This window comes from Stutzerimonas stutzeri SDM-LAC, assembly GCF_000235745.1.
GTDB classification, from domain to species: domain Bacteria; phylum Pseudomonadota; class Gammaproteobacteria; order Pseudomonadales; family Pseudomonadaceae; genus Stutzerimonas; species Stutzerimonas stutzeri_H.
Map to the genome: position 1 here is coordinate 1 of NZ_AGSX01000141.1, position 83369 is coordinate 83369.

An 83369-nucleotide genomic window follows, 5' to 3' on the forward strand; every position below is an offset into this window, starting at 1 on the left:
AGGGCATGGTTCGTTGCGTCCGATCTTTTGCTCGGTACGCGCGGGTGCCGTAGCTGTCGCTACATCGCCCTCGGCTTGCGAGTCCTCCTGGTCGGCTTCCAGCGCCGAAACCTCGGCGTGCTGAAACTGCATACGCTGCGCCAGCTCCTCGGCCTCGCGGCGCAAACGCTGCTCCTCCTCGGCCGGGTCTTCGCGACGCACCTGGACATGGGACAGAACCCGGATGCTGTCGCGCTTGATGGACTCGAGCAGTTCCTGGAACAGCGTGAAGGACTCGCGCTTGTATTCCTGCTTCGGGTTCTTCTGAGCGTAACCGCGCAGGTGGATCCCGTGACGCAGATGATCCATTGTCGACAGGTGGTCTTTCCACAGGTCGTCCAGCACGCGCAGGACGATCTGCTTCTCGAACGTGCGCAGCGCCTCGGCGCCCGCCAATTCTTCCTTTTCGTTGTAAGCCGCAACCAACGCTTCGAGGATGCGTTCGCGCAGTGTCTCCTCGTACAGCTTCTCGTCTTCGTCAAGCCACTGCTGGACCGGCAGCCGCACTCCGAAGTCGCTGTAGAGCACCGCTTCGAGTCCGCTGATATCCCACTGTTCGGGCAACGACTGCGGCGGGATATGCTGGTTGATGGCGTAATCGAGCGCTTCGCGGCGGAACTCGGCAATCGTCTCACCAATTTCCTCAGCGGCCAGCAAACTGTTGCGCATGTGATAAATCACCTTGCGCTGCTCGTTGGCGACATCGTCATATTCGAGCAACTGCTTACGCATATCGAAGTTACGACCTTCAACCTTACGCTGGGCCTTCTCGATAGCGTTGGTCACCATGCGATGTTCGATCGCCTCACCGGACTCCATGCCCAGCGCCTTCATGAAATTCTTCACCCGGTCAGAGGCGAAGATGCGCATCAGGCTGTCTTCCAGCGACAGGTAGAAACGACTCGAACCGGCATCCCCCTGACGGCCTGCACGCCCGCGCAGCTGGTTGTCGATCCGGCGTGACTCGTGACGCTCAGACGCAATCACATGCAGGCCGCCCGCTTCCAGCACCGCCTGGTGGCGTTTCTGCCAATCGGCCTTGATCTGCGCGACCTGCTCGTCGGATGGATTTTCAAGCGCCGCGACTTCAACTTCCCAGTTGCCACCGAGCAGGATGTCCGTGCCTCGGCCGGCCATGTTGGTAGCGATAGTCACCGCGCCCGGGCGTCCGGCCTGGGCGATGATCTCGGCTTCCTTGTCGTGGTGCTTGGCGTTGAGCACCTTGTGCTCGATGCCTTCGCTGACCAGCAGGCGCGAGACATATTCCGAAGTTTCGATGGTCGCAGTGCCCACCAGCACAGGACGACCATTGTTCTGGCAATCCTTGATGTCCGCGATGATGGCCGTGAACTTCTCTTCCTGCGTCAGGTAGACCAGGTCGTTGTAATCCTTACGTGCCAGCGGTTTGTTGGTCGGGATGACCATTACCGGCAGGTTGTAGATCTGCATGAATTCGAACGCTTCGGTGTCAGCAGTACCGGTCATGCCCGATAGTTTTTTGTACAGACGGAAGTAGTTCTGGAAGGTGGTCGAGGCAAGGGTCTGGCTTTCCGGCTGGATCGGTAGCGCTTCCTTGGCTTCGATGGCCTGATGCAGGCCCTCGGAAAGACGGCGGCCTGGCATGGTCCGACCGGTGTGCTCATCGATCAGCAGAACCTGGTTGTTCTGCACGATGTATTCGACGTTGCGATGGAACAGCTTGTGCGCGCGCAGGCTGGAATAGACGTGGGTCAGCAAACCGAGGTTATGAGCCGAATACAGGCTTTCGCCTTCTGCTAGCAGCCCCGCCTTAGTCAGCATCTCCTCAACGAATTGATGACCCGATTCGTTCAGTTCGACCTGACGGGTCTTCTCATCGATCGAGAAGTGACCTTCCTGAGTAACGACGCCCTCTTCCTCTTCAATGTGCTGCGTGAGGAGCGGGATCAGCTGGTTGATCTGTTGATACAACTTGGAACTGTCTTCGGCCTGGCCAGAGATAATCAATGGCGTGCGGGCTTCGTCGATGAGGATCGAGTCGACCTCGTCGATGACTGCGAAATTGAGTTCACGCTGATTCTTTTCTTCGAGACTGAACGCCATGTTGTCGCGCAGGTAGTCGAAGCCGAACTCGTTGTTCGTGCCGTAAGTGATGTCGGCCGCGTACGCCGCACGCTTCTCTTCCGGCGGCTGAAACGGCGTGACGATACCAACCGTCAAGCCGAGGAATTCATACAGCGGGCGCATCCAGTTGGCATCGCGGCGCGCCAGGTAATCGTTCACCGTGACGACATGAACGCCTTTACCCGCCAATGCATTGAGGTACACGGCCAAGGTCGCTACCAGCGTCTTACCCTCGCCAGTACGCATCTCGGCAATTTTGCCTTCGTGGAGGGTCATGCCGCCGATCAACTGCACGTCGAAGTGGCGCATACCCATGACGCGCTTACCAGCTTCGCGGCAGACGGCAAAAGCTTCGGGAAGAATTTGGTCGAGGGTCTCGCCTTGGCCGAGGCGGGCCTTAAACTCTTCGGTCTTGCTCCGCAACTGCTCATCGGAGAGAGACAGCATCTGCTCTTCGAGCGCATTGACGGATTGAACCGCCTTGAGCATGCGCTTGACCTCACGCTCATTCTTGCTACCAAAGAGCTTCTTCATTAAAGGCGCAAACATATCGACAAAGTCTTCCATGCTGGGGATGGAGGCACGACCGCAGGGCCACCACGGCTTCGTGCAAAGGGGGCATTCTACTCGGAAACGTCCGAGAGGAAAGGTGCCTACTGCGCAGCTGAGCCAGCCAATGACGCCAGTAACCAGACGATCCAGCGCAGGTTCAACCGGGATGGCGCCACAAAAGGCTATTGCCGGCTTCTGCTAATATGCCGGCTCTTTACTGACGAGCGTCCGCCATGTCGTTTCGCCCTTTGCCGGCCCGAGCATCTGCGTCGCTGCTGCGCGAGGCCAAACCGCTAAAAGCGCTGTTCGGCGAGGCGAGACGACTGGATCGCCTGCAGCAACTGGTCGACAGCCAACTGCAACCCGCAGCCCGCGAGTTCTGTCGCGTGGCCTCGTGGCGCGAAGGCACGCTACTGCTGATCGTCACCGACGGCCACTGGGCAACGCGTTTGCGCTATCAGCAACGACGTTTACAACGTCAGCTGCAGTGCATGGATGAATTCAATGGCCTGACTCGTATTCAGTTCAAGGTGCAGCCTCCAGATGCCCCACGATACAAGCCCGGACCTGCACCAGAACTGTCGGCACGCTCAGCAGACAACATTCAGGAGACCGCCCGTGGCATTACGGACCCCAAGCTCAGAGCGGCGCTCGAGCGACTTGCCAGCAACGCCCGCCCGGATAGCGATACCTGACCAGCCTCCGCTGGCACAACCATTTTGCGCGGCAGTTGAAAATCGTACCCGGCGCAGGCCAGCATTAGGACGCCTGCGGAATCACGGTAAAGAGGTTTCAATGGTTAACCATTCACGCGCTCGCTCATCATGCTGATCGGCGCGCTTCTAGTCGTCGCCTGGCTCATCTTGCTGATTCGGTATCCCCTTCGGGCGGTGCCGATTTCGCTGGGAGCGCTACTCGGCCTTGGTGTCGTTGCCGCTTGGGTCATCTGGCAAGAGCAACGTGAAGAGCACCTGCTTGGTCAGCTAGAGCTACGGATGTCGTATGCACCAACTGACTGCCCGGCCGGACAGCCGTTGCGCATCATTCTGGATAACCATAGTCCGAAGCCGATGCGCAGCTTGAGCTGGGAAGTGGCGGCCTATTCCCCCGGTTCCAGCCTCAACCTGGTGACCTCGAACTTCGATGCACCGCAGTACCGTGGCCCAGGCGACCTGCAAGCCGGACAACGCTGGACCTCCTGCGCGCCATTACCACCATTACGCTCTGGTTACCGCAGCAACAATGTTGATTTTCGCGCCGAGCGGCTTCGAGGCCACTTCAGCAATTGAGCTGAACGTTGATACGCAGAGCTTTTCAATCACCAGCATGCAGCTTATGCTGTATGGATAAACAGTATTAATTCATTTAGCCGAGGTGGCAGATGGCCGTCGAAGTTGTGTACCGCAGCAGTCGGGACCTGGAGCGCTTATTCATGGATAAAGCCGAAGCCGATCGTCACGACAAAATGCTCGAGCTTGCCGAAGCCTTGGCTGCAGCCCTGCAGAAAGCTACGCCGTCACTGAGCGAACAGCAGGCTGAAGACATCGGCATCTTCATGGCGCGACACCGTGACCTCTTTGCCAAAGCCTTCAAAAACAATCCCGAGGCTCTGGAGGAACTGCCGGCTTCGGCCGACCCATCCTGACTCCATTGCGTCATGCCCCAGATCTGGCAGCGCTTCGTTTTGCCGCAGGCAACCCGCTCAGCGGGCGAAACTAGTTAATCTGTGCCAGGTCCATTGGGGGCAGTCATCCAATCAGGTACCGGCATGGAAAGTCCTTTCAAGAAAATCAGCGATGTGTTTCAACCAGACTACACCGTCAATTTCAGTATCCAGAAACCCGACGGAAGTATTTTGCTGACCTTGACCGACACTATGGGCGTGGCGGTAAAGCGCTTCATCAGCTCCAGCCAATGGCGGGACCAACAGCAGCTTGAACGCTTGATCACCAGCCTGCAGTTCAGCCTCGCTATTGAAAGAGGCGAGCAGGCCAGTTCTTATCGCCTAACCAAGCATTCGCACTCAGCATCGCATTAACGGTCAACCTTAGCCGGTAGGCTTTGCGCCCCGATCGTCCTCTTCCAACAAAAACAAGAAAATTGCCAGTTTCGCTCCGCCGGTGCAGCACAGGCTGCGCTTCTCGTAGCGCTGGGCAAGTATCTGGCCCCGCCTCCATCACTTCACAGCCAGGCCAAAGCCTTAGCTCGCGCCACCGCCTGCGTACGTCTAGCCACTCCGAGCTTGGTATTGATTCGCCGCGCATGAGTCTTGACCGTGTGCAGCGAGATGAACAGCTGCTCGGCGATCTCTTGATTCGAACACCCCTGGGCGATGAGGCGCAGAACCGTAAGCTCGCGGTTGCTCAGGATGACCTCATCGCCTGAGACAGCACTGTCTTCAGGCTCTCGCTCAAACTGCAGCAACCGATCACGCAGACTTTCCCCCTTCCCTGCTGGTAACACCCGCGCAAGCCATTGCGGCTGGCGATGCTGCAATTCGTACAACGGCTTGACCAGATGCTGCCTTGCTGCCTCACAGAGCGCCTTGCGCAGCTCCAGTTCCGCATCGTCATGCAGGCCTTCCATGTGAAGCGCTTCGGCAAGCGTGAACCGACACTCGCAAGCCAGGCCTAGCCGCTGCGAACGGAGGTTCTGCTCGATCAATTCGCGCAGCGTTTCGATGGCCAGCGAACAACGTCCGGACAGTAGGTCTACTACCGCAAGATAGCGCTGAGCCCGCGGCAACGGCTCGTAAAACCCGGAAGGCGCGATAAACGTGTGCCCTTCATACTGTTCCACCACCTGTATGAAGATCGCTCTAGCCTTCTTTAGCTGGCCTTGGTGTAGCCAGGTTACTCCCGTTATCAGCGGCAGAATGCCGCGAAAGCGCGCCTCCGGAACATGTCGCCATTGGGCCAACCGCTCGGCTTCACGCAGCCAATGATATGCCGCAGGGAACTCCTGGCTGCGCGCCGCCAGCTCAGCCATCCCGGCATAGCCAAAGAATACGTATGAATCACCACAGGTTTCGGTCTCGACTCGACCCTGCTGATACGCCTCACGGGCCAGCTCGTCGAGCCCTTGATTGGCCAGCAAATGGCCGCGTAGCAGTTTCAGCCGACCTATAATCGGGCTGTGGCCGACACCGTCGCGTAACACCATCAGAGACTCTTCGAGAACCCCAACGGCTCGCTCGAACTCGCCGGTAATTTCCAGCAGTTGGATTCGATCAACGCTCAACATCGCTTCATACAGCACGCTACCCTTGAGCCGAGCAAGCTTCATGCCTTCGCTGTTGTAGTGCTGAGCCAACTCGAGCTGGCTTTCGGCTATCGCCTGCTGGGATAACGCCTGATAACAAAGCACCCGTTGAGCCCAAGCATGATCAGAAAGGACTTCCAGAGCCTGGAGACAATAGTCCCTGGCTTCAGGTTCGCCGCGTAACCGCGCTAGAAAACCTCGCAACGCTTGCCACTGGGCAAGTAGCTGCGCCTGACGCCGAGCATCGGGTTGAGGAAAGAATTTCGCCAGATCGGCGAGGCAATCATCCACCTCGTCTAACCGAGCCGAGATAATCAAAGCCCAGCCATGCAGGACGATCAGCCGAGTGGTGCTGTTGAACAAATCCTGCGGGAGCTCACTGCGCCACTTCATAAAATGCGAAACGTTATCGCCGATAAGCAACTGCTCCTGCCCATAGCGCTGAAGAAAGTTGGCTGCGACTTCTGGCTGCCCCGCCCACAGCGCATGCTCTACCGCCTCACGCATTTCACCGCGATTAGCAAACCACTGGCAGGCACGCAGGTGCGTCTGAGTGGGCGATGCTGTACCTGGCATGCGCCGCAACATCAACGCGAGCGGCCGCCACAGGCGATACCATTCACCACAGCTGTCAGTCTGGCGGATGAACAGCTGAGAGGTCTTGAGCACATCGAGAAGGTCGTTTCCTATGCCGTCGAGAACATGCTCACACAGATGCGATGAGAAGCGTGGCATGCGCGCCAACGCGAACAGCGCGCGGCAAACGTCCTCGCTTTGCCCTTCAAGCACTTCGCGCTGCACGTAATCCCGCAGCAATGACGTACCGGCTATCAAACGCTCACGAACCGCCTGCTCATCAGCATTCAATAACAGCAAGCTGACACCCGCCAACCATCCCTCGCTGCCCGTCAACAACTGCTTGAAGGTGTCATCTGCGATCTCCAGGCGGTGAGCTTTGAGCAGCAGCCGTAGCTCACCAGGCGTTAGCGCCAGCGTCTCGGCTTCAAGCTCGAACAAATCACCTTGCAGTAATAACCTGGGCAGCTTCCAAGCGGGTTGTCGACGACTGCTGACCCACCAACTGACGGATTCGGGGCCTCTCTCGATAAGCAAGTCGAGACAGGCATCGAAAGGCGCGGTGGCCCCTCGGGGATAATCGTCCAACATGATCCAAAGCGGTCGCGGAAAGTCATTTAGCAGGTTGATAAGATCTTGCTGAACATCGCCGCTCTCCAACGTAGTGCCGCTCAATACCCGGCGCAGCTGGGAATACAGCGCTTCAGCAGAGAAGGCCCTGCCGCCAAGATCAAGCCAGACGAGGTGCGTATCGGCCGGTACCAGCCGCGCGCACTCGTTCATCAGCACGCTCTTGCCAAAACCGGCTGGTGCGCAAATCAAACGCAGTCGACAACGGGCCTCGAGCAGAGCATCGACGAGTCGAGGCCTTGAGATATGCAGCGGAGGAAGACGTGGAATAGTCGCAACTTGAACCTGCGCGGCGGCTTCTGTGCTGAGGGCACCCGGGTTGAAGCGTACGGACATAGCGAGGTTTCTCTTATTCGTATCAGTCCATTGAGGAACGCATTGAGCGCTGCCGTCAGGACCCACTCCAGGGCCAGTCGACATGATCGTATCGATGCGCTTGCGCGGTAATAACCTGCACGATTGTGACCCCTTTGTCGACTCACCTTGCAAGCAAAACCGACCGCACTGGCTGGATACCGATCTCTAATGGCTGAAAAAATATCACTCCTGCTGTGCCGAAAATAAAAAAGGCGGCCAACTGGCCGCCTTATTCACCGTACAGATGCGACGCGATCAACGCACCCCGGCATTACGCAGTGCAGCAGGCGTAAAGTCGCGAGCCGACGCTTTGTAGCCGAACTCGTGCGCGGGTTCTTCGTTACTCAAACCGATAGCGATATAACGCCCTGAGATAATGTCGTACAGCGCTTCGAAGGCATAGGCCGGCACCTTGTGCTGATAGTACTGCAACATGTGGGCCTCACCGACACGCCACAATTGGCCGCGGCCGTCGTATAGCTCCGATTGCACGATGGTCCAGGTGTCTTCATCAACGAAGAAACGGCGCTTGGCGTAGATGTTCCGCTCACCCTCCTTGAGGTTGGCTTCGATCTCCCAGACACGATGCAATTCATAGCGCGCCAGATCCTGATTGACGTGACCGGCTTTCAGGATGTCGCTGTACTTCACGTCGCTGGAATTGATCTCGTAGCTGTTGTACGGAATGTAGATCTCTTTCTTACCAACCAGCTTCCAGTCGTAGCGATCAGGGGCACCGCTAAACATATCGAAGTTGTCCGTAGTCCGCATGCCATCTGCGGCGGTACCTGGCCCGTCATAGGCAACCTGCGGGGCACGACGTACACGACGCTGGCCGGCGTTATAAATCCAGGCCTGCCGCGGCTCTTTCACCTGATCCAGCGAATCGTGCACAAGCAGAACGTTACCAGCAAGACGCGACGGCGCCGTTACCCGCTGCTTAAAGAAAAGCAATGCGTTCTTAGCGCGATCTGCATCCAGGTCCGTCATGTCGCTTGGGAATGCCACTTCATCCTCGAAGTGCACCAGCGTGTAACTGCCGTTTGTTTGAGGCGTGGCTTGCACGATATTGCGTCGCACGTTACCGCCGCGATAACGCGTGATGTGGTTCCACACGACTTCCAGGCCGTTCTTTGGAATAGGGAACGCGTAGTAGCGGCTATCAGAGAAATTGGCGATACCGTTGCCGCCATCAACCAACTCGGTATTTAAAGCACTTTTTTTGGCTGCTTCGTAGATGCGGTCTGGAACTGCTGCAGTGCGGTGGGTTGGAAAGACCCGCATCTTGTACGTTTCCGGATAACGCTTGAACATCGCCAGCTGGCCCGCTGTCAGCTTGTCCTTATATTCATCGGCATTCTGCGCGGTGATAACGAACTCAGGCTGCTCGCTTTTGAAGGGGTTGGTCAGATGCCCGTCATCCAGCGGTGCGGCATCGGTCGGCAAACCGCCGGTCCAGGCGGGAATAGTTCCTTCGGCATTGCCCGCCTTCTCGGCACCGAGTGGCGTCAATGTGTTGCCGAGCTTTGCGGCTTCTTCTGGAGAGACTGCAGCCATCACACTGCTTGCCAGCAGCGAGAAGGCCAAGACACTGAATAATTTTTTTGTTGTTTTCATACGCTTCCAGTTCCTCTTGATCTTGTTTTGGCCGGAGGCCTTGTATATCGACTGGCGCGTAGCGGAGCTCTCAACGGAGCTCCGTACGGCGATACTGAAATAGCCTCCTTAGAAGTTCACGCCCATGCTGAGCGCAAGAAAGTCGCGATCGACCAGCGTGTTGTAGTCGCCACCGAAGAAGTCGGTGTAGGACAGGCTAGCCGTATAGCGGTTCTGATAGACAGCGTCGACGCCAACGCTTACAGCCTTGGAGCCTTCGTTGAACAAACCGTTTGGTCCGTAACCGTCCACGTCGTGAGAGAAGGACACGTTTGGCGTGAGGTTTACGCCCGCGAATACGTTGCTGTAATCAGCCAAAGCGCGCAGACGGTAGCCCCAGGAGTTGGCGGTGACGAAGCCATCCCAGCCGTAACGGGCCGCAGATTCAATATTGTTAGGTTCAACACCCACAGGCGTGCCATAGATAGCGTCTCGCCCATAACGAATATCCCGCTTGCTTTCCAATCCGCCGACGTGGGCATAGCCAATCTCACCCACAACCGTTACACGCCCGGCACCCAATACCTGGTCGAAGAAATGGGTGAAGGTCGTCTGGATCTGGGTAATTTCCTTGCGGTTGTAGCCACGATTATCCAACCCGGCCTGAGCCAGCGCTCCGGGAATATCGCCAAGCTGAACTGAGCCACCAATGCCCGAAGCCAGTGTGAAGGTCGTATCCGTGGTATTGATCTGCAAAGGCGCATTCGGGCGGTAGCTGATTTCACCAGACCAGGCGGTGCCAGTAGGCAGCGTAGTAGAGAAGCTCAGGCCATAGAGTCGGATATCTTCAGGATATTCGAGATAGTACTGACCACGACCAAGCAATGTGCCAAGCAATGCAGCGCGAGCTTGCGCAGGACCCAACGCACCAGCAGCGCCAGCAGCAGCCAGCGCATCCATAATGCCGGCCTGATTCGTATTCTGCATGCTCAGGTTCGGGGTTCGGCTGTGGTAGTTCATGAAGTACGCACCGTACTCGGCGGAATCACTAAGCCAACGCAGCGCAATACCGAACTGTCCCGAATCACGCGCGTCACGGTCCCCTCCACGAGGTACCATCAGGCCCTCACCGGAGGTCGTTACACCGTAGGCCCCCAGGAGCGCCCGATCCATCGCGGTGAGCCCATCCAGGATGGAGTAATTGTTATCGCACCCATCTGCAGCCACATCGTTACTGGCAAAGAAAGTACCGCAGTTATCAGCGATAGTCTGATCCCACTCCAACTGATAAAACGCCTCCATGCTCAGGCGATCGCTGAGACTCTGCGAGACATAGAGCATATTGACCGGAATCAAACCTTCCTTGATTTCCGCACCAGGACGGCGGAAAGCAGCAGCATCGAGAGGGTTGATGGAGTTGATCGAGTTACCGATAAAGGTGCTTTCGCCCCAGCTCACCACTTGGCGCCCAACACGCACAGTGCCCGGAAGATCACCCAGGTAATAGTTGTGGTATAGGAAGGCATCGAGGATTTCCGCACCGGACGACTGTGCAGCCTCCTTGCGGTTGCTGTCGCTGATGTCCTTGAACAGGCGGCTCTCGTCCTTCAGCTCGAAGTCGTACCAGTACTTGCCGCGAACGAAGGCACCACTGTCGCGATAGCGCAGCTCGAGGTCATGCACGCCTTTGAAAATCTTGGAGAAGGTCTCACCCTTCTTGAAGTTCAAACGACCATCGTCACCAGTCTGGGTATAGCCAGTACCACCATTGGATTTACCCACCAGATCCATATTCGCGCTATCCATGGCCCAACTGGCCCCGACAGACATGGCCGAGTCGAACTGTCCTTCAATTTCCCCAATATTAAAACTCACTGCATAAGCCGGCGATGCAATGCCCAACGCGACCGCGAGGGCCAGGGCTTTGGGCTGGAAGATTCCTTGCCTTGTTGTTTTTGTCATGAGGCGCTCCTGGTTGGTTCGAAGTACGTTCACCCTACCCACACGAAGGTAGAGGGTTAAGCGCACTAAGGTTTGATTTGCTTTGTAATTCTTAAGTATGAATATCCGTCCCAGCACTGGTCTGCAGCCGCATACCGGCCTGTTCGCAGGATAGGCGTTCATGAGGCTATCCGAGAGATTAGCCGTCAGCAATAGAGACGCAACCCTCTAAATAGAGCAGTTGCGACGCCTTTCGCGAGAAATTCGACGAAGCTGTGCGCAGCTAGCCGTTATCTGCTCGGATAGCCGAGCCTCGGCTAGACGTCAGCGTGATCAGTCTCAGGCAACAGACAGGCTGGAATGCACCGGAGCGTTACCAAAGCGCAACGCGTGAGGCGAAACGAAACAGATGGTGGCGTGAGAGGGACCTCAGGCGTTTGGCGGTCGCAAACGCCTGAGTCTCAAGCGCATGGGGGCTGCCACCCCGCCCCGAGCGATCACCGCCGTTCGTTACATGCCTTTAACAGCGTAGATACCAGGCGCGTTACGCCAGTAACCCTTGTAATCCATACCGTAACCAAACACGTAGCGATCAACGCAGCTGAGCCCGACGTAATCTGCCTTCAGGTCTGGACGAGCCTTGCGCTGATGATCCTTATCGACCAGCACGGCGGTATGCACGGCTGCGGCACCGGCATGCCTGCAGAAATCAATAATTGCGCCGAGCGTATGTCCCTCGTCGAGGATGTCGTCGATGATCAGTACATCGCGATCCATGAACGAGATTTCTGGCTTGGCCTTCCAGAACAGCTCTCCGCCACTCGTTTCGTTGCGGTAACGTGTCGCATGGAGATAGGAAAGTTCGAGCGGGAAATTCAGCTTCGTTACCAGCTTGCCGGAGAAGATCAACCCTCCGTTCATCACGCAAAACACCACAGGGTTTCGGTCGGCCAGCTCAGCGTTGATTTTCGCGGCCACCGTATCGATTGCCGCTTCAACCTCAGCGTCGGGGTACAGGCAGTCGGCTTCAGCCATGATCTGGCGAATGTGTGCGAGATCGACGGACATGGCGATGCTCCAGGTCAGTTAGAAAATGAAGCAGCCCAGGCCGCCCCTAAATTAAGGGGCGCGACGATACCGATGAGGCCGGGCACAGGGCAAGCCCTCCCCTGACACATCAATAGCCGGTAACACGTCGATGCTTTAATCTACGCCGGTTTATTCGATCGCCGGAGCCAGCCATGACCACTCGAGAAATTCGCCACCCGCTTATTCGCCACAAACTTGGGCTGATGCGCCGCGCCGATATCAGTACCAAGAATTTTCGCGAACTGGCGCAGGAAGTGGGCTCGATTCTGACGTACGAAGCGACCCGGGATTTGCCTCTGGAAAACTACAGCATCGATGGTTGGTGCGGTCCAGTACAGGTAGAAAAAATTTCCGGCAAGAAAATCACCGTTGTACCGATTCTTCGGGCGGGTATCGGCATGCTAGACGGTGTACTCAGCTTGATACCAGGCGCCAAGGTCAGCGCGGTCGGCATTGCTCGCAATGAGGAAACCTTGCAGGCGCATACCTACCTGGAGCGACTGGTCGATGACCTGGATCAGCGCCTGGCGATGATCATCGATCCGATGCTGGCCACCGGCGGATCCATGGTTGCAGCCATCGACATGCTGAAAAAAGCCGGCTGCAAGGAGATCCGTGCGCTGGTCCTGGTCGCCGCGCCGGAGGGCATAGCGGCTGTCGAAAAGGCACATCCGGACGTCACCATCTATACCGCCTCCATTGATGACCGCCTGGACGAGAACGGCTACATCATGCCCGGCCTGGGCGATGCTGGAGATAAGATCTTCGGCACCAAGCAGAAGGACATCTAAGATGTCGCAACCCATGGAAGAACCGCTCGGGCGCCAAGTATTGGCCGGCGCACAAATGCTGTTCGTAGCCTTTGGCGCCCTGGTGCTGATGCCCCTGATCACCGGCATGGATCCGAACGTCGCGTTGTTCACCGCCGGTATCGGCACCCTGCTATTCCAGTTGGTCACCAAGCGCCAGGTCCCGGTATTCCTGGCCTCGAGCTTCGCCTTCATCGCACCGATCATCGCCGCCAAAGGTGACTTCGGCCTACCTGCTGTACTCGGCGGCGTGGTTGCAGCAGGCATCGTCTACATGTTTCTCGGCTTTGCGGTTCGCCTGAAAGGCCCTGGGTTCATCGACCGGCTACTGCCACCGGTAGTGATCGCACCGGTGATCATTTCCATTGGCCTGGCTCTGTCACCCGTCGCCGTCAATATGGCGATGGGCAAGGCCGGTGACGGCAGCGCTCAACTGGTCCCCTATGCGACGGCCATGATGATCTCGATGCCCGCATTGCTGACGACCCTATTGGTGGCGGTGCTGGGCAAAGGCTTGTTCCGACTGGTGCCAATCCTCGCCGGCGTCGCGGTGGGCTATGGCCTGTCGTTCATATTTGGTGTCGTGGATACAGCCGGGATCGTAGCGGCACCCTGGCTGGCCGTTCCGAACTTCGTCACGCCGGAATTTCACTGGGGTGCCATTCTGTTCATGGTCCCGGTCGCATTGGCGCCCGCTATCGAACACATTGGCGGCGTTGTAGCCATCGGCGGCGTGACGGGCAACAATTTCATCAAGAAGCCGGGCCTGCACCGCACACTGCTCGGCGACGGTCTGGCGACTTCCGCCGCAGGACTGTTCGGCGGCCCACCTAACACCACGTATGCGGAAGTGACCGGCGCGGTGATGCTGACCAAGAACTACAATCCGAAAATCATGACCTGGGCGGCAGTCTTCGCCATTGTGCTGGCATTTATCGGCAAGTTCGGGGCTGGCCTGCTTAGCATCCCAGTTCCGGTCATGGGCGGCATTCTTTGCCTGCTGTTCGGCTCGATTGCCGTGGTTGGCTTGAGCACCCTGATTCGCCATCAGGTGGATCTGGCGGAAGCACGCAATCTCATCATCGTTTCCGTCACGCTGGTGTTCGGTATTGGCGGTATGGCGTTCGGTTACGGAGAGTTCAGCCTGTCTGGTATCTCGCTGTGCGCCATCATCGCGCTGCTGCTCAATCTGATGCTACCCGGCGGCGAAGGCTGGAAAAACAAGCAGATCGACGAAAACAGCTAGTCCGCTGGGCCAGTACGTCCGTGCTGGCTTTTACCCGTTCGCGGCTTTCCTGGCTTGCAGCTATCCCGACGCAAGACGAGTAGACTGCCGCGATGACTCGATCTGCCATCCCCCACCGCCAATTGGCTGACGACACAGTCAGCTGCAGCAGCTGCGCCGCGTGCTGCTGCCGCCTTGAAGTCATGCTGCTGACCGACACCGGCGTCCCGGAACGCTTCATCGATGAAGACGATTGGGGCGGCCAAGTCATGCGCCGCCTGGACGACGGTTGGTGCGTGGCGCTGGACCGGGACAGCATGCGCTGCACCATTTACAGTCGGCGCCCGCTTATCTGTCGAGAGTTCGAACTGGGCTCGGACGACTGTCTGGAAGAGCGCAAGGGCTCAGCAAGCGCCTATCTGGACGACTGACGGCTACACCGTCAGTCCGCAGTGTCGGGCGTTCAGAACGAGGCTCGATAGTGCAATGCGTAGCTCTCGATACCGTCGTTGGGATTCTTGATACCAGCGTTGGAATAGTGGATGGCACGCACCCCGATCTCCTGCCCGCCAGCGAAACGCAAGCCCGCACCGAATCGGTCCTCGAACTGAAAGGAGGACCCAAGATCATTGTTTTCTATTTCGGTGTTTTCAAAAGCCGCGATGCCGATGCCTGCTTCCAGGTAAGGTTTTACCGATCCAGTACTGAACTCGTACACGAACACAGGGGCAAGTGAGATGCTGTGATTGCTCGAGGTTTCGTCACCTTCCCAGTAGGTGTAGCCCGCATCCCAATACCCGGTCAGCCGCCCCACACCCGTTTCGAACCAGCTACGATTGAAATCCATCTGCGCTCCCAGCCGATAAGTCATCGTCGACTCGCCGGTACGCCCAACCGCAGCTGTCAGGTCAAGAGCATGGGCGGCAGCTACCTGGCCCAGCGAAATTGCCGCAACCGCAGCGAAGGAGATCAATTTGTTCATGCGAAATTTCCTTATCGAAAGTGGCTGAGCTTTTCGTTTTTCAATATTGCTTAAGTACAGAGGGCTAGCGCAGCGGGGAGTTCCTAAGCAGAACAGTAGGAAACTGTACCGTTTTCACCCCAAAGTACCGGAAGAACGTCAGCCAATCGCAGAGGATCGCCGCTGCTCCAGAAGTGCACCACCACCGCCTCACCTTCGCTTTGCTGTCCGTTGGCTGCCAGCAGGGTTTCGAGATGCCGCGCGACAGCAGCCCCGGTATCGACCAGAGCGACCGTTGCGGGAAGAATCTCGCGCAATAGAGGCTTCACAAACGGATAGTGGGTGCAGCCGAGAATAAGCGTATCGCACCCTTGCTCGATCAGAGGCTGAACCAGGCTCTCCAACAGCATGCGGGTGCCTGGCGTAGCGAGTTCGCCTGCCTCGATGCGTTCGACAAGACCTGGACATGGCTGCGTAATCACGCGCACGTCACCGGCGAAGCGATCGAGCAACGCTGCAAATTTAGCGCTCTTCAGCGTGCCAGTCGTCGCCAGCACCCCAACCACGCCACTGCGGGTGGCCCGAGCGGCAGGTTTGACCGCAGGCTCCATTCCAACCACGGGAAGCTGTGGATACTGCTCTCGCAAGTCAGCCACCCCGGCCGCCGTCGCGGTGTTGCAGGCCAGCACCAGCGCTTTGGCGCCTTGCTCAAGCAAAAACGCAGCGATGGCCCGGCAGCGCTCACGGATGAATTCCGGGCTTTTCTCGCCATAGGGAACATGACCGCTGTCCGCCACATACAACAACGACTCATGGGGCAGGCGCGCACGGATCTCCCGGAGCACCGACAGCCCACCCACACCGGAATCGAAAACCCCTATCGGCCGGTTGTCAGTCACGGCTGTGGCCACAGACGGTGCAAGCCGGGTCGCGCTTGACCTTGAGCTCGCGGAAACGACTGCAAAGCGCATCTACCAGCAGCAATCGGCCGATCAAGGGTTCACCAAAGCCGACCAGCAACTTAATCGCTTCGAGCGCCTGCAAACTGCCGATCATCCCAACGACAGGGCCAAGAACACCGGCTTCGCTGCAGGTCAACTCGGCCTCGGAGCCATGACCATAAAGGCAGTGATAGCAGGGGCTGGTCTCGACTCGAGGGTCGAACACTGACAGCTGGCCCTCGAGTCGGATGGCGGCTCCGCTCACCAGCGGCTTTTTCGCGGCGACGCAGGCCGCGTTCACCGCTTCTCGAACCGCAAAATTATCCGTGCAGTCGAGCACCAGATCGACGTCTGAGACAGCAGCCTCTAGCGTGTCGACATTCATCGCGGCACGGTGCGGCACGAGCTCAACCAGCGGATTAAGCGCAGATAGCCGGACCATGGCCGAATCCACCTTGTGCAACCCCACCGACGAGGTGTCGTGAGCGATCTGTCGCTGCAGGTTGGTCAGATCGAGCTGATCGAAGTCCGCCAGATGCAGTTCACCGACCCCGGCCGCGGCAAGATACAACGCGACCGGCGAGCCAAGCCCGCCAAGCCCGACAATCAGTACACGGCTCTGCTTGAGCTTAAGCTGCCCCTCTATATCAACCTGTCTCAGCAGTATCTGCCGGCTGTAACGCAGCAGTTCGTCATCGCTCAGCATGCAAGGCTCCTCACTTGATTCATGGCAGCCGTCCAAGGCTGACACGTTCGTGGCCACCAAAATCTCTGCAGCTGGCGACATCGACGAACCCGCCGACGGTCAACAAATTCCGCACCGCCGGCGCCTGATCGTAACCGTGCTCAAGTACCAGCCAGCCGGATGGAAGCAGGTGATCGGGCGCCTGCGCAACGATCAGGCGAATGTCATCCAGGCCATCAGCACCCGACACCAGCGCACTGCTCGGTTCGAAGCGCACGTCACCCTGCAGTAGATGCGGATCACTAGCCGGAATGTAGGGCGGGTTGGAGACGATCAACTCATAGCGCTGGCCCGCGAGTGATGCAAACCAATGACTTTCGAGAAACCTCGTATTGCCGAGCCCGAGCCGCTGAGCATTCCGTGTCGCCAGCGTAACGGCTTCGGTGACGCGGTCCACACCGATGATCCGCCAGGCCGGGCGCTCGCTGGCAAGCGCCAGGGCAATCGCACCGGTCCCCGTACCCAGATCAAGCACACTCACCGGGCTGGCAGGAAGCAATTTCATTGCTGTCTCGACCAACAGCTCGGTGTCCGGTCGCGGAATCAAGGTATGCGGGGCGACTTCGAGCTCGAGGCTCCAGAACCCCTGGCGACCCAGGATGTAGGCCACCGGTTCGCCCTGGCGACGGCGTTCCATATGCGCGGCAAAAACGGCCTCGACCTCGGGAAGCACCTCGCGATCAGGCCAGGTGCGCAGGTAGCTCGGCGCCTTACCCAGCGCAGCGGCAAGCAGCCACTCGGCATCGAGCTTGGCGCTTGGCGAGTCCGGTAGCTGGGCGGCACGCAGCAGGATGTCGATCGTCGCCATGCTTGAGGGTTCCAGAACTCAGTTTTTACTGCAGTCGGCGAACCGAGCCGGTGCGCTAATGAAAAGAGCGATCAGTCACCCAGCGCGGCGAGCTGATCGGCTTGATATTCCTGCAACAGCGGCTCGATCACCTGCTCTACGGCGCCACCGACCACTTCATTAAGGGAGTACAACGTCAAGTTGATACGGTGATCCGTAACGCGCCCCTGCGGGAAGTTGTAGGTCCGGATACGTTCGGAACGATCACCCGAGCCCACCAGCAGTTTGCGCGTATCGGAAATTTCCTTGTGCGCCGCGCTGTCCTGCACGTCTTGCAGCTTGGCTGCCAGCCAGGACATGGCCCGCGCACGGTTCTTATGCTGCGAGCGCTCCTCCTGGCATTCAACGACGATACCGCTGGGCATGTGGGTGATGCGCACCGCCGAGTCAGTCTTGTTGATGTGCTGACCGCCGGCACCGGAAGCGCGATAGGTGTCGACACGCAGATCGGCCGGGTTGATTTCAATGGCGATCTGCTCGTCAGGCTCTGGCAGTACCGCAACGGTACAGGCCGACGTATGGATACGTCCCTGAGACTCGGTTTCCGGCACGCGCTGGACCCGGTGCGCGCCCGACTCGAACTTGAGTTTGGCGAAGACGTTATCGCCCTCGACCCGCGAGATCACTTCTTTATAGCCGCCATGCTCGCCCGGGCTTTCAGACAGAATCTCGATGCGCCAGCCTTGCCGTTCGGCATAGCGGGAATACATTCGAAACAGATCACCGGAGAAGATCGCCGCCTCATCGCCGCCGGTGCCCGCCCGAATTTCGAGGAACACGTTACGCCCATCCTTGGGATCCTTCGGCAGGAGCATGCGCTGCAGCCGAGCCTCAATCGCTTCGAGCTTACCGCGCGCCTCGGCAACCTCCTCTTCGGCCATCTCACGCACGTCCGGATCGTTGTCCTTGAGCAGTGCCTGAGCGCCTTCAAGATCGGACTGCATCTTGATGAAGTCGCGGTAGGCGGCAATGACCGGCTCGACCTCGGCGTACTCGCGTGAATAGGCGCGAAAGCGGGTCTGATCGCTGATCACCTCGGCGTCACCGAGTAACGCTGTCAGCTCTTCGAAGCGGTCCTGCAGGGTGTCGAGTTTGTTGAGCAGCGACGCTTTCATGATTTATCCGTACTGTCTTGCAGAGCGAAAAGATCCTGGACGATGCTCAGGGCCTCCACACGCCCTTCGGCAGAAAGTTTTTTCAACTGAACGCTGGGGGCGTGCAGCAACTTGTTGGTCAGTCCCCGCGCCAGCTGCGCAAGCGCATCCTCGGGGGTGCCGCCATTGGCCAGCAAACGCTGTGCACGCAGCAACTCCTCGTCACGAAGGCGTTCGGCGTGCTGCCGATAGGCCTTGAGCACATCCACGGCAGCCAGCTCACGCAGCCGCGCCATGAAATCGTCAGTCCCGACCGCAACCAGCTCTTCGGCGGCCTGGGCAGCGCCCTGGCGACTCTTGAGATTCTCGGCCACAACCTCATGGAGATCATCGACGGTGTATAGGTACACGTCATCCAGATCGGCGACCTGCGCTTCTATATCGCGCGGCACCGCAATGTCCACCATGAACATCGGTTTGTGCTTGCGCTTCTTCAGCGCCTGCTCGACCGCCCCCTTGCCGAGAATCGGCAGCTGGCTAGCGGTCGAGCTGATAACGATGTCGCTGTTGTAGAGCTCTTGCGGGATGTCGGCAAGCAAGATGGCATGGGCACCGAACTGCTCGGCCAGCGCGCTTGCGCGTTCGAGGGTCCGGTTGGCCACCACGATCCGCTTGACGCCCTGCTCGTGCAGGTGACGAGCGACCAGTGTGATGGTTTCGCCAGCGCCGATCAGCAATGCCTGGCTGCGATCGAGGTTGGCGAAGATCTGCTTGGCCAGGCTGACGGCTGCGAAGGCGACCGACACCGGGTTTTCACCAATGGCGGTGTCAGTACGTACAGTCTTGGCGGTACTGAAGGTCGCCTGGAACAGACGCCCCAGCAGCGGGCCGACGCTGCCGGCCTCGCGCGCCACGGCATAGGCGGACTTCATCTGTCCGAGAATCTGCGGCTCACCAAGCACCATCGAATCCAGACCGGAGGCCACACGCATCATGTGCCGCACAGCCTGGTCGTCGGTATGCACATAGGCACACGCCTTAAGGTCATCGAGACTCAAGCGATGGTAATTGGCCAGCCAGGCCAACACCGTCTCGGCCTCGAGCTGCTCCTGCTCCAGATAAAGCTCGCTGCGATTGCAGGTCGACAGAATCGCTGCTTCGCGCGTAGGCGTGACACGACACAGCTGCTGCAGCGCCTCAACCATCTGTTCGGGCGTGAACGCCACACGCTCGCGCACGTCCACCGATGCGGTCTTGTGATTAATGCCAAGCGCGATGAAAGCCATGCAGGATCGCTGATTCGAAAACGGAGCGCGCGATTCTCCTACTTCGCCTGCCTCAGAACAACCATTGCCAGACATTGTCTGTAACGAACCAAGCCACGAAATGTCGGGCCAAAGCCGAGTCGTGTGCTTGCCTGGCGGCTTGTGTCATCATGCCGCGACCGCAGACCAGCCTAATGTCCCTTATGAAAAAACTCCTCGCCCTCAGCGCCGTTCTATTTCTCGGTGGCTGCCAAAGCTTCATGCAGAGCACCCCGGAAAGCGGCCCGCCAATCGATGAGGTCACCGCAGAGGCTGCGCAAAAAAGTCCAAGTGAGTTTGGCTCGTTCAGCGGCGACACCCTCTATGCACTGCTGGTGGCGGAGCTGGCTGGCCAGCGTAATCGCTTCGATATCGCTTTGGGCAGCTATGTCCAACAGGCCAACGCAACCCAGGATGCCGGCGTCGCGGAGCGCGGATTCCGTATCGCCGAGTACCTAGGCGCCGACCAGGCAGCGCTGGATACGGCCCTCATCTGGGCGAACAACGCACCTGACAATCTTGACGCCCAGCGAGCCGCAGCCATTCAGTTGGCGCGTGCAGGGCGCTATGAAGAGTCGCTGGCGTTCATGGAAAAGGTGTTGCGGGGTCAGGGCGACACGCATTTCGACTTCCTCGCGCTCTCCGCTGCTGAAACTGATCCCGACACGCGCAGTGGCCTGCTCAAGAGCTTCGACCAGTTGTTGGCCAAGCATCCCGACAATCCCCAATTGAAATTCGGCAAGGCCGTACTGCTACAGCAGGACGCGCGCCCCGAAGAAGCACTCGCACTGCTTGAGGAGCAACCGGCCAGCGAGCAGGAAATCCCATCGATCTTGCTCCAGGCACGCCTGTTACAGATCCTGGATCGTGGCAAGGAGGCCATGCCGTTGCTGGAAAACAGCCTCCGCCAGCATCCCGACGATAAGCGTTTGCGCTTGACCTATGCGCGCCTCCTGGTGGAACAGGATCGGTTCGAGGACGCCATGGGCGAATTCGCCACGCTGGTTCAGCAGCACCCCAGCGACGATGACTTGCGTTTCTCACTGGCGCTGGTATGCCTCGAAGCGCAGGCCTGGCGTGAGGCGATTGTCTATCTGGAAGACCTGATCGAACGCGGCAGCCATCTCGACGCCTCATACTTTAATCTGGGCCGCGCCTACCGCGAGCTGGGCAAGAATGAGCAGGCGCTGGCAGCGCTTGCCAAGATCGGGCCTGGCAATGAGTATTTGCCGGCGAAACTCATGCAGGCGGAGCTGCTGTTCGCCCTTGAGCGCAACCAGGAAGCCTCGAAACTGCTGGCAAACGCTCGTGACGAGCAGCCTGACTACGCTATTCAGCTCTACCTCATTGAGCTGGAGGCGCTCTCCGGGCAGCAGCAAATAGAGGCAGCATGGACGCTGGCAGAACAGGCGCTGAATGAATTTCCCGACGACCTGAACCTCCTCTACACCCGGGCCATGATCGCGGAGAAGCGTGGCGACCTGGCTCAGCTGGAGCGAGACCTTCGCTACGTCATCGAACGCGAGCCAGACAATGCAATGGCGATCAATGCGCTGGGCTATACGCTGGCTGACCGGACCGATCGCTATCAGGAAGCCCTGGAACTCATCGAGCAGGCCTACCAGCTCAACCCCGACGATGCCGCCATCCTCGACAGTCTCGGCTGGGTCAATTACCGGCTGGGCAATCTTGCGGAGGCCGAAACCCAATTGCGCAAAGCCTACGAGCGCTTCGCCGACCATGAAGTCGCCGCCCACCTCGGTGAAGTGCTCTGGGCTTCGGGTCACCAGCGAGAGGCACGGGCCATCTGGACGAAAGCTTTGAAGCAACAACCGGACAGCGAAGTGCTGCGCGAGACCATCAAACGTCTGACAGGCTCGGAGAAACCCTGACCCATGAAGTTGATGCGTAACCTGCTGGTTCCCGCCCTTGCCCTGCTCCTGACCGGCTGCGCCGGTCTCGGCCCGCAGGAATCGGTGGAAGGCCCCGGCAATGCCGAAGACTGGAAAACCCATAAAGCCCACGTCAATGAGATCGATGGCTGGCAGATCAGCGGCAAGATTGGTATTCAGGCGCCCCGGGATTCTGGCAGCGGCACTTTGTTCTGGCTGCAGCGCCAGGACTACTTCGATATTCGTCTCTCTGGACCGCTGGGACGCGGCGCGACGCGCCTGACCGGTCGCCCCGATGCAGTAGCGCTGGAAGTCGCCGGCCAGGGTCGCTTCGAGGCCGATTCACCGGAAGCATTGGTTGAAAGCCAACTGGGTTGGCAGCTACCCGTCTCCAACCTGCTCTGGTGGGTGCGCGGCCTGCCGGCTCCTGACAGCCGCAGTCGCATCGCTGTCGATGCCAACGGACGGCTCGCCAGCTTGGAGCAGGATGGCTGGAACGTTCAGTATCTGGGTTACATCGAGGAAGACGGCTACTCGCTGCCAAGCCGCATCAAGCTGGCAGGGCGGGACCTGAAAATCACCCTGGTCGTCAAGGACTGGCAGCCACGCCAGCTCGGCCATTGATGCTCAGGCTGACCCTTCCCGCGCCGGCCAAGCTCAATCTCATGCTGCATATCCTCGGTCGACGCGCCGATGGTTACCATGAACTGCAGACGCTGTTTCAGTTCCTCGATCATGGTGACGAGCTGACCTTTGCAGCGCGGACCGACGGACAGATCCGCCTGCACACCGACCTTGCCGGCGTCGACCATGACAGCAACCTGATCGTGCGCGCTGCGCGCCTGCTACAGATGCACAGCGGCTGCGCGCTGGGCGCCGACATAGAGCTAATCAAGCGCTTGCCCATGGGCGGCGGCATTGGCGGCGGAAGCTCGGACGCGGCCACCACTCTGCTCGGCCTCGACTACCTCTGGCAGACCCACCTGGGCGAAGATCGACTGGCGAATCTCGGTCTGACCCTTGGTGCCGACGTTCCGGTGTTCGTCAGAGGCCGCGCGGCCTTTGCCGAAGGGGTCGGTGAGCGTCTGCAACCAGTCGAATTGAGCGAACCCTGGTACCTCGTAATCGCTCCGCAAGTCTCTGTTAGTACAGCGGAAATATTTTCCGACCCGGAGTTGACACGCAATACCCCGGCCATTACAGTTCGCAGCCTTCTTGCAGGGGGCGGTCATAATGACTGTCAGCCGGTGGTCGAGAAGCGTTATCCAGAAGTTCGTAACGCTTTGAGCTTGTTGAACAAATTTGTTCAAGCAAGGATGACCGGCACTGGAGCTTGTGTGTTTGGGAGCTTCCCAAACAAAGGTGAGGCTGATAGAGTTTGCCGCCAACTTCCAGCCGATTTGCCAGCATTCGTCGCTCAAGGTCGCAATATTTCGATGTTGCACCGAAAGCTCGCGCAGCTGGCACAGGAAGTAAGTGGTTAGAGGTTGTACGTTACAGGGGCGTCGCCAAGCGGTAAGGCACCAGGTTTTGATCCTGGCATGCGTTGGTTCGAATCCAGCCGCCCCTGCCATAACCTTTCGGGGTTGGTACAACTGCACAAACACTTTCAGGGTTACATCTACAGGGGCGTCGCCAAGCGGTAAGGCACCAGGTTTTGATCCTGGCATGCGTTGGTTCGAATCCAGCCGCCCCTGCCAAATATCACGAGAGCTGTTCAAGACGCCTGGCCTTTTGAACAGCTTTTTGTTTCATCGGATCCACCCTCAGGCAGGTACTGCGCGTGTCCAAGATGATGGTCTTCACGGGGAATGCCAACCCCGACCTGGCCCGGCGTGTTGTACGTCAGCTGCATATCCCTCTCGGTGACGCCTACGTCGGTAAATTTTCCGACGGCGAAATCAGTGTCGAGATCAACGAGAACGTTCGCGGTAAGGACGTCTTTCTGATTCAGCCGACCTGCGCCCCCACCAACGACAATCTGATGGAACTGGTTGTGATGGCAGACGCCTTCCGCCGGTCCTCCGCCACCCGTATCACAGCCGTCATCCCCTACTTTGGCTACGCCCGTCAGGATCGCCGTCCGCGCTCCGCACGTGTGCCGATCAGCGCCAAGGTCGTGGCAGACATGCTCGATGTGGTAGGCGTCAACCGCGTCCTTACCGTTGACCTGCACGCCGATCAGATCCAGGGCTTCTTCGACATGCCCGTGGACAACATCTACGGCTCGCCGGTCCTGGTCGATGATATCCAGGCTCAGCGCTTCGAGAACCTGATGATCGTCTCCCCCGACATTGGTGGTGTGGTGCGTGCTCGCGCCGTCGCCAAGTCGCTGGGTGTGGATCTGGCAATCATCGACAAGCGTCGTCCGAAAGCCAATCAGTCCGAAGTGATGCACATCATCGGTGATATCGAAGGCCGCACCTGCATCCTCGTCGATGACATGGTCGATACCGCCGGCACGCTGTGCCACGCCGCAACTGCTCTGAAAGACCATGGTGCATCCAAGGTCTTCGCGTATTGCACTCACCCGATTCTGTCCGGTCGCGCCATCGAGAACATCGAAGGTTCGGTGCTCGACGAACTGGTTGTGACCAATACCATCCCGCTGTCCGCAGCGGCGCAAGCCTGTACCCGTATTCGCCAATTGGACATCGCGCCAATGGTGGCTGAAGCGGTTCGCCGCATCAGCAATGCTGAATCGATCAGCGCGATGTTCCGCTAAGCCAAACGCTTAGCCCTTCGCGCAGAACGAAAATGTGCCCCGCCTCGTGCGGGGTTTTTTGCCCAACCGCCCGGTAGCGCTGGTCGCGAGCGTTTCGGGTGCGTTGTTATCCTGGAGAAACACAATGACTGATTTCACTCTGAATGCCCAAGTGCGTTCCGACCTGGGGAAAGGTGCGAGCCGCCGCCTGCGTCGTAACGCCAGTCTCGTCCCAGCCGTGATTTACGGCGGTGACAAGGCGCCGCAATCCATCAGCCTGCTGGCCAAAGACCTGGCCAAGATGCTGGAAAACGAAGCCTCGTTCAGCCACGTGCTGACTCTGGACGTCGATGGCCAGAACGAATCCGTTCTGATCAAGGCGTTGCAGCGTCATCCGGCCAAGGGCTTCGTTCTGCACGCTGACTTCGTCCGCGTCGTAGCCGGCCACAAGCTGACCGCCATCGTTCCGCTGCACTTCATCAACCAGGAAACCTCGGTTGGCGTGAAGCAGCAAGGCGGCGAAGTTCTGCACAACATCAACGAAGTGGAAGTGTCCTGCATGCCGCAGGATCTGCCGGAGTTCATCGAGGTCGACATGGCCAAGGTTGAGGTCGGTCAGGTGCTGCACATGACCGACCTCAAGCTGCCGAAGGGCGTTGAGCTGGTCTCCCTGGCACACGGCAGCGACCTGCCGGTTGCCAACGTTCACGCGCCGCGCGTGAGCAAGGAAGACACTCCGAAAGAAGAAGACGCTGCCGAGTAATCCACTCGCTAGCATCTGAGGAAGGGCCTCTGTCGTGACTGCCGTTAAACTGATCGTCGGCCTGGGTAATCCAGGCCCTGAATACGACCAGACCCGGCATAACGCAGGGGCCCTTTTCGTTGGGCGTCTGGCTGCCTACAAGGGCGTCAATCTCAGCGTAGACCGCAAGTATTTCGGCCTGGTCGGCAAGTTCCGCCACCAGGACGAAGATGTCCGCCTGCTGATCCCTACCACCTTCATGAACCGCAGCGGTCAGGCGGTGGCAGCGTTGGCCGGATTTTTCCGAATTCCTCCCGAGTCCATCCTGGTTGCCCACGATGAACTCGACATGCCCCCCGGCATCGCCAAGCTCAAACAGGGCGGCGGCCATGGCGGGCATAACGGGCTGCGCGACATCATCGCCAGGCTCGGCAATCAGAACAATTTCTACCGCCTGCGTCTGGGCATCGGTCATCCAGGCCACAGCAGCCTGGTAACCGGTTATGTATTGGGCCGGGCGCCCCAGGCCGAGCGCGAAAAGCTGGACGCGAGCATCGATTTCACCTTCGACGTGCTGCCCGAAATTCTCGCCGGTGACTGGACGCGCGCGATGCAGCGTCTGCACAGCCAGAAGGCCTGATCGAACTCGACGCGGGACCGCAAGACAAGGCAACGGCGGCGCGGAAAGCTTGCACTGCAGCACATCACGAAGCCGTTTAACGCAGTTTGGCAACGCCGGTAGCGCATCCGCTGCCAGCCAGTACCGAGGCAAACACACCATGGGATTCAATTGCGGCATCGTCGGCCTGCCCAACGTCGGCAAGTCCACCCTGTTCAACGCGCTGACCAAGTCAGGTATCGCTGCGGAAAACTTCCCCTTCTGCACCATCGAGCCGAACAGCGGTATCGTACCGATGCCCGATCCGCGTCTGCAGGCCCTGGCCGACATCGTCAAGCCAGAGCGAATCCTGCCGACGACCATGGAATTCGTTGATATTGCCGGCCTGGTAGAAGGCGCTTCCAAAGGCGAAGGTCTGGGCAACAAGTTCCTGGCCAACATCCGCGAAACCGATGCTATTGCCCACGTGGTGCGTTGCTTCGAAGACGAGAACGTCATTCACGTCTCCAACTCGGTCGACCCCAAGCGCGACATCGAGATCATCGAACTGGAACTGATCTTTGCTGACCTCGACAGCTGCGAAAAGCAACTGCAGCGCGTCACACGCAACGCCAAGGGCGGCGACAAGGAAGCCGTGGCGCAGAAAGCGCTGCTGGAAAAACTGATCCCACACTTCACCGAAGGCAAACCGGCCCGCACACTGCTGAAGAAGCTGGGTGAGGACGAGATGCAACTGGCCAAGGGCTTCCACCTGCTGACCAGCAAGCCGGTGATGTACATCGCCAACGTCGCCGAGGACGGCTTCGAGAACAACCCGCACCTAGATGTGGTTAATGCCATCGCCGCTGAAGAAGGCGCTGTCGTAGTACCGGTGTGCAACAAGATCGAAGCAGAGATCGCCGAGCTGGATGATGGCGAGGAGAAGGACATGTTCCTCGAATCCCTCGGCCTCGAGGAACCCGGCTTGAACCGGGTGATTCGCGCGGGTTACGAATTGCTCAACCTGCAGACCTACTTCACAGCTGGCGTGAAGGAAGTCCGGGCCTGGACCGTAAAAGTCGGCGCAACCGCCCCTCAGGGCGCGGGCGTCATCCACACCGATTTCGAGAAGGGCTTCATCCGCGCCGAAGTGGTCGCCTATAACGACTTCATTCAGTACAAGGGCGAAGCCGGTGCGAAGGAAGCTGGGAAATGGCGTCTTGAAGGCAAGGAATACGTCATCAAGGATGGCGACGTGATGCACTTCCGCTTCAACGTCTGAACAGAAACTTAGATCCTCTCGGATCTTAATGGACACTAAACCCCTTGAGGAATGCCGCCTCAAGGGGTTTTTCTTTTCCACCAACATCCATCAGGACGCTATACGATCCGGCAAAGAACCGGGTACGCTACCGGGTACAGCGAAAACGAGCCCGCCTCTAAAACCGGGTATAGCCAAACAGGAGCAGCCATGCCGCTTACCGACACTGCGTGCCGCACCGCAAAGCCCAAGGAAAAGCCCTACAAACTGACGGACGGAAACGGCCTCTACCTGGAGGTGAAGCCCAACGGGGTCAAGGCATGGCGCTATCGGTTCGAGCTAAGCGACGGCCGTACCAAGAAGGAAAGCGTGTTCGCTATCGGGGATTACGTGATTGCACCAAAGGGAGAAACGCCCGAGCAGGCCAAGGAACGTCGCAAAGGACGTCGATTCACTCTGTCGGAAGCCCGAGAAGAGCGCATCAAAGCGCGCTCTCTGGTTGTACAAGGCATCAATCCAGCCCACCACCGCCAGCAAGAGCGAGTTAAACGCGACTACGAAAAGGCCATCACCTTTGAAGCGGTCGCTAAAGAGTGGCTGGCCTTAAAGGACTGGGAGGAGATCACCAAATCCAAACGGCTCAACATGCTGGAGAGAGTTGTCTTTCCAAAAATCGGTGATCTGCCGATCAAGGCCATCAATCCCGTCCATATTCTTGAAGTGCTCAAAGGTGCAGTTGAGAACAATGGCCCGTCCGTTGCTGCTGAGGCAAAGCGGAGCATGTCTGGGGTTTTCGAACTGGCAATCTCAACTCTCCGCGCCACAAGCGACCCCGTACACCCAGTTCGTAAAGCGCTACCAGCCAACAAGACGCAGCACAAGCGCCCACTTTCCACAGAAGAAATTGGAAAGCTGCTGCGAGATGTCGAATCCCACGGCGGGCGCCATGAAACGCTCTGCGCTTTTCGCCTTATGTGGATGACGCTGTGCCGCCCTAGCGAAGCCGTAGAAGCTCAATGGTCCGAGTTCGACTTGGACAAGGCGCTGTGGAAGATCCCAGCCGTGCGCATGAAAAAACGCAAGGATCATACAAATCCGCTACCCCAGCAGGCAGTAGAAATGCTGCGCGGCCTACACGCCATTACCGGCAAGTACACGCATGTATTCCCGCACCGAGACGTACGTACTCGACCAATGGTTTCTGCATCGTTCCGCCAGATGCTCAACGTCCTCGGCTGGGCCGGGAAATACAGCCCGCACGCCACACGCACGACAGGCAGCACTCGCCTGAATGAAATGGGTTTTTCTGCTGACTGGATCGAAAGACAGCTCGCACATACCGAGCAGAATGCAGTGAGACGCACTTACAACCATGCTGAGTACTTGAACGATCGAGCCATCATGATGCAGCGGTGGGCAGACATGCTAGACAGCTGGAAAAAGGAAAGCGCTTAGGCTGATTTGAACGATACGTCCTTGATCACCTCAACGCCGTTAGGCGTTCTAACTCTTTCTGAATCGTTAACGTCGAGCCCCTCATTGCCTAGGGTATAGCTGACGCACCAGGCAAAATCCCCGAATGACGAGTCCACCGTGAAGGTCACCGAGCAATCTTCACTTTCTCCATGTAGGCCGTCGGCCTCCTTTTTAGGCCCACCCTGGGACAGTTGGCTGGCTGCAATATGATGCTCATGGCCGTCCTTCTCGAAAACAAGCTCACCTACTGGCTTAACGCGCATAGCACCACCTCGATAAAGGGAGAGACTATAAACGAGCGCCAGCTTTCACACACGCAAGGGTCAATACCTACCACAGCCCTCAGGCGACGTCATGTTCTGATGGCAGACTGAGCAGAGTTTTTGCATAAACCTGCAAGGTGGGTGTTCGCATCGAGCGGGCCACATCGGACACAGACGCCCGATGATGGCTTGGTGGAGCGAGTACATTCAGCAAGCAGCTACAGGGAACTTATCAGTCGCTGCTCTAGCTGAAAGCCGAGCCCAGAGGGTTGTACCTCTTCGCTAAAAGGAGCCGAATTCGCCCTTGCCTGGATAGACTTGAAGCGCAGACGGCCTTTCAAATAGTGGTAGGCCATACTTTTATTTTTAACTGGACCCGGTCATTAAATGCGCTGGGTGGGTCTCAGCTTCAGGCATTTGACTTGGCAGCTTTGTTAGAAAAACCGTACCACCTGCGCCCATACCCGCGGACTGCGCTCGACATCGCTCTGCGCGTCAGCGTTACCCAGTTTCCAGGCTGCCACGCTGCTGACCTGCCAGCCGTGCGCTGCCCAGCGCACACCCAAACCGGCTGCCGAGAGGCTGCGGTGGTTCTCGCCCGAAGCCCAGGTATCCTTGTTCAGCCGCACTTCGCCGTGGTCAACGAAGGTGTTGAGCTGCCAGGCATTGGTCAGCGCATAACGCAACTCCAGATTGGCCAGCCAACCCTGATCGCCGGCTGCTTCGCCCTGTGGATAGGCGCGCACGCCGTAGGCACCGCCGAGGATGAACTTCTCCGAACTGTCCAGGTTGCCATCGGCCCATTGGCCTTGCAGCTGACCGTACAGGCTGAAGCGGCCAGTCAGCCGTTGCAGGCGAACCAGGCTCGGGTTGAGCTTATGGAAGCGGCCCTGGGTGCCGGCAGTGAGGTCGTCGATCAGCTGATTGAGATCGCCGTCAATGTTCAGGCTGCCCTGACTCCAGGCCAGCGCAAAACTGTTAATGCCGCCACCCAACAGCTCATCACGGCTGTTGCCGCTGATACTGGCAGTCAGCACGCGCGAGCGTTTGTCGCTCTTGCTGTCGAACAGGTCGATATCGTCCTTCAGCCGCTTGTCGTCATATTGCAGCTGCGCAAACAGGGAAAAATCACGGCTGCGAATCAATGGCTGGATCGCGTACAGGCTGCTGATGCGTGCGTTACCCTTGGCCTTGAGGTCATCGAAGTCCTTGGCCAGCTCATAGTCCATATCCGAGTAGGCAACGCCCAGTTGGGTTGCCCAAGGGCCGACCGGCAGCTGGTAGGCGATGCGGCCATACTGCTGGCTTTCATCCGAGCCGATGGCGCGCAGCGACAGACGATCACCCAGCCCCAGCGGGCTGTTGATGTTAAGCGTGCCGCCCAGACGGTATTCGCCGGTAAAACGGTTACCGTAGTTGTCGGCATCGATCGCACCGGACAGGAGCGGGCCTGGTTCCACGTCCACCACCAGGTCTGTGGCACCGACCGAGGCGCCAGGCTTGAGGGTGGATTTCACCTCCACCCCGGGGGTATCGGAGAGCAACAACAGGCTACGCTCCAGAGGGGCCGACTGCACCGCATCGCCGGGTTGCAACGCTGCCAGTGGCGCAAGCGCGGCGCCGGTCAGGCGCGCACTGTTGTTCAGGCCAATCTCGCCATAACGGCCTTCCAGTACCGCAATCTCTACCACGCCGCCGTCAATTTCCTGTGCCGGGATATAGGCTCGCGCCAGCGGGTAGCCACGCTCGCGGTACGCCAGCGTGATGCGGTTGGCAGCGGCCTGCAACTCGCGGAGCGATACACTGCGGCCTTGCAGCTCCGCAAGCAGTGGCAACAGCTGCTCACTACTGATTACCGCATTGCCTTTTAGGGTAAAACCGCTTACCTGCAGGCTGGGTCCGCTGACCCTTACCTCACTCGATGGCGCATCCGGCAGGTTCAGTTCCAGACGTTGTTTGCCCGGCAACTGCAACGGGCGCTGGTCGATGGTCTGTTGGGACTGACCAGCATCCGGCAGGGTGGCTGCCGCCACAGACAGAGACAAAAGGGAAACGGCACCGCCGATCAAATGAACAAAACGCATGAATCAGATTCCTTCTGGCAGGCGGATGCCGCGGCTGAAGACCCGCACATTCAAACGCTCATCATTTGGGTTGGTGTCGAGCAGCTGCGTATTGGTTGCTTCGGGCTCGTTGGCCGGCTCTTCGTTCCGGGCTGGCAAGTACTGGATTGGCGAGTTTTGACCATTGAATGCCAGCACCCCCAGATAAGGCTGACTGGTATTGACCTGGCTTGGATCAACCGGGTCAACCGGTGCTGGGATTACTTGCAAGGTGCCATCCTGATAGGTAATCGCATAGTTGCCGAGCCCGGTACCGACAGCGTCGCTGGCGATAATGGCGTAGTTGCCTGCTGCGGCACTGGTGGGCTCACCCGCACTGCTCAGGTTGACTGAAGCAACACTGTCGTCGCTCAGCAGGCCATTGGCGGTGTAACCGTTCAGCAGGATACTTTGACCGGCGACTTTGCTGGCATCATTGGCAGCGATGGTGAGGGCGGCCTTGTCGATGATCAGACTGCCATCGGTATAGCTGAGGGCGTAGTTGTCGGCGCTCAGGCCGCTGGCGCTGAGGACGTAGGTGCCTGCGTTGATCGCGTCTTGAGCTGTACCGTCATAGCTGAGGGTGCCAACCAGCACGGACTCGCTCTCACCGTTAACAAAGCCGCTGTAAGTCACGCCGTTACCGCCGCTGAAGGCCAGGCCGTCATAGGTCTTGTTGGCGTTATTGGCGGTAACGGTCAGATTGGCGCGGTCGATATTCGCTGTTAGTCCAGTGGGGTTGGTGAAACTGTAGTTGCTGACCAACCCGCTACCGTCACCCAATCCACCTGTAACGGTAACTATTTTGCTGATGCCTGATTGCTTATCGGCAAAGGTACCGACTAGACCTGAGAGACTCAGCGTTTCATCACCCACCAAGCCATTAAGGCTCCCACCACTCAGCGTGGCAACAGTATTCCCGTCATACACTTTGTCATTTGCAGTCAAGCCGCTGAGAGTCAGCGCTTTAGGTGTGATGGTCAGGCTCGGGTCGCCAACAACTTTTATATCGTAGCCCTGCTGATCTGAAAACAAACCATAGCGCAGCGTGCCATCTCTGACGCTGTAACTACCAACATTGGCTGATGCGCTGGTATAGCTGGCTATACCGTCGAGGATCACACCAGGCTGGTCAGTCACATAGTTAAATCTGTCAGAGGCGATATTGCCGTCGTAAACTTTGCTAGAAGTAGCGGTCGGATTCTCCAACGTAACTGTCACGGCCTTGAGAAAACTGCGCAGCAACGGAGTTGAGTTACCTTCGTAGATTCGCCAAACACTGCTTGTACCACCTACCGCGTCAATATCCCAGCCAGTGTTGGCAAAAGTTGATAGCGAAGTTAGATTCGCAAAGGTCGATGCAGTACCTAGGTGATTTCCTCCGAAGATGTCGGTAGGCACACCACTGTTGTTGACGCCCGCCCCAGCCCTATCAGTAATAGCGTAGAAGCTGTTGCTAATTTTACCCCAGTTAGCCCCAGCTAAACCGCCGATAGCATACTGTCCTGCCACCGCCCCTATCGCGTAGCTATTTCTTATCGTGCTGTCGTTACCATACCCAACTAAACCACCGACATAACTGATGCCGCCTACAGCCCCAGTAGCGTAGGCGTTAATTATCGAGGTGTAGTTGCTGCGCCCGACCAAGCCGCCGACAACACTTTGACCTTCAACTGCACCGGTCGCGTAAACATTGCTGAGCGTGCGCGAGTTGTATCTACCGACCAAACCACCTACGTCATCCCCTCCTATAACCGCGCCGGTAGCGTAAGAGTTGTTGATGTCTCCGTAGCTGTGTCCGATCAAGCCCCCGACCATATACTCGCCAGTCACAGCACCGGTAGCGTGGGAATTGTTTATTGCACCACCACTGCTATAGCCAGCTAAGCCACCGACATTACTGCTAGCACCTATGACGTAGCCGGTAGCGGAGGAGTTGCTGATACTTCCGCTATAGAGGCCTCCAACCAGACCACCAACGAAGTTTCCGCTTCCTGTCACCGAGCCTGTGGCGGAAGAGTCAAGGATCGTGCCACCCGCCCCGACTAGCCCCCCAACATCGTAGGCACCTGACACGGCACCTGTAGCATAAGAATTTCTGACCGTACCTAAGGTGCTAACTCCGGCTAAGCCGCCAATAGCATTTACACCTGTAACTGCACCGCTGGCATAAGAGTTGTCGATCTCACCGTAACTGAGCCCGACTAGACCTCCGACATAATTCTCACCAGCTACAGCACCTAAGGCGTAGGCATGGCTTATTCCTGAGTCACTTAGCATGTCGAGGGAGTCATTAAATCCGATAAGACCTCCGACATAGTCACCTCCCACCACCGTGCCAGTGGCGTATACGTGGCTAACCGTACCACTGCGGTTGTAGCCGACTAAGCCACCTACATAATCGGCCCCCATCACCGTACCAGTAGCGTATGCGTTGCTGATTGCAGGGCCGTTATTGATATTGATGCTGGCATTGTAGTGGTTGTGCCCAACAAGGCCGCCAACATAATTACTTCCAGTCACCGAACCAGTGGCGTAAGCGTCAAGAATTGTGCTGCCGTAGCTATTATTACCGACGAGACCGCCAATATAGTCAACGCCGGCAACCTTACCAGTGGCATAAGCGCTAATGATATTGCCGTAGTTGAACCCAACAAGGCCTCCAACCTCGTACCCGCCATCTACGTCGCCAGTGCTGTAAACGTTTTTTATATTCCCGAGGCTAACCCCAGCAAGGCCACCCACCTTGGTGCCACCAATTATCGTTCCTCCCACCAAACCCAGATTGCGCACCTGGCTATTTACGCTCAAAATGCGGAATAGCCCAACGTCACTGGCCCCGGGTCGGTTGATTGTTAAGTCAGATATCTCGTGGCCAAGCCCATCTAAAATACCGCTAAACTCACCAAATCCAGACCACCACGGCGCACCAAGTTGAGCGAAGCCTTGACCATTATTCCAGAGCGCAGTAGCAGTGGCATCAATACCGGCCCCAAGCACATAGTTTGCTGAAGGATTGCCATTGATTCCTTGCAGGTCTGTACCTGTAAGGGATCCTTGCATACCCAACTCGGTTATTACTCTGTATTCACGAATGGTACCGTCACTGCCCAGCTTGGTGCTGAAGTTGTCGCCAGCACTCAGACTCACCTTTGCACCTTGGTTCAGGTGGTAGTCCGCACTATTGCCGTCAGCAACCGCGCCCTGGCCGAACTCCAGCGCCAGCTTACCCGCACCTGTGCTATTTATATTGGCGTTAATATTGATGTCGCGCTCGGCCTTTAGGGTCAGGGCGCTAGAGGTATTCCAAGCAATACCGTCGTTGATGTGAATATCGCCATTGCCGCCAGCCGTACCCATACTGGCGGTTTGAATAATGAAGCTGCCGTTATCGCTTAAGGCTTGCGATACTGCGGTGCCAGTCATGTCACCGCCACTGGCCGCGACCGTGAAATCATTGGGGCCGATCAACCAGGTGCCAGATTTGCCATCTGCGGATTTGGTGGTGACCTTAACGCTGTCGGCAATCTGCACATGGGCGCCGGAGGTTTCAATAAAACCGCCGTTCCCACCATTGGGCGCGCTGGCATCCAGGGTGCCGGTTACCTGCACCGTACCGCCGTCGAAGCTGCCGAGCATGACGATTTTGCCGTCCTTCTCGCCAAGGGTTTGCGCCTCAATCACGCCGGTGTTGTTCACCACGGTCTTCAGCAAAGCATCACCGGCGTTGGCGGTGAGCAGCACCTGGCCGCCATCGGCCTTGATCAGCTGGTGGTTTTCCACCAGGGCATCGACCACAGCTTCATTCACCTGCACGTTGAGCAGGCCATCACCAGCAAAGTCGAGGGTCATGGCATTGCCTGCGGCCAAGACCACCGTGCCCTGATTGGCGACGATCACCCCATTGTTGCTGACCGTGCCGCCGAGCAGGGCGACGCTGCCACCGTCGGTGGCGGTGATCCGACCGTTGTTGATCACGCTGGCGTTAGAGCCGTTGCCCTTGAACTGGTAATTGCCAGCCTCGAAATCACTGACCGACAGGTCTAACGTCGAGGCCACCAGGCCGCCGACATTGACCTGGGCGTTCTGGCCGAACAGCACCCCGTTAGGGTTGACGATGAACACCCGGCCATTGGCATCCAGCTGGCCCATGATTTTCGAGCCATCGGCACCCAGTACCCGGTTCAGGGCAATGGCATCCGTACCGGGCTGGTTGAAGGTGACCCTGTTGCCCTCGGCAATATCGAAGCTCTGCCAGTTGATGGCGAGCTTGTTACTGGCCTGGTCGATGACCATCTGGTTGTTGGTGGGCGTGCTGATTTGCCCCTGCCCAGTAACCATCTGGCCGCCGCTGGGCAGGGCGGCGGCAAAGGCCATGGCCGGCAACAGCAGGGCGGCGGCGAGTACCGCACCGGCCCCTTTACCACGCCGCCGGGCATGCTCGTGGGCGACGTCCCAGCGGGCAAGGCAGGGGTTCCAGACAAGGGCGTAGGTGCGATTCATGGGTTGCTCCGTCAACAATAAGGTCCATCAGTGCAAAATGGTGGCAATTTAGTTGCATTGTAGCTTTTGCATGTTTGCCAAACACTTCATCTTTTGGCCGGTACGTCCGTTCAAGTGATCACGCTCTTGCACCAACAGCGTCCGATAGGCGCTCACATCGAGAGCAGGCGTTGTTTTAAAGGCAGCCACTCAGGCTGAAAAAAACGCTATGGAAACCCCGCTCATTCGATTCAAAAAAATCTCAACCCTACATAACAGCAATGACATCACCATCAAGAAGGTTTACCTCATGTCGTTGCAATGCCCTCGCTGTCGCTCACCCAAAGTCGCTTCCTTCCACCGCGCCATGAAGATCGCTGCCGCCGTCGGCACGGTCGGCGGTGCCGCTCGTGGCATCAGTGCTGCGCTGGCTGGCGGTCAAGCCGGGGCGGCTATTGGCGCCATTGCTGGCCCTGTCGGCATTACCGTCGGCTCAATCTCCGGTGCCATCCTCGGCGGACTGGCCGGCGGCGTCGGTGGCTGCGCGCTCGGCGCTCAGCTTGGCCACAAGCTCGATCGCCACGTCCTGGCTAACAACCTCTGCCTGCTCTGCGGGCATCGCTTCAATCTGCCGACCTGATCAGGCGGCTCCACTCCCTCTTTTCTCTAACTCCCAGCCGGTGCTGCGCTCTGCGCAGCGCTTATGCCGGCGCGCACCCAAAGGAATCGTTCTCATGGCTCATCTCGTCGAAACCATGGCCTACGCCGGAGCTACCCCTTGGCACGGTCTGGGCAACAACCTGCCGCAAAAACAACCCATTGAGGTCTGGCAACGTGAAGCTGGAATGGACTGGCAAATCCTGGAAAGCCCCGTTCATTTCAAATCGGACGCCATCGGCCACCTCGGTACGATTCATTCCTTCCCTGAGCAGAAGGTGCTCTATCGCTCGGATACCAAAGCCCCGCTGTCAGTGGTCTCCAAGCGTTATCACACCGTGCAGCCACGCGAGGTACTGGAGTTTTACCGGGATCTAACCGAGGTCTCCGGCTATGAGCTGGAGACAGCCGGCGTGCTCAAGGGTGGGCGCAAGTTCTGGGCGCTTGCACGCACTGGGCAAGGCACGGCGATCAAGGGTAACGACCAGGTCAACGGCTACCTGCTATTGGCTACGTCATGCGACGGCACCTTGGCCACCACCGCAACGCCGACCACTGTTCGCGTGGTGTGCAACAACACCCTGACCATCGCCCTGGACGGAACCAGCCGAGCCATCAAGGTGCCGCACAACACTCGCTTCGATCCGAATCTGGTGAAGAAGCAGCTCGGCATCGCCGTCTCGCAATGGGACGACTTCATGTACCGCATGCGCCATCTGGCTGAGCGCAAGGTGCAGTGGCATGAGGCAATGGGCTTCTTTATGAACGTCATGTGCGAGGTCAGTCCGACCGGCCAGCTTCCTGAACAGCTACCCAACGAACGCGCCCTGCGCAAGGTTCAGGAGCTGTACGAAGGCCGTGGCCGGGGCAGTCAGCTGGAATCGGCAAAGGGCACCGCCTGGGGCCTGCTGAATGCCGTGACCGAATACGTAGATCACGAACGGCGTGCACGCAGCACCGAGTACCGGCTTGATTCAGCCTGGTTCGGCCAAGGCGCACAGATCAAACAACGCGCCCTGGATACCGCTCTTCAGCTCGCTGCCTAGCCCCCGTCACCCCATCTCAACCGTATCGCCCGGTCAGCTTCGCGCTGGCTGGGCGTTTTTATGTCTGCAAGGTGAACAGCATGAAAGCAACCTCATTGAACCGCAGTACCAGCAAACCCCGTCCGGCTTTGCGTCTGATCAGCACCAAGGAATTGCCTCGCGAAGATTGGCTGGCAGTCCGCAAGCAAGGCATCGGCAGCTCCGATGCAGCCGCTGCCGTCGGCCTCAACCCCTACAAATCGCAACTGGAACTGTGGCTGGAAAAGACCGGGCGAGATACCGGATTGCCGAAGACCGATCCTGATGATGAGGACAGCCCGATGTACTGGGGCAACGTCCTAGAGCCCATCGTGGCCTGGCATTACAGCAAGCGCACCAAGAACAAGGTCCGCCGAATCAATGCCGTGCTGCAGCACCCGGATCCAGAGCTGCCCTGGATGCTAGCCAATATCGACCGAGAAGTAATCGGTGCCGACGACGTGCAGATCCTCGAATGCAAGACAGCCGGCATAAACGGGGCACGCCTCTGGAAAGAGGGCGTGCCCGAATATGTACAGCTACAGGTGATGCACCAGCTCGCCGTCACCGGGAAGCAGGCTGCTGATGTGGCGGTTGTGCTCGGAGGGCAGCATCTGGAGATCCATCGCATAGAGCGGGATGAGCAGATGATTGCTCGCCTGATCGAGCTCGAACGGCGCTTCTGGCAGTACGTGGAAACCGATACCCCACCCCCCGCCGACGGCACAGCTTCCGCCGAGACCGCCCTGCGCTGCCTTTTCCCAACGGATTCGGGCGAGACCGTGGATTTCAGCGGTCATGCTGGATTGTCAGCGGCCTACATTGAGCTCAAAGCACTGCGCCAAGCGATTGCCGATAAGGAAAAGCGTGAAGCCCAGCTCAAGCAGATGCTGCAACAGGCCATGGGCGAGGCCAGTCGGGCTGAGTTCACCAACGGGTACATCAGCTGGCGTAAAGCCAAAGACAGCGTCGGCTTCGACGTGGCCCGGCTACTTCAGGAGAGACCGCACCTGAAAGCCAAATACTCGCTGGTTAAACCCGGCGCACGGCGCTTCCTGGTCGGCTGATTCCAACCTCATTTCATCACTCCCTCCCCTTGGCCAGCCCATGCAGTTCGCGCTGCGTGGCTGGCCTTTTTTCATTTCCAGGAGAGCAACCATGCTCAAAGGTCTGGCTATCACCCCGCCTGTGCTCGGGCGGATTTCCATCGGCAAGGTCATCGAGAAAAACGGCAAGCGCCTGCCGGAAAAGGATGATCAGTTCACCATCACTTCCCAGGTACAGAGCCGAGACGGCTGGCTAGTGCATCCGCTCAATGATGAGCTGCGCCAAGGCAAGGAAGACAAGCTGCGAAGTATTCCGGTACGCCTTCTATTCAACGAGCCGGAACTGAATTTTCGCGCGGATTACACGCTCTTCGACCGGCAAACCGGGCGCCCCGTATGCGTAGGCAATGGCGAGACCTGCAAGCGGGTTACCCAGGACGGCATGCAGTCACTGCCCTGCCCTTCGCCGGATGCTTGCTCGCTGGCCAAAGGCGGTGCCTGCAAGCCTTACGGCAGGCTGAACGTGATCGTTGGTGATGAGGATCCGCTGGGCAGCTTTGTGTTTCGCACTACGGGTTTCAACAGCATTCGCACCCTGGCCGCTCGGCTGCATTACTTCCAGGCCATATCGGGTAACCGCCTGGCCTGCCTGCCGCTGGAACTGCGTCTGCGTGGCAAGTCCACTCGCCAGAGCCATGGCACGCCGATCTTCTACGCCGACCTGACGGTACGCAGCGGCATGGACATGGCTGAAGCACTGGTGACAGCCAGCGAACTCGATTCGCGGCGGCAGGCTGCAGGCTTCAACCAGGCAGCGCTGGACGAAGCTGCACGACGCGGATTCAGCAACGGAGCATTTGAGGATAGCGAGGAGGATACCAGCGCCATAGTGGAAGAGTTTTACCCCGAGGGTGAAGCATCCGCTGTGGCGACTCCATCTCAACTCAACCCCACCAACCCTAGCCTGGCTGAAAAGCTCGATGCACAGGCTGCTCGTCAAACCCCAACCACAGACCAAGACCAAGGAGGCCGCCATGCGCCTGCACAAGCTGAAAGCCAGTGACACGACCGGCACCTACCTGGTCGATTCGCCGGTGACGGAAAGCGACATTCTGCTGATGGCCAAGCAACTGGCCAGCCTGCGTCTGCGCAAAGGCCGTGAACTGACTTCACCGAAGGAAGTATTCAGCCACCTGCAGGCACTGCTGGCCGGATACGAGCATGAAGTGTTCGCACTGCTCATGCTCGATAGCAGGCACCGGGTGATCGCATTTGAGGAGGTGTTTCGCGGCACGCTGGATAGCGCCAGCGTCTACCCACGGGAAGTCGTGAAGATCGCTCTGGAGTTCAACGCTGCTGCAATCATCCTGGTACACAACCACCCTTCAGGTGATCCGGAGCCAAGCATGGCGGATCGCAACCTCACCACGAAACTGCGGGATGCACTGAATCTGGTCGGAGTCAGGACGCTCGATCACGTTGTGGTAGGCCAGGAAGATTGCGTGTCGCTGGCTGAGCGGGGCTATCTATAAGGAGGTGCCAATGAAACTGCTGTTACGGACTGTGGCCTCGGCATTCATGTTTGCCGGGATTCTTACTGGCTGCCTGGCGGTCTTGCTGCTGGTGATTCTGGTGATACGTTTTCCGCCACTACTCGCTGCGGTGGTGCTAACGTGCTGGATCCTCAATCGGCTCCAACGAACTTAATTTGATAGCCAATGTTCAGGGAGGCCACATCCAAGCGGCTCTCTCTGAACAGGTGCTTAGCTGTTCTTTTTTTGTCAGTCAGGCAGAATCCACCGTCCATTCAAAAAACTGCCGAGCACCGATGAAACTGCTCAACACCTACGACGACCGTGATGAAGCCGAAGAGGCTGCCGAGAAGCTGACTGGCGACAAGCGCCTCGCCAGCGAGCGCGATGCCACCGTGGTCATCTACAACCTATTCGGCATTCCCAGCTGGGGTAATTTTCATCGGCTTGGCATGTACAACCTGGACGAACTGAAAAGCCTTTTGGAACGCAGAGAACGCTGGAACCCTGCCGATCAAGCACGCCACTCTGAAATCATTGCCACGCTAAATACAGTTGCCAAGAACTACGCCATAGACTTACCCACTCATTGGATTTAACGCTGATACTCAAGGCTGAACGCGCATAGCGACGAACTGGTTACTCGGGCCTTCGGACCGGAGGTCGAGGCTCGGGCTGTTCGACACCACGTAGGCCAGGGGCCGCGTCAAGTTGAACGGGAACAGCACGGGCAGCGACTGCAGACTGGGTACTGAAACGGGCTTACCTGCGTAGCGCACAGCGGCTTCGATCAGCCAAGCAGTGAGCGCATCGTTGTCGATGCTCGTCTGTGGCGACCGAATGACCCGCTTGCCTTTCTCGACCCGCTCCACTACGCCCCAGCTCGCCTGGCTCTGGATGACCATGTTGGTCATACGCCGGGTCCCTTCGCGCTCCCCATAGGTTTCACTCATGCGCCGATGGACCTCGGCGGACGCGCAGTCGCCCTGGATGGCGGACAGTCGGCCCACCAGTTCGGCCACCTTGCCAAAGAACGGGTAGGTCGCCACGGACATGCCCCAGCACAGCGCCGCGACGGGAATGTCCGGCTGCGTCTTGTGGATGGCCACGCCGCGATCCGCGTAATCGACCAGTTCGGCGCGCGGCTCCAGCCACAGCCGATTCAATACGGTGCGTGTTTTCTTCTTGGCTTCCACGCCAAGCTCGGCTACATCGAGCAGTGCATTCAGATCATCTAGCCCAGCCACGCCTGCACGAACATTCAGTGCCGCTGCCGCCCAATCAAGCTGAATGAACCGATCAAAGCCTATTTTTGGAGCTGATGATTTCATTCGGTACCAATCACATAACTGACTTTCACAAAGGGCACGATCAACTCTTCGACCGACACCCCGCCGTGGACCACTACCTGCTCGCCCTCGGGCACAAAGGCGGTTCGTCCGCCTGCGAATAGGGGCATGAAGTTCGCGGGCAGTCCAGCGATGTCCAACCTGACTGTGGTGGGATAGGCCGCAGCGGAATCGGCCAGCAATGGCTCACTCCGGTAGACCCGAACACGCTCTCCGCGCGTCTCGGCAATCACGCCCTGGCTGGGCCTGCCGACGCCGGTGGACTCAACGTTGCCGTGGTCCGCCGTGAGATAGATGTGGTATCCCTTGTCCAGCAGCAGGGAGAACAGCCGGTCGACGAAACCGGTCGTCAGCCAGTTGCCGATCCACATCGCCACGTCCTTCTTGGACCGCTCCTTGTGGAGCCGATCGTCCACCTCATCGATGACCAGGCCCACCACCTTCGGGCGCCGGTCGATCAAATCCGCTTCCAGTGCGTCGAGCTGATGGGTCTGACGCAGCGCGCGTCGATACATCACCTCATTCGAATTGACGCCTTCGTTCTGCCAGAACGTCTTCCACAAGGATTCCTCCTTGTCCGTCCTGTCGATGGAGTCGTCGAACTCGCGCGGTTTCAGCCCGGAGAACAGCGCCTGACGCGACACCGACGTCACGGTCGGCAGCCATGCAAACGCGGTTCCCTCGTCGAACGCGAAACGTTTCGTGGTGGCGATCAGGCGCTCGCGGATTTGCACCCACTGGTCGAAGGCCAGCCCGTCGAATACCAGCAGAGCCACCTTGGTTTCCCCTGCGGACCGCCGATGCCGCAAGAAGCGCGGCACGTGGTGCACCATCACCGGACCTTTGGTCACCGGCTGCAGGATCAGGTCGGCGTAATGCTTGGCTGCGACCCAGGCTCGCAGACCCTCGTCTGATTGCGCATGCAAGGTCTTGATCCGTTCCCGAATCATCGGCAGGTGTTCGCTGCCTTCAGTGCCTGGCAGACCATGCGTGCGGGCCAGGATCTCACCGTAGCGTTTGGCGAACTCGCTCCAGTCCTTGTGCGAAGAGGCCGCTGTTGGGGTCGTCTCGATCAGGCCATCGATGCCTTTGAGCACCAATGCCTGCAGTGCCGCCGGGTCCTGAACAATGCCAGCCTTGATCCAACTCGGCATCCCCGCCGGAACGCTGTGCACCGCCAACGGATGCAAGCTGCCGTCGAGGAACATGGAATCGACCAGCACCTGCACATCGGAGTGGTCGAACGGAATCTCGATCTTGGCGAGGTAGTCTGGCGGTGGCGGTTCACCCGTGCGCGTGCCATCCAGCCCCAGGGTCTTCAGATAGCGGTACCACGCATCCTGTACCACGCGCAGCAGCGCGCTCTTGGATGCCAGCCATGTGGCGACGGGAAGGTCCGGGAATAGTCCCTTGCCCTGGAGGATGCTTGCCGCGTGCTGGGCGAACAGGCGTGGCAACGAGCGGTTGGCGAAGTGCATTCGCAGCAGCTCCCGCCAGAAGTCGACCGGGTTGCGAATAGATCGCGGCGTCAGTTGGTAGACGTGCTCGAGAATGAAGTCCTTGGACTCGTTCTCGCCGCGCGCTGACTGCAATTCGGTCTGGTGGGCATGAAACAGCCCGGCCAAATGCTCCGGCTCGACTTGCTGTACCGCGCTGTATGCCAGCCTGGGGAAGAGCTCCGCAAGGCTGAGCCGGACCACACGTCCGTGGTGCACGATGTCCCACGGCAATTCATTCGCGTCGGCGCTGCGCAGATGCAGAACCAGCGAGGGCGCTGGCCCCGCCTCACCGCGATCCCAGGCTGCGCGATAGCGTTCCTCGTATTCCGCCCGAAAGGCGAACGGGTCTTCGTACAGCATGACCTCGAAGCCGCGACCGCGCAGTTCGGACAACAGCTTTTCGTCCAGCAGCACATCGTCGGGGTCGCACGCCACCCACAGCCGGGTGAGATCGGCCGTGAAGTGGCTGAGAATGCGTTCTGACCACTGGCTCATCCCACCTGTCCTCCGGGCATCACATCGCCGGAGACGCGCACCATCATCACGGCATTCAAATCCGGCACGCTGGCCTCCATGTCGTCCAGGGCGGCCATGCGCGCATCGTGTTCTTGTTGCAGCCGCTTGCGCCGGTGCTCACGCACGGCGGGTAAGCCAATTCGTCCAATGGCCTGACCTCGGGCCTCGAACGCATACACCGCACGCTCGCGCTCTTCCTTCAGCCGGGCGCGGTGTTCGGTCAGCAGTTCGGTGAAGATCCGTTCACCCTGGGTACTGGCAGCCGCATGCGATGCCTCGAACCACTTCGCCGACTCCTCGGCACCCGTCACGGCATGCACGTCTACGGTCTCAGTGAGCAGCAGATCCCAGACGCGTTTCGCGGTCGGTACGAAGGGGCGCCCTTCCTCGTTGATGAACACTGGAAGGAAGCGCTTCCGACTCAAGCCTTCAGCCGCCAGACTGATCTCCCACAGCGACCAGATGCCGCGTACCGAATCCGGAAGACCGGTCACGCGGATCACCGGCAGTGGCTGCCCGGCGACAAAGCGTGGCAGCTCACTGATCACAGCACGGGCGCGTGGGTCTTCCATCGTGACCCATTCCAACTCCGGGTTCTCATCCGCCGTGCGGGCGTCAAAGCAGGCCTGTGCCGACTCACTGCCGTCTGCCCACTTCACCCGCCACGCCTTGCCAACCTTCGTTGCCGAGCCGCCGCGCGCAGCCAACCCGCTGGTGATGGCGCGCTCCAGCCAGAACTGCGCCGGGTGGTCGCGCCACTTGCGGGCATCGTCGGCGTCCAGATCGTGCTCAGTGGTGAGCAGATCGCTGTTCTTCTTCGACTCCGCCAAGGTGGTTCGCAGCTGCGACACCACGGCGTCGCACTCCTGTTCGATGGCATCCGGGTTCTGCAGGCCATGCACGAACAGCTCGTCGAAGATCGGATCGGCCTCGACCGAATCCATCACGTCGGACGCCTTATCGACGCCAAACTCCTGCGCGATGACCTCGAGCTTTGCCTCCAACACCTGGCGCACCCGATGCTCCACGGTGTCTTCGAGCACAAAGTTGATGGCGCGAACCACGTGCTTCTGTCCGATGCGGTCCACCCGGCCAATGCGCTGCTCGATCCGCATCGGGTTCCACGGCATGTCGAAGTTGACGATGACATGGCAGAACTGCAGGTTCAGGCCTTCACCACCGGCATCCGTCGAAATCAGCACGCGCACATCCTTGGAGAACACCTGTTGTGCCCGTGTGCGCGCTTCCAGGTCCATGCTGCCGTTGAGCGTCGCCACCGAGAAACCCCTGCTTTCCAGGTAGTCGGCCAGCATCGCTTGCGTCGGCACGAACTCGGTGAAGATCAGTACCTTCAGCGCCGGGTCGCCTTCCTCTTGCTGCAGCTTGTAGATCAGCTCCAGCAGTGCCTCGGCCTTGGCATCGGTGCCGGCGGCCTCGGTTTCCCGTGCCAGCTCAAGCAACATCTCGACTTCGGACTTCTCCAGCTCCCAGCCACTGGACTGCATGGCCAGATCCACCTGGGACTGGCCATCGAGGTCGGCCCACTCGTCCTGGCTGGTGTTCTCAAAGAGATTCGCTTGGGGCTGTGGCGCATCAAGCATGGCCTGGCGCTTCTCCAGCGTGGTGCGGATGGCTGCCGTACTGGACGTCACCAGCCGCTGCATCAGGATCATCAAGAAACCGATGTGGCGCTGCTTGGATGCCAATGCCTGGTTGTAGCCGTGGCGCACATAGTCGGTCACCGCCTCGTACAGGCGCTGCTGCGACCCGTGCCGCGCTTGCCATGCCACAGCTTGCAACCGGGTGACACGCGGCTTGAACAGCGGCTGGCCCTCGGCGTTGATCGATGCGCGCTTCTCGGTGCGGATCACGAAGGGCCGCACCCGGTCGCGGCTGACGCTGCCTTCGTCCGGAAAGGCTTCCCGATCCAGCAACTGCATCAAGCGCATGAACTGGTCGGTCTTGCCTTGGTGCGGCGTGGCCGACAGCAGTAAGAGATAGGGCGACGCTTCGGCCAGCGCCGCGCCCAGCTTGTAGCGGGCTACCTGCTCGGTGCTGCCGCCCATGCGGTGGGCTTCGTCGATGATGACCAGATCCCACGACGCTGAGATCAGGTCCTCGAAGCGCTCGCGGTTGTAGATGTTGAGTTGCTCCAGGCTCCAGCCGCGACGACTCTCCATCGGCTTCACCGAATCGAGCGAGCAGATCACCTGGTCGTGCATGCGCCACAGGTTCTCTTCCTCGCCCGCGCCGCCACTGCGCCACTGCCGGAAGGCCGCCAGCTCGGACGGCTCGATGAACTGGAACTTCTCGCCGAAGTGCAGGCGCATTTCGGCCTGCCACTGGCGCACCAGTCCCTTGGGCGCCACCACCAGGATGCGCTTCACCCGGCCACGCAATTTCAATTCGCGCAGCACCAAGCCGGCCTCGATGGTCTTGCCGAGACCCACCTCATCGGCCAGCAGGTAGCGGATACGGTCGCGGCTGATGGCGCGGTTCAGCGCATAGAGCTGGTGCGGCAGCGGCACCACGCTGGACTGGATGGGCGCCAACAGCAGGTTGTCCTCCAGCGCATCAAGCAGCTTGGCCGCCGCCGTGGTGTGCAGGATCTGCTCCACGCTCGGGCGCACGCTTTCCAGCGAGGCCAGATCCACAGCCCGGGCGCGCACCACCGCGTCCTTGGCGGGCAGCCATACGCGATAGGCGACTTCGCCCCAAACGTCCTGCCGCTCGATTACGCGGCAGGGGGATGCCTGCCGGGTGAACCAGCACCAATCGCCTACGTTAAACGCTTTGCCATTCATGATGATCAGCTCTCAGGAATGACTGACATTGACATGGCCGTCTGCTGCTTTGGCCGCGTCGAAATCGTGATTCCAGTCGCCCATCTGCTTGCGTTTAGCGGCTGGCAAGGCTTTATCAACCTTGGCACGAAACTCCGGGTTCTTCGTTTGCTCGTAGGTCACATCCTTGAACACGAGCTTGACCTCAGGCACCTCATCTTTGGCCCGATCCAGGCTTTTCTGGATACTGTCCCGCAGTTGTTTCTCATCCAGCTTGGACCCCGCCCGAGCTGCGCGCTCGGCGATCAACTTGGCAGCTTCATCGATGATCTTGCCCGCCTGCGCGTCCAGTCGCTGCCGAATCGCCTTGGAATAGGCTTCCAGCTGCACGCGGTAGGCTGCAACCAAACGCTCCAGGTCTTGCTTGTCGTCCTTGGCGATTAGGCGGCCGAAACCCGGCACATTGAACAGGTAGCGGCGCTCTAGCTCATTGCGCTGCCTTTGCAGGGATGCTTCGCTGACCTTCTCCATCAGCCGTTTCTGGCTGCTGTCGAACACCTCATTGCCATTGTTGAACGCCGGCACTTCGAATTCCTCGTCTCGAAAGTCGCCAAAAGCGCGCAATCTGGATTCCACCAGGCCCTTCAGCTCGCCTTGGATATCCACGTTCATGTAGTCGTTCGAAACCTTCAACTGACTTTTGGAGAATTTCGCCCCTTTCACCGTGAACTCGGCGAACTGCAGCTTAGTGCTGTATACACGGGTAATGCGCGCCAGATCCACCGGGATAGGTGGATTCTTGGCCAGACCGTCCAGTGTCTTTTGCACCCTCTCTTTGGTGACCACCTCTACGCCGACCTCCGCATCGAATGGGAGCGTATCGGTGCCCGCAGCCGACACCGCATGCGCCAATTGCGCGCCAGGATTGGCGCCAAGCAACAGGCCGTTGGGCGATCGCTCGGTTGGGGAGGCAGCGTTTCCGAGTGGGGCTGCTTCCACCGAGCGCGGCGTCGGCGACCATACCAAGGTGACGTCGTCCACCAAGAGCACGCCAACCCGAAGCCCCGGTTGCGCCATCAACGCGAAGCTCTGGCGGTCGGCGTAACTGCTCAATAACTCAAGTCCCTTGGCATCGCCGTAGCCAATGCGGCACACATCCTCATCCGGATCGATGACCACGGTGACCTGCAGTCGATCGATCTCGACAAGTCGCTTTCCAAGCGCTTCCGCAACGGCCTGATGCACGCCCGGCGCCACAAACACGACACGTTGCTGCGCCTTGCCGATGAGTTTGATCAGCGATGCATCATTGACTTCCTGGAATGTGCTCACAGCCCATCCTCAGTGCGGGTCAATGCCATGTCATAGAGGGTGAGCAGCTTCTCGTCCTCTTGAAGCGCCGCGTCGGGCACTTTGGCAGCGATGTCGATGATCGTTTGATAGTCCTTATTGCCCCATGCTGCTCTGAAGCCAGCACGCAGCGCTTCCAGGCGGAACTCCTTCAGACGGCGACCCGTGAACGCTCGATAGTGGTCAAACTCCTTGAGCAGCGCCTTATCGCGTTTCTTCTCCAAGTCTTGTGCTTTGTTCGGGTCTGGCACATACCAGCGATCCTTGGCCTTGGCCACCAGTGCGGGACTATTCTTCTCCAGCCCGCGCAGATCCTTGTGGTTGGTCGAGAGGTAGCTGTGGATTTGGCTCGGCACCTCACCCGTGCCGTCGTACTGAATGAAGTTGTCTTCGAGCAGGGCGGCAAGTTCCGGCTTCGACTCGTGCTTCTTCCAGCCTGCGCCGAGCTGGCTGATGAAATCGGTGTGGACCTCTTGGTAGGTTGATGGGCGACGCTTCAAGAAATCAGTCAACCAATCAATCGCGCTGCGCTCATCGGAAACGAACATCTCCATCTGCGGTGCAATAGCCACCTGCATACGCTTCTTGTCGTACTCGGCTACCTGATCCGGCAAGAAGACCATTCCGTCACGTTCAACAAAGCGCTGGATAAGACCGGCCTGAAACTCCTGAGTAGACATTGGAACCTGTACGTTGTGCCGGAAGAACCAGGCCACCATCCGATCGAAAATAATGCGGGGATCACGCTCCGAAATAAATTCCAGTTCGCCATTCCGAGTCTTTACTGTAGGCAGATACTGCAGATGTGTTCGAACAAAATCCCATACCGAATCTTCACTTCCACCAGTTTTTGCGAACCTATCTTCAAGTCCGCCATTGGGTTTGTATGCCGATATAACAAGGTCTTGCTTCACTGAAGTTTTGTTGTTTACAGCGTTGAAGCTACCTTGCTTTTTGTCCAACGCCGAGACGTTTGCAACAACGAACCCTGCCTCTTGCAGTGCAGTTTGAATAGCATTCCATACCGCCGCCTGACTGTTTGAGAATTCCACGGTCATCCAGCGCCCAGGCTTAAGAACTCGGAAGGCTTCTTCGAAGCAACCAGTCATAAGTCGTCGATATGCATCTAAAGACTTTGTTTGGCTTTTGTTTTCAATCGCCTCTGGTTTCGCGTTTGTTCTTACGCCAAGCCATCCTTCGGTGAGAAAATTTAACTCCGAATACATCAAGTTTCCTCCAAAGGGAGGGTCAACAAAAATGTAGTCTAGCGAGGAGTCTTTGACACTGTAGAGCTTGCCCATGGAGCCTGTTGATACGACATTCTCGCCGCGAGACGAAATGAGTCTCTTCATGCGGAACGTCTTTTCGATGTGCTCTTTCAGTAGTTTTATGGCCGGAATTTCCTTGATGAGCGACGGCACATAAAGTGTTCCATTCATTGGGCCACCGCCCGCACCTAGACTCCCGTTCTGTGAACGGAATCGATACATTAAAGACGCCACTTGCGCCGTAGATGTGAGGTTGAATGCGTAACTCAGTGGGCGCGTCAAATCTCTGTAAGCGGCCAATACCTCCAGATTTCTCCTTGTGTAGAAATGATGCTGCTTTGTGATCCCAACGCTTAATGGGTCACTTGTCTTGTCGCCCTTTGGAATGTTCTCACTGGGAACATAGCGAGCAACGGGTAGCGCCTCGATCTTCTCAATCAATGCAAGATCGGCTGCGTCTGGACGTTTTGTGAAATATGACTTCCCAACTGAGTAATGGATCAATGCAGGTCGACGCTTAACAGAACGCCGCTCCTCACCAGTCACTGGATCAAGCTGGGTTACAAAAAGTCGATCTAGAGACTTCTTGCCGAGATGCTTCCCGCAGGAGGGGCAATCAAATTCCTCCTTAACTTGGTAATCGCTCTTATCTACGGCTGTATCCCAATAGATAATCTCAGATGCGCATTCAGGACAGGAGAAGGCATCAGACCATACGGTGTAGTTAATTCGGCCAATGCGACCAGTCAGCTGAGGATGGCTTGACGCTTCTATTTCGCTTAGAGCTGAATTGATTTGATCTTCGGAAGGCTGGTGCAGAGTTTGAAACATCCACCCAAATTCTGTTTCTATCCGTCGAATGACGTCACGAGCCCGAACATCTTGCGCATCAACGTCGATTGGCGAGTTGTAGTTGTGGGATATATAGGTGGCTGCAGTCGATAGATCATTCAGTATTGCGTGACGCTCACCCAGCTTGGAGAATATGACCCACGAAGCACCCTTATTGTCACCGGCTGGCGCGAGGATGTTTTTGTTTTGATCAACTTTGTAACCGAGCGATTCAACAACTGCTTTGTCTCCGCAAAGCCTTGCAGCCACACCAGTCATCCCAGTGCCGGCAAATCCGTCCAGAACGAAATCACCCGGCATGGTGTAGTGCAGGATGTACCGCATGATCGCCTTGTGTGGCACCTTTGTGTGGTAACTATGTGCCGTGTAAATTGGGTCGTTTTTCCCTTCACTTACATCAGATGTAAATGGCTCCTTGCTGTACTTCTCCGCAGATTGGTATGGCCTGCCATGAGTTTTGACGAAATCCTCTATGAAGGGATTCGGGCAAGCCGTGTAGTACGGTGGATCAGATAGCGCCAGAATGTTCTCGTCCGAGCCGATAGGAAATCCTTCGATCTTCCGGAACTCAGGGTCCTTGAGTTTCTCAGCAAGCAGCTTCAGGTAGTGCTCGCGGCGGGCATCATCGCTCGGGAACGTTTGCCCGAGGCATTCAACCGGGCCGGACTTGGCCGCGTGGTTCTGGAAAAGATCACTCATCAGTCGTTCCTCAAATTCTTGTTGTCATGGTCGAGCGGTCACCGTGTCACTCGATCACGAAGCGCAGCTTGGTGGCATCCTTGCCCTTGCAGCGCTCATTCATGAAGGTGTCGAAGCGCTTGCGCAGATCATCTGGCGTGGCCGGCGAGCCGCCTTGCAGCAGTGCCTGCTTGATCTCGTCGCCCTTGACCGCGATCTTCTCCAGCCCCGACAGCGCCTCTTGCACGGCGTTAGCGAACTCGCTAGTCATCGGGTCCGGCAGCTTGCGTGAGGCAAGGAAGGCGTCGATCAGCTTCTTGGACGCGGGCGGCAACAGGCCCAGGCTGTCCTGCGTGAACGGGTCTTCCAGGTTCTCCAGCAGGGTCTGTTGCCAGTTGGCCACCAGCTGATCCAGATCGTCGTCCAGCTTGTGCAGGCGGTTGGCCGCCGGGATCAGCTCCAATTGCTCTGCAGACGGGCGGAACTGGCAGTGCGGGCAAACGGCGGCCGTGACCAGGGTCGGCTCATCCAGCGAGGAACAGCTCTTCAAGCCGTTGAGCGACTCCTCGAAGGCGGTGAGCTGGCTGGTGGGCATCAGCGACACGCCGGCCAACACGCGCAGCGCCAGCAGGCGGTCGTCCTTGCGCAGGGCGTTGCGGGTCTTGTCCTCGGCCACGCCCAGCCGCGCCTTGCTGTGGCTGGCGATGTAGGCGGTGATGTAGTCCTTCTTTAGCTGGTTGAGCGTCTGTCGGTATTCGGCGGCGTGCTCAGCGGTGCGGTCCTGGCTCAGCTTCTCCTGTAGTGCCTTGCGGGCGGCTTCGGCTTGTTTCACCCACGGGTGCTCGGCCGGCAACACCATCTCGGCCTGCGAGAGGTAGGACGCCGTGCTGCCCAACTCCACCACCAGTTCGAGCAGACGCTCGACGGCGGCCAGGATCTCCAGGTTCTTTTTCTGGCCGTCCAGGTCTTCCTGCGTGACGCGCAGATTCTTGAGCTTGCCGACGGTGTTGTAAGGCGCCAGCGACTCGGTGAACTTCTTCAGCGAATCCAGCCGGGTGTGCCAGTCTTTGGCTTCTTCTTCGCGCAGCAGGTTCTGGCCCCAGAAGCCGAGCTTGCCTTGCTGCAGGTCGGAGCCGGCCTTGAGCACGCGCGGCACCAGCGCGCTGACTTTCTCCTGCAGTTTGATGACCGGCTCGGTGTCGCCCTGGCTGGCCTTCTGGGCCAGACCGGACGGCAGGTCGAACAACTCGAACAAGGCACGCAGCACCGCGAGGTTGATCTCCTTGGGCGCCTCGACGTGCTTGAACTGCTTGAGTTCCTCCAGCGAGCGTTCTGCCAGTTGCGCCAGCTTGCCGGAGTCGACCTTGTCGCCGGTGATCGACAGCACGATGTCGCCGGAGTAAACGAGGCCGCCCAGCACGGTGACCAGCAGATCCGGTTCCAGCCGGTACTTGATCGGCGCGAAATACTCGACGTCAGACGTGCCCGACAGCAGTTCGTTGCGGTTGAGCACCTGGCCGTGGCCCTTGGCCTTGAGGCGGTTCAGCACTTCCTGCGCATAGCGGGAGTTGGCCGGATCGACGCGGTCGCCATCGAGCAACTCCAGCGCATCGAGCACGGCGAGCGCATCCTTGGTGCGAGTACCACCGGCCAGTGCGCGCAGCGCGTTGCCGATCAGTTGCTTGCGGTTGGCCTCGGTGACCAGCACCGAGAAGGTAGGGTATTCCGGCGAGAGATCGACGAAACGCTGGCCCAGCACCAAGCCAGAGATGACGTTCACCACGTCGCGGAAGTTGATGCGCTCGTCCGCACCCAGCCGCGCCCGGTCACGCAGCGACACGCCTTTGGCCCACTCCTGCAGGTTCTTTTTCTTGCCCTGGTGGGTGACTTCGAAGGCGGTCATTTGCTTTTCCTGCAGCCACTTGCTCATGGCGCGCAGGAAATCCTGTGCTTTGGAGAGGTAGATGGTCTTGGCGCCGCCACTGGCGGTGGAGGCCAGATCGAGCGCCGCCGCGTAGGACGACAGATGACGCTTGAGATCGTCGTCCAGCCCGGTGAGGCGGAAGAAAACCTCGTCCGACAGGTTGTTGTCGGCGAACTTCGGCTTGTCGAAGGGCTGGATGAAGTAGACGTAGAAGTCGCGCTCGGGCTGGGCCGTGGGCCGATCGTTCGGCGCCCCGAAGAACAGGTAGCCCATGCGTTCGACGCGGCGCTCTTGCCATTCGAGCTGGTACTGCCAGATCTGGAAGCCGGGGTAGCGAAGATCGTCGCTGCACTCCATCAGTGCCTTGACGGCGCTGTAGTAGGCGCGGTCGAGCGCGTCGTCGGACAGGGCTTCGGCGCGCTTTTCGATCTGGGCGTCGTAGTCGATGTCCTTCTTGAGGTCGAGGTAGTACTGCTCGGTGTCCGGCGCCTTGGAGATGAACTGGCCGTTGACGGTCTTCAGCACTTCCCGCATGACGGTCTGGACCATCGACAGCAGGTTCTCGGCCGGATCGCCCGGCATGTCTTCCACGCCTGGCTGGAACAGGCACAAGGCGTCGCGCAGCTCGGCAGCCGTGGGGCCGATGGGCACATGGATGTCGCCGCCCGTGGTCAAACGGTGCACGGCCAACGCGTTGATGACGCGCAGTGCCATTGCCTTGTAGGCCGGGCGCGTGAAGGCCTGCTGCACGCGGGATTCCAGCACTTCGGACACGCGCATGACTTCCTTGATGTTGGGGTCAGCGCGCAGGACCGAGTTGGCCTTGATGGTGTTCCAGAAATTCTCGTAGCTGATGAACAGCGGCTTGTCGGCGGGTACTTCCTGATCGAGGATGGCCAGCATGGCAGCCTCGATGGTCTTGAGCGCGCCACGCTTCTCGGTGAAGTGGATCTGCTCGAAGGTCTTCAGGTAGTCCGGGTGAACGGGGAACAACCGCACGTACTCGTCCATCCGCTCGTTCATGGAGCCATAGAACTTGGCGAACGGGGTGAGGTATTCGCGGATCTTGTTCTGCTGGTCGGCCGTCTTCTTGAGCAGACGCGCGGAGACGACGAAGCTGACATCCTGACGGTCGATCAGGATCTGCGTGAAGCGTTCGTTGACCCGGCGCATGCTGTCGGCGACGTGCTGGAAGCGCACACTGTCAAAGATGGCTTCCTGTACACCGGCCACGAAGCGGAACTTCAGGTGCTTGGTGACTTCGCCGATCTGCCGCAGGATGGCCAGGTCCTGCACCAACTCGTGGTCGCGACGGGATTGCAGGTACTCCAGGAACTCGTCGACCACCAGCAGCACGCCCTGGTCCGGGAATTTCTCCGCGAACGCGGCCATCATCTCCTCGAAGGAGTCCTTGTTGTTGAGCTCCTTGTCGGCGGTCGGGAAGGTGTAGTCGACGCCAATCTTTTCCAGGAAACGCTCAAGCTGCAGGGTGATGATCTGGCGCAGCGGCATCTGCAGCCCGCCCACCTCGATGCGCAGCACCTTGAAGCGGCCAGCAATCGGGGCAACCGCCTCGGCGACCTTGGGGTGGCGGATCATCGGCGCGTAGGCCGCATCCTCGGCCACCAGCGACAGCACCGACATCAAGTGCGACTTACCGGTGCCGTAGTTGCCGACGATCAGCACGCCCTTGTGATCGACCGCTTTTTTCTTTGTTCCGTCCCCATTGGGATCGCTAACCTCCTCGACTATTTCGTCGAAGCTAAGCTGGGGAACCATAAGCTTGGAGATCCGCTCGGCCATGTCGTCGGAGATGACGTAGGTCGCGACGAGCTTCTTGGCCTCGTCCGGGCGTCCGGCATCGAGCAGCTGAATGACTGACTCGATCTGCTCGAACTGGATCAGATCTCCGTATTTCATGTTCTTGGCCATATGGTTCTCTCTTCCCTGCTCTCTATTTTCAAATTCAGGTCAAATTTCAAGTACGACCACGCCGTCACGGCTGTAGTCACGATGTTCTGGATGGCTCATGTCGGCGTACACCAAGCGATCACCGCGCAGCTCGCCAGGCCAGACGGCCACGACGCGCTTGGAGTGAGCCAGCCGCCTGACGAGGTCAAGCGGGTTGATCTGCAGGCCCGGCTCGAACAACAACTCGAGGTTGTCGAGCAGCAGCGGGTCTTCAGTTCGTTCCTTGTCCGCAATTTCCCGCAGCAGTTCGCCTGCCGAGAAGCCGCGCTTGTTATTCGGCGTGGCGGCCAAACGGCGCCCCAACTCCAGGCCGACGTTGAGCGGCTCGATGTTGAGCTTGGCGCTGAGTTGGCGCAGCAGTTGGGTCTTGCCACTGCGGCTGGGACCGACCAGCAGGATCAACTTGCTGTTGAGGTCGCCGATTTCGCCGATGAGTCGTTCGAGTTTTGCAAGCATGCTCATCCCATCAGTCCGCCTCGGCTTCAAGCCGTTGTTGATCAGGGGACCGGTAGCCCGGCGCCAGCACGGCATTGCGCACGCCGTAGATGGCCAGGTGGTCCTTCAGCCACAACCGATACTCGTGCCCGCGCAAGCTGTGGTCGGGCGTGCAGTCCACACTCCATTGGCGAAGGATGTAGCCGGCGGTGGCTGCCCGCAGCTTCATCCGCAGCACGCCACCCTGCATGCTGTAGTCCATCTCGGTGATCTCCGGTCGGGGTTGATCCGGGTGCGGCACCAACTCCAGCTCGACGATCCGGGTCCACTGAATGTCTTGATCGCTCATCTCGTGGGGCGCCACTGGCTGGCCCTTGAGCACCACCGGGCGCTTGATCCGGGTGATGACGAAATCCCGGAACTCCTGGGACTTCCGGTCGAACGCGCGGACGTGCCAGCGCAGGCCTGTATCGATCAAGGCGAAAGGCACGATCTCGCGTTTCGATTTACCACTGGAAATCGAGTAGTACTCGACTGCCATGGGGCAGCCCTGATGGATGGCGCGGGTCACACTCGCAAGCACATCCAAATCGGGATTCGTCAGCCGGGAAGGAGTTTCACTGGGTACCCAAGTTTTGAACTTCAGCGGTTCGCCATCACCGAAGGCCTGTGTCAGCCACGACATGACTCTTTCGGCCGGGTAATCGAACAGCGAACGGAAATCCGCGCCTAGGACATAGGTCTTGCCCTTAGAGTCATAGTCGATGTTACCGGGGGCTAGCTCCCTGTACAGCGCAAGATCACGGGTCGCTGCAGCAGACTGAATGGCAAAACGCTCCACTAAATCCTGCCGCCGAATCTCACCAACGAAGCGCACTCGAAGCTCGATAAAAGCCAGGCGATCACGCTGTGGCTGAGCGAGCTCTGCAAGAGAGTTTATGAGCGTCATATGAGTTAGAGGCACTTGATCTGTGTGTTAGAACGGATCTTATTGCACGCCTTAGGCGCACGTCCATATTTGTATTTTACAAATATAGTGGTACTCATTTTGATTAGTTAATTTTCCGTGCAGCAGGGAATGCAGGTCACGCCATGATCGTGACGATTCGGTATCGTCCAGCTACTGCGCCTAGGATCTTGGCTGCGTCCTGCTGATGGCATTTGCCAATAGGTGCCATCAAAGCATGCCCTGCCAAATCTCGTTGCGTTCAATGATCTGAACAAACGCTTGCGGGCTGAACCCATCAGGATACAGCGACGCAGGCTCTTCCTCTTCGTCCTGATCAAACGCTCTCAGGTAGTGCTGTTCATCGCGCAAGGTCACCTCAATGACTTCGCGCGACACGACACGAAAGCCATCAACAACCTCACCATCAAGCTCAATCGACGTGTCGACAATCCAGGCATTTAGGGCTGAAATCGATTCGTGCTCACTGAGCCCAAGTCGAGAGCGCAAGCCTGAGTCAGCCTGAAAGGCCTGGAGTACGGCCGGCTGTTTACGCTCCAATTGCCTGGCAGCTTTGCGCAGGGTATTCGTCCGGTGCAGCCAGACTTCGTGCGGTGTTGAGCGGATAAATCCGGACTTGACCTCTAGCAAGAGCACCACGCCGTCCAGGTATGCCAGCAGATCTATCTCACCGGCGTCAGGCTCTTCACTGCAGAGCGGCTGATAGCCAACAACCACACGGAACCCCCTCTGCCTGAGCGCCTCGGCGAGCTCGTGCTCCACACGCTCGGTTTCGCCGCGCAGCTCAGGCCGACGCTGCTCGACACGACGCAGGTTATTCACCGCAGCCGTCAAACTGTTCTGCCGGCCGGCAACCCAGGGAAACTGAAAGCTGTAGCGGCCGATCTTATAAAATGGCCGTTCGTACAGTCTTGGCGTTGGCATGTTTGGCGTCTGCTTGAGCTGCGCAGACAGCGCCTGCAGATCACTGGTCCAAAACTGCAAAATCGCCTTGGCTGCATCAGCATCACCTGCAGGATGCTCATCACTGACCGTCCATGCGCGGATCCGCCGAACTTTAGCTGGCAACTCTGACCAGGTCATGGGAAAACGATTCTCTCCCTGCAGCAACCCCTCAAAGGCCAAACGCCCGAGTGCTGCTAAAGGGTCCCCCAGGTCATCTAGGTAGCGCTGATAAGGCTGCAGGTATGCCTGTTCGAAAAAAGCCCTGGTCAGCTCGCTGGCGAGCATGGCGTGATGCAGCGAAACTTCAGCGCCATCGTTAAGCCTGACGCGCTCACCTAACCCGAAGACAACTTGTAAGTAGAGCTGGCTACGAACGGACTTTATATAAGCGAGCTGATTGGCCTCATGGTTTTCAGGGCTGCCCATGATCTTCCCCGCCATACCTGAAGCAGCAAACACCTCAACTGCACGGCGCATCCAGTAACACCAGAACAACTGGCTTTTGCGTTCGGTACGCTGCCAACGCTGTGTGCCCTCATCGGTCTTATTGAAGATGACTGACTGTCCAGGCCTGAGTTGGTAATCACACTCACTGTCGTAGCAGAACCAGTCGATGGATCCTTCGTAGTCGATGCGCTCACGCATCGCAGCGACCAATACAGCCAACGTTTCCAAATGAGCTACACATTCAGCTCCCCCGCCAGAGTGAGGGAAGAGCATTGGCGATAGGTGCCGTTTCAGCGAGCGCCCGAGTATCTCCTCGGATAGTCGAAAATCAGACTCGGTGCAGACTTTAAGCTTGCGCAGAACGATCCGTTCGTAGACGCCCCAATCCTTGCCAGCAGGATCATCATCTACCTCGCCCAGACGGCCATAGGCCAACACACTGAGATAGGAGAGCAGCTCAAGCAGGGAGAGCGACTTCAGCTGATTTTCAGCCTGAGCAATTGCTTCATCAAAAGGTTCGAGTTGCTGCAGAAGGCGATCACAGACGCCAAAGAATTCTTCCCACGCATCGCCGCTCAGCGTCTCCCGAAGATGCTTCCAAAGCGGTGATCCGCTGCGGGTAAAGAGCTTCGAATAACGAATGGCCCAGCGCAATACATCTGGATGATGAACGGCCAAATGCTCCAGCAGCTCCTTGCTGATCACATCATCGAAATGCAGAGCGCGCGCCAACGCCTGGCTTGCAACCTGAGCCCCCTCAAGGTTGACGGGCTCAAACCAGAAACTAGCAGCAACCAATCCGGCCGCTCGATTGCGTGCGGTGTATTTTCCTTGCGGACGCTGATCCAGAAAATCATGCAGGCACTCGTCGAGCGCCATGCCTGGGGCGAATTGATTCAGATAACCAGTAAAGCGAGTCTGGTAATACTCCTGGCATTGCAGATCCTGGTTCTGCACAACTGATAACCCTTCACCGAATAATGCCGTGATCATACGGGATTGATGTGACCCTATCTTCTTGCGCGCCAGCTCACCGGCTATGATCCGACCGAGCGATGCAAAAGCGTGGAGCATGGATGATGCACGAAAACAAAATTCCTTTTGGCGAGCGTGATGGAGACTTATTCCGCGCCTTTGAAGTCGAGAATGGTCTTCGCTGCAACTGCATTTGCCCAGGTTGCCGGCAGCCACTGAATGCTGCCAACAATGGCGAAAAAGTCGCTCCTCACTTTCGCCATGCCCAATCGAATGATTGCACCACTGGCTTTCGCGAGGGAGTCAGACGCGCCGCAGTTGCACTGATTGTGCAGCACAAGCAGCTCCTGCTCCCGACCTTCGTCGACATGGCTAGAATTGTTACAGCAAGCGGCCGAGCGCTGGAAGAAAAGGTCGAGCTACCGCCGGTGGCAGTCACAGCAGACTCAGTCGAACGATTCGTTGAGCTGGATGGGTTGAGAGGTCATGCGATCCTGCATCTATCTGGCCGAAAGTTGATCGTACGCATCAAGATGTCCTCCAGGATGGAGCATGAGCGTTACCGCCAGTTTCAAGCGCTCGAGCACTCCAGCATGGAGATTGACCTGCACCGCCTAACCCTTGAGCAGATCAATGATGCTGAGAGTTACAAGCATGCCGTGCTGCAGGATCCGTCGAATCGTTACTGGATCAGATGTCTTCGTGGCGAATCATTAAAAACCTTCAAGGAGCAGCAGCTCCAATCACGGGCCTTTGAGCTGAATGCTACTTGGCTAAAAGAACAGGCCGAGCGTAAAGCTAAAGAACAAGCTCGGCAGCTTGCCATCGCCAATGAGGCTGCCGAGCATGATCTGGCTTTGAAGGCGCATCGAGCAATGCAAGCTGAAATTGCAGCCCATCAGCCAACCCAACTGCAAGACGCCAATGTAAACGGTAGATCCGAGCTCATCGCGGCAACGATGCTGAAAGCTTTGCGCGATTGGAACGGAAAGGCCGCAGAATGCAGAGCCTGCTACCTGCTCAGCCCACCAGGCTCCCGGTTCTGCCCCTACTGCGCTGTCGATGGACGCGGACTAACTGAAACAACCGTATCGCCCGACCTGCCAGCAACCATTCACAAGCGAATGTACTGCTCTGCCAAGCCGAGCATGTCGGTAAAAGCGGCCCCCTATCTCGTTGTGAGGCCGGATATCTAATCTAGCCCCTGCTGGTACCGAATCCACGTTGACGATCCCCGTAGGACTTCGTAGCCACCTTGCACAGGTAGCTTGCACGATGGAACAGATCCGGTAGCTCATCTACAAGAATCTTGCGATCTTCCCCTGCGACCCTCCGCATACGGGGATGCCGGTCTATCCGATACGTCGCATTGTCGGGGATATGTACCAGCCCATCGACCTCATAGATCGACAACCCCAGCGCACTGGCCCAGGACTCTTCTAAGCGCCTGATCATGTTGACTCTCTCGGAGCCCAGCCGCCCCACCGTGTAATAGGCATCCCGGTTAAGCAGGATGAGCAAGTGGTAATGCTGCTTACCGCCTTGGCCGATCTCCCTCGACCAGACGTACCTGACCTTACAGCCACGAGCGTAGCCACGTTCGCCCACCTTCTCTTGGTGGTACTGGATCTTCTTCGTGAATGACTCAAAGAACCGACTGATGACCTGGTTGGTATAGGCGTAGTGCGGCAGCTCGATGCCATAGGGCAATCGGAGATCCACCCTAAATGCCAAGGCCCTAGGGTATTCAGCTAAGGCAAGCTCGATGGTGTGCTTAAGCGCGGACAGGTACTCCCGGATGAAAGGCCCTTTGTCGATCATCAGGCGTAGACCTTCGAAGGTGTCGGCGTAGTGAAGGCTGAGGTTACTGTTCTCAGAATGACGGAGTGGTTTGCGGGTAGTGTTATTGGTATTGATGAGCATGGTTATGACCTCTTAGTGGTTGAGTTTCATAACCTGTGCCTGCTGTGTACTTTTTAACCGTTACCTGTCCTCGCCTGATCTGTTGGTTGATCTATCTGCATGCGTTGTACTGCTAGCCTTTCAGGTGGTGACTCAGTGTCCGACGCCTTGTGTATGAGATCTGGTCAGTGAAGGTCGCTCTCGGTTAGGCGTGAACCCTTCGGGTAGTAATAGCTAGTAAAAGCATAATACCCGCACCGCACTTTCCGTCACCGACCAGCTCGGGCAAAGCCACCTCATTCATCCAGCCAGAGCGTCCATTTTTGCCGAGTTCAGATTTCGGAAATAAATCAAGCCGAAGATCCCTGAGCAAGATATCGGAACTGAGCCTGTCGGGGCGGTGGGAGCGGCACCGCCACGACTTGCCGTGACGAGCCGAACAGCCAGGGCGGCATAAGCGCCATGACCAGCCGCAGCCGGTCATGGCGCTGTTAGTTCTAGCTGGCCATGCTCAAACGAACGGTGGAACGCGTGGAAGCTCCCTCAGCCAGATCGCGCTCCTCGATCTTGGCCAGAATCCAATCAAAGACCTCGCTTTCGACAAATCCGACCGACCTATCGCCTAACGAGACCGGCGACGGAAACCGGGCTTCCCCGATGTACTTGTACAGGGTTGACCGAGACAAACCAGTTGTGTCGATGACTTCTTTCAATCGCATGATTCGCATGAGCAGGCTCCTCTGTATGGCTCAGAGGATGTGCAGAGAGTGTAAAAATTGACCTGAACAGCCAGAAGCTCTAGCTGGGAGGGGTCAGCAAGCCAGGCACATAACCGCACTTCATCACCAAGTCAGTCTCTCCGTGGAATTCTTCAAGAGATCCGTCACGGAAATCCCTCATCAAAATGCAACCTTTTTGATGGGCCGGAGCTGGGTAAAACATCAGAGAAACAATTCTCAAGGCACTTGCTTCCTCGCCTGGTGCGGGTATCAGCCTTACCAGCTGCGGCTGATAGCTCTGCCAGATCTTACCGCTAAGCCTTTTCTTCAAAAGCTCAGCCCATTCATACGCCAGCGCAAAGAAATGATCGGGCATCCCAGGCCAGTAATAGCCAGCCTCACTTTGCCTTGGATTACCAACCTTCAACTGAGTTAATTCGCGCGCGATCATGCCCTCCAACGATGCGGGGGCAGCACCATACTCACTGCTCGGCTCGCCCCACGTTTTGGAAAGCAGATGCGATGTATACCTAGCGAGCTTGTGATAAAGGACATCAAGCACGGCTGGCCCGAGGGCGAGAAGAGCTTTCTGGATGTCGGAGCGCAATCCGCTCGTAAGCCTTTCATAGCCAGACAGCCCTTCGCTAGCGTAAACCAGCAGCCCGTGAGGGCTCTGGTCAGTAAGCTGAGGATGTCCAAGGTTCAGGTAGTAGATGCTAGGTACCTTGGCCCCAACAAAAACTCCGTTGGATACGCCCGGTACGTGGCAACGCATAAAACCAAGATTCAAAAGCCGCTTGACCTGGTGCTTCAGCGCAGCCGAGTTCAAGCCTGTCATCGCTCGGAGCCTCGCCTCTCCGATGCCTATAACAACACCGCACTGATCCGCGGAGATTAAAAGGGCAGCCAGGAGAACTCTCGTGGAAGCAGCTAGGCGACCATGCGCCCCTGGGGCTGCTGGACGCCCATCCTCGCGTACTTGTTTACGAGCAACCCTCACGCGCGTTGTATCCGCATCGGGCAAAGGCCTCTCTGCAAACACATCAGGCTCACAAAAAAGGCGCAGAACCAGATCCTCATGGGTAACTCTGCCCCTCTCGTTTTCGCCTAGCAGATCAAGCAAGGGTTGCGACGCCTCATATTCTTGGCTTGGGCGCCCTTTCTGCTCAGCCAGTTTTTTCGTCGTCAACAATCCAGCCTCTACCAACCCCCGCGTAGCTTCTCTGACCAACCTCTCCGTAAGACAGTGGAGCTTTGCAAATTCCTTGACCTTGTACGAAGCACCTAAACCTGCCGTCCACTGACACACCATAACCTGAAGCAAAAATCTAGCCTCTGCCCCAAGGCCATTAATCTCTGAAAAAACAAGCGCTCTATGCATTACTAACACCGGAACATAGAAGAATTAGATGACGATTTATACCCTATATTTTCTGCTATTAATATTCATGTAACGTAATGGGTAACGGCACAGGTAACACAACCGATAATTACGCAGGTAATATACCGTTAATCGACCTGATAACTGGACATGTAATGAGGCCTTATAGAAGCGAAAATAGCCGCCACGCGAAGGAGAGCTGGGAGCGAGATGGTCTAGAAGAAAGCGTTACGATTACGCCTCCTAGCTGGCTCAGCGAGGAGCGCAGAGAAGAATGGCTATGGGCTGCGAATTACCTACTTGAACGAACAACGTACCAAGATCGAGAACTTGGCCTTCTCATCCATGACGACTTCAAAGCCCTCACTCGGTTAATCCACAATCTTGAGTCGACAACCCACGGCCTCAAGCTCCTTGCACGCCTGAGAAATGCAATCAGACAACGGCAGTACCGCTCATCTAAAGGGAGTAGGACAACGTGCTCATTCACCCTCCCGGTAGCCATCAAAGCAGCACTGGGACGCCTAGCGAAAGGCAACAGAATCACCGTGACAGCCCAGATTCAACGCCTGATTGAGGACGCTACGGAACTGGCTAGCGAGCGGAAAGCGACGAAGCGCCAAGAGGCGCTGAATGCCAAGATCATGCGCAATGACTACAAGCTAGCGCTTGAGCTGAACAAAGTCAGAATTGACGAGACCGAGAAGCAATTGCGTCACTGCCAGAAGCAGCTAGCGCGATGGGAAACATTCTGGAAGGATGAACCACTAGAGCTTTCAACCGACGACGAAGCCGCCGCTACGAAGCTTACTGAAGAGCGGATGCGCGCAATCAAGGAGGCAATCAGTGCGGCCGAAGCCAAGTATAGGATGCTAAGTCCGAGAGCAATTTAAGAGGCAAAGGAATCAAAACAGGGTACAGAACCGGGTATGTAATTTATTAAAATTAACAAAACCAACGTAATCATTGACCTCCAAGCCATGACTTCCGCTTTAACGTCTGACGCTGCCACTCGATCAGCTCCCGCTGGACGATGCCCCTCAAGAAGCCCCGCTTACCCGCGGGGCTTCTTACATTTGGCGCCTGAAATATTGGCGTAACGTCGCGTCATCGGCTTGATCGCCGTATTCGTCTGACGACCGGCATGTCATCTGCTACTTACGAGCGGAATATTCGCCCCGTTTATGCGGTCGGAACAGGCAGACTTTCCGACGCCGGAGTAGCGATGAACAGCCTCACCGAACCCTTGATTCAGCATCTCGACGACACCTTTTTCGACCGGGACGCGCAAATCGTCGCCCAGGATCTGCTAGGCACCGTGATTCGCCACTGCGTAGACGGGCTGTGGTTGTCGGCGCGCATCATCGAGACCGAGGCCTACTACATCGACGAGAAAGCCAGTCACTCTTCGCTCGGCCAAAGCCCCTCGCGGCGCGCCATGTTCATGCCAGCCGGCCATCTCTATCTTTATTATTCGCGCGGCGGCGACTCGCTCAACTTCAGCGTACAAGGGGACGGCAACGCTGTCTGCATCAAGGCTGGATATCCCTGGGTCGACTCGCTGTCATGTGAGGAATCCATCGAGCGCATGCGCAGCAACAGCCCAGCCGCCGCCGGCGGCCCTCGCCCTTTGACTCGTCTGTGCTCGGGCCAGACGCTGCTGTGCAAGGCGCTGGGATTGACCGTCACGCAATGGAACGCGCAACGCATGGACCCGACCCGCCTGCGCGTGGATGACATCGGCGCCCGCCCCGACATCATCCAGACGACGCGCCTGGGCATTCCAGCCGGCCGCGACGAGCACCTGCCCCACCGCTTCGTCGATGCAGGCTTCGCCGCGCACTGCACGCGCAACCCGCTGCGCCGTGGGCAAGTGGAAGGTGAGGACTACGCACTGCTGCGCCGCCAGCTGTTGGCGAGCTGAACGGCTTAGGTCGCCGCCCTGATCAAACGAATACGGGAGATCTCCGATGGCGCGCCGAAACGCAGCGGCGGCCCCCAGTAACCCGTCCCGCGACTTATATAAATCTGCATCTCGTCGATACGCTGAAGGCCCGCTACCCATGGCTGTTGCCAACGCACGAAATGCATCCAGGGCCAAAACTGCCCGCCGTGCGTATGGCCGGATAGCTGCAGATCGCAGCCAGCGGCCATCGCGGCCTTCGCCGACCGCGGCTGATGCGCAAGGAGGATGCGCGGCACATCCGACGGCGCACCCGCGAGCGCCGCGACCGGATCGCTGCGATGGCCGGGCCTGAACAGCTCGGCCGAGTAGTCGGCGATGCCCGCCAACACCAACCGAGCGCCCGCACGTTCGACCAGCACATGACGGTTGAGCAGCACCGCCATGCCCAGCCGCTCGAATTCAGCAATCCAGCTGTCCGCACCGGAGTAGTACTCGTGGTTGCCGGTGACCACGTAAACGCCGTGGCCGGCCCTCAGCTGAGCCAGTGGTGCGATGTCGTCGGCCAGGTCGGCGACGCTGCCGTCTACCAGATCGCCGGTGATGACGATAAGGTCAGGCGACAATTGGTTGACCCGCTTTACGATCGCTTCGATATAGCCCTGTTTGATCGTCGGCCCAACATGAATATCGCTGAGCTGCACGATGTTGAAGCCTTCCAGCGCCGGCGGAAGATTTTGCAGCGCGATGTCGCGTTCGACCACCCGCGCCGTCCGCCGCGCGTTGAGCAGGCCAAACAGCGTTACGGCCACGACCGCAGCGACGACGGTAACCGCCGAACCCTGCGCAACGCCGGGCGACTCCCAGCCCAGCAGCGATGCCAGCGCCAGCATGAAGGCCCGCAACAGCGCAAAGATCGCCAGACTGGAAAAGATACCCATCGCCAGCAACCCGGACCACGCCAGCAGCACATTGCCTGCGCCTCGCACCAGCACGCCATAGCGCATCAGCACAGCCGAAAGTGCGAGGTAGCCCCACGCGAGAACGCTGCCAAACAGCCCGAGCGATAAAGCCGGAATCATCGTGACGCCGACGAACACATGCAGGCCAATCAGCAATACAACAACCCATAACCGCCTGTTCATGCGTTACGTCTCTTGATAAGGGATGGCATTGTTATGCAGCGAGCCGGAAGGTTGCGGATCAATTCGAAACGAAGTTGGCCAGAAGTGCGTCGCTGGAAGCGGTTCAGGACTCGCCACGTCACACTGAGTTGAATGTCAGATCGCTTGCGCTGAGGCTAACGACCACCACGCCGGCACGACACGCTTTACGGCTTGCCTCTCTATGGCCGTGGCGTTGATCTTATAGGTCTGTGCACTCACCGTTGCGCGGCCCACGGAAGCTAAACGGCGAGATCGCTGATACCCAGCAACGTTCGCCGGGCGGAGGGCGTCTGCGGCCGTAGCTGGCAACCTACAGCTCATACTCCGGCTCCAGCACTAGTGGGTAACGCTAGCGGCTCGGTTCAGCCGAACCGCGCTGGATCGGACCAAACCATCGACAGGCCTAAGCCGATAAACCGTTACATCACGCCCGGATCACGCATCGGATCGGGCGGCGGCGGCTCTTTTTCCAGCTGTTCGAGCACCTCGTCGGGCAGGGTGTCGCCGTCGTCGAGCTCGGTCTCACTTTGCGCGTCGTCAAGATCATTCAGTGGTGATTCGTCCGCCAGCCAGGGGTAAAACGGCGGATCGATTGAACGGATGATGGTAAGCATGACGGTCTCCTCGCAGGTGTGCCTGCTGCGTTAGGCAGGCCCGACTATGCATCGTTCGGACCGGTTATCCGTGCGTCCAGGCCTGCTCGGCGAGGCGCTCGCTCAGGTAATTAAACATCACCGCTTATACGCCGCTCGCCTAGGGCAAGGTGATGCAGGACGAAGTGCTGCAACGCATCGGCGAAGCGCACAACGCCAGCCCACACAGATCACCCTTGCCGGGCGGCTGAAAGGCTTCGCCGTAATCCCCTCCTCAACCAAGCGCGAAAACCTCGCCGTCAACCTCAAAGCGCAGGCGCTGCGACTGACCGACGAGGAAATGCAACAGATCGCCACGCTGGACCGTAACAAGCGCCTGGCCAACCCCGGATTCGCGCCAAAATGGGATTGATCGACAGCGCACCGACAACGGTCGGACCGGCGGCATAAGCATTTGAAAAAGCAGGTAGAAAAGCGCACCCGAAGGGTTGACACACAACCGCGCGGCGCGAATAATGCGCGCCACTTGGCTACGTAGCTCAGTTGGTTAGAGCATAGCATTCATAATGCTGGGGTCCGGGGTTCAAGTCCCTGCGTAGCCACCAAATTCAAGAAAGGGTTCAGCGAAAGCTGAACCCTTTTTTTGTGTCCGTCGTTTAGCCAACCGCACCGAGAGCGCCCCATGAGAGACGACTTCGACAACCTCCGCGCCGAGCGCGAAACGCCCTATCGCCCCGCCGCTACTCAAGCCAACCGACATACCGGGCTGTGGAAACAGATCGCCGTCGGCATCGTGGTCGGGCATCTGTCGTTGGGGTTGATTGGTGCGGTGATCTGGATGGCGGCGGCGCAGTTGCTGGTTGGGGGTTTGCAGATCGTTGCGCCGTAGCTAATCCCAGCGCTGTCATTAAATCCGAACATCCAGCTGGGTTGCTTCGATGGGGTGCGGGCATTCGTGGAATGGGCTTGCCCTCACCTGGAAAGCAATACACCGGTGCTGGCGGGTTAGCCGAAAAAGCGCTCAGCCATTTCGTTTTTGACTCAACAGCCGTACATGAAGGGTTGCGCCAGCCTTGGCAGCCCTCTTCACGCCGGTCTACAGTTCGGGCTCCATACTGTTTCCAAAACCACGTAGCGAGACTCTTATGCTCAACCATGTGATGGTCGGTTCGAATGATCTTGAACGGTCGAAGCGGTTCTACGACGCCGTGCTCGGCGTGCTTGGTGCTGGCGAGCCGATCCGCGACACCGGCCCCACCGGGCACACGCGCCTGTTTTACCGGCACGACGGCAGCCTGTTCGGCGTAACTGAACCCATCAATGGGGAAGAAGCGACGGTCGCCAACGGTGGCACGGTCGGCTTTAGGTGCAGCTCGCCAGAGCAGGTACAGGAATTTCATGACGTCGCGGTCGCTCACGGTGGCACCACGTGCGAAGACCCGCCGGGACTGCGCGAAGGTAGCCTGGGCGCCATGCACCTTGGTTACGTCCGTGATCCCGACGGAAATAAACTGTGCGCGATTTACCGCGCCCCATAACTCTGCGCGCCAAGCGCCGCACCACCCAGGTGCGGCGTCAGCAGCCCCGCTGCCATGCGTCGTCACCTTTCTAACAGCATCGCTGAACGCCGCGCACCGCCCCGCCATGACGCCCCGGCACGCAGGGGCAGGCTTGCTAGCTTATACGCTGTTTCGCCTGTGGCGTAATTGCGCCGCGAGCCGTCGTCCGGGTTGCCAGCAGCAACCCCGCGAAGATCAGCCCGCCGCCGACCCAATGGAACAACTGCAAGCCTTCATCCAGCAGCAGCCAGCCGAGAATCGCGGTGAAAACCGGCATCAGATAAGTCGCCATTGCCGCTTTGGCTGCGCCAACGGTTTTGACGCCGTGGTTCCAGGACAGATACGCGACCAGCGAGGCGAAGACCGCCGTGTAGGTTATGACGGACAGGTTGATCAGGCTGGGCTCGAAGCCGCCTACCTGACCGAGCTCGAACAGGTAGAACGGCAGGATCAACGGCGTTCCAATTACCATCAACACGCCTAATAGCGTCAAGGGCGGAACCTGAAGAAAGCTGCCCCAGCGTCGCAGCGACAGGGTGTACAGCGCCCACACCAGAACCGCCACGAGCATGATGAGGTCGCCAGTCTTGAAGGCCAGATTGGCGAACGCATCCCAGCTACCGCGACTGATCAAGTAGACCAAGCCACCTGCAGCGATGGCCATGCCAAACCAGGCGCGACGTGCCGGCCATTCACCCAGGAGCAAGCCGCCGCCAATAAAGGTGAACAGTGGCAGACAGGTGTTGACCAGGGTGAGGTTGATGGCTTCGGTGCTTTGCGCAGCGGAGTACAACAGCGAGTTGTAACTGCTGATGCCCAACGCCGCGACTACCGGCAGGCGCCAGCCGGCGGCGCGCAGCGTGGCACGGTGCGCCCAGATCGAGCGGGCCACGAATGGCAGCAACAGACAGGTGGCCAGCGTCCACCGCCAGAATGACAGGGTCAGGGGCGGGATCGCATCATGAAAGGCGCGCGCTACCAGAGCATTGCCGCTCCAGCAGAGCACAGCAAGCAGCAGGCCGGCCATGGCCCAGCCATTACGGTTGGCCATCAGAGAGGCCGATAGGGGCGTACGCGATATTGCGGCGGCAATTGCTCGAGGCTATTGATGGTGACGTTGAGGTCTTTCCAGATCCCATCCTTGATGCCGTAGATGCAGCCATGCACCGACAGCGGCTGGCCACGATGCCAGGCGTTCTGGACGATGCTGGTATGGCTCACGTTGGCGACCTGTTGAATCACGTTCAGCTCGCATAGGCGGTCGACCTGCGCTTCCTCGGTGGGAAAGGTCGAGATGTGTTCACGGTGCTCGTAATACAGGTCGCGGATGGTACGCAGCCAGCCGTCGATCAGTCCCAGCTGGTCGTCGCGCATGGAGGCTCGCACGCCGCCGCAACCATAGTGGCCGGTCACCAGGATGTGCTTGACCTTGAGCACATCGACCGCGAACTGGATGACCGACAGACAGTTGAGGTCGGTGTGCAGCACGACGTTGGCGACGTTGCGGTGAACGAACAGGTCGCCCGGCAGCATGCCGACGATCTCGTTGGCCGGCACCCGCGCATCGGAGCAACCGATCCAAAGATACTCAGGCGTCTGTTGTTTGGCCAGTTTGGCGAAGAACGTCGGGTCTTCTTCGAGGATCGCTTTAGCCCAGCGCGCGTTGTTCTCAATCAGCTGTTGAAGATCGTTACTCATCGATTGCCTTCCATTTCGAGATTCAGATTATGAACCGGTCCTCATTATGACAAAGGATGTGCGCTGGCGCGTCACACAGCTCAGACCAGAAACAGCGGGTTGGAGGGCACTTCCGCGCGCGGCCGGGAGGAAAACGCTCGCAGGTCTCGCAGGAAATTGTCGCGCCAGGCGTCCAGGTCTGCGGCGCGTATCGCCCGCATCATGTGTTCATAGCGATCTTTGCGCTCGGTCAGCGACATGCGCATCGCGCGGTCCAGTGCCTCGGCCATGCCGATGCAATCGTAGGGGTTGATGATCAGTGCCGAGGTCAACTCGCGAGCGGCCCCGGCGAAGCGTGACAGCACCAGCACGCCGGGGTCTTCCGGGTCTTGGGACGCTACGAATTCCTTGGCCACCAGATTCATGCCGTCGCGTAGCGGTGTAACGAAACCGATATCGGCTTGGCGAAACAGGCCCATCAGGGCGCGGCGGTCATGGCTTTTGTTGAGGTAGTGCAGCGGCGTCCAGTCCAGATCGGACAACCAGCCGTTGATATGCCCGGCCTGGCTTTCCAGCTGCTGCCTGATTGCCTGATAGGTCTTCACATCCGAGCGAGACGTCGGCGCGATCTGAATGAATTCCACCGCGCGTCGGTGCTCTGGATAGCGTTCGAGAAAGGCCTGATAGGCCTTGAAGCGCTCCACCAATCCCTTGGAGTAATCCAGGCGATCGACGCTGATGATTTTCTTGCGATCCACGTCTGTGGTACGCCGCATGGGTTTGCTGCGGCCCTTGTACGACTCAGCCAGGTCCTGGATTTCATCCGGGACCACGCCGATGGGATAGACCCCCGCGCGGAAATTCTGACCGTAGGTCGTCAGGCTGCCATCGGATTCCAGAATGCCGCGCACTTCACGGGTCATGTAATCCTGAAACGCCAGCCGATCGGTCTCGGTCTGGAAGCCGATGAGGTCGTAGAAGCACAGCGTTTTGAGTAGTTCATTGTGCGGCGGGATGACCGTGAGTATTTCCGGTGGCGGGAACGGAATGTGGAGGAAAAAACCGATGCGATTGCGAATGCCCAGTTGGCGACAGGCTTCGGCGAAGGGAATCAGATGGTAATCATGGATCCAGATGATGTCGTCGGGTTGGAGTAGCGGCTTGAGCTTCTCCGCCAGCATGGCGTTGACCCGTCTGTAGCCTTCGTATTCCTGGCGGTTGTAGCGGGCCAAGTCGATACGGTAGTGGAAGATCGGCCAGAGTGTGGCGTTGGAGAAGCCACGGTAGTACTGGTCGTAGTCCTGCTTGGTCAGGCCCATCGTCACGTAGGTGATGTTGCCGACCACCTCGGTATTGGTCTGGGGCGTGCTGCTGACGTCGCCGCTCCAGCCGAACCAGATGCCGCCGGCCTGTCGCAACGCATCGTAGACGCCGACCGCAAGCCCGCCCGCGGCGACCTTCCCCGCCTTGATTGGCGCCACGCGGTTGGAAACCACTACTAGTCGGCTCATGGGCAGTTCTCGCTCCAGTCTAGTTTTTATCGATATTCCTGCGGTGCAGTCAGTGTTCTTGCCAAGCCGTCGACCCAGACGGCAACGGCCTCTACTGACTCTAGCCGCTGCTTGGCTTCGGTGGCTCCGCTGCCTACCTTGATCGAGACCCCGCGCAGCTCGTTGATGACCGTAAAGCCGGCCTCGTCGGTTAAATCGTCCCCGATGAAGACCGGAATGTGTCCGGCGAAGGGCGCCTCTTGCATGAAGGTGCGGAGCACCTCGCCCTTACTGGCCCCTCGCGGCTTCAGCTCGAACACGCATTTGCCTGGCTGTAGCGCCAGCACTTCGCAATACCGCTCAGCGAACCCCTCGGCCAGGCCACGCGCGATTTCTTCCAGTTCCGGGGCCAGACGGAAATGCAGTGCAAAGGCAACACCCTTGTTTTCGAGCGTCAGACCTTGATGCTGAGCGCAGGCGTCCGCCAGCTCCTGTTGGATGGCATCGAACAGCTCACTGTCGAGGATCAGGTTCTTCGCCTCGCCGGCAGCATTGCGACGTTCTGCGCCATGTACACCGGCGGCGGGCAAGCGCAAGGGCTCAAGGAGCGTGTCGAGCTGGCTGATCGGCCGACCCGAGACGACCGCGACGGGGATGCCGTGCGCATTCATGCGCTCCAACGCTCGCAGCGTCAGGGGCGGGATGGAAACGAGCTCTGGCCGCGGCTGAATCTCGGCTAGCGTGCCATCGACATCGAAGAAAAAGGCGCAGCGCCGGGGGTCTAGCTCGGGGTAATCGTTTTTTTCGCTCATGTTGCTCGGACCCCCGATCAACGGTAGTGGTTCGCCATTTTTTGTCGCGGCGGGCATCTGCCAATGCAACGGTAGCGCCACCTGGAGCTTGGTCCATAAAGCCCGAGCCGGCCAGCGGCCCGCCTGAATCTTCGATGGCATGCCGGGTCACAACCTGCAAGACCAGCGTTCAAGCAGGAGGTTGTCATGAGCGATCGCAAGCCCTACACGCCAACGGAAATCGACGATACTGAGGACCGCATGGGTTCCATTGAACAGCTCGATTTCGACCAGCATCGAGACGATCGCAAGGGTCGCATTGGCGACGAGGTGCCGGCTGACGAGCTCGAGAACGAGTTCCCGCCGGAGCGCGTCGCCGAAGCCGGGATGACGGGCGGTGAAGTGCCGGATGGCGAGCCCACGATGGATGACATGGCTCCGGACACCCTGATACCGGAAGACGGCTCCCGATCACCTCGCGAACGGGGCCATGGGGGGCCAGCGGATCAGGAACTGTCCGAAGTGTCCGAACACGAAATCGGCGCGGACGTAGACCTCGACGAGGCCGAGCAAGCTCGCGTTCACCCTCTGGATGGCAAGCCCTGGGATGGCCCGGCCGACGGGGACAGGGACACAGGCCTCAGCGGTGGCGATGCCGTGTTGCAAGAAAACGATGACGTGATGGATGACGATGACCTGAGTGGCGAGGCGCCGCTCGATTCGGGCCGCGACAAGGCACCGAGGCCGTGAGCTGGCTGCGGCGCCCGCCCGGTGGCGCCGCGTTGCTCGGATAACGCGAAGGCCCGGTCTTGCGAGTCGGGCTTATGCATCGAGCTGTATGGATCAGTCAAGTAACGTGCAGGCCATGACCAGGGCGTCTTCCCTTCCGTCAGCAGAGGGGTAGTAGCCACGACGGCGCCCAACCTCGTTAAAGCCGTAGCGCTCGTAGAGGCGATAGGCCGAGCTATTGCTAGCGCGCACCTCGAGAAAGCACTCGCGTCCACCACGGGCTTGCGCCCGCCGCATGAGATGCTCAAGCAGCAACAGGCCGAGCCCGCGCCCCTGGTTCTGTGGCTTGACGGTGATATTGAGCAAGTGCGCCTCGTCGATGATCACGTTGATCACGCCATGGCCGACCTGCTGTTCGCCCTCGAACATGACCCAGCATTCATAAGCAGTCAGGGCATCGGTGAAGATGCCGCGTGTCCAGGGATGACTGAAGGCGGCGTACTCGATCTTCAGTACGGTTTCGATATCCGCCGCAGTCATGGGGCGGAAACTTACTGCATCACTCATGAATGCTACTCGAGCTCCCAGCTGAACCGATTACCCAACGCGGCATGGTGCGGCGTATGGCTTTCCACAGTTGAGCCTTGCTTTGCGGTTGTTCCATCAACGCTTCGAGCCCCGGCATTGTCAGCGCAACGCCAAGCCCCTCGATCGTCACCTCGCGATAGCAGGCATCGGCATCGACTTCGCCGGCAAAACGCAGCGCGGGCGAGCCGATGAGCCATAGACAGGCGCACCCCATGACCTCCAGCTCGGCTGCAACCACACCCTGTACATAGTCGCGCGCGGCTTCGATGCCCTGATCCAGGCTTCCGCGATGGAGCAGCGGCCAGCGAATCGGCTCTCCATCGCCTACCTGCTGCGGCTTGTCGGGCAGCCTGGCGGCGCGCAGCACGTCCTTCAGCAGGATGTAAGCAGGGTCCCGGCTCTGGAACGACTCGCCCGTCGGCAGTTCGACCAGTAGCAACACATTGCCCGCACGTAGCAGCTGCAAGGCAAAACGAGGGGGCGCGGCTTTCTGTTCGGCGGCGACCGTTTGGGACTCGCGGGTGTTCGCCGCGGGCTTTTTCGGCTCGGGCATGGCGACGCGAGGCATGACCGAACGAACCGCATCCGCGGCCGGGCTCGCCGAAGCAGCTGGCGTAGGCGCCACCGGCTCGGGTGCCACGCCGGTCGGCTGTAGCACTGACCGAGGCTCGATGGCTGGCGTAAGCTCGGCTTCCGGCTCGAAGAAATGCAGCAGTTCCGGCCGAGAAGGCGCGGCAAAGGGCAGCTCGGTTCGCGGCAGCCAGGTGGTTATCTGCATGGCGCCGAGGAAGGCCCGGCGGCGGCTTTCGCTAATCAAATCCCGGCCACCTGTGGATGTGCCTTGGCGCTAAGCTGCATTAGGTTCAGCGCGTTCAGGTAGGCCTTGGCCGAGGCGACGACGATATCGGTATCGGCGCCGTTGCCATTGACGATGCGCCCGCCCTTCTCCAGTCGCACGGTCACTTCGCCCTGGGAATCGGTGCCCTGGGTGATGGCGTTGACCGAATACAGCTGCAACGTGGCGCCCGACTCGGCAACGGCCTCAATGGCTTTGAAAGTGGCGTCAACCGGGCCGGAGCCCTGGGCCTGGGCGCTGCGCTCGGCGCCGTCGACGCTGAGCACCAACTTGGCTTCGGGGATTGTGCCAGTCTTGCTCGCTACTTCCAGGGTGGCCAGCTTGAAGTGCTCTGGCGCTTCGTCGGCCAGGGTGTCGGAGACCAGCGCCTGCAGGTCTTCGTCGAAAATCTCGTGCTTCTTGTCGGCCAGCTCCTTGAAGCGGGCGAACGCCGCATTCAGCTCATCGCCTTCGAGCACGATGCCCAGCTCATCCAGACGCGAACGGAATGCGGCGCGGCCGGAGTGCTTGCCCATGACCATCTTGTTGGCGTTCCAACCCACCGACTGGGCGGACATGATCTCGTAGGTTTCGCGGTGCTTGAGCACGCCGTCCTGATGGATGCCCGACTCGTGGGCGAAGGCGTTGGCGCCGACAATGGCCTTGTTCGGCTGCACCGGGAAGCCGGTGATGCCCGAGACAAGGCGCGAAGCGGCGAGGATGTGCTCGGTCTCGATGCGGGTGTGTACGTCGAGCAGGTCCTGGCGGGTCTTGATCGCCATGACGATTTCTTCCAGCGCGGCGTTGCCGGCACGCTCGCCGAGACCATTGATGGTGCACTCCACCTGGCGTGCACCCGCGACCACTGCCGCGAGGGAGTTGGCCACGGCCAGGCCCAGGTCGTTGTGGCAATGCACGGAGAACACCGCCTTGGCGGCGTTTGGGATGCGTTCGAGCAGCTGACGGATGGTGTCGGCGTACTGATGCGGGATGGCGTAGCCGACGGTGTCCGGGATGTTGATGGTGCGCGCGCCGGCGTCGATGGCCGCCTCGATGATGCGGCAGAGGAAATCAATCTCCGAACGGCCGGCGTCTTCGCAGGAAAACTCCACGTCGGCACACAGGCTGCGCGCTTTCTTCACCGCACGCACCGCCTGCTCGACCACCTGGTCCGGCTGCATGCGCAGCTTGTACTGCATGTGGATCGGGCTGGTGGCGATAAAGGTGTGGATGCGCCCGGAGTTGGCGCCGGCCAGCGCTTCGGCGGCACGCTCGATGTCGGCATCGACGGCGCGTGCCAGGCTGCACACGGTGCTGTCCTTGATGTTGTCGGCAACCAGCTTCACCGCAGCGAAGTCGCCGGGGCTGGCGATGGCGAAGCCGGCCTCGATCACGTCCACCTTCAGCCGCTCCAGCGCCCGGGCGATGCGCAGCTTTTCCTCACCGGTCATGGACGCGCCGGGGCTCTGCTCGCCGTCGCGTAGGGTGGTGTCGAAGATGATGACGCGATCGTTGCTGCTCATAGGAAATCCTCACGGCTGCCGGGCGCCTCTGACAGGGCGTCGTAGTGGGCGGATTGTCGCGTGAAATGGACGGGGCGGGAAGGCGCAGCTGCGTTTGGCGTGGGTAGTGGTCGCGTAGGGTGGAAAAGCCTTCGGCGTGTTCTACCCTACGCCGGAAAACACAAAGCCCGCCTTAGGCGGGCTTTAGGCTGATCGAGCGAGCTAGAGCCATGCAAGGCGCAACGACCAGCGGAAGTAACAGCCGAAGGCTGGCCCGCAGGGTGAGCGCCAGCGAATCAAAACAGGCGAGGAAGCGGACCGGGCTCGCGCACGAGTGTACTGCTGTAAATGAGCATGACTCGCTCCGCTCGCCCTTCGGGCCGGCCTAAAGGCCGTTCGGTGGCAAGCCACCGTCCGAGCCTGTTTTTAACGCAGCAGGGCCGACGCGCAGCCGATCAAGCCTGATCCCAGGCCCGGTCGCCGCGCTCATCCTTGATGCGAGTGGGCAGACCCATCACATCGAGCAGCTCCAGGAACGGCTGGGCCGGCAGCTCTTCGACGTTGACCATGCGCTTGGCATCCCACTCGCCACGGGCGATCAGCAGCGCGGCGGCGACCGGCGGCACGCCGGCGGTATAGGAAATGCCCTGGCTGTCCGTTTCGGCATAGGCCTCTTCATGGTCGGCCACGTTATAGATGAACAGCTCGCGCGGTTGGCCATCCTTGGTGCCCTTGACCATGTCACCGATGCAGGTCTTGCCGGTGTAACCCGGCGCCAGCGAGGCGGGATCGGGCAGTACGGCCTTGACCACCTTGAGCGGCACGACGTCAAGCCCTTCGGCCGTGCGCACCGGCTGCTCGGAGAGCAGACCGAGGTTCTTCAGCACGGTGAAGACGTTGATGTAGTGATCACCGAAACTCATCCAGAAGCGGACGTTCGGTACGTCGAGGTGCTTGGAGAGCGAATGCACCTCGTCATGCCCGGTCAGGTAGAGGTTTTGTTCGCCCACAACCGGCAGGTCGTCGGTGCGTTTGACCTCGAACATGCGATTGGTCGTCCACTGGCTGTTCTGCCAGCTGTACACCTGACCGGTGAATTCGCGGAAATTGATTTCCGGGTCGAAATTGGTGGCGAAATACTTGCCGTGGGAACCGGCGTTGACGTCGAGGATGTCGATCGACTCGATCTTGTCGAAGTATTCCTGCTGCGCCAGGGCAGCGTATGCATTGACCACGCCCGGGTCGAAGCCGGCGCCGAGGATGGCGGTGATGCCCTTTTCCTGGCATTCGGCCAGGTGCTTCCACTCGTAGTTGCCATACCACGGCGGCGTTTCGCAGATCTTGCCCGGTTCTTCGTGGATCGCGGTATCGAGATACGCGGCGCCGGTGTCGATGCAGGCGCGCAGTACGGACATGTTGAGGAAGGCAGAACCGACGTTGATGACGATTTGCGATTCGGTTTCACGAATCAGTGCCTTGGTCGCTTCCACGTCCATGGCGTCCAGCGCATAGGCCTTGATTTCGCCGGGCTGCTTGAGCCCGCCCTTGGCTTGCACGCTGTCGATGATGGCCTGGCATTTGGAGATGCTGCGCGACGCGATAGCAATACGACCGAGTTCGTCGTTGTGCTGCGCGCACTTGTGGGCCACCACCTTGGCGACACCTCCTGCACCAATGATAAGAACGTTTTTCTTCAATTGTTTCACCCCCTTGTACTGCGGCCTCAGGAAAGGCTGGACAGGTAATCGTTAAAGTCGAACTCACGAACCACCTCGACGCTGCCGTCGAGCTGCTTGACCACGATGGACGGCATTTTCAGGCCGTTGAACCAGTTCTTCTTGACCATGGTGTAGCCTGCCGCGTCGATGAACGACAGCCGATCGCCGATGGCCAGCGGACGATCGAATTGGTATTCGCCGAAGATGTCCCCGGCCAGACAGGATTTGCCGCACACCATGTAGCTGTGCTCGCCGTCGTTGGGCGCCATCTTGGCGTTCAGGCGGTAAATCAGCAGGTCGAGCATGTGCGCCTCGATGGAGCTGTCGACCACCGCCAGGTTCTTGCCGTTGTACAGGGTGTCGAGCACCGTCACTTCCAGCGACGCACTCATGGTGATCGCCGCTTCGCCAGGCTCCAGGTAAACCTGCACGCCGAACTTTTCCGAGAACGCCTTCAGGCGCGCGCAGAAGGCATCGAGCGGGTAGCCTTCGCCCGTGAAGTGGATGCCACCGCCAAGGCTGACCCACTCGACCTTCTCCAGCAGATGGCCGAAGCGCTCCTCGATGGTGGTCAGCATCTGGTCGAACAGCTCGAAGCTGGAGTTCTCGCAGTTGTTGTGGAACATGAAGCCGCTGATCTTGCCGATCACCGCCTCGATCTTCGCCGGATCGTGCTCGCCAAGACGGCTGAACGGCCGCGCCGGGTCGGCCAGCAGATAGTCGGAACTGCTCACCTGCGGATTGACCCGCAGGCCGCGGATGGTGCCCTCGGTGCCAGCCTCGAAGCGCTCCAGCTGACCGATGGAGTTGAAGATGATCTTGTCGCAGTTGGCGACCATCTCTTCGATCTCGTCGTCGGCCCAGGCCACGCTGTAGGCGTGGGTTTCGCCGGCGAACTTCTGCCGGCCGAGCTTGAGCTCGTACAGCGAGGACGAGGTGGTGCCGTCCATGTACTGCTGCATCAGGTCGAACACCGACCAGGTAGCAAAGCACTTGAGGGCCAGCAGCGCCTTGGCGCCGGAGTGTTCGCGCACGTAGGCGATCTTCTCCAGGTTGCCCAGGAGCTTCTGTTTGTCGATGAGGTAATACGGCGTCTTGATCATGTCTAGGTGCCCCCAGGTAGTTCGCCCGGCGGGAGCCGGCAGCTCCCCGTTTGCAAAAGCCGCGAATTGTGCCGATTACCAACGCATATCGGAATAGTTTTTCAACACTTCGTCATCATTCAGGACATCCGGTAATGCCACTATCGGCGGCTAACGCCGATGGCAGACAGCCTAGCCCAGGTGCGATGACGTTCGGGTGAATTACCGCCTGACGTCACGCAGTGCGTTTTCCAGTCGCCGGGCGGGCCTTCACCCGAAGCTCAATGCAGTACAATTTGCGCTTTTTCACTGGCTGGACTGGCGCCCCGATGATCGAACCCAAGCGCGTACTGCGTGCCCTCGCCGAACACTGGACGTTGCTCGAGCCGTTGTGCGAGCGTTTCGACGCCGGCACCCTGAGCCTGATCGAACTTCGTCATCAGCTGGCCGCACAACTGCCCGAAGGCACGCCCACCGATATCACTGCGCTGCTCGACCAGTGGATTCGCCTGGACATCCTGGTGCCGGTGGCGAAGAGCCCCAATCGCTTCGAGCTGAACGCACAGATCCACGACTTCCTCGCCTACCTGCGCCGCGAGCATCGTCTCGGCCTGTGCCTGGAGATCGAGGCCTACCTGCGCCACCTGGAGCGTCTGGCCGGACATATTCTCGATGCCTTCGAGATTCGCGACGGCAACGATCTGGCCCGCCAGCTGCGCCTGCTGGACATGCGCGTGCGCGATGTACTGAAGAAGCTTGATAACGACGAACAGGCACTGGTCGCCGTGGCCGACCGGGCCAAGACCAGCGACCGCCAGATCCCGCTGCGCCAGCGCTATGCCGAGGTGCTGGCGACCTGGGACGAATACGTCGAGCCGATGATCCAGCTGGTCTCCGCCGAAGGCGCCTTCGAGCAGGGCGTGCACCGCGTCGAGCAGGTGCTGATGAAGCTGCTCGGCGAGCAGCAGCGCCTCGGGCAGCTGGTGGACGACGATCTCCTGCTGCGCACCCATGCACGCATCCTGGAGATGCAGACCACCGCCCAGCTGACCCTGCGCAAGGCCCGCGAGCTGTTGCTGCCGCTGCGCGAGGAAGCGCGTCGGCACAACGCCGTGACCCGAGGCGCCGCGCTGGCGCTGTCGGCGATTCGCAAGAAAGGTCTGGACGCCGTGCCGCAGGCCTCGCTGCCGCTATTCACCCGTCCGCAGAGTACCTTTCTCGGCACCGCCAGCCAGGTCGAGGCCTACGTCTACGCCCTGGCCCGCTTTGAGCCGAAACCGGCGCAGTTCCCGCGGGCCAGCGGCAAGCGCAAGGGCGAGCAGCCGCGCGCACCGCGCACCGCCCGCGAGATGATCGACCGCTGCCAGCAGGCACTGCCGCTGCCGGACCTGATGGCCTGGCTGTTGGAGCAGGAACCAGAAGGCGCCACCGACGAGCTGCTCTACTGGTTCTCGCGCCTGTCGCGTGATGCCCGCTTCCAGCGCGACCGCCTGGAACGCCGCGAATACCTGACCCGCGAGCACCGCGTCAGCCTCAGCTCCTTTGCCCTGGTGGCCAATGCCAATGGCTGACTCCTACGTAGGGTGGACAACGCGCAGCTTGTCCACCGCTGACACCGAACTTTCCGGTGGAAAAGGCTGCGCCGTTTTCCACCCTACGATTGCCTGTGAGCCACATCTATGAACATCGACCTCAAGGAAATGACCCAGCTGGCGCCGATCTTCCGCGAGCTGTTCAAGGGCTATCATCTGTCGCGCAGCGAGCCGAAGCCCTACGCCCAGCTGTCGAACATGCAGGACCAGTACCGCGCGCTGTTCAAGGCGCTCGGCTTCGAGCTGGTCTGCGATCCGCGCGGCTTCTATTACTTCGTCCCCGAGCAGATGGGCGCGCAGGTGAACAAGACCGCCCAGCGTCTGGCGCTGTTCACCTTCATCCTCGTCGAGCACCTGGCCGACCAGGGCCGCGATCCGCTGGCCGTGCTCGACGGTGGCAGCCTGGGCCGCGACGAGCTTCCAGCGCTGCTGGACAAGTACCGCGACCTATTTCAACAGGCCGAGGTCACCAGCCAGGACGAGCTGGAAGAAAAGGTCATCCGCCGCCTGACGCAACTGGGCTTCGCCGAGGACAGCAATGGCGTCTATCGCTTCCTGCCGCCCATGCATCGTTTCCTCGACGTCTGCCTGTCGGTGCAGCAAGACCGCGATCTTGCCGCCAGCCTGCACAGCAGCGACCTGCCGCTGCCAGCACCCGAGCTGATCGCCGAAGACGAGAGCGAGGACGACATCATCCTCATCGAGGCAGCGGCCGAAGAATCGGAAGAAGAAGCCTTGGCGCGCGCCATCGCCGAAGAAAAGGAGCTTGAAGCATGAGCCAGGAACGCTACGGCATCCGCCGCTTCGCCCTGCTGAACACCGCCGGCTACAGCCTCGGCATCTTTCCGCTGGAGAATCCGCTGTCGGTCTACGGCGCCAACAACCTCGGCAAGTCCGCGTCGATCAACGCGCTGCAGTTTCCGATCCTGGCGCGTATGTCGGACATGAGCTTCGGCAAGTACAGCCTCGAGCAGTCGCGCAAGTTCTACTTCGCCTCGGACACCAGCTACATCCTCGTCGAAGTCATGCTGCCCCACGGCCCGCACGTGATTGGCGTCGCCGGCCGCGGACCGGGCGGCGGCTTCGGCCACCAGTTCTTCGTCTACCAGGGCTCGCTGGATCTCGACCACTACCAGCAGAACGGCACCTGCCTGCGCCAGCGCGAGCTGTTCGCCAACCTCGAACGCGCCGGCATCAAGGCCTACGAGGCCAAGCCGGACGAGCTGCGCCGGCTGCTGGTCGGAGGGCATACCTCGATCCCGCTGGACATGACGCTGATCCCGCTGCGCTCGACCAGCGAGCAGAGCCTGAAGACCTTCCGCGCACTGTTCATTAACCTGCTGCATATGCGCGAGATCACCGCAGCGAAACTCAAGCAGCTGTTCCTCGACGCGTTCGAGCACAGCCTGCGCTCAGGCAGCGTCGACTACATTGCCGCCACCGAAGAAGCCTTCCGCGACGTGCGCCGCATGGAGCAGGACTACCAGGCGCTGGTCGCCGCCGGCCCGCTGGTCGAGGCACTGGCTTCCGGTGTCGCTCAGCGCGAACTGCTGCGCGGCAAGCTGCATCGCCTGTCGCCGCTGCTCGACAACCTCCTCGGCACCTGGCACGACTACGCCGATGCGCGCAAGGAAGAGCTGGTGATCCAGGCCGAGCACTACCGTCGCGAGCAGGACGGCCTGCAGAACGAGCAACGCGGCTCGACCGGCGAACTGATGCGTCTGGAGCGCGAGATCAGCGAAACGCAGCGCTGGCTCGGCGAGCTGGCGATGTTGAAGAACCGCTTCGCCCTCGTCGAGGACGCCCATGTGCTGGAGCAACAGCTGCTCGCCGCCAAGGACGCCCACGACGAGCTGGCCGGTGCGCTGGCGCAGTCCCGCCAGTTCTCCAGCGAGGACCTCGACGAGCGTCTGCGCGACCTGGAAAAGCGCCTCAAGTCGGTCAAGCAGCAGCTCGACCATGCGGACAACAACAGCTACTCGCGTTTGCGCGAGGAGTTCTCCCAGGCCGATGTGGATCGCTTGATGCGCCTGTTCAACGGCCAGCTGTTCAGCCTGCCGCTCGGTGAAAAAGGCATCAGCGCCGAAGGCGAGGACTGGGTCAGGGCAGTCGAATCGGTGCTTGATCGTTTTAAGGGCGACACCTTCTCGGTGCCGGGCCTGTCCATCGACCTTTCGCATATCGAACCGCCGGCCTTGCAGGCGCTCGCCGACCGCGCCGCCCTGCGCGACCAGAAAGATCGCCTGGAGCGCGAACTCAAGCAGCTCAAGACCCAGCATGCGGTGGCCGTCGACCGCGCGGCGAGCAAGGCCCAGGCCGAGGCGCTGTATCAGGCCGTGCTGGATGCGCAGAAAGCACTGGAAGACTTCCGCCGCAGCCAGACCCTGGCTGCCGAGGAGCCGGCGAAGCTGGAACAGCTGGCCCAGGCCGAGGCCGCCCAGGAAGAACTCAAGCGCACCAGTGACGCCTTCGCCGAGCGCGTGCAGCACCTGTCCGCCAAGCTGCAGCTGGTCGGCCGTCAGCTGGCGGATCTGGAAGCCAAGGAGCGCACGCTGGAAGACGCCCTGCGCCGTCGCCAGTTGCTCCCAGCCGACCTGCCATTCGGCACACCGTTCATGGATCCGGTGGACGACTCGCTGGATAACCTCCAGCCGCTGCTTAACGACTATCAAGACAGCTGGCAGGCATTGCAGCGCGTCGATGGTCAGATCGAAGCGCTTTATGCGCAGGTGCGTCTCAAGGGCGTCGCCAAATTTGATAGCGAAGAAGATCCAGAGCGCCGCCTGCAGCTCTTGGTCAATGCCTACGCCCACCGTCAGGACGAGGCGCTGACCCTGGCCAAGGCCCGCCGTGCCGCGGTCACCGACATCGCCCGAACGCTGCGCAACATCCGCAGCGACTACGAGAGCCTGGAACACCAGCTGGCGCTGTTCAACCGCGAGATCAACAAGCGCCAGGTTTCCAACCTGGCGAGCTTCCGCATCGTGCTGGCGCCGAACAAGGATGCGCTCAAGCACATCGACCAGATCATCCACAGCGCCGGGCAGTACGAGGAAGGCGAGACGCTGTCGGTGTTCGATCTGTCGCAGTCCTCCGAACAGGACGCCAGGAACGAGGAAGCCAAGGAGTACCTGGCGCGGCTGGTGGCGGCGAACAACAACCAGCTGGGCCTGAAAGACCTCTTCGAGCTGGCGTTCGAGATCACCAAGGTTGGCGGTCAGCCGGTGATTCATACCGACATCGATGGCGCGGCGTCCAACGGCACCACCATGACCATCAAGGCGCTGACCAACATGTACCTGTTGCTGCACCTGATGGATCGCGAGCAGGCCGGGCGCATTCGTCTGCCCTACTACCTGGATGAAGCCGCTGATATTGACGAGCGCAACCAGCAGGCGCTGATTGAAACCAGCTCGCAACTTGGCTTCGTGCCGATTCTGGCCTCGGTAAAGCCGCAGGTCTCGGCGCATGTGGCCATCGACCTGGAAGGCGGCAGCAGTCCGAGCGGGATCTACATCGACGAGGCGGACTGGAAGTTCATCAGACGTCGTGAACAATCCGAGCCAATGCCGCGCACGGGCGATCAAAGGCGCGTAGAAAAGACCGAAGCGGTTAGCTGAATCGAATACCAGCCAGCCTGATACACGGGCTGGTTAACTCTCTCCTTCGTTCCCGCTTCTGAATCCAAACGCTTTCATACTCGAGCTGTGCAGCCTGCCACGCCAGTGAGCGTCAACCCAACGGCCAAACTTGCATCGAAAGCAATAGCGTCAGGCATACGCTCTTAGATCACACCGTAACCGTTTCTTTGGGGCCCAACCCCCCATTCCAGGACCCTGTTACGACTCGTGCAACGCGCGAGCTTAAGCAAGCGAAGCGCAACAGCTCCCCTGCGCGCGCCCTGTGGTGTTGAGAAAAGACACCGGCTGCTCCTACAACTCACCAGTTTGCTGCCACACCCAAACAGCGCATGGGTCGCGTCCAGCCTCGGGGAGGCAGTGCCGGCGGCGCTACGGGTTTGAAAATGGTTTCATGCCGCGCTTAGTATGCATCGGCGCATCATTACCTCCGGACAAGCCGCCAACGTGCTGCTCAGGCGCTATCGGAAGGGCACATGATGAAGAGACACTGGTTGCCGTGGGCAAAATCAGCAGAAGAACTTGCGGCAGCCATGAATCATAACGACACACGCAGAGCCCAGCGAAGCTTTCCACCGCCCAAAGACAAACCCCCGACCATCTATTGATGATCGGGGGTTTGGTGTAGAAGCTTGACGATGACCTACTCTCACATG

The 83369-nt window shown here is 59.2% G+C and carries 69 protein-coding genes and 3 tRNA genes; 35 read left to right on the top strand and 37 right to left on the bottom strand.

The features are described from left to right. On the bottom strand, positions 1 to 2691 hold a 2691-nt coding region (gene secA / locus PSTU_RS0114635), incomplete at its 3' end, for a preprotein translocase subunit SecA (protein ID WP_029404805.1). A 236-nt stretch (positions 2692 to 2927) separates the two neighbouring features. Here secA and PSTU_RS0114640 point away from each other — a divergent pair. From PSTU_RS0114640 to PSTU_RS20870, 4 genes are all read left to right on the top strand, one after another. Beyond that, complete coding sequence (locus PSTU_RS0114640; RefSeq protein WP_019341776.1) at positions 2928 to 3389, top strand: DUF721 domain-containing protein; 462 nt, start codon at positions 2928 to 2930, stop codon at positions 3387 to 3389. Positions 3390 to 3518: 129 nt separating this feature from the next. Beyond that, the gene (locus tag PSTU_RS0114645) at positions 3519 to 3983 is read left to right on the top strand and encodes a hypothetical protein (protein WP_019341777.1); all 465 of its coding nucleotides are present in this window, start codon (positions 3519 to 3521) and stop codon (positions 3981 to 3983) included. A gap of 92 nt (positions 3984 to 4075) precedes the next feature. Next, entirely contained in the window at positions 4076 to 4339 is a 264-nt protein-coding gene (locus tag PSTU_RS0114650; protein ID WP_019341778.1) for a YebG family protein, read from the top strand. Positions 4340 to 4462: 123 nt separating this feature from the next. After that, on the top strand, positions 4463 to 4732 hold the full coding sequence (locus tag PSTU_RS20870; protein WP_019341779.1) for a DUF3509 domain-containing protein: 270 nt from the start codon (positions 4463 to 4465) through the stop codon (positions 4730 to 4732). Positions 4733 to 4875: 143 nt separating this feature from the next. On the opposite strand, the gene PSTU_RS0114660 is transcribed toward PSTU_RS20870, so the two are convergent. The 4 genes from PSTU_RS0114660 to PSTU_RS0114675 form a co-directional block, all read right to left on the bottom strand. Beyond that, positions 4876 to 7497 (bottom strand): LuxR C-terminal-related transcriptional regulator, encoded by a 2622-nt coding sequence (locus PSTU_RS0114660; RefSeq protein ID WP_019341780.1) that lies wholly within the window; start codon positions 7495 to 7497, stop codon positions 4876 to 4878. Between the two features lie 276 nt (positions 7498 to 7773). Continuing rightward, positions 7774 to 9135 (bottom strand): DUF1329 domain-containing protein, encoded by a 1362-nt coding sequence (locus tag PSTU_RS0114665; protein WP_019341781.1) that lies wholly within the window; start codon positions 9133 to 9135, stop codon positions 7774 to 7776. Positions 9136 to 9243: 108 nt separating this feature from the next. Beyond that, entirely contained in the window at positions 9244 to 11076 is a 1833-nt protein-coding gene (locus tag PSTU_RS0114670; RefSeq protein ID WP_019341782.1) for a DUF1302 domain-containing protein, read from the bottom strand. A gap of 489 nt (positions 11077 to 11565) precedes the next feature. Then, complete coding sequence (locus tag PSTU_RS0114675; RefSeq protein WP_019341783.1) at positions 11566 to 12123, bottom strand: hypoxanthine-guanine phosphoribosyltransferase; 558 nt, start codon at positions 12121 to 12123, stop codon at positions 11566 to 11568. Between the two features lie 173 nt (positions 12124 to 12296). On the opposite strand from PSTU_RS0114675, the gene upp reads away from it, so the two are divergent. From upp to PSTU_RS0114690, 3 genes are all read left to right on the top strand, one after another. Further along, a complete protein-coding gene (gene upp / locus PSTU_RS0114680) occupies positions 12297 to 12935 on the top strand; it encodes a uracil phosphoribosyltransferase (RefSeq protein WP_019341784.1) in 639 nt (212 codons plus the stop codon). Between the two features lies 1 nt (position 12936). Further along, positions 12937 to 14199 (top strand): uracil-xanthine permease family protein, encoded by a 1263-nt coding sequence (locus tag PSTU_RS0114685; protein ID WP_019341785.1) that lies wholly within the window; start codon positions 12937 to 12939, stop codon positions 14197 to 14199. Between the two features lie 92 nt (positions 14200 to 14291). Beyond that, entirely contained in the window at positions 14292 to 14609 is a 318-nt protein-coding gene (locus PSTU_RS0114690) for a YkgJ family cysteine cluster protein (protein WP_019341786.1), read from the top strand. A gap of 32 nt (positions 14610 to 14641) precedes the next feature. On the opposite strand, the gene PSTU_RS0114695 is transcribed toward PSTU_RS0114690, so the two are convergent. From PSTU_RS0114695 to hemA, 6 genes are all read right to left on the bottom strand, one after another. Beyond that, complete coding sequence (locus tag PSTU_RS0114695) at positions 14642 to 15160, bottom strand: acyloxyacyl hydrolase (protein ID WP_019341787.1); 519 nt, start codon at positions 15158 to 15160, stop codon at positions 14642 to 14644. Between the two features lie 83 nt (positions 15161 to 15243). Next, the gene (gene murI, locus PSTU_RS0114700) at positions 15244 to 16050 is read right to left on the bottom strand and encodes a glutamate racemase (RefSeq protein WP_019341788.1); all 807 of its coding nucleotides are present in this window, start codon (positions 16048 to 16050) and stop codon (positions 15244 to 15246) included. Next, positions 16031 to 16786: a molybdopterin-synthase adenylyltransferase MoeB gene (locus tag PSTU_RS0114705; protein ID WP_019341789.1), complete on the bottom strand. Its 756-nt coding sequence runs from the start codon at positions 16784 to 16786 to the stop codon at positions 16031 to 16033. The genes murI and PSTU_RS0114705 overlap by 20 nt, the downstream gene beginning before the upstream one ends. A 19-nt stretch (positions 16787 to 16805) precedes the next feature. Further along, on the bottom strand, positions 16806 to 17633 hold the full coding sequence (prmC, locus tag PSTU_RS0114710) for a peptide chain release factor N(5)-glutamine methyltransferase (RefSeq protein ID WP_019341790.1): 828 nt from the start codon (positions 17631 to 17633) through the stop codon (positions 16806 to 16808). A 71-nt stretch (positions 17634 to 17704) separates the two neighbouring features. Then, positions 17705 to 18787: a peptide chain release factor 1 gene (gene prfA / locus PSTU_RS0114715; protein WP_019341791.1), complete on the bottom strand. Its 1083-nt coding sequence runs from the start codon at positions 18785 to 18787 to the stop codon at positions 17705 to 17707. Continuing rightward, complete coding sequence (gene hemA / locus PSTU_RS0114720; protein WP_019341792.1) at positions 18784 to 20052, bottom strand: glutamyl-tRNA reductase; 1269 nt, start codon at positions 20050 to 20052, stop codon at positions 18784 to 18786. Before hemA ends, prfA begins: the two co-directional genes overlap by 4 nt. A 182-nt stretch (positions 20053 to 20234) precedes the next feature. On the opposite strand from hemA, the gene PSTU_RS0114725 reads away from it, so the two are divergent. The 10 genes from PSTU_RS0114725 (at position 20235) to PSTU_RS0114770 (ending at position 28722) form a co-directional block, all read left to right on the top strand. Continuing rightward, the gene (locus PSTU_RS0114725) at positions 20235 to 21962 is read left to right on the top strand and encodes a tetratricopeptide repeat protein (protein WP_019341793.1); all 1728 of its coding nucleotides are present in this window, start codon (positions 20235 to 20237) and stop codon (positions 21960 to 21962) included. Between the two features lie 3 nt (positions 21963 to 21965). Beyond that, complete coding sequence (gene lolB / locus PSTU_RS0114730; protein ID WP_019341794.1) at positions 21966 to 22586, top strand: lipoprotein insertase outer membrane protein LolB; 621 nt, start codon at positions 21966 to 21968, stop codon at positions 22584 to 22586. After that, complete coding sequence (ispE, locus tag PSTU_RS0114735) at positions 22586 to 23446, top strand: 4-(cytidine 5'-diphospho)-2-C-methyl-D-erythritol kinase (protein WP_019341795.1); 861 nt, start codon at positions 22586 to 22588, stop codon at positions 23444 to 23446. Before lolB ends, ispE begins: the two co-directional genes overlap by 1 nt. Positions 23447 to 23460: 14 nt before the next feature. After that, positions 23461 to 23535: transfer RNA gene (locus PSTU_RS0114740), tRNA-Gln, on the top strand. A 52-nt stretch (positions 23536 to 23587) separates the two neighbouring features. Beyond that, a tRNA-Gln gene (locus tag PSTU_RS0114745) sits at positions 23588 to 23662 on the top strand. Positions 23663 to 23745: 83 nt separating this feature from the next. Next, the gene (locus PSTU_RS0114750) at positions 23746 to 24687 is read left to right on the top strand and encodes a ribose-phosphate pyrophosphokinase (protein WP_019341796.1); all 942 of its coding nucleotides are present in this window, start codon (positions 23746 to 23748) and stop codon (positions 24685 to 24687) included. Positions 24688 to 24811: 124 nt separating this feature from the next. Beyond that, the gene (locus tag PSTU_RS0114755) at positions 24812 to 25429 is read left to right on the top strand and encodes a 50S ribosomal protein L25/general stress protein Ctc (RefSeq protein WP_019341797.1); all 618 of its coding nucleotides are present in this window, start codon (positions 24812 to 24814) and stop codon (positions 25427 to 25429) included. A gap of 34 nt (positions 25430 to 25463) precedes the next feature. Beyond that, complete coding sequence (gene pth, locus PSTU_RS0114760) at positions 25464 to 26048, top strand: aminoacyl-tRNA hydrolase (protein WP_019341798.1); 585 nt, start codon at positions 25464 to 25466, stop codon at positions 26046 to 26048. Between the two features lie 139 nt (positions 26049 to 26187). Continuing rightward, positions 26188 to 27288 (top strand): redox-regulated ATPase YchF, encoded by a 1101-nt coding sequence (ychF, locus tag PSTU_RS0114765; RefSeq protein WP_019341799.1) that lies wholly within the window; start codon positions 26188 to 26190, stop codon positions 27286 to 27288. Positions 27289 to 27477: 189 nt separating this feature from the next. Beyond that, a complete protein-coding gene (locus PSTU_RS0114770; protein ID WP_019341800.1) occupies positions 27478 to 28722 on the top strand; it encodes a tyrosine-type recombinase/integrase in 1245 nt (414 codons plus the stop codon). Here PSTU_RS0114770 and PSTU_RS0114775 read toward each other — a convergent pair. From PSTU_RS0114775 to PSTU_RS20875, 3 genes are all read right to left on the bottom strand, one after another. Then, positions 28719 to 29006 (bottom strand): hypothetical protein, encoded by a 288-nt coding sequence (locus tag PSTU_RS0114775; RefSeq protein WP_019341801.1) that lies wholly within the window; start codon positions 29004 to 29006, stop codon positions 28719 to 28721. The genes PSTU_RS0114770 and PSTU_RS0114775 overlap by 4 nt on opposite strands. Before the next feature lie 434 nt (positions 29007 to 29440). Then, entirely contained in the window at positions 29441 to 31090 is a 1650-nt protein-coding gene (locus PSTU_RS0114780; RefSeq protein WP_019341802.1) for a ShlB/FhaC/HecB family hemolysin secretion/activation protein, read from the bottom strand. A 3-nt stretch (positions 31091 to 31093) separates the two neighbouring features. Beyond that, positions 31094 to 35611: a GLUG motif-containing protein gene (locus PSTU_RS20875; protein ID WP_019341803.1), complete on the bottom strand. Its 4518-nt coding sequence runs from the start codon at positions 35609 to 35611 to the stop codon at positions 31094 to 31096. 289 nt (positions 35612 to 35900) lie between these two features. Between PSTU_RS20875 and PSTU_RS0114790 the strand changes: the two genes are divergently transcribed. The 7 genes from PSTU_RS0114790 (at position 35901) to PSTU_RS0114820 (ending at position 40488) form a co-directional block, all read left to right on the top strand. Further along, complete coding sequence (locus PSTU_RS0114790) at positions 35901 to 36230, top strand: hypothetical protein (protein WP_036993310.1); 330 nt, start codon at positions 35901 to 35903, stop codon at positions 36228 to 36230. Positions 36231 to 36324: 94 nt separating this feature from the next. Further along, on the top strand, positions 36325 to 37293 hold the full coding sequence (locus tag PSTU_RS0114795; RefSeq protein WP_019341805.1) for a DUF932 domain-containing protein: 969 nt from the start codon (positions 36325 to 36327) through the stop codon (positions 37291 to 37293). Between the two features lie 80 nt (positions 37294 to 37373). Continuing rightward, the gene (locus tag PSTU_RS0114800; protein WP_019341806.1) at positions 37374 to 38378 is read left to right on the top strand and encodes a YqaJ viral recombinase family protein; all 1005 of its coding nucleotides are present in this window, start codon (positions 37374 to 37376) and stop codon (positions 38376 to 38378) included. Between the two features lie 91 nt (positions 38379 to 38469). Next, positions 38470 to 39420: a hypothetical protein gene (locus tag PSTU_RS0114805; protein ID WP_019341807.1), complete on the top strand. Its 951-nt coding sequence runs from the start codon at positions 38470 to 38472 to the stop codon at positions 39418 to 39420. Then, positions 39392 to 39889 (top strand): RadC family protein, encoded by a 498-nt coding sequence (radC, locus tag PSTU_RS0114810; RefSeq protein WP_019341808.1) that lies wholly within the window; start codon positions 39392 to 39394, stop codon positions 39887 to 39889. The genes PSTU_RS0114805 and radC overlap by 29 nt, the downstream gene beginning before the upstream one ends. 10 nt (positions 39890 to 39899) lie before the next feature. After that, a complete protein-coding gene (locus PSTU_RS21835) occupies positions 39900 to 40064 on the top strand; it encodes a hypothetical protein (protein WP_019341809.1) in 165 nt (54 codons plus the stop codon). Between the two features lie 121 nt (positions 40065 to 40185). Then, entirely contained in the window at positions 40186 to 40488 is a 303-nt protein-coding gene (locus PSTU_RS0114820) for a hypothetical protein (RefSeq protein WP_019341810.1), read from the top strand. A gap of 9 nt (positions 40489 to 40497) precedes the next feature. Here the strand turns inward: PSTU_RS0114820 and PSTU_RS0114825 are convergent, their stop codons facing one another. From PSTU_RS0114825 to PSTU_RS0114865, 9 genes are all read right to left on the bottom strand, one after another. After that, on the bottom strand, positions 40498 to 41220 hold the full coding sequence (locus PSTU_RS0114825; RefSeq protein ID WP_019341811.1) for a hypothetical protein: 723 nt from the start codon (positions 41218 to 41220) through the stop codon (positions 40498 to 40500). After that, the gene (gene pglZ / locus PSTU_RS0114830; RefSeq protein WP_019341812.1) at positions 41217 to 43232 is read right to left on the bottom strand and encodes a BREX-3 system phosphatase PglZ; all 2016 of its coding nucleotides are present in this window, start codon (positions 43230 to 43232) and stop codon (positions 41217 to 41219) included. Before pglZ ends, PSTU_RS0114825 begins: the two co-directional genes overlap by 4 nt. Then, the gene (locus PSTU_RS0114835) at positions 43229 to 46057 is read right to left on the bottom strand and encodes a DEAD/DEAH box helicase (RefSeq protein ID WP_019341813.1); all 2829 of its coding nucleotides are present in this window, start codon (positions 46055 to 46057) and stop codon (positions 43229 to 43231) included. The genes pglZ and PSTU_RS0114835 overlap by 4 nt, the downstream gene beginning before the upstream one ends. A gap of 12 nt (positions 46058 to 46069) precedes the next feature. After that, the gene (locus PSTU_RS0114840; RefSeq protein WP_019341814.1) at positions 46070 to 47368 is read right to left on the bottom strand and encodes a hypothetical protein; all 1299 of its coding nucleotides are present in this window, start codon (positions 47366 to 47368) and stop codon (positions 46070 to 46072) included. Next, positions 47365 to 50205, bottom strand: coding sequence for a DNA methyltransferase (locus PSTU_RS0114845; protein ID WP_019341815.1), 2841 nt, complete (start codon positions 50203 to 50205; stop codon positions 47365 to 47367). Before PSTU_RS0114845 ends, PSTU_RS0114840 begins: the two co-directional genes overlap by 4 nt. A gap of 46 nt (positions 50206 to 50251) precedes the next feature. Beyond that, a complete protein-coding gene (locus PSTU_RS0114850; protein ID WP_019341816.1) occupies positions 50252 to 54040 on the bottom strand; it encodes a DUF6079 family protein in 3789 nt (1262 codons plus the stop codon). 39 nt (positions 54041 to 54079) lie between these two features. Further along, on the bottom strand, positions 54080 to 54541 hold the full coding sequence (brxF, locus tag PSTU_RS0114855) for a BREX-3 system P-loop-containing protein BrxF (RefSeq protein WP_019341817.1): 462 nt from the start codon (positions 54539 to 54541) through the stop codon (positions 54080 to 54082). 4 nt (positions 54542 to 54545) lie between these two features. Further along, positions 54546 to 55463, bottom strand: coding sequence for a WYL domain-containing protein (locus tag PSTU_RS0114860; RefSeq protein ID WP_029404809.1), 918 nt, complete (start codon positions 55461 to 55463; stop codon positions 54546 to 54548). A gap of 228 nt (positions 55464 to 55691) precedes the next feature. After that, a complete protein-coding gene (locus tag PSTU_RS0114865; protein ID WP_019341819.1) occupies positions 55692 to 57947 on the bottom strand; it encodes a nuclease-related domain-containing protein in 2256 nt (751 codons plus the stop codon). Positions 57948 to 57952: 5 nt separating this feature from the next. Between PSTU_RS0114865 and PSTU_RS21780 the strand changes: the two genes are divergently transcribed. Continuing rightward, positions 57953 to 59044, top strand: coding sequence for a hypothetical protein (locus PSTU_RS21780; RefSeq protein WP_157999803.1), 1092 nt, complete (start codon positions 57953 to 57955; stop codon positions 59042 to 59044). 1 nt (position 59045) lies between these two features. Here the strand turns inward: PSTU_RS21780 and PSTU_RS0114875 are convergent, their stop codons facing one another. The 3 genes from PSTU_RS0114875 to PSTU_RS21840 all read right to left on the bottom strand — a co-directional run bounded on the left by PSTU_RS0114875 (position 59046) and on the right by PSTU_RS21840 (position 61307). After that, on the bottom strand, positions 59046 to 59771 hold the full coding sequence (locus PSTU_RS0114875; protein WP_019341821.1) for an inovirus Gp2 family protein: 726 nt from the start codon (positions 59769 to 59771) through the stop codon (positions 59046 to 59048). 476 nt (positions 59772 to 60247) lie between these two features. Continuing rightward, entirely contained in the window at positions 60248 to 60478 is a 231-nt protein-coding gene (locus PSTU_RS0114880) for a helix-turn-helix transcriptional regulator (protein ID WP_019341822.1), read from the bottom strand. 70 nt (positions 60479 to 60548) lie between these two features. Beyond that, entirely contained in the window at positions 60549 to 61307 is a 759-nt protein-coding gene (locus PSTU_RS21840) for a hypothetical protein (RefSeq protein ID WP_192827025.1), read from the bottom strand. A gap of 1091 nt (positions 61308 to 62398) precedes the next feature. Between PSTU_RS21840 and PSTU_RS22095 the strand changes: the two genes are divergently transcribed. Continuing rightward, positions 62399 to 62743, top strand: a complete 345-nt coding sequence (locus PSTU_RS22095) for a hypothetical protein (protein ID WP_237709878.1) — start codon at positions 62399 to 62401, stop codon at positions 62741 to 62743. 332 nt (positions 62744 to 63075) lie between these two features. Further along, positions 63076 to 63774, top strand: a complete 699-nt coding sequence (locus tag PSTU_RS0114895) for a DNA-3-methyladenine glycosylase (protein WP_019341825.1) — start codon at positions 63076 to 63078, stop codon at positions 63772 to 63774. A gap of 5 nt (positions 63775 to 63779) precedes the next feature. On the opposite strand, the gene PSTU_RS0114900 is transcribed toward PSTU_RS0114895, so the two are convergent. Next, positions 63780 to 64898 (bottom strand): metallophosphoesterase, encoded by a 1119-nt coding sequence (locus PSTU_RS0114900; protein ID WP_019341826.1) that lies wholly within the window; start codon positions 64896 to 64898, stop codon positions 63780 to 63782. Positions 64899 to 65338: 440 nt separating this feature from the next. Then, positions 65339 to 65533, bottom strand: a complete 195-nt coding sequence (locus PSTU_RS20880; RefSeq protein WP_019341827.1) for a hypothetical protein — start codon at positions 65531 to 65533, stop codon at positions 65339 to 65341. A gap of 46 nt (positions 65534 to 65579) precedes the next feature. Here PSTU_RS20880 and PSTU_RS0114910 point away from each other — a divergent pair, with 46 nt between their 5' ends. The 4 genes from PSTU_RS0114910 (at position 65580) to PSTU_RS0114925 (ending at position 67050) form a co-directional block, all read left to right on the top strand. Continuing rightward, the gene (locus PSTU_RS0114910; protein ID WP_029404811.1) at positions 65580 to 65924 is read left to right on the top strand and encodes a hypothetical protein; all 345 of its coding nucleotides are present in this window, start codon (positions 65580 to 65582) and stop codon (positions 65922 to 65924) included. Positions 65925 to 66040: 116 nt separating this feature from the next. Beyond that, positions 66041 to 66117, top strand: a tRNA-Met gene (locus tag PSTU_RS0114915). A gap of 77 nt (positions 66118 to 66194) precedes the next feature. Beyond that, positions 66195 to 66401 carry a hypothetical protein gene (locus PSTU_RS0114920; protein WP_019341828.1) on the top strand — a complete coding sequence of 69 codons (207 nt, stop codon included), beginning with the start codon at positions 66195 to 66197 and terminating at the stop codon, positions 66399 to 66401. Between the two features lie 256 nt (positions 66402 to 66657). Next, a complete protein-coding gene (locus tag PSTU_RS0114925; protein WP_019341829.1) occupies positions 66658 to 67050 on the top strand; it encodes a VOC family protein in 393 nt (130 codons plus the stop codon). Between the two features lie 136 nt (positions 67051 to 67186). On the opposite strand, the gene PSTU_RS0114930 is transcribed toward PSTU_RS0114925, so the two are convergent. The 4 genes from PSTU_RS0114930 to otsB all read right to left on the bottom strand — a co-directional run bounded on the left by PSTU_RS0114930 (position 67187) and on the right by otsB (position 71050). Further along, positions 67187 to 68122, bottom strand: coding sequence for a DMT family transporter (locus PSTU_RS0114930; protein ID WP_019341830.1), 936 nt, complete (start codon positions 68120 to 68122; stop codon positions 67187 to 67189). Then, the gene (can, locus tag PSTU_RS0114935; protein WP_019341831.1) at positions 68122 to 68769 is read right to left on the bottom strand and encodes a carbonate dehydratase; all 648 of its coding nucleotides are present in this window, start codon (positions 68767 to 68769) and stop codon (positions 68122 to 68124) included. The genes PSTU_RS0114930 and can overlap by 1 nt, the downstream gene beginning before the upstream one ends. A gap of 80 nt (positions 68770 to 68849) precedes the next feature. Continuing rightward, on the bottom strand, positions 68850 to 70259 hold the full coding sequence (otsA, locus tag PSTU_RS0114940; protein WP_019341832.1) for an alpha,alpha-trehalose-phosphate synthase (UDP-forming): 1410 nt from the start codon (positions 70257 to 70259) through the stop codon (positions 68850 to 68852). 26 nt (positions 70260 to 70285) lie between these two features. Beyond that, entirely contained in the window at positions 70286 to 71050 is a 765-nt protein-coding gene (otsB, locus tag PSTU_RS0114945) for a trehalose-phosphatase (RefSeq protein ID WP_029404812.1), read from the bottom strand. Between the two features lie 186 nt (positions 71051 to 71236). On the opposite strand from otsB, the gene PSTU_RS0114950 reads away from it, so the two are divergent. After that, on the top strand, positions 71237 to 71779 hold the full coding sequence (locus PSTU_RS0114950) for a hypothetical protein (RefSeq protein WP_019341834.1): 543 nt from the start codon (positions 71237 to 71239) through the stop codon (positions 71777 to 71779). 93 nt (positions 71780 to 71872) lie between these two features. Here the strand turns inward: PSTU_RS0114950 and rimI are convergent, their stop codons facing one another. The 5 genes from rimI to PSTU_RS0114975 form a co-directional block, all read right to left on the bottom strand. Beyond that, positions 71873 to 72325, bottom strand: coding sequence for a ribosomal protein S18-alanine N-acetyltransferase (rimI, locus tag PSTU_RS0114955; RefSeq protein ID WP_019341835.1), 453 nt, complete (start codon positions 72323 to 72325; stop codon positions 71873 to 71875). Then, the gene (locus PSTU_RS0114960) at positions 72318 to 73163 is read right to left on the bottom strand and encodes a hypothetical protein (protein WP_019341836.1); all 846 of its coding nucleotides are present in this window, start codon (positions 73161 to 73163) and stop codon (positions 72318 to 72320) included. The genes rimI and PSTU_RS0114960 overlap by 8 nt, the downstream gene beginning before the upstream one ends. After that, positions 73160 to 74704 (bottom strand): 2-isopropylmalate synthase, encoded by a 1545-nt coding sequence (locus PSTU_RS0114965; RefSeq protein WP_019341837.1) that lies wholly within the window; start codon positions 74702 to 74704, stop codon positions 73160 to 73162. The genes PSTU_RS0114960 and PSTU_RS0114965 overlap by 4 nt, the downstream gene beginning before the upstream one ends. Positions 74705 to 75138: 434 nt before the next feature. Continuing rightward, positions 75139 to 76380, bottom strand: coding sequence for a saccharopine dehydrogenase family protein (locus PSTU_RS0114970; protein ID WP_029404813.1), 1242 nt, complete (start codon positions 76378 to 76380; stop codon positions 75139 to 75141). Between the two features lie 26 nt (positions 76381 to 76406). Continuing rightward, entirely contained in the window at positions 76407 to 77504 is a 1098-nt protein-coding gene (locus PSTU_RS0114975) for a carboxynorspermidine decarboxylase (RefSeq protein WP_019341839.1), read from the bottom strand. A 263-nt stretch (positions 77505 to 77767) separates the two neighbouring features. Here PSTU_RS0114975 and mksB point away from each other — a divergent pair, with 263 nt between their 5' ends. The 3 genes from mksB (at position 77768) to mksF (ending at position 82695) form a co-directional block, all read left to right on the top strand. Next, the gene (gene mksB / locus PSTU_RS0114980; RefSeq protein ID WP_019341840.1) at positions 77768 to 79054 is read left to right on the top strand and encodes an Mks condensin complex protein MksB; all 1287 of its coding nucleotides are present in this window, start codon (positions 77768 to 77770) and stop codon (positions 79052 to 79054) included. 108 nt (positions 79055 to 79162) lie between these two features. Beyond that, the gene (gene mksE / locus PSTU_RS0114985) at positions 79163 to 79852 is read left to right on the top strand and encodes an Mks condensin complex protein MksE (protein ID WP_019341841.1); all 690 of its coding nucleotides are present in this window, start codon (positions 79163 to 79165) and stop codon (positions 79850 to 79852) included. After that, on the top strand, positions 79849 to 82695 hold the full coding sequence (gene mksF, locus PSTU_RS0114990; protein ID WP_019341842.1) for an Mks condensin complex protein MksF: 2847 nt from the start codon (positions 79849 to 79851) through the stop codon (positions 82693 to 82695). Before mksE ends, mksF begins: the two co-directional genes overlap by 4 nt. Positions 82696 to 83369 lie beyond the last annotated feature (674 nt).

Excerpts from the sequence above, each read along its gene's own strand:
- PSTU_RS0114950 (WP_019341834.1), top strand. The coding sequence starts at position 71,237 with ATGAGCGATCGCAAGCCCTACACGCCAACGGAAATCGACGATACTGAG.
- PSTU_RS0114660 (WP_019341780.1), bottom strand. The coding sequence starts at position 7,497 with ATGTCCGTACGCTTCAACCCGGGTGCCCTCAGCACAGAAGCCGCCGCG.
- PSTU_RS0114685 (WP_019341785.1), top strand. The coding sequence starts at position 12,937 with ATGTCGCAACCCATGGAAGAACCGCTCGGGCGCCAAGTATTGGCCGGC.
- can (WP_019341831.1), bottom strand. The coding sequence starts at position 68,769 with ATGAGTAACGATCTTCAACAGCTGATTGAGAACAACGCGCGCTGGGCT.
- PSTU_RS0114880 (WP_019341822.1), bottom strand. The coding sequence starts at position 60,478 with ATGCGAATCATGCGATTGAAAGAAGTCATCGACACAACTGGTTTGTCT.
- prmC (WP_019341790.1), bottom strand. The coding sequence starts at position 17,633 with ATGGCGACGATCGACATCCTGCTGCGTGCCGCCCAGCTACCGGACTCG.
- PSTU_RS0114850 (WP_019341816.1), bottom strand. The coding sequence starts at position 54,040 with ATGGCCAAGAACATGAAATACGGAGATCTGATCCAGTTCGAGCAGATC.
- PSTU_RS0114925 (WP_019341829.1), top strand. The coding sequence starts at position 66,658 with ATGCTCAACCATGTGATGGTCGGTTCGAATGATCTTGAACGGTCGAAG.
- PSTU_RS0114975 (WP_019341839.1), bottom strand. The coding sequence starts at position 77,504 with ATGATCAAGACGCCGTATTACCTCATCGACAAACAGAAGCTCCTGGGC.
- otsA (WP_019341832.1), bottom strand. The coding sequence starts at position 70,259 with ATGAGCCGACTAGTAGTGGTTTCCAACCGCGTGGCGCCAATCAAGGCG.
- PSTU_RS0114770 (WP_019341800.1), top strand. The coding sequence starts at position 27,478 with ATGCCGCTTACCGACACTGCGTGCCGCACCGCAAAGCCCAAGGAAAAG.
- PSTU_RS0114825 (WP_019341811.1), bottom strand. The coding sequence starts at position 41,220 with ATGAAATCATCAGCTCCAAAAATAGGCTTTGATCGGTTCATTCAGCTT.
- PSTU_RS0114910 (WP_029404811.1), top strand. The coding sequence starts at position 65,580 with ATGCATCGTTCGGACCGGTTATCCGTGCGTCCAGGCCTGCTCGGCGAG.
- PSTU_RS0114675 (WP_019341783.1), bottom strand. The coding sequence starts at position 12,123 with ATGTCCGTCGATCTCGCACACATTCGCCAGATCATGGCTGAAGCCGAC.
- ispE (WP_019341795.1), top strand. The coding sequence starts at position 22,586 with ATGCTCAGGCTGACCCTTCCCGCGCCGGCCAAGCTCAATCTCATGCTG.
- PSTU_RS0114900 (WP_019341826.1), bottom strand. The coding sequence starts at position 64,898 with ATGAACAGGCGGTTATGGGTTGTTGTATTGCTGATTGGCCTGCATGTG.
- mksB (WP_019341840.1), top strand. The coding sequence starts at position 77,768 with ATGCAGTACAATTTGCGCTTTTTCACTGGCTGGACTGGCGCCCCGATG.
- PSTU_RS0114965 (WP_019341837.1), bottom strand. The coding sequence starts at position 74,704 with ATGAGCAGCAACGATCGCGTCATCATCTTCGACACCACCCTACGCGAC.
- PSTU_RS0114670 (WP_019341782.1), bottom strand. The coding sequence starts at position 11,076 with ATGACAAAAACAACAAGGCAAGGAATCTTCCAGCCCAAAGCCCTGGCC.
- PSTU_RS21840 (WP_192827025.1), bottom strand. The coding sequence starts at position 61,307 with ATGACAGGCTTGAACTCGGCTGCGCTGAAGCACCAGGTCAAGCGGCTT.
- PSTU_RS21835 (WP_019341809.1), top strand. The coding sequence starts at position 39,900 with ATGAAACTGCTGTTACGGACTGTGGCCTCGGCATTCATGTTTGCCGGG.
- PSTU_RS0114795 (WP_019341805.1), top strand. The coding sequence starts at position 36,325 with ATGGCTCATCTCGTCGAAACCATGGCCTACGCCGGAGCTACCCCTTGG.
- mksF (WP_019341842.1), top strand. The coding sequence starts at position 79,849 with ATGAGCCAGGAACGCTACGGCATCCGCCGCTTCGCCCTGCTGAACACC.
- PSTU_RS0114865 (WP_019341819.1), bottom strand. The coding sequence starts at position 57,947 with ATGCTCCACGCTTTTGCATCGCTCGGTCGGATCATAGCCGGTGAGCTG.
- ychF (WP_019341799.1), top strand. The coding sequence starts at position 26,188 with ATGGGATTCAATTGCGGCATCGTCGGCCTGCCCAACGTCGGCAAGTCC.
- PSTU_RS0114800 (WP_019341806.1), top strand. The coding sequence starts at position 37,374 with ATGAAAGCAACCTCATTGAACCGCAGTACCAGCAAACCCCGTCCGGCT.
- PSTU_RS0114690 (WP_019341786.1), top strand. The coding sequence starts at position 14,292 with ATGACTCGATCTGCCATCCCCCACCGCCAATTGGCTGACGACACAGTC.
- PSTU_RS0114780 (WP_019341802.1), bottom strand. The coding sequence starts at position 31,090 with ATGCGTTTTGTTCATTTGATCGGCGGTGCCGTTTCCCTTTTGTCTCTG.
- PSTU_RS0114845 (WP_019341815.1), bottom strand. The coding sequence starts at position 50,205 with ATGAGTGATCTTTTCCAGAACCACGCGGCCAAGTCCGGCCCGGTTGAA.
- PSTU_RS0114775 (WP_019341801.1), bottom strand. The coding sequence starts at position 29,006 with ATGCGCGTTAAGCCAGTAGGTGAGCTTGTTTTCGAGAAGGACGGCCAT.
- PSTU_RS0114650 (WP_019341778.1), top strand. The coding sequence starts at position 4,076 with ATGGCCGTCGAAGTTGTGTACCGCAGCAGTCGGGACCTGGAGCGCTTA.
- PSTU_RS0114705 (WP_019341789.1), bottom strand. The coding sequence starts at position 16,786 with ATGCTGAGCGATGACGAACTGCTGCGTTACAGCCGGCAGATACTGCTG.
- PSTU_RS0114645 (WP_019341777.1), top strand. The coding sequence starts at position 3,519 with ATGCTGATCGGCGCGCTTCTAGTCGTCGCCTGGCTCATCTTGCTGATT.
- PSTU_RS0114920 (WP_019341828.1), top strand. The coding sequence starts at position 66,195 with ATGAGAGACGACTTCGACAACCTCCGCGCCGAGCGCGAAACGCCCTAT.
- PSTU_RS0114640 (WP_019341776.1), top strand. The coding sequence starts at position 2,928 with ATGTCGTTTCGCCCTTTGCCGGCCCGAGCATCTGCGTCGCTGCTGCGC.
- PSTU_RS0114755 (WP_019341797.1), top strand. The coding sequence starts at position 24,812 with ATGACTGATTTCACTCTGAATGCCCAAGTGCGTTCCGACCTGGGGAAA.
- rimI (WP_019341835.1), bottom strand. The coding sequence starts at position 72,325 with ATGAGTGATGCAGTAAGTTTCCGCCCCATGACTGCGGCGGATATCGAA.
- PSTU_RS0114930 (WP_019341830.1), bottom strand. The coding sequence starts at position 68,122 with ATGGCCAACCGTAATGGCTGGGCCATGGCCGGCCTGCTGCTTGCTGTG.
- prfA (WP_019341791.1), bottom strand. The coding sequence starts at position 18,787 with ATGAAAGCGTCGCTGCTCAACAAACTCGACACCCTGCAGGACCGCTTC.
- hemA (WP_019341792.1), bottom strand. The coding sequence starts at position 20,052 with ATGGCTTTCATCGCGCTTGGCATTAATCACAAGACCGCATCGGTGGAC.
- PSTU_RS0114895 (WP_019341825.1), top strand. The coding sequence starts at position 63,076 with ATGAACAGCCTCACCGAACCCTTGATTCAGCATCTCGACGACACCTTT.
- PSTU_RS0114835 (WP_019341813.1), bottom strand. The coding sequence starts at position 46,057 with ATGAATGGCAAAGCGTTTAACGTAGGCGATTGGTGCTGGTTCACCCGG.
- PSTU_RS0114665 (WP_019341781.1), bottom strand. The coding sequence starts at position 9,135 with ATGAAAACAACAAAAAAATTATTCAGTGTCTTGGCCTTCTCGCTGCTG.
- PSTU_RS0114725 (WP_019341793.1), top strand. The coding sequence starts at position 20,235 with ATGAAAAAACTCCTCGCCCTCAGCGCCGTTCTATTTCTCGGTGGCTGC.
- PSTU_RS20875 (WP_019341803.1), bottom strand. The coding sequence starts at position 35,611 with ATGAATCGCACCTACGCCCTTGTCTGGAACCCCTGCCTTGCCCGCTGG.
- PSTU_RS0114820 (WP_019341810.1), top strand. The coding sequence starts at position 40,186 with ATGAAACTGCTCAACACCTACGACGACCGTGATGAAGCCGAAGAGGCT.
- PSTU_RS20870 (WP_019341779.1), top strand. The coding sequence starts at position 4,463 with ATGGAAAGTCCTTTCAAGAAAATCAGCGATGTGTTTCAACCAGACTAC.
- radC (WP_019341808.1), top strand. The coding sequence starts at position 39,392 with ATGCGCCTGCACAAGCTGAAAGCCAGTGACACGACCGGCACCTACCTG.
- PSTU_RS0114875 (WP_019341821.1), bottom strand. The coding sequence starts at position 59,771 with ATGCTCATCAATACCAATAACACTACCCGCAAACCACTCCGTCATTCT.
- PSTU_RS0114805 (WP_019341807.1), top strand. The coding sequence starts at position 38,470 with ATGCTCAAAGGTCTGGCTATCACCCCGCCTGTGCTCGGGCGGATTTCC.
- PSTU_RS0114695 (WP_019341787.1), bottom strand. The coding sequence starts at position 15,160 with ATGAACAAATTGATCTCCTTCGCTGCGGTTGCGGCAATTTCGCTGGGC.
- lolB (WP_019341794.1), top strand. The coding sequence starts at position 21,966 with ATGAAGTTGATGCGTAACCTGCTGGTTCCCGCCCTTGCCCTGCTCCTG.
- upp (WP_019341784.1), top strand. The coding sequence starts at position 12,297 with ATGACCACTCGAGAAATTCGCCACCCGCTTATTCGCCACAAACTTGGG.
- PSTU_RS0114790 (WP_036993310.1), top strand. The coding sequence starts at position 35,901 with ATGTCGTTGCAATGCCCTCGCTGTCGCTCACCCAAAGTCGCTTCCTTC.
- PSTU_RS21780 (WP_157999803.1), top strand. The coding sequence starts at position 57,953 with ATGCACGAAAACAAAATTCCTTTTGGCGAGCGTGATGGAGACTTATTC.
- PSTU_RS0114860 (WP_029404809.1), bottom strand. The coding sequence starts at position 55,463 with ATGACGCTCATAAACTCTCTTGCAGAGCTCGCTCAGCCACAGCGTGAT.
- mksE (WP_019341841.1), top strand. The coding sequence starts at position 79,163 with ATGAACATCGACCTCAAGGAAATGACCCAGCTGGCGCCGATCTTCCGC.
- PSTU_RS20880 (WP_019341827.1), bottom strand. The coding sequence starts at position 65,533 with ATGCTTACCATCATCCGTTCAATCGATCCGCCGTTTTACCCCTGGCTG.
- otsB (WP_029404812.1), bottom strand. The coding sequence starts at position 71,050 with ATGAGCGAAAAAAACGATTACCCCGAGCTAGACCCCCGGCGCTGCGCC.
- brxF (WP_019341817.1), bottom strand. The coding sequence starts at position 54,541 with ATGAGCATGCTTGCAAAACTCGAACGACTCATCGGCGAAATCGGCGAC.
- pglZ (WP_019341812.1), bottom strand. The coding sequence starts at position 43,232 with ATGAGCCAGTGGTCAGAACGCATTCTCAGCCACTTCACGGCCGATCTC.